The organism is Shinella yambaruensis (assembly GCF_022899355.1).
Taxonomy (GTDB): Bacteria; Pseudomonadota; Alphaproteobacteria; order Rhizobiales; family Rhizobiaceae; genus Shinella; species Shinella yambaruensis.
The window spans coordinates 1-111,152 of the sequence record NZ_JALJCK010000004.1 but is presented as its reverse complement, the minus strand read 5'-3'; the positions used below and the strand labels follow the sequence as shown (position 1 = coordinate 111,152).

Sequence of the window (111,152 nt, the reverse complement as noted above, 5' to 3'; positions counted from 1 at the left end):
GCAGGCGGCCGAGCTCGGAATAGACCTTTTCCGCCGCCTTCTCGCGGATATGACAGGTGTTGAGGAGAACGAGGTCGGCCTCCTCCAGGACGTCCGTCGCCTGGTAGCCGTCCTTCGACAGCGCATCCGTCATGCGGTCGCTGTCATAGACGTTCATCTGACAGCCGTAGGTCTTCACGAAGACCTTGCGGGTGTTCGAACGCGCGTTCGGCGTGGCGCCGGCTTCGGGCGGAAGGAGGGATTGTTCGCTCATGGCCGCTTCCATAGTGGAAAAGCCCCGGAAAATGAAGTCCTGTCACGTCCCCCGGACTATCGGCCGCGCAGGCGCGCGCCCAGCATGGCGCGAATGCGTGCCTCGACCGTGCGGCTGACCTGCTTGCGGTTGCTGCTGCGGGAATAGTCCACCCGCTCGCCGAAATCGACATCGACATCCACCGCCCCCTCGCGCGCGACGCCGAGGAGATGCGGCAGGAGCTCGATATCGCCCGGCCAGGCGGCGAGCGGTCGATGGAAGCGCCCCATGGCCATGCCGTGCACGCCGGTATAGGCGATCGAGACCGGCTGGATATGCACGACACCGCCCGGCGCGTGCGGCACCGCGGAGGCGGCCGCGCCGAAGAGCGAGGTCTTGATCTCCAGCAGGCGGTTGCCGTCCGAGGTCGTGCCCTCTGGGAAGAGCACGACGATCTCGCCGGCCGTCAGCCGCCGCGCGATCTCGTCGACCTGGTCGCCGGTCTTCCGGCGCTGGTCGCGTTCCACGAAGATCGTCGCCTGGAGGCGGGCGAGGATGCCGAAGACCGGCCAGCCGCGCACCTCGGATTTGGCGATGTAGACCACATCGGCCACCGAGCCGAGCACCAGGATGTCCTTCCAGGAGACATGGTTGGAGGCAAGCAGCAACGGCCGTTTCGCCTCCAGCGTGCCATGCACCCGCACCCGGAGGCCGAGCACCCAGCAGGCGACACGGTGCCAGAGGCGCGGCAGACGGCGGCGGACTTTCAGATTGAAGCGCAGGCCGACGAGCTGGATGGGCAGCAGGATGGCCGTCACCGTGCTGAGCACGAGGAAAGCCACGGCGAGACGCAGCCAGACGATCAAAGGGGCACCGGTCGCTGGGAGAAAACCGGCCTTGATGAAAGGTGGCTTCCCCCCTCTGCCCGGCAGGGCAGAGGGGGGTGCCGCGGTACCGGATGCAGCACCCTGAAGCGAACGGTCATGGGCCGCCTCACTCGCCCTCCTTGAGCGGAATGCCGTAGAGTTCGAGGCGGTGGTCGACCAGCTTGAAGCCGTGCTCGCGCGCGATGCGCTCCTGCAGGGCCTCGATCTCCGGCGAGTGGAACTCGATGACCTCGCCGCTCTTCAGGTCGATCAGGTGGTCGTGGTGCTCGTCCGGCACGGTCTCGTAGCGCGAGCGGCCGTCGCGGAAATCGTGGCGCTCGATGATGCCGGCATCCTCGAAGAGCTTGACCGTGCGGTAGACGGTGGAGATGGAAATGCGCGAATCGACGGCCGACGAGCGGCGATAGAGCTCCTCCACGTCCGGGTGATCGGCCGAGGCCTCCAGCACGCGCGCGATCACGCGGCGCTGCTCGGTCATGCGCATGCCGCGCTCGACACAAAGCTCTTCCAGCGATTTCTCGACATCCGACATGCGATCCAGCCCTCTTCCGTTCAGCCTCCCGATAGGGGACTAACGAAGATCGCGCCGCAAGACAAGCGCCGTGGACCTGTGGCCGTCGGCGGCGACATAATAGGCCTTGCGCTCGCCGACCTTCACAAAGCCGAGCTTGGCATAGAGCCCGCGAGCAGCGACATTGCCCTCGTCGACCTCCAGGAAAATGTCTTCGGCGCCGCGCATCTTGGCCTCGCGCAGTGCCGCCTGCATCAGCCGCCAACCGAGGCCCGCGCGGGAAAACCGCTCGTCGACGCCGATCGTCAGGATCTCCGCCTCCCCGGCCGTGGCCCGGGCCAGCACGAAGCCGCCGGCCATGCGGCCGTGCGCGCCCTCCCGCAGCGCCAGGAAGCCGTAGACCGGCTCCTGCAGCAGCAGCGAATGGAACTCGCCGTCGTTCCACGGCTGGGGGAAACGTGCGCGATGCAGGGCCGCCGCAATGCCGGCATCAGCGGTTTCCAGCGGGAAGATGTCGAAGGCAGGCTTGCGGGTGAAATAGTCGGTCAGGGACATGCGATCATGCCCTCTTGATCGCGAAACCCGCCTGCGGCTTGGCATCGGGACCGCGCAGATAGAGCGGCTTCGGCGGATGGTCCGCCGGGTCGAGGCGGGCACCGAGGCGCGCGACGGTGGCGATGGAAACGCCGTCGCCGCCCTGCGGCGCGCCATCGAGCAGGAGCGCGGCCGCCGAGCCGGCGATCGCCCCGTCATGCCCCGCCGCGAGCGTTCGCGCTGCGTCCAGGGCAGCGATCGCGGGCGGCGACAGCGCGCTGCCATCGGCGGCGAAGCGCTGCCAGTAGACCTCGTCCCGCTTGGCGTCCATCGCGACCAGCAGCGGCACGGCGGTCCGATGGTCGGCGGCGAGCGCCGACAGGGTGGAGACGCCGACGGCAGGAATGCCGAGCGCCAGCGCAAGGCCGCGCGCCGCCGCGACGCCGACGCGGATGCCGGTGAAGGAGCCGGGGCCGATGGTGACGGCGATCCGATCGATATCCTTGAGCGTGAGGCCGGCGGCATCGAACGCCGCATCGACGAATTCCATCAGCCGCTCGGCATGGCCACGGCCGATATCGGCGCCGGCGGCGCCGAGAATCCTGTCCTCGTCGGGGTCATAGAGCGCCGCATGGCAACCCGTGCCGGCCGTATCGATCGCAAGCACGATCATGCCGGGCACCGGGGCATTGCGGGGCAGGCCTTACATGACGGCTTCAACTTCCTGCACTTCCGGTACGAAATGGCGAAGGAGGTTCTGCACGCCGTGCTTCAGCGTCGCCGTTGAGGACGGGCAACCCGAGCAGGCACCCTTCATGTTGAGATAGACGACGCCGTCGCGGAACCCCTTGAAGGTGATGTCGCCGCCGTCCTGGGCCACGGCCGGACGCACGCGGCTGTCGAGCAGTTCCTTGATGGTGGCGACGATCGTCTCGTCGCCCTCGTCGAAGAATTCGCCCTCATCGGTCTCGTTGCCGCCGAGCGCGCCGCTCGCCATGACCGGCTGGCCGGACATGAAGTGTTCCATGATGTTGCCGAGGATCGCCGGCTTCATGTGCTGCCAGTCGGCGCCGTCCTTGGTGACGGTGATGAAATCATAGCCGAGGAACACGCCCGTGACGCCGGGGACTGCGAAGAGGCGGGCCGCCAGGGGCGAGGCCGCGCGCGCTTCCGTCTCGTCGCGGAACTCTGCCGTACCGGTCTCCAGAACCACCTTGCCCGGCAGGAATTTCAGGGTCGCCGGGTTCGGCGTCGCTTCGGTCTGGATGAACATCTTTCTCTCCGTGCGGCCGGGCGCTCGCCGATCGGCCAGAATATTTAGAATAATTCAAAAGAAGATAGGCGTTTCCGCGCCTTTCTTCAAGACTGGAGATCAGCTCAGCGCGTCCAGTTCCTCGTCGGACAGCGAATCCGGAATGACCGTCACCGGGATCGGAAAGGCTTGGCCACGGCTGGCAAGCGAGGAGACGAGCGGCCCCGGCCCCTCCTTGGCGGAACCGGCCGCCAGCACGAGGATCGCGACGTCCCGGTCCTCCTCGATCAGCCCGTTGATCTCTTCGCTGGCGACGCCCTCGCGGATCACCGTTTCCGGCTCGATGCCGACCGATTCGCGCAAGGCCTGCGCCGCCTTCGCCAGCACGGCCTCCGCTTCCTCGCGCGCTTCGGCCCGCATGATCTCCTCGACGCCCAGCCATTGCTGGAAATCGCCGTTGGCGATCACATAGAGCAGGACGACGCCGCCATTGGAATTCTTCGCCCGCATTCCCGCATAGTGGACGGCGCGCTGGCATTCCGGCGTGTCGTCGATGACCGCCAGGAATTTCCGGCGGTGGCCTTCAAGGCGGGAAAGTCGTCGAGAAACCATACGGCCTCATCATCTCCAGGTGCTGCGCAATTCCGCACGCAAACCGCTGCACACTTCTGCCGGGATTTGCGCCGGGACGTTTCGAGGCGACCTTACTGCACAAAACCGATGATGTCGCGAACTTCCTTCATGGTTTTTTCGGCCCGCGCCCGCGCCCTTTCGCCGCCATCGCGCAGGATGGCGTCGATATGGCTCGTGTCGTCCATCAGGCGGCGCATCTCGTCGGTGATGGGCGAGAGGACGTTGACGGCGAGATCGACGAGCGCCGGCTTGAAGACGGAGAACTGCTGGCCGCCGAACTCGGCGAGGATCTCCGCCTTGGACTTGTCGGAGAGCGCGGCATAGATGCCGACGAGGTTCTCCGCCTCCGGGCGGCCCTTCAGGCCCTCGACTTCGCCCGGCAAGGCATCCGGATCGGTCTTGGCCTTGCGGATCTTCTTGGAGATCGTGTCGGCATCGTCCGTGAGGTTGATGCGCGACAGGTCGGAGGCATCCGACTTCGACATCTTCTTGGTGCCGTCGCGCAGGCTCATGACGCGCGGTGCCGGGCCGCCGATCAGCGGCTCGACCATCGGGAAATAGGCATGCACCGGCTCCTCGCCGACGACGATGTCGACGCCGGTGCCGGCCTTGCGGATGTGGCTGCCGAAATCGATGTTGAACTTCTGCGCGATGTCGCGGGTCAGCTCCAGGTGCTGCTTCTGGTCGTCGCCGACCGGCACATGGGTGGCGCGGTAGACGAGGATGTCGGCGGCCATCAGGCTCGGATAGGCAAGCAGCCCCAGCGAGACCTGTTCGGCATTCTTGCCGCCGGTCTTGTCCTTGAACTGGGTCATGCGCTCCATCCAGCCGATGCGCGCCACGCAGTTGAAGATCCAGGCGAGTTCGGCATGCTGCGGCACGGCCGACTGGTTGAAGACGATATGCTTCTTCGGGTCGATGCCGGCGGCGATGAAGGCCGCGGCGATCGAGCGGATCTGGCCGCGCATGTCCTCGTGCACGAGCTGCGCGGTGATCGCGTGCAGGTCGACGACGCAGTAGATGCAGTCGTTGTCGGCCTGCAGGGCGACGAACTTGCGGATCGCGCCGAGATAGTTGCCGAGATGGAGGTTGCCGGTCGGCTGCACGCCGGAGAAGACGAGGGGCTTGAATGCGCTCATGGCGATATCCTTCAGGCGGGTGGAAGGCCTGGTTCCGTTGTTGTCGTGGCGCCGCTTATGCACGGCGCGGGGGCGGCGATCAAGACCGCAGCAGCGCCGCCCGGTTGCCACGTCTCATCAGAAACTCCTCATAAATGACACTTTCCGGTTCTTATCTCCGGGCGGGGGCAGGGACCGTCGGATTTCGACAGGCCGCGTTTCGACGCAAAGGCGCAGACCGGAGGGCGTGTGCCATGCGAAAGAGCTGTTCGACCGTGCTTGCCTGCATGATCGCGCTGACGTCGTTCTTCGCGAGCGAAGCCATGGCGAGCGGACGGCACAAGCACGCCGCGAGAATCGAGAAGGGCGCGGCGAAGATCTATACCGTGCAGACGCCGCGCGTGCGGCACCGATGTTTCCCCGGCAAGCTGCGGGCAATCCTTCTCCATATCGCCCGGCAGGTCGGGCGACGGCCGCTCGTCACATCCGGCCACCGCTCCGCCGGCCGGAGGGGATCGCTGCATCGAAAATGCCTCGCTGCCGATATCCGCGTGCAGGGCGTGCCGGTGAAGCGGATCGTCGACGCAGCAAGGTCCGCGCCGGCCATCGGCGGCGTCGGCACCTATTGCAACGGCATCGTGCATGTCGATGTGGGGCCGAGGCGCAACTGGCATCATTGCGGCGGGCTGGCGCGCCTTGCAAGGCGCGCCCGGCTCGCGGCGCGCTGAGGCGGCCTATTCGGCGCTTTCCTCGCTCGGCGCGGCCTTGCCCTTGCGCTTGAGATTGCGCCGGATCATGCCGAGATCGGCGCCGCCGATGAGGAAGGCGACGGAGAAATAGACCAGCATGGCAAGGGCGATCAGCAGGCCGAGCGCCACGAGCTGCTCGTAGGGCGGCGCGGTGGATGCAAGGCGATCGGCGAAATAGCCGGAGGCGTAGTCGAGTGCCACGGCCATGATGACCGTCGCGGCCAGCAGGCGGGCGACGCGCCAGAGCAGCGCCTTTTCCAGCGGCCAATGGCCACGCCGCACCAGCGTCACGAACAACAGCAGCGCCGTCAGCCAGCCGGAAACGGCTTCGGCCGTGGCGATGCCGCGCTCGTGGAACAGCGGGAAGAGCGAGACGGCGAGGATGCAGTTGACGACGACCGACAGCAGCGTGATGCGCATCGGCGTCTTGGTATCCTCGCGGGCGAAGAAGCCCGGGTTCAGCGCCTTGATCATCACGAAGCCCGGCAGGCCGAGCCCGTAGATGGCAAGCGTGCCGGCGACGATGGATGTGGTTTCCGGGCTGAAGGCGCCGCGCTCGTAGAGCACGCGCACGATCTCGTCGGAGATGACCCAGAGCGCGCCGGCGGCGGGCAGGGTCAGGAAGAGCACGAATTCCATCGAGCGGTTCTGCAGGTTGCCCGCCTCCCGCTCCTGCCCGCCCTTCAGCGCGCGGGCGAGTTCCGGCAGCAGCACGACGCCGACGGCGATGCCGACGACGCCGAGGGGGAGCTGGTAGACGCGGTCGGCATATTGCAGGGCGGCGATCGCGCCGTCCTTGGTGGAGGCGATCATCTGGCCGATGATCTGGTTGATCTGGGTGATGCCGCCCGTCACCGCCGCCGGCAGCGCGAGCCAGAGCAGGCGCTTGACGTTCGGCGTCATGCGCGGCCGGCGAAAACCGATCTTCATGCCGGCATGGCGCACGCCCGCATAGAGCACGGCCATCTGCAGGAGGCCGGCGGCGAGCACGCCCCAGGAGAGATACCAGGCCGTTTCCAGCGGCGAGGCACCCTGCCAGAGCCCGTAGCCGAGCGCGCCGATCAGCACAACATTGAGGAAGACGGGCGCGACGGCAGCGGCGAAATAGTGATGCAGCGAATTCAACATGCCCGACAGCATCGCCGTCAGCGACATGCACATGAGATAGGGGAACATGACGACGGCGAGCTTCACCGTGACATCGAACTTCTCCGCATCCCCCACGAAGCCCGGCGCGATGATCCAGGCGACGATGAGCGGCATCAGGAGCTCCATCGCGATGGTCAGCATCAGGAGCACGGTGAAGAGGACGCCGAAGACCTCCTCGGAAAAGCGCTTCGCCCCGTCGATGCCGCCGGCCTCGATCTCTTTCGCGAAGAGCGGCACGAAGGCGGCGTTGAAGGCGCCCTCGGCGAAGAGGCGGCGGAAGAGGTTGGGGAAGCGGAAGGCGGCGTAGAAGGCGTCGGCCATCGGCCCGGTGCCGAGGGCTGCAGCCATCAGCGTTTCGCGCGCGAAGCCGAGCACGCGGCTGCCCAGCGTCGCGCCGCCCACGGTCGCGAATTTTTTCACCAGACTCATTGTTCCGTCCTGATCCTCTTCGACGTGGCGGCAACGGGCGCGATCATGCCGGGCGGCATGCGGTCGCGCAGCTCGTCCGCCTCGTCCGCCATGACGGCCTTCAGCCGCGCGGCGATGTTGGCCTGCCGGTTGTCGTTGGTGACCTTCTGGCCGACGAGGTCGGTGACGTAGAAGGTGTCGATAACCTTTTCGCCGAAGGTGGTGATATGGGCCGAGGCGATATCGAGCGAGAGATCCGACAGCACCGCCGTCACCTCGGACAGGAGGCCGGGGCGGTCGAGGCACTCGATCTCGATCACGGTGAACTTGTTCGACAGCGTGTTGGAGATCGTCACGGCGGGCGAGACGGTGAAGGTACGGTTGCGCTTGCGGCTCTTCGTGCGAGTGGCGATCACCTCCGGCAGGCGCTTGCGGCCGGAGAGCACATCCTCGATCATCCGGCCGATCGTGCCCGCCCGGCGCGTCTCGTCGGCATCGTTCGGGAACTCGCGGTTGACGAGGATCGTGTCGAGCGCCCGGCCGTCGGAGGTGGTGAAGATCTGCGCATCAACGATGTTGGCGCCCGCCGCCGCGCAGGCCCCGGCGATCACCGTCAGGAGGCGCGGATGGTCGGGCGAAAGCACGGTGATCTCGGTAATGGCGTGGAAGGAATGCGTGCGCACCATCGTCGCCAGCGGCTGGCCTGCCTTGTCCGCCTCGCGGATGAAGGCCGCGTGGCGCACCTGGTCCTCGAGCGAGACCGTCAGCAGGTAGGGATCATAGTGCAGCCGCGTATAGGTCTTGCGGTCCTTCTGGCTCCAGTCGGCGGGAAGCGCGCCGGAGAGGATTTCCCGCGCGGCATGGGCGCGCTCCTTGCGCGACAGTTCGGAAAAGCCGCCGGAAATCAGGAGTTCGGTCTCGTAATAGAGCGTGCGCAGGAGCTGGCCCTTCCAGCCGTTCCACACGCCCGGGCCGACGGCGCGGATATCGCAGACCGTCAGCACGAGCAGCATCTTCAGCCGCTCCAGCGACTGCACCTTCTCGGCGAAGTCGACGATGGTCTTGCGGTCGTTGAGGTCGCGGGTCTGCGCGACCATCGACATGGTCAGGTGCTCCTCGATCAGCCAGACGACAAGCTCCGTCTGCTTCGGCGAGAGCCCGAAGCGCGGGCAGAGTTTGCGCGCGACCCTGGCGCCCGCCTCCGAATGGTCCTCCGGCCGGCCCTTGGCGATGTCGTGCAGCAGCACCGCGACATAGAGCGAAATGCGGTCCTCGATACCGGGCATCAGCTGGTAGCTCAGCGGATGGGCATCCTTCTCGCGCCCCTGGTCGATATCCGCCAGCACGCCGACGGCGCGGATCAGGTGTTCGTCGACCGTGTAGTGATGATACATGTTGAACTGCATCATCGCGACGATCTTGCCGAAATCCGGAATGAACCGGCCGAGCACGCCCGCCTCGTTCATGCGGCGCAGGATGAGCGCGGGATCGCGCGGCGAGGTGAGGATCGACAGGAAGAGGCGGTTCGCCTCCTCGTTCTCGCGCAGCGCCGCGTTGACGAGCTTCAGCGAGCGCGTGACCTGCTTCAGCGCGTCGGGATGGAATTCCAGCCCGTTGATGTCGGCGATGTGGAAGAGCCGGATCAGGTTGACGGGATCGCGCTTGAAGACGTCGGGATCGGCGATGGTGATGCGGCCGCGATCCTCGAGGAAATCGAGCGTGCCGGCGATCTTGCGCGTGCGGCGGGTAAAGCGGCTGATGACGGCGGTGAGGCCGGGCGCTTCCTTGGCCTGCTGGTCCTCCAGCGTGGCGCAGAAGATGCGCGTGAGGTCCCCGACGTCCTTGGCGACGAGGAAATAGTGCTTCATGAAGCGCTCGACCGCCGAAAGGCCGGGATGCGGCTGGTAGCCGAGGCATTCGGCGATCTCGCGCTGGATGTCGAAGGAGAGCCGTTCCTCCGCCTTGCCCGTCAGGAAGTGCATGTGGCAGCGCACCGCCCAGAGGAAGTCGTCCGCCTTCTGGAAGAGCTTGTATTCCTGGCGCGACAGGACGCCGAGCTTCACTAGGTCGGCGGGGTCGCGGATGTGGTAGAAATACTTGGCGATCCAGAACAGCGTGTGCAGGTCGCGAAGCCCGCCCTTGCCTTCCTTGACGTTCGGCTCGACGAGGTAGCGCGTGTCGCCGGCCTTGCGGTGGCGCTCGTCGCGCTCTGCGAGCTTCGCCGCGATGAATTCCGGGCCGGTGCCGCGGATGATCTCTCGGTCGAAGCGGAGGGCAAGATCCTCGAACAGCGCCACCGAGCCACAGATGTAGCGCGCCTCCAGGATCGCGGTGCGGATCGTCATGTCGCCCTTGGAAAGCTGGATGCATTCCTCCAGGTTGCGCGTCGCATGGCCGACCTTGAAGCCGAGATCCCACAGGATGTAGAGCATGAACTCGATGGCCGGCTCGCTCCAGGCGGCGGGTTTTACCGGCAGGAGGAAGAGCAGGTCGATATCCGAGCCCGGTGCCAGCGTGCCGCGGCCATAGCCGCCGACGGCCGTCACCGTGATGCGGGCGGCGGGCGGCGCCTGGCCGGCGCTGAAGACGTGGTTGAGTGCAAAGTCGTGCAGGACGGCGATCAGCTGGTCCTGCAGCCAGGAAATGCGCGCGGCGCATTGCAGGCCGCTGCCATCGGCGAAGAGCAGTTCGCGTGCCCGCTCGCGGCCCGCGGCGTTCACCTTCTTGAACTCGGCCAGCAGCTCGCGGCGCATGCGGTCGCGATAGTCGGCATTGGTGCTGGCAATGAATTCGCATCTGGCGCGCAGCGCGGGCACGTCGATCAGGCCGGAATCGGCCGGCGCCAGGAGTTTCTTTTCCATCGGATGCCGGCTTGCGTCCCGCTTCTCGTCGATCGCCCGTTCGGTTCGCATGCGCTATAGACCCTTTCCGCAGGCGAGGACAATGATCCCAGGCGCTAGCGATTGCCAAGTTCTTTCTTCAGCGCATAGAGGGCATCGAGCGCCTCGCGCGGCGTCATGTCGTCCGGGTTGAGCGCCTTCACCAGCGTCTCCACCTTCGACGGGGCGGATCCGCGCTGGATCTCCTCGCGGCGCACCGCGACCTGGAACAGCGGCAGATCATCGATAAGCTGGCTTGCCGGATTCTTGCGGTCCGCATCCTCGAGCTTGGCCAGCACATCCTTGGCGCGCGAGACCACCGACGGCGGCAGGCCGGCAAGGCGCGCCACCTGGATGCCGTAGGAGCGGTCCGCCGCACCCGGGCCGACCTCGTGCAGGAAGATCACGTCGCCGTCCCATTCCTTGACGCGCATTGTGGCGTTGGAAAGACGGTCGAGCTTTTCCGACAGCACGGTCAGCTCGTGGAAATGCGTGGCGAAGAGACCGCGGCAGCGGTTGGCCTCGTGCAGGTGCTCGACGGCGGCCCAGGCGATCGAAAGACCGTCGAAGGTCGCGGTGCCGCGGCCGATCTCGTCGAGGATGACGAGGGAACGGTCGGTCGCCTGGTTGAGGATTGCCGCCGTCTCGACCATTTCCACCATGAAGGTCGAGCGGCCGCGGGCAAGGTCGTCCGACGCGCCGACGCGCGAGAAGAGCCGGTCGACGATGCCGATATGGGCGCTTTCGGCCGGCACGTAGGATCCCATCTGGGCGAGGATGGCGATGAGCGCGTTCTGGCGCAGGAAGGTCGACTTACCGCCCATGTTCGGGCCGGTGAGCAGCCAGATCGCACCGTGGCCCTTGCCGTCCTTCGGCGAGAGGTCGCAGGAATTGGCGACGAAGGCGGCGGCCTGCTGGCGGCGCAACGCCTGCTCGACGACCGGATGCCGCCCGCCGACGATGGCGAACATGGTGGAGCGGTCGACGACGGGCCGGCAATAGGCCTGCTCCTCGGCAAGCGCCGCAAGCCCGGCGGAGACATCGATGACGGCAAGCGCCCGCGCCGCCGCCTTGATGGCCTCGGCCTCGGCGACAACGGCATCGACCAGGCCGTTGAAGGCGGCAAGCTCGATGGCGAGCGCCCGGTCGGCGGCATTGGCGATCTTCGTCTCCAGCTCGGAAAGCACCGTCGTGGTGAAACGCATGGCGCCGGCCATGGTCTGGCGGTGGATGAAGCGCGCCTTTGCCTCGTCGCCCTCCGTCAGCGCCGCGGCATTGCCGGCGGAAACCTCGATGAAGTAGCCGAGCACGTTGTTGTGCTTGATCTTCAGCGACTTGACGCCCGTTTCCTCGGCATATTGCAGCTGGAGCCCGGCAATGACACGGCGCGACTGGTCGCGCAGCGCCCGCATCTCGTCGAGTTCGCCATCCGCGCCCTCGCGGATGAAGCCGCCGTCGCGCTTCAAGAGCGGCAGCTCATCGGCGAGCATGACGGCAAGGCGATGCGAAAGGTCGAGCGGCAGTGCGCCGATGGCCTGCGCGGCCTCGGCAAGCTCGCCCTGCAACCCCTCGGCGGCCATCAGCCGGGCGACGTCGCCGGAAATCGAAAGGCCCTGCAGGATCGCGCCGAGATCACGCGGCCCGCCCCGGCCGAGCGCGATGCGCGACAGGGCGCGGGGCATGTCGGGCAGCCGCTTCAGCACCGCGCGCAGGTCCTCGCAGAAGGACGGCCGGTCGCCAAGGGCGGCGATCGAATCGAGCCGCGCGTTGATCGTGTCCGGATCGGTCAGCGGCGACATCAGCCGCTCGGCGAGCAGCCGCGCCCCGCCGCTTGTCACCGTGCGGTCGATCGCCTTCAGGAGCGTGCCGGAGCGCTCGCCGGAGAGCGTGCGCACCAGTTCGAGATTGGCGCGCGTCGCCGGATCGATGAAGAGCGTGGAGGCGGAACTTTCCCGCTCCGGCCGGCCGAGCGGCGGGCGCTCGGCGATCTGCGTCTTTTCCACATAGGCGACGGCCGCCGAGGCGGCGGCAAGTTCGGCGCGGGAGAAAGTGCCGAAGCCATCCAGCGTCGAGACGCCGAAATAGCGGGCGATGCGGCCCTCCGCCGTCGCGCTGTCGAAGAGCACGGCCGGTTGCGGCACGGCGACGCGCCCGAGCACATCGAGCACCGGGCGGAATTCCGGATCGTAGAACACCGTGTCCGGCACGATCAGTTCGCGCGGCTCGATGCGCAGGATATCGGCGAGAAGCTGGCCCTGGCCGGTTTCCGACAGACGGAAGATGCCGGTCGAAATGTCGATCCAGGCGAGCGCCATCGATGGTTCCGCCCCGCCGCGGATGCGCGCGACGGCCATCAGGTAGTTGGCGTCGGAGGGCGAGAGCAGCTTCTCCTCGGTCAGCGTGCCCGGCGTGACGAGGCGCACCACGTCGCGCCGCACGACGGATTTCGAGCCGCGCTTCTTCGCCTCCGCCGGATCCTCGACCTGCTCGCAGACCGCGACGCGGAATCCGAGCGCGATCAGCCTCTGCAGATAGTCGTCGGCGGCATGGACCGGCACGCCGCACATGGGGATGTCGAGGCCCATATGCTGGCCGCGCTTCGTCAGCGTGATGCCGAGCGCGCGGGCGGCGTCCACGGCGTCCTGGAAGAACAACTCGTAGAAATCGCCCATGCGGTAGAACAGCATGCTGTCCGGATTGGCCGCCTTGATTTCGATATACTGCTCCATCATCGGCGTTGCCGATGCGCGGCTTTCGTCACTGGCAAGGTCTGCCGTCGACAGGATATCGTTCGGACGCACGATCTGATCGTTCACGGAGAGTCAGTTCTTCCTAAAAAAGAGGTGTCACCCTAGCCACGGGGCGCTATAGAAAACAACACCTGCGAGGAGTTATGGGCCTATCGCCCACAGGAGTGTGAAGGGGGAAGCATGCCGGGAACCGACAAATCCGATCGCCAGAGGGCAACCGTCACCGACACGGAAGCACTGGATTTCCACGCGTCCGGGCGCCCCGGAAAGCTGGAGATCACGCCGACCAAGCCGATGGCGACGCAGCGCGACCTTTCGCTCGCCTATTCGCCGGGCGTCGCGGTGCCGGTGAAGGCCATCGCCGCGGATCCGGCGACCGCCTATGACTACACGACGCGCGGCAACATGGTCGCCGTCATCTCGAACGGCACGGCCATCCTCGGCCTCGGCAATCTCGGCGCGCTCGCCTCCAAGCCGGTGATGGAAGGCAAGTCGGTGCTCTTCAAGCGCTTCGCCGACGTCGATTCGATCGACCTCGAGGTCGACACCGAAAATGTCGACGAGTTCATCAATTGCGTGCGCTATCTCGGTCCATCCTTCGGCGGCATCAATCTGGAAGACATCAAGGCGCCCGACTGCTTCATCATCGAGCAGCGCCTGCGCGAACTGATGGACATCCCGGTCTTCCACGACGACCAGCACGGCACCGCCATCATCGCCGCCGCCGGCCTGATCAACGCGCTGGCGCTGACCGGCCGCGACTTCAAGACGACCAAGCTCGTCTGCAACGGCGCGGGCGCCGCCGCCATCGCCTGCATCGAGCTCATCAAGTCGATGGGCTTCGCACCGGAGAACGTCATCCTCTGCGACACCAAGGGCGTCATCTACCAGGGCCGCGAAGACGGCATGAACCAGTGGAAGTCGGCGCATGCGGTCAAGACCGACCGTCGCACGCTCGCCGAGGCCATGGACGGCGCCGACGTTGTCTTCGGCCTTTCGGCCAAGGGCGCGCTTTCGGAGGAGATGATCCGCTCCATGGCGCCGCGGCCGATCATCTTCGCCATGGCCAATCCCGACCCGGAGATCACGCCGGAAGAGGTCGCCCGCATCCGCGACGACGCGATCGTCGCCACCGGCCGCTCGGACTATCCGAACCAGGTCAACAACGTTCTCGGCTTCCCCTACATCTTCCGCGGCGCGCTCGACGTGCGCGCCTCCACCATCAACGACGCGATGAAGATCGCGGCGGCCGAGGCGCTCGCCCATCTTGCCAAGGAAGACGTACCGGACGACGTCGCCGCCGCCTACCAGGGCGTGCGCCCGCGCTTCGGCGCGCAGTACATCATCCCCGTCCCCTTCGACCCGCGCCTCATCTCGGCCATCCCCGTCGCCGTCGCCAAGGCGGCGATGGAGACCGGCGTCGCGCGCAAGAACATCCCCGACCTCGACGCCTATGCACGCGACCTGCGCGCCCGACGCGACCCGATCGCCTCGACGCTCCAGCAGATCTATGCCCGCGTGCGGCGCCAGCCGAAGCGCGTCGTCTTCGCCGAGGGCGAGGAAGAGCAGATGATGCGCGCCGCCGTGTCCTATGCCAACCAGCAGCTCGGCACCGCCATCCTGCTCGGCCGCGAGGAGCACATCCGCGAGACGGCGGAACGCGCCGGCATCGACCTCGACCGGCCCGGCATCGAACTGCTCAATGCCCGCATCTCCAAGCGCAACAACGTCTATATCGACTACCTCTATGCCCGCCTGCAGCGAAAGGGCTTCCTCTACCGCGACGCCCAGCGCCTGATCCACAACGACCGCAACCACTTCGCGGCCTGCATGGTGGCGCTCGGCGATGCCGACGGCATGGTGACGGGCCTCACCCGCAACTATTCCACCGCGCTGGAAGACGTGCGCCGCTGCATCGACGCCAAGCCCGGCCACCGGGTCATCGGCGCGTCGCTGGCGCTCTGCCGCGGCCGCGCCGTGCTGGTCGCCGACACTGCCGTGCACGACATGCCCTCCTCGGAGGAACTGGCCGACATCGCGGAGGAAGCGGCCGGCCTTGCCCGCCGCCTCGGCTACGAGCCGCGCGTCGCCATGCTCGCCTACTCCACCTTCGGCCATCCCTCGGGCGAGCGTTCGGAGCGGGTGCGCGAAGCCGTGAAGATCCTCGACCGCCGCCGCGTCGATTTCGAATATGACGGCGAGATGGCGGCCGACGTGGCGCTCAACCCGCGCATCATGGAGCAGTATCCGTTCTGCCGCCTTTCGGCCCCCGGCAACGTGCTCGTCATGCCGGCGTTCCATTCGGCGTCGATCTCGACGAAGATGCTGCAGGAGCTCGGCGGCTCGACGGTGATCGGCCCGCTGCTCGTCGGCCTCGACAAGTCGGTGCAGATCGTCTCGATGGGCGCGAAGGACAGCGACATCGTCAACATGGCGACGCTGGCCGCCTACAATTCCGGCGTCTGACCTGCCGGGACAGTCCCGCGGCCATGGCCGCAGGACTGCGGCTTGCTTCCGCGAATCCAGCGAAACAAAAAGCCGCCCGTCCCGGAGGTCGGGAACGGGCGGCAAATCAGACTATACTGACCTTCAATGAAACTGTTCAGCTGGCGAAACGCCCGGCATCCGCGCCGTAGTAATTGAGATAGCGGCCGGAGATCTTGCCGATCGGCAGCACGATCAGGACATCCGTCGTGTTGAAGCCGTGATCGACGACGGCACCGTTGCCGACTGTCGCGCCGAGGCGCAGATAGCCCTTGATGAGCGGCGGCAGCGCCGAAAGCGCCTTGCGCGTGTCGATGCCTTCCGCGGGCATCAGGTCCATGGTGCGGAAGAGCTCCGGCCGGGCCGAAACACTCCACTCGTCCTTCGCCAGCACGTTGTGATGCAGGAAGGAGAGCGCCAGCGCATGCTCCTCCGGCACGATGCCGTGGAAGGAGGCGCAGCCGAACATCACGTCGATGCCGTGCTTCAGCGAATAGGCCCAGTTGCCCTGCCAGAGCAGCTCCACCGTGCGCTTGGTGCGGTAGGCCGGCAGCACGCAGGAGCGGCCGAGTTCCATGAAGCGCTTTTCCGGATGGCGCGCAACCAGCGCCTCCACGTCGAATTCCGACTGGGAATAGAAGCCGCCGGAGACCGCGGCGACATCCTGGCGCAGCAGGCGGTAAGTGCCGACGATCTGCTCTTCCGCATCGCCCTCGATCGAAGTGTCGAGCACGAGGAGATGGTCGCAGACCATGTCCCATGCATCGATATCGCGCTTGCGGCGGATGGCGTCGGGCGAAAGCTGCGCCTGCATCTCCTCGGCGAAGACGCGGTAGCGCACGGCCTGGGCCGCGTCGATCTCCGTCACCGAACGGGCGATGCGCGTTTCGAGATTGCCGATGCGGCCGAGCACGTCCGTACCCGAGCGGCCCGCGGCCGGGGCCGTCTTCTGGAGCATCTCCGCCGGTGCGATGGTCTGGGCGAGGTCGAGCGTCATGGCAGTGTACCCGTCAAACGAAACTTCGCGGTTTTAACCACGATTCTGCAACAGGATAATGACGCAAGGCCGGCTTGGATAGCGAAAAGCCACCGGCCGGAGAAGATCAGGCCGGCGCGCGCCGGGCAAGGCGGGCGATTTCCGCAATCAGCTGAACGGGATCGGCGGGCTTTGCCAGCACGGCGTCGGCACCGGTCGCCAGAAGCTCCTCGCGCAGCCCCGCACGACTGTCCGCCGTCAGCACGACGACCGGCAGGCGGGCATTGCCATAATCGCGCCGCACGATGCGGGCGATCATCTCCCTGCCCTCGCCGCCCGGCATGCCGAGATCGGTGAGGACGAGATCGGCGGCAAAGGGGCCGGCATCCGTCGCGCCCGCAAGCGCGGAGACGAGCGCCGAATAGTCCGGCACATGGCGCACCGTGTGGCCGGCTCGTTCCAGCACGGAGCGCACCAGCATGGCATTGACCGGATCGTCCTCGGCAAGGAGGATGCGCGCGCCCGTCGCGGCTGTCTCCGCCGGCTCGGCGGCGGCGGGCGGCAGGTCCTTCAGGATCGGGCGGTTGTCGTTGATCGCATCGCGCACCTCGATGCCCTTCATGCGGCCGCGCAGCACCTCGACCAGCGAACGTTCGCGCAGCGGCCGGATGAGCCAGGAATCGTAGCCCTCGCCATTGCCGATCGCACGGCCGCTGCGCTCCTCCGGATTGACGAGATAGATGCGGCGCGCACGGCTGTCGCGGAACATCGCAAGATCGGCCAGCTCCCGGCGGAAGACGCCGGCAAGGCGGTTGTCGACGATGATGTCGGTCAGTTCGGCCCGCTTGCCGGCAAGGCCCTGGGCAAGGTCGAGCGCCTCGTCGAGCCCCGTCGCGAGATGGCAGGTGCCGCCGAGCGCATCGATGGTGCGCACCAGCGCCCTGGAGGCCGGGCCGGCCGGCGCGAGAAGGAAGACCAGGCTGCCCTTCAAGACGCCCTTGCGCGCACCGCCGGTGCCCGCGGCCTTGTGCGGGCGATCGACCGGCATGCGGATGGTGAAGGTGCTGCCCTTGCCGGGCGTGCTTTCGAGCGTCAGCGCACCGCCGGCCTCGCTGAGGATGCGGGCGGAGATGGCAAGGCCGAGGCCGGTGCCGCCGCTGCGCTGCGCGGCGCTTCCCGTCTGCTCGAACTCCTGGAAGATGCGGGCCTGCTCCTCGGCATTCATGCCGGGGCCGGTGTCGGTGACGCGGATGACGACGGCGCCGCGATCGAGCGTGGTTTCCAGAAGGACGCCGCCCGTATGGGTGAACTTCACCGCATTGCCGACCACGTTGTAGAGCACCTGGCGCAGGCGCGGCGCATCGTAGAGGAGAAGGCCCGGCACGTCCGGAGAAACGAAGGAGCCGATCTCGATGCCCTTTTCATGGGCGCGGTGCGAGAGCATTTCCACGACGCTTTCCAGCATCGGGCGCACCGGCTCCTCGGAGGGGCGAAGCTGGAAGCGGCCGGCCTCGATGGTGGAGAAATCCAGGAGGTCGTCGACGAGCTGGACGAGCGCATGGCCGGACTGGCGCATGCCGGCAAGGTAGTTCTTCTGCTCGGCGGTCAGCCGCGTCTGGCCGATGAGATGCGACATGCCGAGAATGCCCGAGAGCGGCGTGCGGATCTCGTGGCTGACGGTGGCGAGCAGGCGGGACTTTGCCGCGCTCGCCTCCTCGGCGCGCTGGCGGGCGCGCTCGCGCTCGCCCTCGGCGCGGCGCTCCTCGGTGACGTCGCGGGCGATGGAATGCACGACGAGATCGCCGGAGGCGGGATCGCGCACGGTGACGTCGTGCCAGGAATAGATGCGCTTGCCCGCCAGGCCCTCGACATCGACGTCGTAGCGATGGGCGATCGCCTGCGAGCGGAAGGTAAGGCCGAGCGCCTCGCAGGTCCGGCCGACGACGTCGGTTGCGCCCGTCAGGTCGGTGAGAACGGCATTGGCGCTGAGAATGCGGCCGTCGAGCGCGCGCATGACGACGATGTCGCCGAGCACGTCATGGATGGCCGAGAGGATTTCCGAGGTCTCGCTGCGCTCCCAGGAGCGGTCATGCGTCGCCTCGACACCGGATGCCGGGCGACGCGCACGCAAGAGGAAAACCCCGCCGGCCATGCCGGCAAGGCCGAGCACGACGGCCGCGATGTAGAAGCCGGCGGCAAAACCCGTTGCCAGCACGAGCGCGCCGAACAGCAGGCCGGTGCCGGCGATCACGCTGCGGACCGTCGCGTGGCCCTCCGGCTCGGGCACGGCCGCGGCCGCCTCCACCTCGACGGCCTGCGGATCGGCCGCCGCCTCTTCCTGCCTACGGGTGCGGGCGGCGCGGCGCGGCGCTTCGGCAAATTCGGCCTTGAGCCGGTCTTGTAGCTTGACGGGTTCGCTCATGAACGCCCGCATAGCACGCGGACCGTTCAAATCGGCTTCAGCAAGTCGTTCGAATTTTAACGATTGCGCCGGCGCAGCAGGAGGAGTTCGTCGAGGATGACCAGTCCGGCGCCGATGGTGATGAACGTGTCGGCAAGGTTGAACACCGCGAAGGACCAGGTTTCCGTGTAGAAGAGCACGTAGTCGATGACGTAGCCCAGGAGGACCTTGTCGATGATGTTGCCGAAGGCGCCGGCGATGATGAAGGCATAACCGGCATGGGCGAAGCCGCGCGCCTTCGGCGTCTGCCGCCAGAGCCACACGACGAAGCCGACGACGAAGAGCCGCAGCGTGATGATGAACCAGCTCTCCATGCCCGAGAGCATGGAGAAGGCGACACCGTAATTGTAGGTGCGGTAGAGGGCCAGCATCGGCATCACATGCACCGCCTCCTGGAAGGGAAGCCATATCTCGACGGCGAATTTTATCGCCTGGTCGACGGCGAGCGCCAAGAGGATGACGACGATAACGGGCACCGGCCGGGACATCAGCGGAATGCGTTCGCTCATGCGCGGGCTTCCAGCGTCAGGAGGTGACGGCGGGCCTCGAAGAGCATGACGCCGGTGGCGATGGCGAGATTGAGCGAATCGGCGCGGCCGGCCTGGGGGATGCGGGCAAGCGCATCCGCCGCCCGGGCAAGCTCGTCCGGCAGGCCGGACTGCTCGTTGCCCATCAGCAGCACGACGGGTTTCTTCCTGTAGTCGATGGTGCGGTAGTCGACGGCGCCGGCAAGGTGGGTCGCGACGACCTCGACGCCCGCCGTCTTCTTCCAGGCGAGGAAATCGGCGACGTTCGTCTTGACCAGCGGCATGGCGAAGACCGAGCCCATGGTGGCGCGCACGGTCTCCATCGAGAAGGGATCGGTCGCCTCGCCGACGAGGATGACGCCGCTCGCGCCCGCGGCATCCGCCGTGCGGATGATCGTGCCGAGATTGCCGGGATCGCGCACGCGGTCGAGCGCGACATAGGTCTCGCCGGTCTTCGGCTTCAGCTCGCGCAGTGGCGTCCAGCGCTGGGTGAAGATGCCGACGACCATCTGCGGATTGTCGCGCCGCGTGATCGAGGACAGCACCTTCTCGCTGACCTCCAGCACCAACCCGCCGCGCGCCACCGTCTTCGTCGCGCACTGCACGACCTGGGGCTTCTCCTTGACGTTCTTGGCATAGACCAGCGTCCGGATCTCGAAGCCGAGTTCCAGCGCGTCGATGACCAGCTTCAGGCCTTCCGCCATGAAGCTCCTGGTCTCGTCGCGGTGCTTCTTGTCGGACAGCGCCTTGATGTCCTTGACGATCGGGTTGGAAAGGCTCGTCACCTCCTTCACCTGACCGACGCGGCGCGTTGCGGAATGATCGTGGCTCATGCGCTGACCCATCGGCTGAAGAGGGAGGTGGAGAGCGCGCGGCCGGCATCCCTGCCGTCGGGGCCGCTCTCGCGGATGACGAGCTCGCCCGATTCCACCGTGCCGCCGGCACCGCGCATGGTCTCGCGCATCAATTCGTGGATGGAATAGAAGCTCGCGCGGATCGAATAGGCCGTCAGCACAAGGCCGATCGCCCTGGGCGACAGGATCTCGCGGCAGACATCCAGCATCAGCGGCAGGTGATCGAAGAGGTGCCAGACCTCGCCGTTGGGGCCGCGGCCGAATTTCGGCGGGTCCGTCAGGATGATGTCGTAGGTGCTGCCGCGGCGCTCCTCGCGCTGGATGAACTTCATCGCGTCCTCGCAGATCCAGCGGATCGGCAGCTTTTCCATGCGGCCGAGCGCCTGGTTCTCGCGCGCCCAGCCGATCGCCTTCTTGGAGGCGTCGACATGGGTGACCTCCGCGCCGGCGCTGGCCGCGACCAGCGAGGCGACGCCGGTATAGCCGAAGAGGTTCAGCACCTTGACGGGCCGGCCCGCCGTCTCGACCTTCTCCTTCATCCAGCGCCAGTGGGCGAGCTGCTCCGGGAAGACGCCGACATGGCGGAAGGCGGTGAAGCGGCCGTGGAAATCGACGCCGAGCAGCTGCATCGGCCAGGTCTCGCCCAGCGCAGCCCTGGGGAATTTCCAGCGCCCCATGCCGTCCTCGTCCGTGTCGCCGGTGAAGAGCGCGTCGGCCTTGTCCCAGATGCCGGGACGGCTGCGCTGCCAGAGCGCCTGCGCTTCCGGCCGCACGATGCGGTAGGGGCCGTATTGTTCGAGCTTCTCGCCAGCGCCGCTGTCGATCAGGCGGTACTGGTCGGAGCCCGCGGTTTCGAGGATGACCGGCACGCGCTCGGCCGGTTTCTCGCCTTCGCGGCGCGTCAGGGGGCGCACAGGCGCCTCGGCCGCCGGGCGCGGCTCCTTCTTCGGCGGGGCGGGGGCCCTTGCGGCCGGGCCCCTCTCGGCGCGCGCCTTGACGGGCGCGGCGGGGCCGCTCTTCGGCCGGCGGTGTCTGTCCTTCACGATCGATCGTCCGTCGTCGGTTGAATTCTCACCGGCAGCGCCGGAAAACAAGCGGTCCCCATACCATCCCTCCCCCACTTGGCAAAGCGCTTTCCGATTGCGATAGTTTTGGTCCGACAAGGGAGGATCGATCATGAACATGTCCGGCGAAGAACGCATTGCCGCGCCGCGCGAGGCCGTCTGGGCGGCGCTCAACGATCCGGACGTGCTGAAGGCCTGCATCCCGGGCTGTCAGTCGCTCACCATGAAATCGCCGAACGAGCTGGAAGCGACGGTGAAGATCAAGATCGGTCCCGTCTCCGCGAATTTCAGCGGCGAGGTGACGCTGTCGAACCTCAACCCGCCCGAGAGCTACACGATCTCCGGCGAGGGCAAGGGCGGCATCGCCGGCTTTGCCAAGGGCGGCGCGGACGTGCGGCTCACCGAGGATGGCGACGGCACGATCCTTTCCTACGACGTCAAGGCGCAGATCGGCGGCAAGCTCGCCCAGCTCGGCTCACGCCTCATCGATTCGACGTCGAAGAAGCTCGCGACGCAGTTCTTCGCCGATCTCGGCGCAAAGCTGAACGGGGGCACGGCCTGAGGCGCGCGGCGCGCGCCTACTTGCCGGAAGCCGGCAGCACCGCCTGCGAGGCGATGGCTTCGGCGCGTGTCTTGTGCTTTTCCGCCTCGCTGTGCCACTTGACGGCCTCGCTCGCCTCGATGCGGGCGCGCTTGCGGTACTTGCCCTGGGTGAACCAGGTGGCGAGCGAGCCGATCACCAGGCCGAGGATCACCGCGAGGAAGAGATAGACGAAGAAGGGCGCGGTGACGGAGAGCACGCTGTCTTCCGGTCGGAACGGGTTGAGCGCCAGCGTCACCGGCTGCCGGTTCGCCACCGACAGCACGATCAGCACGATGCCGATCGGGATGAGCACGAGGATGTTGACTACTCTCTTGATCATGGCGTCGCCTTTCTGGCGCAAGGCGCCGTTCGGGCGCCCGCGCTTTAGTCGTCCTGGTCGGCCTGGCCGGGGTTCAGCCGCTCGCGCAGCTCCTTGCCGGTCTTGAAGAAGGGAACCCACTTCTCCTCGACGAAGACCGCATCGCCCGTGCGCGGGTTGCGCCCCGAACGGGAGGGGCGGTTCTTGACGGAGAAGGCGCCGAAGCCGCGCAGCTCCACCCGGTTTCCGCCGGCCAGCGCATCGGTGATCTCATCGAGCACCGCGTTGACGATGTTCTCGACGTCGCGGTGGTAAAGGTGGGGATTGCGCGCGGCGACAATCTGAACCAGTTCCGACTTGATCACTGTATCCCCCTCAAAAATTCTTGTTTTTCAATCGCGATCAACCTGCCAAACCGAGACCAGACCGTCAAGAAACAACTTTTCGCCGGTCAGCTTTTCGATCGTCGGTTGAAGGTCGAGCGGCAGGCCGAGGATGGAGCGAGCGAACTCGCGCAGGCTGGCGCCCATGAAGAAGAAGCCGGAGCGGTTCGCCGGCCGGTAATCGACGAAGGGAAGGTCGGCCGGCACCTTGCGCTCGTCGAGATAGGCGCGGATCTCCTGCGGACCGCCGAGCCGGTCGACGAGCCTGGCGGCAAGCGCCTGACGGCCGGTGAAGATGCTGCCGTCGGCAAGGCGCAGCACCTCGGCGCGCGGCAGCTTGCGGCGCTCGACGACGAGGTCGACGAACCAGTCGTAGCTGTCCATCACCATGGCGCGGATCATCGTCTTGGCCTCCTCGCTTGCCGGATGGAACGGCGAGGGCTCGGCCTTCAGCGGCGCGGACTTGATCTCCTCCAGCGAGACGCCGATCTTGTCCATCAGCTCCTTCATCTGCGGATACTGGAAGAGCACGCCGATGGAACCGGTGATCGAGCTTTCGCCCGCGACGATCGTATCGCCGGCCGTCGCGATCATGTAGCCGGCGGAGGCGGCGAGCGTGCGCACGTCCGAGACGACGGGCTTCTTTTCCGCCACCTTGCGCAGCGCCTTGAAGATCACCTCGCCGCCATAGGTGGTGCCGCCGGGCGAGGAGATCGTCACGACCAGCGCCTTCGCCCGGTCGTTGCGGGCGATTCGGTCGAGGCGCTCCAGGAGTTCGGTATCGTCCCGGATGATGCCGCTGATGTCGACGCGGGCGATATGGTCGCGTGCCCCGCTGCCCGGCCAGCGCAAGGCGGCCGCGGCGAAGACGGCGAGGAGCACGATCCCGATGGCGGCGATCCGCCAGAAGGTGAGCTTGCGGCGTAGTTGCCGGCGGTCGGCGATGGCGGCGTGATCCATTCCCTGTCCTCAACTCTGGTGGCCACCGGTTGCAAGGTGGCTTGCCGAAGGCCCTATCGATATGGCATTCCAGACGCAAATGGCAATTCGTCGCTGAACTTTCCTGGGCAGACATTGTTTGTTGAGGAATAATCGCCATATGGGGCCCGTTATCCGCAGTGGCCCGCCGTTTCGCAGCGAACGCCATTCGGCACTTTAATATAGCAGGCACAATGCTGGACACCGTGACAGAAGCACCGTCGGGTGCACAGGGCACAGGCGCTTCCGCCGAGGCTTACCGCCTCGCGGCGCGGCATTCCGCCCGTGTGCGCGTGCTGAAGGTCGCCCTGCCGGTCGCCGCCATCGTCATCGGCCTTGTCTTCGCCGTCGTGTCGATCGTGCGCACCTATGTCCCGTCCAACCTGCAGGTGGAAAGCGCCACCATCGAGGACGGCAAGATCGTCATGCGCAATCCGGCGATTTCCGGCCGCAACGACGACGGCATCAGCTATTCCATGAAGGCCGAGCGCGCGCTGCAGGACATGAAGCAGCCCGACGTCATCACGCTGGAGAACATCACGGCGAAGATGCCGGTCAACGAGACCACGATCGCGGAAGTGGTCGCCGCGACCGGCGTCTACGATCGCGGCAAGAACCTGCTCGACATGATCGCCCCCTTCACCATCAGCCTCAACACCGGCCTTGAAGCCGCCTTCCGTTCGGCCCATCTGGATATCGACGGCGGCAACATGTCGACACAGGAGCCGGTTTCCATCCGCTCGCGCGAAGCATCCATTGTTGCGCAGTCGCTGAGAATGACGGATAAAGGCCGGGTCGTCGTCTTCGAAGGCAAGGTCGTCGTCGATGTCGATCCTGCCGCCATCCGCAACCGAGAAAAGTAAGAGCGCCATGTTCGCCACTCTTTCCGCCCCGCTCCGGGCCGCCAGCATTTCCGTTCTTGCCGCAGGTCTTGCGCTGATCTCGGTTCCTGCGGACGCCCAGCAGACGTCGAGCCGCATGAAGGGCATGCAGCTGTCGAACGACAAGCCGATCCAGATCCAGAGCGACAAGCTGGAAATCCGCGACCAGGAGAACAAGGCCGAGTTTACCGGCAATGTGAAGGTCGTGCAGGGCACGACGACGCTGCAGGCAGGCAAGATGGTCGTCTACTACGCCGCCAGCAGCGGCGGCTCGGTGGCCAGCGGCGATGCGGATATCGAGAAGATCGACGTTTCGGAGAAGGTCTACCTGAAGTCCGGCACGCAGGAAGCGACGGCCGACACCGGCACGTTCAACCTCGTCAACGAGACGCTGCTGCTGAAGGGCGAGAAGGTCGTGCTGTCGGAAGGCAAGAACGTCTTCGTCGGCTGCCAGCTCACGGTGACCATGCGCACCGGCGAGGCCAAGCTCGACGCCTGCGGCGGCCGCGTCATGATCCAGCTCGATCCGAAGTCCCGCAAGCAGACGAACTGATATAGCGTGTCCTCCTCTTTGCTCACCCGCCTGACGCGCCGCCCCAGGAAGGCCGCGCAGGAGCCCCAGCGCAGCGTCGACCTTTCGCGCTACGACGGGACCCTCATTGCCCGCGGGCTGACCAAGAGCTACCGCGACCGCTGTGTCGTCAACGGCGTGTCGCTCGTCGTGCGCCGCGGCGAGGCGGTCGGCCTGCTCGGCCCGAACGGCGCGGGCAAGACGACCTGTTTCTACATGATCACGGGCCTCGTGCCGGTCGACGCGGGCTCGATCGAGATCAACGGCAACGACGTCACGACCATGCCGATGTATCGCCGCGCCCGCCTCGGCGTCGGCTATCTGCCGCAGGAAGCCTCGATCTTCCGCGGGCTGACGGTGGAGGAGAACATCCGCGCCGTGCTGGAAGTGCACGACAAGGACAAGGCGCGGCGCGAGCAGAAGCTCGACAGCCTGCTCGCCGAGTTCTCGATCTCGCATCTTCGCAAGTCACCGGCCATCGCGCTGTCCGGCGGCGAGCGCCGCCGCCTCGAGATCGCCCGGGCGCTCGCCACCGACCCGACCTTCATGCTGCTCGACGAACCTTTTGCCGGCGTCGATCCGATCTCCGTCGCCGACATCCAGGCGCTGGTACGCCACCTCACCTCGCGCGGCATCGGCGTTCTCATCACCGACCACAATGTGCGCGAGACGCTCGGCCTCATCGACCGGGCCTATATCATCCATGCCGGCGAAGTGCTGACCCATGGCCGGGCGAACGACATCGTCGCCAATCCGGATGTGCGCCGCCTCTATCTTGGCGACAATTTCAGCCTCTGACGCAAGCCGTGCGCATGCACGCCGCGATTTTCACCAAGTTTACGGCTGGCGCTTGACCAAACCCATCAAAAAAGCAATTTTTGGGCCAGTTGGATTTCGCCGCCCCGCCACGCCGGCCGGAGGCCGCTTTCCCGGGGAGTAGAGCGTCCGCATGGCACTCGCAGCCAGCCTTTTCCTGCGCCAAAGCCAGTCGCTGGTGATGACACCCCAGCTCATGCAGTCCATCCAGCTCCTGCAGATGACGCATGTCGAGCTCAACCAGTTCATCGCGCAGGAACTTGAGAAGAATCCGCTCCTGGAGATCGCCTCCGGCGATGAAGGCGGACGGGACGGCGAGCAGGGCGGCGAGGATTATGCCCTGCCGGGCGAGGACCGCGGCCATGCCGAAGGCGGCGGCGAGGACGGGTTCCAGCCGGACCTCTACGACAGCGCGACCAACGGCAGCGCGGGCAGCGCACCCGAAACGCTCGATGGCGGCCTCGACAACGTCTTTCCCGACGATGCCGGCCCGCGCGCGGCCGATGCGCCGGAACTCATCGGCCAGTGGAAATCCATGCCCGGCGGCGGCGAGGATGGCGAGGGCTACGACCTCGACGACTTCGTGGCAACCCGCAAGACGCTGCGCGACGTGCTGAACGAGCAGATTCCCTTCCTCCTGCCCGACCCGGTCGACCGGCTGGTCGCCCAGCATCTCGTCGACCAGCTCGACGATGCCGGCTATCTCCAGGGCAGCACGGCCGAGACGGCGCTGCGCCTTGGCAAGCCGATGGCCGACATCGACCGCGTGCTCTACCGCCTGCAGGAACTCGACCCGCCCGGCGTCTTCGCCCGTTCGCTCAGCGAATGCCTCGCCATCCAGCTGAAGGCGAAGGACCGGCTCGACCCGGCGATGGCGGTGCTCGTCGACAATCTCGAACTGCTCGCCCGGCGCGATTTCGCCACGCTGAAGAAGCTCTGCAGCGTCGGCGAGGAAGACCTCGTCGACATGCTGGCGGAGATCCGCAAGCTCGACCCCAAGCCCGGCACGCGCTACGAGACGGGCGCCTCGGAGGCCGTGGTGCCCGATATCGTCGTGCGCGCCGCGCCGGACGGAACCTGGCATGTCGAGCTCAATGCCGAGACGCTGCCGCGCGTCCTCGTCAACCGCGACTACTACGCCTCCGTCTCCAGCCGCACGAGCCGCGACAGCGCCGATTCCGGCTTCCTCAACGAATGCCTGCAGACGGCCAACTGGCTGACCCGCAGCCTCGACCAGCGCGCCCGCACCATCATGAAGGTGGCGAGCGAGATCGTGCGCCAGCAGGATGCCTTCCTGATGCACGGGGTCGACCATCTGCGCCCCTTGAACCTGAAGACGGTCGCCGAGGCGATCAAGATGCACGAATCGACGGTGAGCCGCGTCACCTCGAACAAATACATGCTGACGCCGCGCGGCCTGTTCGAGCTGAAATATTTCTTCACCGTCTCGATCGGCTCAGCGGAGGGAGGCGATTCCCATTCGGCCGAAAGCGTGCGTCACCGCATCCGCGCCATGATCGCGCAGGAATCCCCCGACGCGGTGCTCTCCGACGACGACATCGTAGGTGCCCTGCGCGAGGGGGGCGTGGATCTTGCCCGCCGCACCGTGGCGAAATACCGCGAGGCGATGAACATCCCCTCCTCCGTGCAGCGGCGCCGGGAGAAGCGGGCGCTCGCCAAGGCCGCCACCTCGTGAAACAAAGCCGGAGAACCGGCGTTTTCATATGACAGACGTTAAGAATGCGTGAACCCGGGAATTGACTTCACTGGCGGGACGGGCTAATGCGCGCCCCACTTTCGAAGGGAAGGCAGGCCGGAACTCCAGACATATCCCCGCTTTTCTGAAGCGTGCGTCACAAAAACCAGTGCATGCGTGAAAAGCTTGGAACGTGGATAAGGTTGGAATAGACTGTTGCACGCAAATCACGAAAGAGAGGAAACCTCCATGAGTGTGCGTGTATCCGGAAAACATATGGAAATCGGCGACAGCTTCCGCCAGCGTATTGAAGAGCAGGTGGGAGAGGCCGTAACCAAATATTTCGACGGAGGATATTCGAGCCAGGTTACCGTGGAAAAAGCGGGGTCGCGGTTCAGTGCCGATTGCAAGGTGCACCTCGATACCGGCATGGCCTTGCAGGCGAATGGCGAAGCGAACGATCCCCTGGCGGCCTTCCAATCGGCCTCCGAACGGATCGAGAAGCGCCTGCGTCGGTACAAGCGCAAGCTCAAGGATCACCACAACGGCAATGGTCATGATGCCTTTGCAGAAGTGGCTTACACGGTGATGGATTCGGTCCCCGACGAAGACGACGAGCTTCCCGAGGACTATGCGCCGACCATCGTTGCGGAAAGCACGAAGAAACTCAGGACCATGTCCGTCGCCAGCGCCGTCATGGCGCTCGACATGACGGACGAGCCGGTCCTTCTCTTCCGCAGCGCCGGGTCGGAGCAGCTCAATATCGTCTACCGACGCAACGACGGCAATATTGGCTGGATCGACGCAGCCAATATCAAAGGCTGAGTGACGGGAGCGTGGCGCCGGGACGGGCGCCACGCTTCTTCAATCCCTTCACCCAGCGCACGAGGACAAAAGCATGGCATTGGCAGGTTTGCTGCAGCAGAGTGCGATTATTCCGGCGATGAAGGCCAATTCCAAGAAGCAGCTGCTTCAGGAGCTGGCGACAAAAGCGGCAAAGATCACCGGTCTTCCGGAACGTGAGATCTTCGACGTCATCCTTCAGCGCGAGCGGCTCGGTTCGACCGGCGTGGGCAATGGCATCGCCATCCCGCACGGCAAGCTGAAGGAGCTTTCGCAGATCACCGGTCTCTTCGCGAGGCTCGAAACCCCCGTGGACTTCGAGGCGCTGGACGACCAGCCGGTCGACCTCGTCTTCCTGCTTCTGGCCCCGGAAGGCGCCGGCGCGGACCACCTCAAGGCATTGTCGCGCATCGCCCGCGTGCTGCGCGACCCGGCAATGGTCGCAAAGCTGCGCGCCTCCGACAGCGAGAGCGCCATCTATGCCTGCCTCAGCGAGGAACAGGCATCGAACGCGGCCTAGCGTTTTATGGAATGCACATGAAAAAACCGGCGGTTTTGCGACCGCCGGTTTTCTTTGTCCTGTCGTCTGCCGATCAGGCCTGCGCGGTGCTCGCCTCGCCGGCGAGCGCCTTCGGGCCGCCCTTGGAAACGCCGACCATGGCCGGGCGCAGCACGCGCTCGCCGATGACGTAGCCGTCCTGCACGACCTGCACGACCGTGTTGTTGGCGACGTCCGGGTTCGGCACTTCGAACATGGCCTGGTGGAAGTTCGGATCGAACTTCTCGCCGATCGGGTCGAGCTTGCGCACGCCGTGGCGTTCGAGCGCTGCGAGCATGGAGCGCTCGGTCATCTCCACGCCCTCGGCCAGCGCCTTCAGGCCGGTGTCTTCGGCGGCCTGCGCTTCGGCCGGAATGGCATCCAGCGCGCGGCGCAGGTTGTCGGACACGGCCAGCATGTCGCGGGCGAAGCCGGCGACGGAATAGGACTTGGCGTCCTTCACGTCACGCTCGGTGCGCCGGCGCAGGTTGTCCATCTCGGCGGCGAGGCGCAGGTACTTGTCCCTGAGTTCGGCGTTTTCGGCCCGCAGGGCATCGACCGGATCCGGCTCCGCCGGGGCGGCCGCCTCGGCAGTCGCCTCCTCCGGCGCGAATGTGTCGGCGGCGATGGTGCTCTCTACCGCTTCGTCAGGTCCGTGTTTCTTGCTCTCGTCGGTCATGACGTACTCCGAATTGCATCTTTTAAGGGGTTTGGCCCGATATCGAGCTTTGATCCCGAAAAATCAAGGGCCGATGCCCGGATTGCGGGCATTCAGCGCGAAAGCCGCGAGATCAGCTGGGCCGTATAGTCCACCATGGGCACAATCCGGGAATAGTTGAGCCGCGTCGGCCCGATGACGCCGACGGCCCCGACGATCTTGTCGTCGCTGTCGCGATAGGGTGCGACGATGAGCGAGGAGCCGGACAGCGAGAAGAGCTTGTTCTCCGAGCCGATGAAGATGCGCACGCCCGGGCCTGTCTCGGCAAGGTTCAAGAGTTCGATCAGGCTGTCCTTGCGCTCCAGGTCGTCGAAGAGCATGCGCAGGCGGTCGATATCCTCGGCGCCGGCAAGGCCTTCCAAGAGGTTCGCCCGGCCGCGCACGATCAGCCGCGTCGGCTTACCCTCGTCGAAGCCGCCGGACCAGACCGCAAGGCCCCGCTCGACGAGATCCTGCGACAGCTTGTCCAGCTCGCTGCTGATTTCGCCGCGCAGCCGTTCGAGCTGCGAGCGCGCTTCCACGAGCGTGTTGCCGGCAAGATGAGCGTTGAGGAAGTTGGCGGCCTCCGTGAGCTGCGAGCTGGTGACGCCGGCCGGCAGTTCGATGATGCGGTTCTCTACCTGGTCGTGATCGCCGACCAGCACGACCAGCGCCTTGGTCGGCTCCAGCCGGATGAACTCGACATGCTTCAGCACGGCGTCGTTCTTCGTGGTGATGACGAGGCCCGCGCCGCGCGACATGCCGGACAGCGCCTGGCTCGCCTCGTTCATCATGGTCTCGACGGCGGTATGCTTCTGGCCGTGCGGGCGCACATGGCGCTCGATCGAGGCGCGGTCCTCCGGCGAGATGTTGCCCACCTGCATGAAGGCATCGACGAAGAAACGCAGGCCAAGCTGCGTCGGCAGCCGCCCGGCGCTGATATGCGGCGAATAGATGAGGCCGAGCTCCTCGAGGTCGCTCATCACGTTGCGCACCGAGGCCGGCGAGAGCGACATGGGAAGGATGCGCGACAGGTTGCGCGAGCCGAGCGGCTCGCCGCTTTCCAGATAGCTCTCGACGATGCGGCGGAAGATTTCGCCCGAACGCTCGTCGAGCGCCGCCTGACTGTCAGGACCCGGAGATCTCTTCAAAACCATCTTTCCGCTGCAAACCCTGTTATCCGACAGGAATATAGTGATTTCGAAGGTCAGCGCAAAACGGATTTTCCCGCCATGGTTTCCCGCTGCAAGGCGCCAAAACGCAAGCGCCGTGCCGCACCACCATTCCCTCGCCCGGCGATCTGGTCTAAAGCAGCTTCCCAGACAATTCAGACAGGAGTTCGCAATGCGGCCGTCCGGCAGAAAAACCGACCAGATGCGCAAGGTTTCCTTCGAGCGCAACATTTCCAAACATGCCGAAGGCTCCTGTCTCGTCAAGTTCGGCGACACGCACGTGCTCGTCACCGCGAGCCTGGAAGAAAAGACGCCGCCGTGGCTGCGCAACAGCGGCAAGGGCTGGGTGACCGCCGAATACGGCATGCTGCCGCGCGCCACCGGCGAACGCATGCGGCGCGAAGCGGCATCCGGCAAGCAGGGCGGCCGCACGCAGGAGATCCAGCGTCTCATCGGCCGGTCGCTGCGCGCCGTCGTCGATCTCGAAGCGCTCGGCGAACGCCAGATCACCGTCGACTGCGACGTCATCCAGGCCGACGGTGGCACGCGCACCGCGTCCATCACCGGTGCCTGGATCGCCCTTCACGACTGCCTGAAATGGATGGAAGCCCGCAGCATGATCAAGGTGGAGAAGGTCCTGAAGGACCATGTCGCCGCGATCTCCTGCGGCATCTTCGCCGCCCAGTCGGTCATCGACCTCGACTATCTCGAAGACTCCGCCGCCGAGACCGACGCCAATTTCGTCATGACCGGCTCGGGCGGCATCGTCGAAATCCAGGGCACCGCCGAGGGCAAGCCGTTCACGGAGGAGGAATTCTCCGGCCTGATGGCGCTCGCCCGCGCCGGCATCGCCGACCTCGTCGGCCTGCAGAAGCAGGCGATCGCCTGAGACAGGTTTCGCCATGACCGCCGCGATCGAAGGCATTCTCGAAACCGCGCTCTACGCGGACGACCTCGACGCGGCGGAAGCCTTCTATGGCGGCATCCTCGGATTGGAAAAGATCACGCGGCAGGCGAACCGCCACGTCTTCTTCCGCTGCGGTCCCGGCGTTCTCCTGATCTTCAATCCGGCCGAGACCGTGCATACCCCGCCGCCCCAGGCCTTTCCGGTGCCGGTGCACGGCGCGACGGGGCCGGGCCATGCCTGTTTCCGCGTGCCGGGGCCGGCGCTTGATTTCTGGGTGAAAAAGCTCGAAGAAGCCGGCATCGCCATCGAAGCGGATTTCCGCTGGCCGAACGGCGCCCGCTCCATCTATTTCCGCGACCCCGCCGGCAACAGCCTCGAATGCGCCGAACCGGGCCTCTGGAACATCGCTTGAGGAATTTCATGCGCAAGCTCGACACCAAGACGATCGTCGTCGCCAGCCACAATGCCGGAAAGATCCGCGAGATCGAGGACCTGATCGGCCCCTTCGGCTTTTCCGTCAGGTCCGCCGCCGAACTGAAATTCGAGGAGCCGGACGAGACCGGCACGACCTTCGAGGAAAACGCGACGATCAAGGCGCTCGCCTCGGCGAAGGCCGCGGGCCTGCCCGCCCTTTCGGACGATTCCGGCCTCGTCATCGACGCGCTCGACGGCGCGCCGGGCGTCTACACGGCGAACTGGGCGGAAAAGGAAGACGGCACGCGCGACTTCGCCATGGCTATGGAGAAGGTGGAGAAGGCGCTTGCCGAGAAGGGCGCCACCGAGGCGAAGGACCGCACGGCGCGCTTCGTCTCCGTGCTCTGCCTTGCCTGGCCGGACGGCCATACCGAACTCTTCCGCGGCGAAGTGGAAGGCCACGTCGTCTGGCCGCCGCGTGGCACGCAGGGTTTCGGCTACGATCCGGTCTTCCGGCCGGACGGCTACGAGACGACCTTCGGCGAGATGAGCGCGCAGGAAAAGCACGGCTGGAAGCCGGGCGATGCGGCCGCGCTGTCGCACCGCGCCCGCGCCTTCAAGCGCTTCGTCGAAACCTGCCTGAAGGCCTGAGGCGCGATGACGGCGGTGCCCCTCGACATCCGGCCGGGCATGGGATCGGGCCTTTCCGACCCCGGCTTCGGCATCTATGTGCACTGGCCGTTCTGTGCCGCCAAATGCCCCTATTGCGACTTCAACAGCCATGTGCGCCACCAGCCGGTCGATCAGCCGCGTTTCGTGCAGGCCTTCCTGAAGGAAATGGCGACGATGCGCCGGCTCACCGGCTCGCGCAGCGTCACCAGCGTCTTCATGGGCGGCGGCACGCCCTCGCTGATGGCGCCGGAAACGGTGGATGCGATCCTCAACGGCATCGCCCGCCACTGGCATGTGCCTGACGGCATCGAGATCACCATGGAGGCGAACCCCTCCAGCGTCGAGGCCGAACGGTTCCGCGGCTATCGCGCGGCCGGCGTCAACCGCGTCTCGCTCGGCGTTCAGGCGCTGAACGACCGGGACCTCAAATTCCTCGGCCGGCTGCATGACGTCGCCGACGCGCTGAAGGCGATCCGCCTCGCGCGCGACATTTTTCCGCGCATGTCCTTCGACCTCATCTATGCCCGGCCGAACCAGACCGTCGAGGACTGGGACCGCGAATTGAAGCAGGCCGTCTCCTACGCCGTCGATCATCTCTCGCTCTACCAGCTCACCATCGAGGAGGGCACGCCCTTCTACGGCCTTCACAAGGCCGGCAAGCTGGTCGTGCCCGACGGGGAGCAGTCCGCCGTGCTCTACGAGGCGACGCAGGAAATCACCGAGCGCGAAAACATGCCGGCCTACGAGGTCTCCAACCACGCCCGCCCCGGCGCGGAGAGCCGCCACAACCTCACCTATTGGCGCTATGGCGACTATGTCGGCATCGGTCCCGGCGCGCATGGCCGCCTGACGGCCGGCGGCGCGAAGATCGCCACCGCCACGGAGCGGAAGCCGGAAGCCTGGCTGGAACGGGTCGAGGCGGGAGGCCACGGCATGATCGACCAGGAGCTTCTGGAGCGCGAGGCACAGGCGGACGAACTGCTGCTGATGGGCCTGCGCCTCAAGGAGGGCGTCGATCTCGCCCGCTGGCAGACCCTCTCCGGCCGCGACCCGGATCCCGACCGGGAACAGTTCCTCATCGAGCACGGCTTCATCGAGCGGCTCGGCAATTCGCGGCTGCGCTGCACGCCGGCCGGCATGCTGATCCTCGACGCCGTCGTCGCGGACCTCGCCTGCTGATCAGCCGCCGGCATCCGAGCCGAGCGGCCGGCGCTTTTCCATCACCATGCGCAGGAGACGCCCGTCGATGGCCGCAAGGCCGACGGCGATCAGCGCCATGCCGGCAAAATGCTTCGGCGCCAGCACCTCGCCGAGAATCAGCGCGCCGAGCAGGATGGCGCTGACGGGGATGAGGAAGGTCACGAGCATCAGGTTCGTCGCACCCGCCGTGGCGAGAATGCGGAAGAAGATGACATAGGCGAGCGCGGTGGCAAGGAAGGCGAGGCCGAACAGGGCCATCCAGGTCTGCGCCGAGGGCATGGCGAGCGTCCATGGACGGTCGACGACCAGCGCGACGGGCAGCATCAGCACGGCGGAGGCCGTCACCTGCCCTGCGGCCGGCAGCAGCGGCGGCAGGCCCAGGCGGCGGAAGCGGCGGCCGAAGATGCCGGCGATCGAATAGGAGACGGCGCCCCCGAGCACGGCAAGCTGCGCCAGGAGGTTGGCGCCGAGATCGGAGAGGACCGAGGGGCCGATCATCAGCGCCACGCCGAGAAAGCCGACGAGGACGCCGACGAGCCGTCCGCCCGTCATCTTCTCGTCCGTCGTCAGCAGATGGGCGGCGATGACGGCAAAGAGCGGCGTGGTGGCGTTGAGGATGGAGGCGAGGCCGCTCGCGATGTGCGTCTGGCCCCAGACGATCAGCGAGAACGGGATGATGTTGTTGAGCACGCCCATGCCGAGGAAGGCGAGCCAGACTTCCCTGTTGCGCGGAACGGCATGGCCGGCAAGGCGCACGACCGTCCAGAGCGCGAGGGCGGCAAGGCCGACGCGGGCGGTGACGATGGTGAGCGTCGGCAGTTCGCGCACCAGGATGCCGTTGAAGAGGAACGAACCGCCCCAGAGAAGCGAGAGCGCGATGAGCAGGCCCCATTCGCCTGCGGTCATGCTACGGTTGGCCATGGGGATCTCCTTGCGAAATTTTCTAAATCTGTCGCGGTGCCCGGATGTCAAAATCCGGCTTTCACGCTATAATTTCGCGGATTTTCATGCCGTACAAACGATCATATTTCGGCTTTTCAGCGAGGAAAACTAAATCATGAACGGCCGCCTTCCCTCTCTTTCCGGCCTGCGCGCCTTCGAAGCGGCAGCGCGGCATCTGAGCGTCACGCTCGCCGCCGGCGAGCTCAATGTCACGCCCGGCGCCGTCAGCCTGCAGATCCGCGAGCTGGAGCAATCGCTCGGCGTGCAGCTCTTCGAGCGGCGGCCGCGGCAGATCAGGCTGACGGAGAATGGCGAGGGTTACTTCAAGGCGATGCGCTCGGCCTTTCGCATGATGCGTGAGGCGACCGACGAATTGCTGGCCCGGGCAAAATCTCCCGCGACGCTGGCAATCAGTTGCACGCCGACCTTCGCCGCACAGTGGCTCGTGCCGCGTCTGCCGAAATTCGAGGAACGCCTGCCCGGCGCCGACATCCGTATCAGTGCCTCCAACCGCCTCGTCGACTTTGCCCGCGACGGCGTCGATATCGCAATCCGCCACGGCTTCGGCCGCTACGAGGGCCTTGTCAGCGAAAGGCTGCTCGACGACGACCTGATGCCCGTCATCGCGCCTGCCCTCAAGGAGAAGATCCCGCTCGATGCGCCGGCGGACCTTACCGGCCATGTGCTGATCCACGACGTGCACCGGCAGGACTGGCGGCTCTGGCTGGAGGCGATGGGCGTTGCCGGCATCGACGTGCAGCGTGGCCCCGTCTTCACCGACAGCAACGGCGCGATCGAGGCGGCCAAGGCCGGCGACGGCGTGGCGCTGGCGCGGCTTTCGCTGGTGGCACGCGAGGTCCAGGAGCGGCGGCTTATCGCCCCCTTCCCGCGCGGCGTGGCGACGGGGCTTGCCTATTACATCGTCTATCCGCCGGGCGCGCTGGACCGGCCGGCGGTCGCGGCTTTGCGGCAATGGCTGACGGAAGAGGCGCGCGCAGTGCGCGGACACTGAAAAGGGGCCTTCCGGCCCCTTTTCGTCACGGCATGAACGCCATGATCATTCGTTGATCAACCGCTTCAGCAGTTCGATCTCGTGGCTGAGCTTGGTGTCGCCCGCGATCAGTTCCTCGATCTTGCGAACCGCGTGCAGAACCGTCGTGTGATCGCGTCCGCCGAAGCGGCGGCCGATCTCCGGGAAGGAGCGCGGCGTCAGCGTCTTCGACAGGTACATCGCGATCTGCCGCGGCTTGACGATGACGCGCGTGCGGCGGTTCGAGACCAGCTCCTGACGCGAGACGTTGTAGTGCTTCGCCACCACGCGCTGGATGTCCTCGATGCGCACCCGGCGCGGTTCGCCGGCGGCGACGAGGTGGCCGAGCAATTCGTCGACGCGCTCGATCGTGAGGTTCGGCTCGAAGGAGCGGCGGAAGAGCAGCTGATTGAAGGCGCCTTCCAGTTCCCGGCCGCTCGCCGTGATGTTGCGCGCGACATGGCTCAGGATATCGACCGGGATATCGAGCGAAGCGTCCTCCTGCTGCGCGGCGGCGAGCCGGCGTTTCAGGATTTCGAGACGCATTTCGTAGTCCGGCGCTTCCATCTCGATGGCGACGCCGCCCTGCAGGCGCGAGCGCACCCGCGGATCGAGCGATTCCAGCTCCCACGGCGCGCGGTCGGCGGCGACCACGACCTGCCTGGCGGAATCGAGCAGCATGTTGAGCAGGTGGCAGAACTCGTTCTGGATCGAATTGCCCTGCAGGAACTGCATGTCGTCGATGATCAGGAGATCGATGTTGCGCAGCGTCTCCTTGAGGGAGAGCGCATCATTGTCGCGGATCGCGGTCGCAAAGCGCCACATGAAGTATTCGGCCGTCAGATAGACGACGCGCGGGTTGCGGGCGCTTGCCAGCGCGCCGAGCGCGATCGCCTGGAGAAGGTGCGTCTTGCCGAGGCCGACGCTGGAATGGACGAAGAGCGGGTTGAAGCGCACGGCGCCGGCGCCGGCTTCCGCGATCGTGCGGGCAGCGGCAAGGGCGACGCGGTTCGACGTGCCCTCGACGAAGGCGTCGAACGTATAGCGCTGGTCGAGCGGCGAGCCGAAGAGCGGGCCGGACGGCTGCTGCACGCGCGGCTGGGCCGAAGCGGCAACCGATACCGCTGCGCTGGCGACGGGCTGCGGGCCGCTCGCGGCGCGGCGCGGCTGCGCCTGCGGTGCTGCGGGCTCGGTGGCCGCCGCCTCCTCGACGACGCCGGTGCGGGCGCCGCGGGTTGCGGTTCGCACCAGGATCTCCACCTTGAGGATTTCGGCATCCTCCTGCTGGAACAGGCTGGTGATGAGATCGAGATAACGATTGTTGATCCAGGATTTCAGGAACGTCGTCGGCACCGACAGGCGCACGACGCTCTTGGAAACGGAATGGACCTTCAGCCGACCGAACCAGCTCGCGAAGACGTCCGGGCCAACCTGCGCTTTAAGGCGCGCACTGACCCGCTCGAAAATCGCGTCCTGCTTCATATCGGATGGAACCCCCGCCGCCTGCGCCCCTTCTTGCGGGAGCGTTTTAAGTGCATTTTCCCCGTTCGCGAATGCACCAGCCGTTCTGGCCGTATTCATCTGCATCTTGCCGCCTTTCATGCTTCCTTCGCCACGTCGGCATTCCTGCCGGCGCCTTTCATGTTTGCCATCTCCCGACCGCGCCGAGCCATCGCCCGGTCCGGAACATGGTGCCCCGATCGTACCGACCCCCTACATTCGGCCCGATCCCGTTTCCCAAACACAATTCGGGTCCATCGGATCCGTTGTCATACCGGATCATCAAGTCCCGCCTGTGGCCGCGCCGCTCACTCCCTCGTCGAGCGTACGGCGGGCATGCCCTATCATCCGGCCGTCCTCACGGCCTTCTCAACCGGCGCAATTGAAAGTCACAAAAACCCTTGCCAGTGTGCGGTGAGGCACCTGGGGCAGGCGTTGCCGGTTGGATGATTTTACGAAGCGGAGCCGCTCCGTCACAAGGGACAAACAACCACCGCTGCCTTTTGAAGCAGTCTTGTCGGCGATCATTTTAAGGCTGTGTCCGCGCCCCCTGTGGAAAGCATTTAGGCAGGATCAGGCACCAAGATCAATCACGAATTTTACGCAAAATTAAGGGGCGGCCGTTGACTCGCAAGCCCGTTCCTGACTCGGAATCAGGGCCCCAAAGGAGAATCTGTTAGGAATCAATGGCTTTGTTTTCGGGTCCTTTTCGGAAGGCTTGAAAAACGAAAAAAATAAAAATTCGCTTGACTCAGATTGCTGTCAAACTCCCGCAACGAAAGGGGGGAGAATGTCACCCAACCTCCCGCAAGTAACTGAATTTAAAGGATTTTCTTCGTCACTCTTTTGACACGATCAAGCCTTGCACATTAACCATGGCAGGGTTCGAAAAACCAAAGAAAAAGCCCGGCGCAAGCGCCGGGCTTTTCCTAATATTGCATAGCTCGATGGGGCTATCAGGCCGACATCGTCTTCACGCGGTTCGCCAGACGCGAGACCTTGCGGGATGCTGTATTGGAATGGAGCACGCCCTTGGTGGCAGCGCGCATCAGTTCCGGCTGGGCAGCCTTCAGAGCGGCGGCGGCCGAAGCCTGGTCGCCGGAGGCGATGGCCTCTTCGACCTTGCGGATGAAGTTGCGGACGCGCGAGCGGCGCGACTTGTTGACTGCGGTGCGCGCGGCGATCTTGCGGGTCGCCTTCTTTGCCGAGGTTGTATTGGCCATTTATGCCTCTCTTCAGAAATCTGACACAAACTCCACCCTCGCCGTGCCGGGTCACTGCGACCTGTCATCAAAGCAATTCGGGAGCAATATCGGAAAACCTTGGAATTCGGCTTTCCAAACTGTGGGCGGCGTATAGCTGGAAACCACGACGACGTCAACGCGGATTCTGCAAGAAACGCCGCCCGGCGGACTAGCGATGCCGGAAGGCCGGCTTGCGCTTCTCGATGAAGGCCGCCATGCCCTCCTTCTGGTCCTCGGTGGCGAAGAGCGCATGGAACAGCCGGCGCTCGGCGCGCATGCCCTCGGCAAGGACGGTCTCGTAGGCGCGTCCCACCGCCTCCTTCGCCAGCATGGTGGCGGGCAGGGAATAACCGGCGATCTTTTCCGCCGCGGCCAGCGCCTCCTCGAGCAGCCTTTCGGGCGCGACCACGCGGGCGACAAGGCCGGCGCGTTCGGCTTCCGCCGCGTCCATCAGCCGGCCGGTGAGGATGAGGTCCATCGCCTTCGCCTTGCCGAGGGCGCGCGTCAGGCGCTGCGTGCCGCCCATGCCGGGAATGATGCCGAGGGTGATCTCCGGCTGGCCGAACTTCGCCGTTTCCGAGGCGATGATGAAATCGCACATCATGGCGACCTCGCAGCCGCCGCCGAGCGCAAAGCCGCTGACGGCGGCGATCATCGGCTTGCGGCAGGCCGCCACGTCGTCCCAGCCGGCGGCAAGATCTTCCATCATGGCGTCGGCAAAGCCGTAGGGCTGCATCTCCTTGATGTCGGCGCCGGCGGCAAAGGCCTTTTCCGAGCCGGTGAGGACGATGGCGCCGATGCCGGCATCCGCCTCGAAGGCGGCGAGCACGCTCTTCAGTTCGTCGAGCAGCTTGCGGTTCAGCGCATTCAGCGCCTGCGGCCGGTTGAGCGTGACGAGGCCGACGCGCCCGCGCGTCTCCACCAGCAGGGTTTCATAGGCCATGATTCTCTCCTCGTTTTATGTCCGGGTCTTATTTCTGGCAGGCGGCGCAAAGGAAGGTGGAGCGGCCGCTCTGCACGATACGGCCGATCGTGCCCGTGCAGCCGGGCGTGCGGCAAGGTTCCTTCTCGCGGTCGTAGACGGAGAAGGAGTGCTGGAAGTAGCCGAGCGAGCCATCGGCACGGATATGGTCACGCAGGGTCGAGCCGCCCGCCTCGATCGCATCGGCGATCACCTGGCGGATCGCCTCGGTGAGGAGGACGAGCTCCTTCTTCGGCTTGCCCGCGGCCGTTACCAGCGAGCCCGCCAGCCTTTCCGGCGAAAGATGCGCGCGCCAGAGCGCTTCGCAGACATAGATGTTGCCGAGGCCGGCAATGTTCTTCTGGTCGAGCAGGGCGGCTTTCAGCGGCGTCTGGCGGCCGCGGAACTTGGCGGCGATATAGTCGGCGTCCAGCGTGTTGCCGGTCGGCTCGGCACCGAGGTCGCGGAAGAACGCATGAGCGGCGATGTCTTCCCGTCGGGCGAGGTCCATGAAGCCGAAGCGGCGGGGATCGTTGTAGATGACGCGGCGTGCGCCCTCCGGCGTCTCCAGGTGGAAGACGACGTGGTCGTGGCGCGTGTCCTTGCTGCGGGGGATGTGGAAATCGCCGGGCGGCTCGGCGCCCTCCACCCGGAAGGAGCCGGACATGCCGAGATGGGCGATCACCACGTCGCCGCCCTCGATATCGATCAGCAGATATTTGGCGCGGCGGCCGAGCGAGACGATGCTGCGGCCGGACAAAGCCTCGGAAAAGGCCGGCGGGAAAGGAAAGCGCAGGTCCGGGCGGCGCAGCTCCGCCCGGCGGATCGTCGCCCCCTCCATGACGGGGGCAAGGCCCCGGCGCACCGTTTCCACTTCCGGCAATTCCGGCATCGTCTTCTCCTTCGATTTAACCTTGAGCGCATTTGCCGCGGCGCGGCATTTCCCTCTCGGCAATCTATGTCCTATATACCCGGCGAAGCGGCGGGCGCTGTGCGTGAGATAGCGCGGCGCCGGCCAATTCGCTATGGTCTTTGCGGCAATCCGGCTGCGACAGACCGGCCCATGGAGACGACGATGACGGAACAGCGCACATCCGCGGACGGCGGCATGGAAACCTCCTACGGGTTTCGCGAGGTGCGGCAGGGCGAGAAGCAGGCGCTCGTCAACGACGTGTTCCACAAGGTGGCCAAGCGCTACGACATCATGAACGACGTCATGTCCGCCGGCCTGCACCGGGCCTGGAAGGACGCGATGATCGCGAGCCTCAATCCGCGCAAGGACCCGTCCTACAGGGTGCTCGACGTTGCCGGCGGCACGGGCGACATCGCCTTCCGCATCGTGGAGGCTTCCGACAGGCTGGCCCATGCCACCGTGCTCGACATCAACGGCTCGATGCTTTCCGTCGGCGCCGACCGGGCGGCGAAGAAGGGCCTTTCCGCCAATCTCGATTTCGTCGAGGCCAATGCGGAGGACCTGCCCTTCGAGACCGGCAGCTTCGATGCCTATACGATCGCCTTCGGCATCCGCAACGTGCCACGCATCGATGTCGCGCTGGCGGAGGCCTATCGCGTCCTGAAGCGCGGCGGGCGGCTGCTCGTGCTCGAATTCTCCGAGGTGGAGATGCCGCTGCTCGACCAGTTCTACGAAGCCTGGTCGTTCAAGGCGATCCCGCAGTTCGGCAAGATGATCACCGGGGACGCCGAGCCGTACCAGTATCTCGTCGAATCGATCCGCAAGTTCCCGAACCAGCAGGATTTCGCGGCGATGATCCGCGCCGCCGGCTTCTCCCGCGTCACCTTCACCAATTATACCGGCGGCATCGCGGCGCTGCATTCGGGCTGGAAGCTGTGAGCATGGCCCTGTCCTTCTCCCAGCAGCACCTTGCCGCATGAGTGTTTTCGGCGCCTATCTTCGGCTCGCCCGCGTGGGCTGGGTCCTCGTGCGCGAGGGCGTCGTCTCGGCCCTGCCGACGGAGGGCATGCCGCCGCTCGCGCGCACCGCGCATACGCTTGCCGGTCTCTTCGAACGCCGCCGGGCCTCGAAGGAGGACCGCAGCGACCGCCTTGCCCGCGCCATCGAACGGCTCGGCCCCTCCTATGTGAAGATGGGCCAGTTCCTGGCGACCCGGCCCGACGTCGTCGGCGCCGAGATCGCCGTCGACCTCTCCGCCCTTCAGGACCGCATGGCGACCTTTCCGCGCGAAGCGGCCGTCGCCACCGTCGAAGGCTCGCTCGGCCGGCCGCTCGACGAGCTCTATGTCAATTTCGGCGACCCGATCGCCGCCGCCTCCATCGCGCAGGTCCATCCCGCGACGGTGCGCGATGCGACCGGCGAACGGCAGGTCGCGGTCAAGGTCATCCGCCCCGGCGTGCGCCAGCGCTTCGCCCATGACCTGGAAGCCATGTATGCCGCCGCGCGCCTTCAGGAGCGCATCCTGCCCAACACGCGCCGGCTGAAGCCGGTCGAGGTGACGCGCACGCTGGAGCAGACGACGAAGGTCGAGATGGACCTTCGCCTGGAGGCAGCCGCGCTTTCGGAACTCGGAGAAAACACCGGGGACGATCCCGGCTTCCGCGTGCCGAAGGTCGACTGGGAGCGCACGGGACGCGACGTCGTCACCATGGAATGGATCGACGGCATCAAGATGTCGGACGTCGAGGGGTTGCGCGCCGCCGGCCACGATCTCGACAGGCTGGCCGACACGCTGATCCAGTCCTTCCTGCGCCATACGCTGCGCGACGGCTTCTTCCACGCCGACATGCACCAGGGCAATCTCTTCGTCGATCCGCAAGGCACGATCGTCGCCGTCGACATGGGCATCGTCGGCCGGCTCGGCAAGAAGGAGCGTCGCTTCCTCGCCGAGATCCTCTACGGCTTCATCACGCGCGACTACCAGCGCGTCGCCGACGTGCATTTCGAGGCGGGCTACGTGCCCTCGCACCACGATACCGCCAGCTTCGCCCAGGCGATCCGCGCCATCGGCGAGCCGATCCACGGCCAGCCGGCCGAGACCATCTCCATGGCAAAGCTCCTGACCCTGCTCTTCGAGGTGACGGAGCTCTTCGACATGGAGACCCGCACCGAACTCGTCATGCTGCAGAAGACCATGGTGGTGGTGGAGGGCGTTTCGCGCACGCTGAACCCCCGCTTCAACATGTGGAAGGCGTCCGAAGGCGTCGTCGGCGACTGGATCCGGGACAATTTGGGGCCGAAGCGGCTTTTGACGGACCTGCGTGACGGTGCCCATGCCGCCCTGCGGCTGGCCGAGGCGGCCCCGGAAATTGCCGCCAAGGCGGAAAAGCTTTCGCAGGACATCACCAGCATGGCCGAAAAGGGCCTGCGTTTCGATGCGGAGACCGCCGAAGCGATCGGCCGGTCCGAGGCCCGCCACAGCCGCTCCGGCCGGCTGGCGCTGTGGATCATTGCTGCAACACTCGTCTATATCGCCTGGAAGCTTACCTGACGGGTTGCTTTCCCCGCGTTGACAACACCGGAAAATTGCATCCATATCGTCCGCTCCGAGGGTGGACGAAACTGAAATCATGCGTGTGTTGAAGCTGGGCGTTTCGGCCCTCGCGATCGTTGCGGGCTTTTATCCGGCGTGTGCGGAGGTTCTGCCGCGCGGTTCTACCGTCGACGGCGCCGTCGTGGATCGCAAATCCGGCGAGGAGGTGCGTTTCGTCGAGGTGGACAGCTGGCGCGGCGTCGAGGTCAACCAGGACCTTCTCGCCGGCGACACGCTTCGCACCAATGCCATCGGCAGCCTTGCCATCCGCTTTGCCGACAACACGCTGGTGCGCATGGCGCGCGAGACGGTCCTGCGCGTGCGCAAGATCGACGGCGCCTCGGACAGCCAGCTTAATCTCGAAGGCGGCACGATCTGGGGCCGCGCGGACCGCGGCGGCAGCGGGCTTACCGTCGATACGCCCGCGGCGGCGGCGGCCATTCGCGGCACGGACTGGACGCTGCGCGCCGAGGGCGACCGCACGACGCTGACCGTGCTCGAAGGCACGGTGGAGCTTTCCAACGCGCAAGGCACGGTGACGGTCGGACAGGGCGAAGGCGCCGTGGCGCGGATCGGCGAGGCGCCGCGCAAATACATCCTCGTCAATCTCAAGGAGCGCGAGCAGGTCCTGCTCTACAGCGAGGTGCGCGGCACCTTCGCGAGCCTGCCCGTCAGCGGCACGGAAAGCACGAAGGCCCGCGCCGAGCGGCGGCGCATCCTCGACACGCCGGAGGTCGGCCGCAGCCGCGAGGACTGGCTGACGCTCGCCGAGACGGCGCTCGCCTATGACGGCAGGGCGGCCGCCGAGGCCGCCCTTTCCCGCCTGCCGCGCCCGCTTCCCGCCGCGCTGGAGGCCCGCGCCAGCCTGGTCGAGGCGATGATCGCCGGCCAGGCCACGCGGTATGACGAGGCAATCCGGCTGTTCCGCAAGGCGATGCCGCATCTTTCCGGCGAGCGGCGCACCATGGCGCGCTACGGCGAGTGGATCGCGCTCTCGCTGGAAAACCCCGACACCGACGCCAAGGCACCGTCGCTGAACCAGACGCCAGGAACCGCCGGGGAGGCGATCGCCCAGGCGATCGCCATCGCCAATCTCCGGGGACAGGTCGAGGCGATCGAATTCCTCCGCAGGGCCGAGCCGCTCTTCCCGAACGAAGCGGCCCTGCCCGCCATGCGCGCCAGCCTCGCCTACGAACTCGACGACCGCGACGAGGTGCGCGCGGCGCTCGCCCGCGCCAGATCGATCGATCCCGACGATCCTGCCCATCTGCTCGTCAGCGCGCGGTTCCGCTCCACCGTGTCGAGCGACATCGACGGGGCGCTTGCCGAGCTCGACCGGGCGGTGAAGGCCGCGCCCGGCGACGATGCGGTGTGGAACGAGATCGGCATCCTGAAGAGCGACCGCAACGCCATCGTGGAGGCCAACGCCGCCCACCGGCGCGCCATCGCCCTCAACCCGGAAAACGCCGCGCTGCACGCCAACCACGCCCGCTTCCTGATGGACAACGACCAGATGGCCGCGGCAAAGGCGGCGATCGACGCCGCCGAGGCGCTCGATCCCACCTCCTATGCCGTGCTTGCCGCCAAGGGTCGCTATCTCCTGCGCATGGGCAGGACCGCGGAAGGCGAAAAGGTCCTGCAGGAGGCCGCCGCCGTCAACCCGACCGCCGGCGACGCGCTGATCGGCCTTGCCATCGCCAGCTACCAGAGCGGCGCCGACGCCGAGACCGCCCAGGCGCTCGACAATGCCGACCGTTTCGACCGGGACAATCCGAGCATCGCCCTCATCCGCGCCGGCATCGCGATCGACGAATTCCGCGCCGACGACGCCATCCTCAACGCCCGCGAGGCGCTGCGCCGCCGCCAAGCGCGCGGCGGCTACTATTCCGGCTACGACACCAACCGGCAGGTCTCGTCCTATCTCGGCGTGGCGCTCGACAATATCGGCCTGACCGAATGGGGCCAATTCTATGCCGACCGCTCCTACGATCCCTTCGTCTCCACGACCTATGTCGACGAGGCGACGGCGGGCGGCGGCAGTCTCTTCGTCAACACGCCGCTCTCCGGCCTCGACCGCTCCTCCTCCGGCGGTTCCTCCATCGCATCGGAGCTTCAGGCGCGGCTGTTCGCGCCGCTGTCGATCGCCTCGGAAGAAAAGCGCAACAGCCTGGAGACCCGCAACTTCTTCGAGGCGTCGCTGGGCGGAACCCTCTCGAACTACGGCGCCGACACCGGCTGGGCGAGCGACATCCTCCTCCAGGGCACGAGCTACACGCCCGTGCCGGTCAGCTACTATCTCCAGGGCGATATCACCCGGCCGGAGAGCGCGCGCGAAAACGACGAGAACGATCTTCTGGGCGGGCTCTTCCGCATCGGCATCAAGCCGACCCTGACAGACAGCGTCTATCTCTTCGGCAACAGAATCCGGCAGGAGGTCGGCTATCCCGGCCAGACCTCCAATCCTGCACCCTTCAACGACAGCGTGACGGATGCCACCGAGCTCGGCGTCGCCTGGAGCCATGTCATCGGCGAGCGCAACGTGGTGCAGGCCTTCGCGGTCAACCGCCGGGTGGACGACCTGACCCGATACCGCTGGATCAGCGACGATGAGGACGACGATATCCCGCCGATCACCTATCGCGTCAATGAAAAGTCGCGGGAGGACGTTTTCACCTATGGCGTCGGTCATCTCCTCGGCATCGGGCCGCTGACACTGCGCTACGGCATGGAGGCGGCGGAGAGCGACTTCCGGGTCTCGGCGATCGCGACCGACCTGACGACCGGCGAGATCGAGGATCTCGGGGCCGCCAACGGCGGCAGCTCGACGACGCGGGCCTATATCGACGGCTATCTGGAGCTTTCCGACAGCCTGCAGGTGCAGGCGGGTGCCTTCCAGTCGCGCTTCGACGGCGACAGCCCGCGCTGGGGACCGGTCGACTACCGGCTCGGCATCGCCTACGCGCCGAGCGACAGCCACTGGCTGCGCGCCTACTATCGGCAGGATACGCAGTTCGCCAGCAACTATACGCTTTCGCCCGTCACGACGGTCGGCCTTTCCCCGATGGAGCTGCCGCTCTTCCGGGGCGGGCAGACGCGGACGACAGCGGTACGCTGGGACGCCGAGTGGAACGAACGCTTCTTCACCGCGGTCGAATACCAGCACCAGCGCTTCAACGGCCTGACGCTGACGCCGGAAGACTTCATGGCGAGCTTCCTGACGGACACGGGCAAGATCGACCGCCTGCAGATCAGCGCCAACTACTGGGTCGGCGACGGCCTCGGCGCCTTCGGCTCCTTCACCTGGAACACCAGCAAGGACACCACGGCGGGCTGGGATCCCTCCTTCGACGTGCCGCTGGTGCCCGACTATGTGGCGCAGGTCGGCCTGACCTATGTGCATCCCGCGCGCTGGACGGCGACGCTCGCCCAGAGCTTCGTCGGCCCGCGGCTCGGCTCGCACTTTTTCGATGAGAACAACGCGCCGGCTGGCAGGACGCTCGACAGGTACTGGACGACGGACGTCGCGCTGACCTGGAAATCGCAGACCGGGCACCTGGAGGCCGGCCTCAGCGTGCTGAACATCTTCGACAACGATATCGAGATGGCCGATCGCCTGCCAGGCCCCGGCCGCACCTTCCTCGCGACGATGAAGGCGCGGTTCTGAGAGGGCGCTTGACCGGCAACCGGCGGGCGCTAGTCTTTCAGCGATGACCGATGAACCGCTGACCGCAACCGAGCCGCAGCCCTTTCTCGAACGGGTGCGCCGGCAATTGCGCGGGCTCTATTTCGGCCGCGACCGGGAGGCGATCCGCTTCCAGGCCGCCATGCTCCTCGTCGATATCGCAATCCTCGGCTTCTTCATCGCGGGCCCGTATCTGCGCAAGGGGCCGGCCTATATCATCGTCGATTATGTCATCGCCGCCGTCATCGCCTTCGAGCTGGGCGCGCGGGCGCTGATCGCGCCGAACCTGCGCTACTGGACGATGCGGCCGATGACCTGGGTGGACGTCGTCGTGCTCGGCACGCTGCTCTTTCCCAACCAGCTGCACAACTTCGCCTTCCTGCGCGTCCTGCGGATCTGGGCGATCAGCCAGAGCAAGCTGGTGACGCTGCTGCTGCACCGCATCGGGCATGGCGACAAGGAAGAGGTCATCCAGGCCTGCGTGAACTTCCTCGTCTTCCTCTTCCTCGTCACCGGCTTCGTCTACAGCAACTTCTTTTACGGCGCGGAGGGCTTCGAAGGCTTCGTCGACGCGCTCTACTTCTCCGTCGCGACCGTCACGACCACCGGTTTCGGCGACATCACCCTGCCCGGCACGCTGGGAAAACTCACCTCCATCGTCACGATGATCATCGGCATCTCGCTCTTCGTGCGGCTCGCGCAGGCGATCGTGCGGCCCTACAAGGTGACCTTCCCCTGCCCGCAATGCGGCCTCTCGCGCCATGAGACCGATGCCGTGCACTGCAAGGCCTGTGGCCATGTGCTGAACATTCCAAACGACGGCGCCTGAGGCAAACCACCCTGACTTGGCCCAACGTGTCTGTTCCCGCAGGACGGGAAAGGTGCTACTTTAGAAAAGCCGGAACAACCGGCGCCTCGCATTGCAAGACCGTATTCTCCAGAGGGCCAGAGGGGAGCCGTCCATGCGCAAGATCCTTGTTTCCATCGCCATTACCGCCTTGTCTTTCGGCGCGTCCGCCGCACCGTCGCTTGCCGGCATGATGCCGGATGCCGCGACGATCCGGCCGGCAGGCACCGTCGAACTTGCCACGCACTACTACGGCCACAAGCCGAAGTGCGTCTGGAAGAAGATCAAGAAATACGACTACTACGGCAAACTCGTCATCAAGAAGGTGAAGGTCTGCCACTAGGCGCCCTGCCGGCCTGACGGGACGGTTTGGGGAACCGCCGTCGGGCCAGGACCTGGAAATACCGCCGCAACGGGACAGGACGGGGCGACCGTCGTGCCGAGGATTGGTCGTGCGCGTCATGAGCCGGGCGCTTTCCGCGCGTCTTCGAAGCGCGAAAGCGCTCTATCTCCTTGTTTTTTCGCTGTTCCAAACGCAAAACCGCCGCGCACTTTTGCTGGAATTGCTCCAGCGTCTTGTTTTCATGCCGTTCCGGGCGCAAAACCGCTTCAGCGCTTTTGCTGGAATTGCCTAGGACCCGCCATGCCGCTTGCTGGAAAACGCATCCTCCTCGTCATGTCCGGCGGCATCGCCGCCTACAAGAGCCTCGACCTCATCCGCCGGCTGCGCGAGCGCGGCGCGGAGGTTCGCCCGGTCATGACGGCGGGCGCGCAGCAGTTCGTCACGCCGCTTGCCGTCGGCGCGCTTTCGGCCGGCCATGTCTATACCGACCTGTTTTCCCGCGAGGACGAGCAGGATGTCGGGCATATCCGGCTGGCGCGTGATTGCGACCTCGTCGTCGTCGCCCCCGCCACGGCCGACCTGATGGCGAAGATGGCGAATGGCCTCGCCGACGACCTCGCCTCCACGGTGCTGCTCGCCACCGACCGGCCGGTGCTGCTCGCCCCGGCCATGAACCCGAAGATGTGGGCGCATCCGGCGACACGGCGCAATGTCGCCACGCTGCGGGGGGACGGGCTCGCCTTCATCGGCCCCAATGCCGGCGAGATGGCGGAAGGCGGCGAGGCCGGCCTTGGCCGCATGGCCGAACCGCTCGAGATCGTCGCAGCGGTGGAAGGCCTGCTCGACGGCGGGGCGAGGCCGCTGGCCGGCCGCAAGGCCGTCGTCACTTCCGGCCCGACCCATGAGCCGATCGACCCCGTGCGCTACATCGCCAACCGTTCCTCGGGCCGGCAGGGCCATGCCATCGCCGCCGCACTCGCCCGGCTCGGGGCCGAGGTGACGCTGGTGTCCGGCCCCGTCACGCTCGGCGATCCGCCGGGCGTCACGGTGGTGAAGGTCGAGCGGGCGGAGGAGATGCTGCAGGCGGTGCTCGCCGCGCTGCCGGCGGATATCGCCGTCATGGTCGCGGCCGTCGCCGACTGGCGCGTGGCGACGCCGAACACGGAGAAGATCAAGAAGCAGCCGGGCGAAGGTCCGCCGCCGCTGATGCTCGCCGAGAACCCCGATATCCTGAAGACCGTCGGCCACCATGCCAAGCGCCCGAAGGTCGTCGTCGGCTTTGCCGCCGAGACGCAGGATGTCGAGAGCAACGGCCGCGTGAAGCTGCAGAAGAAGGGTGCCGACCTCATCGTCGCCAACGACGTCTCGCCGGAAACGGGCATCATGGGCGGCACGCGCAACAGCGTGAAGCTGATCACCGCCGGCGGCGTCGAGCAATGGCCGGATCTTTCGAAGGACGATGTCGCCGGCCGCCTTGCCGGCTGGATCGCCGAACGACTTACCTGACGAGGGCGAGGCGCCTCTCCATCGCCTGCGCCGGCCGGCCGGCGGGAGAGAAGATGCGCACGTCGACGCCGTTTTCGCCGAGCACGACGGCGCTGCCGTCGGGGATTTCCACCCAGGCTTCCGTATCGTCGTTCAGCGGCTCGGAGACCAGGCAGTAGCCGCCCGTCGCGCCCATCGGCGCGGCATAGAGCGTCGGCGCGGCATAGTCCGTCGCATAGCGCACCGCATAGAGCTGGTCGCCATCCGTGAAGGCGGCGGTGAAGCGCACGAGAACGCGGCGCTCCAGATGGGCGGCGAGCCGCTCGACGAAGGCGATCGTCTCGGCCATGGCGCCGAGCGGATCGCGGGCAAGGCCGAACTGCAGGGCGAGCAGGAACAGCAGCTCGGAATCCGTCGAGCCGGTGCGGGCCGTGTAGAGATCGTTGTCCAGCATGGTTTCGAGCGGCCGGCGCAGATGCTCGAAATCGGCGATCTGGCCATTGTGCATGAAGGACCAGATGCCGTGGACGAAGGGATGGCAATTGTCGCGCCGCGTGCCGCCGCCCGTCGCGGCGCGCACATGGGCAAGGAAGAGCGGCGAGCGCACCTGCCTGGCGATGCTTCTGAGGTTGCAATCCGACCAGGCGGGCAGGATATCGCGGTAGCGGCCGGGCTCCGGGCGCTCGCCATACCAGGCGATGCCGAAACCGTCGCCATTGGTCGCCGTCTTGGCACGGGTGGCGCAATGGGATTGCTCGATCAGCGAATGGGCGGGCGAGGACACCAGTTCCTCAAGGAAGAGCGGCTCTCCACGATAGGCTGCCCAACGGCACATGACGCTATTCTCGCTTTCGAAGACCGGCACGAACCGGTGGTGGACCCGACGCATTAACCATGGCACTGCCCGGATTTTCAACGCAAATGGGTAAAAATGCGTTAACGAATGTAAACGGGCCGAAACCATGCGTGTCATTATGATGACGGCGGCAAAAGGCGCGGTTTCCGGGGGAACACGCGTTTTGTGAACGGTTCGTTTTCCGGGTGCCGGATTTCGTGAACAATGGACGGGGCATGGTCCGATCGTGATGAACACGCGCGCGAGGTGCAACAGGCGATGCGGGGACTGCAGAACGGCACCTTCATCACGCCGGCGCATTGACGCGCGGTCGCGAAACCCTATCCTTCCACCCTGTCCCGCGGCGGAAGGATGGACCATGCGGATCGACGGCCAATGCCATTGCGGCTTCGTGACCTACGAGGCCGAGATCGACCCGGAGGCGGTCTCCATCTGTCATTGCACGGATTGCCAGCGGCTGACCGGCTCGCCCTATCGCGTCACCGCGAGCATTCCGAAGGACGCCCTGCACCTCACCGGCAATCCACCGAAACTCTACACGAAGACCGCCGGGAACGGCCGCAAGCGCCTGCAATATTTCTGTCCCGAATGCGGCGCGCCGCTGTTCACGACAGGCACCGGCGAGGACGCCGCGACCTGGGGCATCCGCTGGGGCAGCATCAACCAGCGTGCGGCGCTGAAACCGACGCGCCAGATCTGGTGCCGCTCGGCCCTCGACTGGTTCGGCGAGACGGCGGCGCTTCCCGGCGCCGCGAGGGATTGAGCCATGGCGGCAGGGCGCTTCCGGATCGTGCGAACGGGCGTGGAGGGCATCGAGGCGGTCTTCGCCGACAGCCGGCATACCTTCGCGCGTCACACCCACGAGACCTACGGCATCGGCCTCATCGAGCGCGGCGCGCAGAAATCGGCGAGCGGGCGTGGTCTGGTGGAGGCGGCGGCCGGCAACACGATCACCGTCAACCCCGGCGAGGTGCATGACGGCGCGCCGCTCGGCGACGCACCGCGCGCCTGGCGCATGCTCTATCTGGAACCGGCGCTCGTCCGCGCAGCGGCGGACGATATTTTCGAAGGGCGCCCGCGCGAGGAATTCTACGCGCCGGTGCTGGACGACGGGCGCATCGCAGGCCTGGTTTCCCGGCTGCTCGCCCTGCTTCTTGACGCCGGCGCCGATGCGCTCGGCCGCGAGGAACAGCTTCTCCTGCTGCTCGCCGCCGTGCTGCGCGAAGAGGCACCCCGGCAGGATGGTCTGGCGGCCATAGGTCGTGCCCGCGACCGGCTCGACAGCGACCCCGCTTCGGCCGCGACGCTGGAGGACCTTGCCGGCGATTGTGGCGTCGGCCGCTTCCGGCTGGTGCGCGATTTCGCCCGGCTCACCGGCCTGACGCCGCATGCCTACCTGCTCCAGCGCCGCACCGAGCTCGCCCGCCGGCTGATCGCGGCCGGCACCCCGCTTGCCGAGGCCGCCATCGAAGCCGGCTTCGCCGACCAGAGCCACATGACGCGCAATTTCACCCGCCGTTACGGCTATACGCCCGGCGCCTATCTCGCCGCGCGCGCCTGAGCGGCCCGCACCCCGCAATTTCATTCAAGACCCCGGCGCCCATCCGGTGTTCCCTGCCGCCTTTCAACCCGCATGGAACCAGACATGACTTCCGAATTCCTCATCACCTCGCTCGTCGTCATCCTTCTGCCGGGCACCGGCGTGATCTATACGCTGGCGCTCGGCATCAGCGGCGGGTTCCGCGCCGCCGTCCTGGCCGCCCTCGGCTGCACGCTCGGCATCGTTCCGCATATCCTCGCCAGCGTGGTCGGCCTTGCCGCCGTGCTGCATGCCAGCGCGCTCGCCTTCGAGGTGCTGCGCTATATCGGCGTCGTCTATCTCCTGTTCATCGCCTGGAGCCTGCTGAAGGACAGCAATGCGCTCGATGTCGGGCCTGAGCAGGCACCGGCCGGCAGTGCGCTGAGGATCGTGCGCAAGGGCATCCTCACCAACATCTTCAACCCGAAGCTCTCGCTGTTCTTCCTCGCCTTCCTGCCGCAGTTCATTCCGGCGAGCGCCTTCGGCGATGCCACGGGCCAGATGCTTTTCCTCGGCGGCGTCTTCATGGCCCTCACCTTCCTCGTCTTCGTCGGCTATGGGGCGCTTGCCGCCGGCCTGCGCCGACAGGTGCTGAGCCGGCCGGCGGTCATTGTCTGGATGCAGCGCAGCTTCGCCGCCGCCCTCGGCCTGATGGGCCTCCGGCTCGCGCTGTCCGACCGCTGACCGATCAGTTGCCGGACAGGTGGAAATGATGCAGCGGACCGTGGCCGGAGCCGACGGTCAACGCATCCGACAGGCGCACGGCACCGGCGATGAAGCGCTTGGCCGCCGCCACGGCATCGACGAGCGCCTGTCCCTTGCCGAGCTCGGCGGCGATCGCGCTCGACAGCGAGCAGCCGGTGCCATGCGTGTTGCGCGTCAGCACGCGCACGCCCTCGAACCAGTGCAGCCGATCGGGCGTCGCGAGCACGTCGGGGCTCTCGCTGCCCGGCAGGTGCCCGCCCTTCAGCAGCACCGCCGTCGGCCCGAGGTCGAGCAGCCGCCTTGCCTGGTCCTCCATGCCGGCCCGGTCCACGGCCTCCGCCTCACAAAGGAGGGCGGCTGCCTCCGGCAGGTTCGGCGTGAGCACGCTTGCGCGCGGCAGCAGCTGGCGCACCAGCGCGGCCACGGCCTCCTGCGCCAGGAGCGAGGCCCCGCCCTTGGCGACCATGACAGGATCGAGCACGATGGGAACCGCGCGATGCGGCGACAGGGCCGTGGCGACGGCTTCGGCGATCTCCGCCGAGGCGATCATGCCGATCTTCACCGCATCCACCCGGATATCGGCGAAAACCGCGGCGATCTGTGCCGCCACGAAGTCGGGCGGGACCAGATGCACGCCGGAAACGCCCTGCGTGTTCTGCGCCGTCAGGGCCGTCAGCGCCGCCATGCCATAGGTGCCGCGCGCGGCAAACGTCTTGAGATCCGCCTGGATGCCGGCGCCGCCCGAGGGGTCGGAGCCCGCGATCGAGAGAATGTTTGCGATTGTGTCGGCCATCTCGCCTCCTTCCCGGCAGGGGCGGCCTCGGGGTGGCGGCGATGCGGCACCCGTTCGACTCCCTCCGCCGGCATGATCCGGTTCAGGTTCAAAGGGTGCTTCTCAGCCCGCCTTCCGGCGGACGCCCCTGTCTTGAACGGATTTTCGCAAATGACGCGGCGCCTGTCACGCCGAAAGTGGCGTCGCGGCGCGTTTGCCACCGGCGCCATGCATCCTTTTCCCCGAGAGCGGGGAAAAGGTGGCGGATTAAATCGTGGGCAAGCAACCCGCCCGCTCAAGCCTTGGTGACGTGGTATTCCTTGATGGCGACCATCTTGATCGCCGGATAGCGTTCCGCCTCGTAGCGCAGCGAGAAGGCATCCTGCGCCAGGAAGACCGGGTCGCCGTCGAGGTCGCGGGCGATATCGCCGCGGCGCTGGGTGACGAACTTGTCCAGCTCCGCCGCGCTGTCCGACGAGATCCAGCGGCAGACGGAAAAGCGCGACATTTCGAAGGAGACGGGCAGGCCGTATTCCGCCGAAAGCCGCTCCTTCAACACGTCGAGCTGCAGCGCACCGACGACGCCGACGATGGCGGGCGAGCCGTCTTCCGGCGAGAAGAGCTGCACGACGCCCTCCTCCGCCATCTGCTGGAGCGCTTCCTTCAGCTTCTTGGCCTTCATCGCGTCCTCCAGGCGCACGCGGCGCAGGATTTCCGGCGCGAAGTTCGGCACGCCTTCAAAGACCAGCGCCTCGCCTTCCGTCAGCGTGTCGCCGATCCGGAGCGTGCCGTGGTTGGGGATACCCACCACGTCGCCGGCATAGGCCGTATCGGCGAGCTGGCGCTGCGAGGCGAAGAAGAACTGCGGGGCCGAAAGGCCGATCGTCTTGCCCGTGCGGGCAAGGCGCACCTTCATGCCGCGCTCCAGCATGCCGGAACAGACGCGGGCGAAGGCGATGCGGTCGCGATGGTTCGGGTCCATGTTCGCCTGGATCTTGAAGACGAAGGCCGTCATCTTGTCTTCCGAGGCATGCACCTTGCGCACGTCCGCCACCTGGTCGCGCGGCGGCGGCGCGAAGGCGCCGAGCGCGTCGATGAGGTCGCGAACGCCGAAATTGCGAAGCGCCGAGCCGAAGAAGACCGGCGTCATGTGCCCTTCGAGGAAAGCTTCCTGGTCGTAGGGCCGGCAGGCCTCGCGGGCGAGCTCCAGCTCCTCGGTAAAGGCGGCCCGCTCGTTTTCCGGCAGGTTCTTCGCCACCACCGCCGGGTCGTCGATCCTCGTCGGCTGCACCTGCGTGTCCGAGCCGCGAAAGGTACGGTCGGCCAGGTGATAGGAGCCGCAGAAGGTCTTCGAGCGGCCGACCGGCCAGGTGACCGGGGCGGTGTCGAGCGCCAGCTTCTCCTCCACCTCGTCGAGGATTTCGAACGGATCGCGGCTTTCGCGGTCCATCTTGTTGACGAAGGTGATGATCGGGATGTCGCGCAGGCGGCAGACCTCGAACAGCTTCAACGTGCGCGGCTCGATGCCCTTGGCGGCGTCGATGACCATGACGGCCGCATCCACCGCCGTCAGCGTGCGGTAGGTGTCGTCGGCGAAGTCCTCGTGGCCGGGCGTATCGAGAATGTTGAAGACGTTGCCGTCATATTCGAAGGTCATCACCGAGGTGACGACGGAGATGCCGCGTTCACGCTCGATCTTCATCCAGTCCGAGCGGGTCTGGATGCGGTCCTTCTTCGCCTTCACTTCGCCGGCGAGCTGGATGGCACCGCCGAAAAGCAGCAGCTTTTCCGTGAGGGTGGTCTTACCGGCGTCCGGGTGCGCGATGATCGCGAAGGTGCGGCGGCGGGAGACCGCCTCTGCAAGGGTTTCGGCCATTTTCTGCAATATCCTGTGAGTTGCCGCGGTCTTTACAGCCTCCGCCGGGAAGATGCAATTGACGGGGCGGGACTGCGGCCGGCTTATGGGCGCATGAACGCACATGCCCCCACCCAGCCCACGCTCTGCCTTCTCCGCCTGCCGCATGGCGCGGGCATCGCGCTTCCCGCCTACGAGACCGGTGGCGCCGCCGGCATGGACCTGCGCGCCGCCGTGGCGGAAGACCAGCCGCTGACGCTGCCGCCCGGCCAGCGCGCCCTGGTGCCGACCGGTTTCGTCTTCGAGATCCCGGCCGGCTACGAGGGACAGGTCCGCCCCCGCTCCGGCCTCGCCTTCAAGAACGGCATCACCTGCCTCAACACGCCCGGCACGATCGACAGCGACTATCGCGGCGAGGTGAAGGTGCTGCTCGTCAATCTCGGCGAGGAGCCCTTCGTCATCGAACGCGGCATGCGCATCGCGCAGATGGTGATCGCGCCGGTCACGCAGGTCGCCGTGCGCGAGGTGGAGACGGCGGGCGAGACCACCCGTGGCGCCGGCGGTTTCGGCTCCACCGGCGTGCGCTAGGGCCATGCCCGACCGCAAGGGCCTTTCCTTCCGCTCGGACTATTTCGGCGACGGCGCCGCCTGGCGGGCGCTTGCCGACCTCCTCGAAGACATCTTCGGCATCGACGTGACGGTGATGGACCGGCTCGGCGGACCGGACCCGACGAGCATGCCCTTCGCCTGGTTCGACGATGCCGGCCTCTGTGTCGCCAATATCAGCGCGTTTTCCCTGCCCCTTGTCGTAAACGGCACCTTCGTGCGCGCCGCGGGCCTGCAATCGGGCGCCGTGCGGCCGGAATACCGCGGCAAGGGGCTCTATCGCGATGTCATGGAAGCGGCGCTCCGGCACTGCGATGCGGAAGGGTTCGAGGCCGTCGCGCTTCTGACCGATACACCGGACCTCTACCATCGCCACGGCTTTCGCACGCTGGCGCAGCATCGTTTCTCCGGCCCGGCACCGGCAGGCGGACGGGACGGGCCGCTCCGGCGGCTCGATATCGGCAGCGAGGCCGACCTGACGCTGCTCGACCGCCTGCTCGATGGCCGCCGGCCGGTGTCCGATCGCTTCGCGCCGCTCCGGCAGAAGGAAATGTTCCTGTTCAACGCCGCACTGATGCCGGACCTCAGGCTCGACCTGATGGAAGAGGCGAAGGCCGTCATCGCCTGGCAGATGGGCGAGGACGACGGCTTCGATCTCCTCGATGTCGTCGGCGCGCGCATTCCGAGCCTCGCGGACATCCTGGCGAGCCTGCACCTCGCACCTGCCCGCGTCACCGTGCACTTCGCGCCCGATCACCTCGTCTGGGCGGGCACGGCCGTGCCGGACGAAGGCGACATGGTGCTCATGCTGCGCGCGGCGGAAGACCTCGCGCCGCAGCATCCTTTCGCGCTGGCGCCGATGGCCGCGTTCTGACCAGCGGCGCCAGCAGCGTGTCCATCACCCGGCGCCGTGTGAACAAGCCAGCGCGGCCGGGTGGTAAGCAGGGGGCGATGGCGCTGGCCGGAAGGCCGATCCGGGGTCAAGAAGACCGGCAGGAAACCCCGTGAGGAAGAGTTTTCGCGTTCCGTCGTGCGGCGACGCCCGCATGTCGAAGGCGCCGCGCGAACCGAGGCGGAGCGCCTGCCTGACGGGCTGGCCGAGATAGCGCGCCGGCAAACCGCAGGGCGCGATGCGCTTTCGTCTTGCGCCATTCGGGGCGCGAAACCGCTTCGCACTTTTGCCGGAATTGCGCTAGAAAAGCGCGGTCCCTTGGAGTCCGTCATGACCGTCGCCGTCCTGCTTGCCTATTGCGGTGCCCTGTTCATCGCCGCCATCATTCCCGGTCCCGGCATCACGGCGATCGTCGCGCGGGCGCTCGGCTCGGGTTTCCGGCCCACCTTCTTCATGGGCCTCGGCCTCATCCTCGGCGACATGATCTACCTGACGGCGGTCATCCTCGGCCTTGCCTTCATCGCCCAGACCTTCACCACGACCTTCATGCTGATCAAGATCGCCGGCGCGCTCTATCTCGGCTACATCGCCTGGAAACTCTGGACGAGCGGCCTCATCCCGCAGGATATCGAGGCGCGCGCCTCGACGAGCATGACCCTATCGTTTCTCTCCGGCCTGTTCGTGACGCTCGGCAATCCGAAAACCATGCTGTTCTACGTCGCGCTGGTGCCGACCTTGGTCGATCTCGAGGCGATCGGCCTCGAGGACTACGGCATGCTGCTTGCCGCGACCTTCGTGGTGCTCATCGTCGTGCTCGTGCCCTATATCGCGCTCGCCTCGCGCGCCCGGCTTCTCCTCAGGCAGCCGAAGGCGCTGCAGCGGATGAACCGGGTCGCCGCCGGCATTCTCGCCGGCACCGCCGCCTATATCGCGACCCGCGCGGCGTGAAGGACCATCCGGTTTTGCGCCGCTAGCGTTTCCGCTTTTCCTGAAATCGCGAAAACGCTCTATCTGTTTGTTCCCGCGCACGTCCGGGCGCAAAACCGCTGCACCCTTTTGCCGGAATTGCTCTCAGTGCGGGATTATTCCGCTTTCGGCGCTTTTGTCGCGAAATCCGGACTCGTCTCCGGCGCCATTCGCTCCTATCTTTTGCGGAACAAGAACCGAGGGAGCACCCGATGACCGACACCCGCAAACCCGGCCGCGGCCGTATCTACGCCTCCATCACCGAGACGATCGGCGACACGCCCATCGTGCGGCTCGACAAGTTCGCCAGGGAAAAGGGCGTTTCGGCCACCCTTCTTGCAAAACTCGAATTCTTCAACCCGATCGCCTCGGTGAAGGACCGCATCGGCGTGGCGATGATCGAGGCGCTCGAAGCCGACGGGAAGATCACGCCCGGCAGCTCGACGCTGGTCGAGCCGACCTCGGGCAATACGGGCATCGCCCTCGCCTTCGCCGCCGCCGCCAAGGGCTACCGCCTCATCCTCACCATGCCCGAGACCATGTCGATCGAGCGGCGCAAGATGCTGGCGCTGCTCGGCGCCGAACTGGTGCTGACCGAGGGGCCGAAGGGCATGAAGGGCGCGATCGCCAAGGCGGAGGAACTGGCCGCCACCATTCCCGGCGCGATCATCCCCCAGCAGTTCGAAAATCCGGCCAACCCCGAAATCCACCGCCGGACGACGGCCGAGGAGATCTGGAACGACACGGACGGCGCGGTCGACATCCTCGTTTCCGGCATCGGCACCGGCGGCACGATCACCGGCGCCGGCCAGGTGCTGAAGGCGAAGAAGCCCGGCCTCAAGGTCGTCGCCGTCGAGCCGGCCGACAGCCCGGTCCTGTCCGGCGGCAATCCCGGCCCGCACAAGATCCAGGGCATCGGCGCCGGCTTCGCCCCGGCCGTGCTCGACACGGCGATCTATGACGAGATCGTGACCGTGACGAACGACGAAGCCTTCGAAAATGCCCGCCTCGTGGCGCGGCTGGAGGGCGTGCCCGTCGGCATTTCCTCCGGCGCGGCGCTCGCCGCCGCCGCCAAGGTCGGCAGCCGCCCGGAAAATGCCGGCAAGACCATCGTCGTCATCATTCCCTCCTTCGCCGAACGCTATCTTTCCACCGCGCTCTTCGAAGGCCTCGGCGGCTGACGCTCTCCGGCCCGCTGCGCCGCGCGCGCGGCGGGCCGTTCCTGGCCCCCCCTCATGCTGCATCACCTTTCCCTCGGCGTTTGCGACATTCTTCGCGCGGCCGCGTTCTATAGCGCTATCTTTCCACCGCGCTCTTCGAAGGCCTCGGCGGCTGACGCCCTCCGGCCCGCCGCGCCGTGCGCATGGCGGGCCGTTCCCAGCTCCCTCTCTCATCACCTTTCCCTCGGCGTTTGCGACATTCTTCGCGCGGCCGCGTTCTATGACGCGGTTCTTGCGCTGCTTGGCTACGCGCGGGTCTGGTCGGATATCCGCCGCGGCGAGCCGGGCCAGGCCATCGGCTGCGGCCCGCCCGGCGGCGGCGACAAGCCCTGCCTGAAGGATCACGGCACGGCCGCCGCCGCGCCGGGGCCGGGCTTCCACATCGCTTTTGCCGCACCGAGCCGCGGCGCGGTCGATGCCTTCCATCGGGCCGCCCTTGCCGCGGGCGGGCGCGACAACGGCGCGCCCGGACTGCGCCTCCCCTACGGCCCGACCTACTATGCCGCCTTCATCATCGATCCGGACGAACACCGCATCGAAGCCGTCTGCAAGGACCCCGCGGGACCGCCCGCCGGCAGGTGAACCGTTCGTCCGTGCCCGATCGGCAAGCCTCAGTCATGCCCGCACACGGCATCGGCATACCAGGCCCACGCTCTCACTCTCCTTCGGCGGGACCACTGCCTTCTTCCCGAAAACTCACGCCGCCGCGGAGAGCCGCTCGCCGGCGATGCGATAGGAGATCGCCTCCGCCAGATGGATGCGGCCGACGACCGGCGCCTCGTCGAGATCGGCGAGCGTGCGGGCGACCTTGAGGATGCGATGGTAGCCGCGCGCGGAGAAATGCATCTTCTCCGCCGCATCGCGCAGGAGCTGGAGACCGCCGGGATCGGGCTCCGCCACCTTTTCGACGAGCGCGGTCGAGGCGCGCGCATTGCTGGTGACGGAGGCCATGCCGAGCCGGGCGAAACGGTCGACCTGCAGGGCACGGGCACGGGCGACGCGGCGGGCGACGGTCTCGCTGGCCTCGGCGGCCATCGGGCGGATGAGATCCGTCGCGGAGACGGCCGGCACGTCGATGCGGATGTCGATGCGATCCATCAGCGGGCCGGAAATGCGGGCCTGGTAGTCGCTCATGCAGCGCGGGCCGCGGGCGCAGGTCCGGCCGGGTTCGCCCGCCATGCCGCAGCGGCAGGGGTTCATCGCCGCGACGAGCTGCATGGCGGCGGGATAGCTCACCCGGTGGTTCGCCCGGGCGATGATGCATTCCCCGGTCTCGAGCGGCTGGCGCAGCGCATCGAGCGCCTGGGGCGAGAATTCCGGCAGCTCGTCGAGGAAGAGCACGCCGTTATGGGCCAGCGAGACCTCGCCCGGCCTTGCCCGCGACCCGCCGCCGACGAGCGCGGCCATGGTGGCGGAATGATGCGGCGCGCGGAAGGGCCGGCGATCCGACAGCCGGCCGCCGGAAAGCTGGCCGGCGATGGAATGGATCATCGAGACCTCCAGCAGCTCCCGCGGCGAGAGCGGCGGCAGGATGGCGGCAAGGCGCGCGGCCAGCATGGACTTTCCCGAGCCCGGCGGGCCGACCATCAGCAGATTGTGGTTGCCGGCCGCCGCCACTTCCAGCGCCCGCTTGGCGCTTTCCTGGCCGCGGATATCGGCAAGGTCCGGCAGGTCCGCCGCCGCCGCCCGGATTGCCGGCGCCGGCCGGGACAGGACCTGCGTTCCCTTGAAATGATTGGCGAGCGCAATCAGGCTGCGCGGCGCCAGGATATCGAGGCCGCTGCCGGCCCAGGCGGCTTCCGCGCCGTTTTCCGCCGGGCAGATCAGCCCCTTGCCGAGCGCGTTCGCCCCCATGGCGGCGGGCAGCGCCCCGGCGACGGCGGCGATCGTCCCGTCGAGGTTCAGCTCGCCGATGACGACAAAGTCCTCCAGCGCATCGCCCGGCACGGCGCCGAGCGCCATCATCAGGCCGAGCGCGATGGCAAGGTCGTAGTGGCTGCCTTCCTTCGGCAGGTCCGCGGGGGCGAGATTGACCGTCACGCGCTTCGGCGGCAGCGAAAGGCCGGAGGCATGCAGGGCCGCCTGCACACGCTCGCGGCTTTCGGCGACCGCCTTGTCCGGCAGGCCGACGATCTGCATGCCCACCTTGCCGGGCGCCACCATGACCTGCACGTCGACGGGCACGCCCTCGATGCCCTGGAATGCGATCGTCCCGACCCGCGCCACCATGATTGCCTCCGCCCGTTCCCGCGGCGCTGCGCCATTCTCGGCGCAAGGCTACCGCGACACGTTTTCGCCGAAAACGTCCCCTGCACCCGCCCCTGGGTTGCATCTGCAAATCTGGCATGGAATCCGGAATGAAACAAGAACAATCATAGAACCTGCGAGAGAATTTTCCGCGCGCCGGTTGCAGCCGGTTGCATTTGCGGAACGAAGGCGGGACGTTCGCGAACGGAACGTCCCGCAAAACCCTCCGGGGCGGGCCGCAAGACGCTCAGCGCTTGCTTTCGATGGCGTCCCACAGCAGGGCGGAGATGTCGGTGCCGCCGAATTTCCTGACTTCCCGAATGCCGGTCGGGGAGGTCACGTTGATCTCGGTCATGTAGTCGCCGATGACGTCGATGCCGACGAAGAGGAAGCCGCGCTCGCGCAGCGCCGGGCCGATGCGGGTGCAGATCTCCTTTTCGCGGGCCGTCAGCTCCGTCGGCTCCGGGCGGCCGCCGGCATGCATGTTGGAGCGGGCGTCGTGTTCGGCAGGCACGCGGTTGATGGCGCCGACCGGCTCGCCGTCGACGAGCAGGATGCGCTTGTCGCCCTTGCGCACGTCCGGCAGGTATTGCTGGGCGATGAAGGGTTCGCGGAACATCTGGCCGAACATTTCGAGCAGCGAGGAAAGGTTGCGGTCGTCCTTTGTGGAATGGAAGACACCGGCACCGCCATTGCCGTAGAGCGGCTTCAGGATCATGTCGCCCATCTCCTCGCGGAAACGGCGGATTTCGGCGGGATCGCGCGTGATCAGCGTTGCCGGCATGAGGTCGGCGAATTCGGTGACGAAGATCTTCTCCGGCGAGTTGCGCACCCAGGCGGGGTCGTTGACGACAAGCGTCCTGGGGTGGATGCGCTCCAGGAGATGCGTCGAGGTGATGTAGGACATGTCGAAGGGCGGGTCCTGGCGCAGGAGCACCACGTCCATCGTCGAGAGGTCGACGCGCTCGGGCGCGCCGAGCGTATAGTGGTCGCCCTTGACGTCGCGCAGTTCCATCGGCTCGACGGCGGCATAGACCTTGCCGTCGCGCAGGCTGAGGCGGTCGGGCGTGTAGTGGAACAGCCTGTAGCCCCGGTTCTGCGCCTCCAGGCTCATGGCGAAGGTGGAATCGCCGGCGATGCTGATGGTCGACACATGGTCCATCTGGACCGCGACGTTCTTGATCTTTGCCATGAAAAGTCCCCTCAGGAATGCCCGACACATTTAGGGTGCGGGCGGCACGATGGCAACGGGCCTCGCGCGGGGTCAGGCGAAGCCGTCGATCCGGCAGGTGATGAGGTCGTGGTCGGAGAGCGGACGGCCGGAAGGATCGAGCGAGGGCACGATGCGCGTATCGGAAACCGCAAGGCCGCGCGAGAAGAACCAGTCGAGCTTCATGGCCCGTTCCGGCCAGCGCGTGATGAGGCTCGGGCGTGTCGTCATCCTGTCCAGCGGACCGCCATGGCGGGTGAAGCCGCGCTCGGCCGCGCGGGCGAAAAGCCCTTCCGCCTCGAAGTCGCCGCCGGCATGGTTGCCGGTGTTGAGATCACCGCCGATGAGGACGGGGTGGCCGGGGAAGGCCGCATCGAGGGCGTCGATAAGGCCGACCATCTGGCATTCGCGATAGGCGGCCGTCGTGGCGCTTTCGAAATGGGTGGAGACGAGAACGAGCGGGCCGGCCTCCGTGTTGACGGCGGCGCCGATCGCCATGCGCTCGCCGAGGCGCGGCTGGTCGACCTCGCCCATGAACCAGAGGCGCTCGCCCTCCAGCCGCAGCAGGAAGGCCGCGTGCAGCGGCACGGTGGCCATGAGGCCATTGCCGTGCAGGCCGCGGCGGTTGAACCGGTCCTTGCAGAATTCCAGCTCCGTATCCGAGCCGAGGCCGAGCTCGATGAACTCGACGCCGTAGAGATAGGCCATGCCGAGATCGCCGGCGACCTCGGCCGTGGTGTGGCGCTGGCGCGTGCGGGCCATGCCGTCGTCCATCTCGGAGAGCAGAACGATCTCGGCACCGGTGGCGCCGAGATGTTCGGCGCTTTCGAGCGGGAAGAGGCAGCGTTCGAGGTTCCAGGCGGCGACGGTGAAGGGGAAGGGCAGCGGTTCGGTGCGTTCGGCCCGGCCGCCTTTCTCCACCGCGTTCATGCAGGCAAGCTGCGCCATGCGGGCATCGTGCGCGGAGATGGATTTTTCGAGATCGGCTATCGCCATGCGCTCCGCCGGAGTAGGGGCGGTCAGTCTGTCGACGGTGGTGCGGATCATGATGCGGCGGCCTCCAGGACCGGGAGGCCGGCGGCAAGGGTTTCCGGCCGGTCTTCGCCCGGCCAGTCGATCCGCCGGCCGCTGGCGCGGTCGAAGAAATGCAGCCGCGACGGCGTGATCGAGAGCGAGACGGTTTCCGGCAGCGGGTTTTCCGAGGAGACAGCAGCGACGAGCAGCTGATCGCCGACGAGGCCGTGCACGAGGCGCTGGGCCCCCAGTTCCTCGACATAATCGACCCGGAAGGGCAGGCTGCCCTTTCCCTCCGGATGGAGGCGCAGGTCCTCGGCGCGCAGGCCGACGGTCACGGCACCCTGCGTCGGCACCGTGGGGCCGAGATCGATGAGGGCGGGGCCGAGGGCGAGCTTGCCGCCGTGCACTTCGCCATCCGCGAGATTCATGGCCGGCGAACCGATAAAGCTGGCGACGAAGGTGGTGGCAGGGCGATGGTAGACGTCGAGCGGCCGGCCGATCTGCTCGATCCTGCCGCCGGAGAGCACGACGAGCCGGTCGGCGAGCGTCATCGCCTCCAACTGGTCGTGGGTGACGTAGATCGAGGTCGTGCCGACGCGGCGCTGCAGGCGCTTGATCTCGCCGCGCATGGAGACGCGCAGTTTGGCATCGAGGTTGGAGAGCGGCTCGTCGAAGAGGAAGGCGGAGGGTTTGCGCACGATGGCGCGGCCCATGGCGACGCGCTGGCGCTGGCCGCCCGAGAGGGCACGGGGCTTGCGCTCCAGATAGGGCTGGAGTTCGAGCATGCGGGCGGCTTCCGCCACGCGCGCGTCGATCTCGGTCTTCGGCGTGCGGCGGTTCTTCAGGCCATAGGCGAGGTTTTCGTAGACCGTCATATGCGGATAGAGCGCATAGTTCTGGAAGACCATGGCGATGTCGCGGTCGGCCGGGTCGATCTCGTTGACGACGCGCGCGCCGATCGTCACCTCGCCTTCGCTGATCGTCTCCAGCCCCGCGACCATGCGCAGCAGCGTCGACTTTCCGCAGCCGGAGGGGCCGACGAGCACGATGAACTCGCCGTCGGCGATGTCGATCGAGACGGCGCTGACGGCGGTCACGCCGCCATTGTAGACCTTGGATACGTCCTTGATGCTGATCGCTGCCATGGGACGAGCCTCCTATTTGTCGCTTTCCGTAAGACCCTTGATGAACCACCGCTGGAAGATCAGCACGATCATGACCGGCGGCAGCATGGCGAGGATCGCCAGCGCAAAGGCCTCGTTGTAATCGGGAATGTTGGAGCCCACCCAGACGAGCAGGATCTGCTTGATGCCGCGCACCAGCGTGAAGAAGCGCTCGTCCGTCGTCATCAGCGTCGGCCAGAGATACTGGTTCCAGCCATAGACGAACATAATGATGAAGATGGCGGCGATCATGGTGCGCGAGAGCGGCACCAGCACGTCGATGAAGAACTTGAACGGCCCGGCGCCGTCGATGCGCGCGGCCTCCAGCAGCTCCTCCGGCACGGACTTGAAGAACTGGCGGAAGAAGAAGGTGCCGGTGGCCGAGGCCAGCAGCGGCACGATGAGGCCGGTATAGGTGTTCGTCAGCGAGAGCTTGTTCATCACCTCGTAGGAGGGAAGGATGCGCACTTCCAGCGGCAGGAGCAGCGTCGTGAAGATCATCCAGAAGAACAGCGTGCCGAGCCGGAAGCGGAAATAGACGATGGCATAGGCGGCGAGCATCGACAGCACGATCTTGCCGGCGGCGAAACCGATGCCGAGGATCAGCGAGTTCCAGATCATGCGCGCGCCGGTGATCTTGCCGGTGAAGCCGCCTTCCCGCGTCAGCACGGTGTTGTAGGTCTCGGTGAAGTGGCCGCCCCAGGCAAGCGAGAGGCCGTTGCGGTGGATGTCGGCCGCCTCGTGGGTGGAGGTCATGAAGGCGACCACCACGGGGGCGACCATGACGAAGACACCGAGCATGAGAACGAGGTGATCGAGGAGACGGATGCGGTTCATGGCGGGCGCCCTCTCAATTGTAGTGCACGCGCCGCTCGATGAAGCGGAACTGGAAGATGGTGAGCACGAAGACGACGATCATCAGGATGACCGACTGGGCCGAGGATCCGCCGAGGTCATTGCCGCGGAAGCCGTCCATATAGACCTTGTAGACCAGGGTGATCGGGTTGTTGGCGGCCTTGTCCTTCACCATCACGTCGATGACGCCGAACGTGTCGAAGAGGGCGTAGGTCATGTTGATGACGAGCAGGAAGAAGGCGGTGGGCGCGAGCAGCGGCAGCGTCATCGTCCAGAAGCGCCGCGTGCCGGAGCGGCAGTCGATGGCGGCAGCTTCCCGCACGGAGGCCGGAATGCTCTGCAGGCCCGAGAGGATGAAGATGAAATTGTAGGGGATCTGCTTCCACACCGACACGATGATCATGGCGATGGCGGTGTCGTTGTAGTTGAGGCCGACCTTCATGTCCCAGCCGAAGAGGGCGGCGAACTTCACCAGCGGGCCGATATGCTGGTCGAAGAACATCATGCCCATCAGGCCGGCGACCGGCGGGGCGATCGCGTAGACCCAGATCAGCAGCGTCTTGTAGGCGGCACTGCCCTTCAGCACCGCATCCGCCTTGACGGCGAGCAGCATGCCGATGCCGAGCGAGAGGAAGGTGACGAGCGCGGTGAAGACCACGGTGAAGCGGGCGATCGACTGGTACTGCACGGAGCCGAGCGCATCCGAATAGTTCGACAGGCCGACGAAGGTGGAGCCGAAGCCGAAGGGATCCTCGAGATAGAAGGACGACTGGATCGCCTGGACGGACGGCCAGTAGAAGAACACGAAGATGATCGCCATCTGCGGCGCGAGGAAGAGATAGGGCAGATAGGGCGAGGAGAATTGCACGCGCTTCATGGGCGATCCTTCGATGGCGGACACCCCCTCATCCGGCCTGCCGGCCACCTTCTCCCCGGCGGGGAGAAGGGGAGATGTTGCAGCGTCTGCGGTCCCCCTCTCCCCTTGGGGAGAGGGTCGCCGAGCGAAGCAGAGACGGGGTGAGGGGGATTCCTACCCTGTCAGCCGGCGGTCTTGGCGAAGCGGGCGAGCAGGTCGTTCGCTTCGGTCTCGATCGTCTTCATGGCGTCTTCGACCGAGGTTTCGCCGGCGAAGATGCGGCCGTATTCGCGCTCCATGATCTCGCGGATCTGCGGGTAGAAGCCGAGGCGGTAGCCCTTCGACCAGTCGCCCGACTTGAGCATGAGCTGCTGGATGCCGACTTCGGCGACCGGGGTCTTTTCATAATAGCCTTCGGACTTCGCCAGCTCGTAGGCCGCCTTGGTGATGGCGACGTAGCCGGTGGCCTGGTGATAGAACTTCTGGATTTCCGGCGAGGTCAGGAACTGGAAGAAGTCGGCCGTGCACTTGTTCTCTTCGTCCGGCTTGCCGGACATGGCGAACAGCGCGGCACCGCCGATGAACGAGTTGGTGCCGGCCCCTTCAATGCCCTGCCAATAGGGCAGGAAGGCCGCGGTGAACGGCTTCTGCGCCGTCTTCTGGAGGCCGCCGAACGAACCGGACGACCCAATCCAGAGGGCGGCCTTGCCATCTTCGAAGAGCTTCTGGTTGTCGTTCCAGCCGGCACCGAAATAGCCGAAGTAGCCCTCGTCGGCCCAGGCCTTCAGCTTGGTGAACATCATGACGAGGTTCGGGTCCGTCATGTTGATCTTCGTGTCGGTGACCGAATCGTAGCCGTTGTTGTTCGTCGCGAACTGGATGTTGTTGCGCGAGAAGAAGTTTTCCGTGAACTGCCAGGTGAGCTGCGACTGGACGAGCGGCAGGTAGCCGGCTTCCTTCAGCTTCGGCGCGATCGCCTCGAACTCTTCCCAGGTCTTCGGCGCTTCGACGCCGGCCTTTTCGAGGGCCTCGGTGTTCACGTACATGATCGGGGCGGAGGAGTTGAACGGCATGCCGACGAACTTGCCGTCCGGCGTGGCGTAGAAGTAGCGCACGCCCTCGATGAAGGCTTCGCGGTCGAACGGGTGGCCGGCGCCGGTGATCAGGTCTTCGGCCGGGATAACGGCGCCCGGAGCATTGATGATCGTCGCCGCGCCGGCGTCGAAGACCTGCAGGATGTTCGGCTGTTCGCCCGAGCGGAAGGCGGCGATGCCGGAAGCAAGCGCTTCCTCGTAGGTGCCCTTGGAAACCGGTGTCAGGGCACAGGCCGACTGGGCGGCGTTGAACTTCTGGGCGACTTCGTTGATGACCTCGCCGTTGCGGCCGGCCATGCCGTGCCACCAGGTGATGTTGGTGGCGGCCATCGAGGCCGAGGCGGAAAACGCGAGTGCGAAACCTGCGAGGGAAAGCGGCTTGAACATGGGTTGCTCCTCTTCACCGGATTTGGTGTGAGGGTGCACTAATGAGCGACCGTGACGGGCGCGTTACGGTTTCATGTCAGTTTCGTTACATTTTCCTTTTGGTCAAAACGCATCCGGCAGATGCCGGGGAAGCCGCCAGGGGCGGACGGCGACAATGTCGTACCGGAGGGAGAGGCGGTGGCCGTCGGGCTGGCGCGAGAGCCAGATTTCGCTTGCCGCGCGGATGCGCCCTTGCGCGGTTCCGGTGACGGCGAAGACGGCGCTGTCGACGTCACGGCGCGCCTTTACCTCGACGCAGACGACGAGGTCGCCGCGCCGCGCGATGATGTCGATCTCGCCGAGCTTCGTTCGGTAGCGGATCGCGCGGATGCGAAAGCCCTTGGCGGCAAGGTAGAGCGCGGCGATGTATTCGGAGACGTGTCCGCGGCGAAAGGCCTTCAGCCGGCCCGGATCCGCCGGCCTATTGCCCATCGCCGCCCTTCAGGTCGATGAGGCGCTGGTAGAGGTCGCGCCGCGGCAGGCCGGTCTGCCGCGCGGCCTCGGTGGCCGCCTTGCCGGCCGGCATGTCCCTGACGAGCGCGGCAAGCAGCCGGTCGACATCTTCCGCCTCGGGCGCGGCCGCCGCACCCGGCGGGCCGATGACGAAGACGATCTCGCCCTTGACGGCGTGGCCGTCGCCATAATGCGCCGACAGCTCCCCGAGCGTTCCGCGGCGGAATTCCTCGAAGGTCTTGGTCAGTTCGCGGCAGACGCAGGCCGCCCGCCCCTCGCCCAGCACCTCGGCCGCCGCCGCGACCGTCGCGGCGATGCGATGCGGGGATTCGAAGAACAGCAGCGTCGCCGGCACGCCCGCAAGCTCGGCGAGGCGATCGCGCCGCGCCTTGTCCCTGGACGGCAGGAAGCCGGCAAAGAAGAAGGCCTCGTTGGGCAGACCGGAGCCGACGAGCGCGGCAAGCGGGGCGGAGGCGCCGGGGATGGGCACGACGCGGTGCCCGGCCGCGATGGCGAGCAGCGCCAGCCGGTATCCGGGATCGGAAACGAGCGGCGTGCCGGCATCGGAGACGAGGGCGACGGATCTGCCTCCCTCCAGCGCGGCGATGAGGCGCGGGCCCGCCTCGTCCGCATTGTGCTCGTGATAGGCATAGGGCCGGTTGACGATGCCGTAGCGGTCGAGCAGCACGCGGGTGACGCGCGTGTCCTCGCAGGCGAGCACGTCGGCGCCTGCCAAGGTTTCGAGCGCCCGCAGCGTGATGTCGGAGAGATTGCCGATCGGCGTCGCGACGAGATAGAGCGCCGGCTCCAACGGCCGGGCGGGGATCACGGCATTGTGCAGGCGGAAAGTCTTCGCGCCTTCGCCCCCGCCGTTTGCCGCACCCTCGTCCCGCATCGCCCGTCACCTTTCCGGCCGCTGGACGGCCGCATGTCTTCATCCTTATGGGCGAGCGGGCAGGCCCTCGCAAGGTCCGGCGGTTGACTATCCTGTGTTCCACGCCGTTAGCACTTGCAAAGTTCCGCATGTTTCTGCCATTTTGCCCGTCCACATCTTCCGGCGCCCGCCGGGATTTCAAGGCAATGCCGCGCCGGACCTCCGGCGTGCTAGCGGTCGAAAGCGGTACAGTTCATGCGCATTACTCTCGAGCGGTCCAATCTTCTGAAGTCGCTGAACCACGTCCATCGCGTGGTCGAACGGCGCAACACGATCCCGATCCTCTCGAACGTGCTGCTGCGCGCGGACGGCGCGAGCCTCGACATGAAGGCGACCGACCTCGACCTCGAGATCACCGAGGCGACGCCCGCCCAGGTCGAGCAGGCCGGCGCGACGACCGTTCCGGCGCACCTGCTCTACGACATCGTGCGCAAGCTCTCGGACGGTTCGGAAGTGCTGCTCGCCACCAGCGCCGACGGCGCCTCGATGACGGTCGCCTCGGGCCGTTCCAAATTCTCGCTGCAATGCCTGCCGCAGTCCGATTTCCCGGATCTCACCGCCGGCAGCTTCTCGCACACGTTCCGCCTCAAGGCGACGGATCTCAAGATGCTGATCGATCGCACCCAGTTCGCGATCTCGACGGAGGAGACCCGCTACTACCTCAACGGCATCTTCATCCACACGATCGAGAGCAAGGGCGAACTGAAGCTCCGGGCCGTCGCCACCGACGGCCATCGCCTGGCCCGCGCCGACGTCGAGGCCCCCTCGGGCTCCGAGGGCATGCCGGGCATCATCATCCCGCGCAAGACGGTCGGCGAGTTGCAGAAGCTGGTCGACAATCCGGACCTGACCGTCACCGTCGAGGTCTCGGACGCGAAGATCCGCTTCACCATCGGCTCCATCGTGCTGACCTCCAAGCTGATCGACGGCACGTTCCCGGATTACCAGCGCGTGATCCCGACCAACAACGACAAGGAACTGAAGATCGACTGCCAGTCCTTCGCCCAGGCCGTCGACCGCGTCTCCACCATTTCCTCCGAGCGCGGCCGCGCCGTGAAGCTGGCGCTCGGCGACGGCCAGCTGACGCTGACCGTCAACAACCCGGATTCAGGCAGCGCGACGGAAGAGCTGCCGGTCGGCTATGACAGCGACCCGCTGGAAATCGGCTTCAACGCGAAATACCTGCTCGACATCACCTCCCAGCTCTCCGGCACGGAGGCCGTCTTCATGCTGGCCGATCCGGGCTCGCCGACGCTGGTGCGCGACCTTGCCGGCGACGACGCGCTCTACGTGCTCATGCCGATGCGCGTATAGACGCCACCATATCGGGAAAACCGCCTTGGAACCCGCCGGTCCTCCGGCGGGTTCTTTTTTAGGAAGCGCTTTCGCGGGCGGGGGAAACTTGCAGACGGCGGCGCAATCAGACTTGTTTTTGACGCAAACCGCGTCACATATTCGCAGAAGGCCGGGCGAAGCAGGCGGACACGAAGCCCTTCCCGGCCATGTAGAAGTGCTACCATGAAGGGGGATGGCATGACGTTGCGCGTGAAGGTCAAGGAACGGCTCGGCAAGAAATTCGACGACGAGATCCGGTTCTTCAAGGGCTGGATGAGCAATACGCGGGCCGTCGGTTCGATCATCCCCACCTCTTCGGTCACCGCGCGCCGCATGGCGAGCGTCATCAATCCCGCCTCGGGCCTTCCCGTGCTCGAACTCGGGCCGGGCACCGGCGTGATCACCAAGGCGATCCTCGGGACCGGCCTTGCGCCGGAGAAGCTGACCTCGATCGAGTTCTCCACGGATTTCTACAATCACCTCGTCGCGCGCTTCCACGGCGTCAACTTCATCAATGGCGATGCCTTCGACCTCGACAGGACGCTCGGCGATCTTCGCGACGCCACCTTCGACAGCGTCATCTCCGCCGTGCCGCTGCTCAATTTCCCGATGCACAGGCGCGTCGCGCTGATCGAGGACCTGCTCTCGCGCGTTCCCGCCGGCCGGCCGGTCGTGCAGATCTCCTATGGCCCGCTCTCCCCCGTCGTCGCCATGCCGGATCGTTACCAGATCAGCCATCTCGACTTCGTCGTGCGCAACATCCCGCCGGCGCAGCTCTGGACCTACCGCCGCACCCATTGAGGGGCGGCCGTGTTCGCCCTTTATATCACCCATCCGCAGGTCGCCATCGACCCGGCCGTGCCGGTGCCCGACTGGGGCTTGTCCGAGCGCGGCCGCGAACGGGCCCTGCTCGCCGCCTCGGCCGGCTGGGCGCGGCAGATCGGCCGCTTCGTGGCAAGCACCGAGCGCAAGGCGATCGAGACGGCGGAGATCCTTGCCGCTGGCCGCCTTGCCGTCGAGACTGACCACGCCATGGGCGAGAACGACCGTTCCGCCACCGGCTACCTGCCGCCCGATGCCTTCGAGGCCGCGGCCGACGAATTTTTCGCCCATCCGGAGCGAAGTTTTCGCGGCTGGGAGCGCGCGGTGGATGCGCAGGCGCGCATTGTCGCCGCCGTCGAGCGGGCGCTGGACGGTCACGACCCGGAAATCCCGATCGCCTTCGTCGGCCATGGCGGCGTCGGCACGCTGCTGAAAGGATACCTCAAGGGCACGCCCATACGCCGGGACGGCGACCAGCCGGGCGGCGGCGGCAATCTTTTCGCTTTCGGCCTTGCGGACCGCATCGTCGCATGCGACTGGACGCCAATGGAATCTTGGAAAGGGTTTTGACCATGTCCGCGCGCGACCGCCTGATCGTTGGCCTCGATGTACCGACCATCGCGGAGGCGGAAAAGGTGGTCCAGACGCTCGGCGACACCGCCCTCTTCTACAAGATCGGCTACCAGCTGGTCTTTGCCGGCGGCCTGGAATTCGCCCGCGACCTCGCCAGGGATGGCAAGAAGGTCTTCCTCGACATGAAGCTGCTCGACATCGACAACACGGTGGCCAAGGGCGTCGAGAACATCGTCAAGATGGGCATGTCCATGCTGACCCTGCACGCCTATCCGAAGGCCATGGCTGCCGCCGTCGCCGCCGCCAAGGGCTCCGATCTCTGCCTCCTCGGCGTCACGGTGCTCACCTCCATGGATGCCAAGGACGTCATTGACGCCGGCTACGAATACGATCCGCACACGCTGGTGCTGCGCCGCGCCGAACAGGCCCGCATCGCCAGCATGGGCGGCGTCGTCTGCTCCGCCGAGGAAGCCAGGGCCGTGCGCAAGATCGTCGGACCCGACATGGCGATCGTCACGCCGGGCATCCGCCCGGCCGGCGCCGATCTCGGCGACCAGAAGCGCGTCATGACCCCGGCCGACGCGCTGAAGGCCGGCTCCAGCCACCTCGTCGTCGCCCGCCCGATCGTCAAGGCGGACGATCCGCTTGCCGCAGCAAGCGCGATCCTCGCCGAAATGGACGGCGTACGCGCAGCATAACAAAAGGGAGAGAAGCATGCCCAAGGGCTACTGGATCGCACAGGTCGACGTGCGCGACACCGAACGCTACAAGGATTACGTCGCCGCCGCCAAGCCGGCCTTCGAAAAGTACGGCGCGAACTTCATCGCCCGCGGCGGCGCCTTCGCGCAGCTGGAAGGCCGCGTGCGCGCCCGCAACGTGATCATCGAGTTCCCCTCGCTGCAGGCCGCCGTCGATTGCTACAATTCGCCGGAATACCAGGTCGCCGCCGCCATCCGCCAGGAAGTGGCGGACGCGGAAATGGTGGTCGTCGAGGGCCTCTGAGCCGGCCATCCCGGCTCCCGGAAAAACCCGGCACAAGAGACGCTTCGCCGCGCTTCACCTTGCGAACGCTTTGGGCTATGTAGGCGCTACCGACCTACAATGTTCTTCAGGAGCAGCCTCATGACCTTGTCCAACCTTCCGCCGCTCGTCACAGTCTTCGGCGGCTCGGGCTTCGTCGGGCGTCATGTGGTGCGTGCGCTGGCGCGCCGCGGCTACCGCATCCGCGTCGCCGTCCGCCGGCCGGACCTTGCCGGCTTCCTGCAGCCGATCGGCGGCGTCGGCCAGATCTCCTTCGTGCAGGCGAACCTGCGCTACCGCCAGTCCGTCGATCGCGCCGTGGAAGGCGCCGACCACGTCATCAACTGTGTCGGCATCCTCTTCGAGAGCGGCCGCAACAATTTCGACGCCGTGCAGGATTTCGGCGCCCGCGCGGTGGCGGAAGCCGCCCGCGCCGTCGGTGCGAAGCTCACCCACGTCTCCGCCATCGGCGCCGACGAGAAATCCGCGTCCTCCTACGCCCGCACCAAGGGCCGCGGCGAAGCGGCGGTGCTGCGCACGGTTCCCGATGCCGTCATCCTGCGACCCTCCATCATCTTCGGCCCGGAAGACGGCTTCTTCAACAAGTTCGCCACCATGGCCCGCTATGCCCCGGCCCTGCCGCTGATCGGCGGCGGCCACACGAAGTTCCAGCCGGTCTACGTCGCCGACGTCGCCGAGGCCGTCGCCCGCTCGGTGGACGGCACGATCGAGCGCGGCCGCATCTACGAGCTCGGCGGTCCGGAAGTGCTGACCTTCCGCCAATGTCTCGAAACCATGCTGCGCGTGATCGACCGCAAGAACCCGCTCGTCTCGCTGCCCTTCGGCATCGCCTCGCTGATCGGCTCCATCGCCTCGCTCGTGCCCCTTATCAAGCCGCCGCTGACGGCCGACCAGGTCACGCTGCTGCGTGTCGACAATGTGGTCTCCGACGCCGCCCGCAGCGAGGGCCGCACGCTGGAGGCGATCGGCATTGAGCCGGTCCTCGTCGAGGCGATCCTGCCGAGCTACCTCGTGCGCTACCGGCCGCAGGGCCAGTTCACGCGGATCGACCGCGCCGCCTGACCGATTTCCATCCTAAATAACCGGCCGGCACGGGGCGATCCCGCGCCGGCCGGTCCGTGTTTTTCGAAGCGCTTTGGGCGGGCTGTTGCACTTATGCAGCGGTTAAAAAAATCACTGCGGCATTTACGCGCGATTCAGCATGCCGCGATATTGATTGTCTTCGGGCCAGCGAATAAACACCGCCCCCGTCGCGTCGTACTGATGACAGTTCTGCGGCGTATTTTCAGGACTTTGAGAGGCTTCCGGCGTAATGGGCAAGGCAATTGCAATCTTCTTCGGATTTTCGGCTCTGATCATCGTGGCCGGATCCTTTGCCGCGCCGTCGACGGTCTCGGCCGGCAAGCACGGCTGTTCGCCGGCCTACGGCGTCGATCCCTGCACGACCGCCTCGGTCAAGTAAGGGCGGGCCGGCCAGAGCCGGCCGTAACAATCTTCACCCGAAGATCAGAAGGCCGATCAGGCCCAGCGTTCCCACGACGATCCGCCAGATGGCGAACAGCGTGAAGCCGCGGCGCGAGACGAAGTCGAGCAGCGAGCGCACGACGAAGAGACCCGCCACGAAGGCTGCGACGAAGCCGACGCCGATGACGAGAAGGTCGTCGGACGAGAGCGCGTCGCGGTTCTTGTAGAGATCGAGCGTGAAGGCGCCGACCATGGTCGGCATGGCGAGGAAGAAGGAAAACTCCGCCGCCGAGCGCTTGTCCGTGCCCATCAGCAGGGCGCCGGCGATCGTCGCCCCCGAGCGCGAGGTGCCGGGGATCATGGCCAGGCACTGGCAAAGGCCGATCTTGAAGGCGAGCGACGGCGGGTACTTCATCGCATCCGTATAGCGCGGCTGGAGCGGCAGGCGGTCGATCACGTAGAGGATGACGCCGCCGACGATCAGCACGATGCAGATCAGCATCGGGGTTTCGAAGAGCACCGTCTTGATGAAATCATGCGCCAGCGCGCCGATGACGGCGGCCGGCAGGAAGGCGATGAGCACGCTCGCGACGAAGCGCCGCGCCTCCGGGCTCGACGGCAGCGCAAAGGCGATGCGGAGCAGCTTGGCCGCGTAGACGGAGAGGATGGCGAGGATCGCGCCGAGCTGGATTAGCACGGCGAAGGTGTTGCCTGGCGACTTGAAGCCGAGGAAGTGCCCGGCGAGCAGGATATGGGCGGTGGAGGACACCGGGATGAATTCGGTCAGGCCCTCGATCAAACCGAGAATGAGGGCGCTGACGATGGACTGGTCTGCCATGTAGGTTCCTTGGGGAAAGGGGACGAAAGCCACGGAATGAAGCGGGCTTCGAGCCTCCCACAAAACCCCGCCCGGAGGTTTTGTGGGAGGCTCATACGGCAAAAAGCCCGATTCGCTTGTGTTTGTACCACCAAATTTCTATAGGTTCGTCAAATCAGCCATGGTCAAATCAGCCCGCATGCGCGCTCGACCCGGCCACAGCCCCTTCCGCAAGACCAGCAAAGCAGCCTGATGCCCACACTCTATCATCACCCGATGTCCGCCGCGTCCCGCTTCGTCCGCCTGATCCTGGCGGAATACGGGTTCCAGACGGAGCTTGCCGAAGAACAGCCCTGGGAAAACCGGCGCGATTTCCTCGCCCTCAACCCGGCCGGAACGCTGCCCGTCTATGTCGACGACAGCATGCGGGCGCTCTGCGGCGCGAGCATCATCTCCGAATATCTCGACGAGACGCACGGCGTCCTGAAGCGCGACCGCCGGCTGCTCGCCGAAGACCCCTTCCAGCGCGCGGAAATCCGCCGCCTGACGGAATGGTTCCTGCAGAAGATGGAGCAGGACGTGACGCGCCCGCTGGTGCGCGAGCGCATCTTCAAGCTGCAGATGACGCCGGACCAGGGCGGCGGCCCGCCGGACAGCAAGATCCTGCGCAATTCGCGCGCCAATATCCGCCAGCACATGAAGTATCTTTCCTGGCTGGCCGGTTCGCGCACCTATCTTGCCGGCGATCGCCTCAGCTATGCCGACCTTGCCGCCGCGGCCTGTCTTTCGGTGCTCGATTATATGGGCGAGATCAACTGGGCGGACGCGCCACAGGCCAAGGACTGGTACCAGCGGCTGAAGTCCCGCCCCTCCTTCCGCCCGCTGCTGGCCGAGCGCGTGCGCGGCGTCACCCCGGTCTCGCATTACGCGGACCTCGACTTCTGAGGACGGGGCGATGTCGGGCGACGACAGGATCCGGCGCCGCCTGACCGACTTCCTCAAGGCGGAAGCGGCGGACAAGGGGTTCGACCTCTGTCGCATCACCGGCCCCGATTCCATTCCCGAGGCGCCGCCCCGGCTCGCCGACTTCCTTGCCGCCGGCTATCACGGCACCATGGACTGGATGGCGGAGACCGAGGCACGGCGGGCCGATCCGCGCGTCCTGTGGAGCGCGGTGCGCTCCGTCGTCCTCTTCGGCATGAACTACGGCCCGGCACACGATCCGCGCGCCGTGCTTTCCATGCCCGACCGGGCAGCGATCTCCGTCTATGCGCAGAACCGCGATTATCACGACCTCATCAAGGGCAAGCTGAAGGAAGTGGCGACGCGCTTTGCGGCACGCGGCGGGGCGGATGTGAAGGTGTTCGTCGATACGGCGCCGGTCATGGAAAAGCCGCTCGCCGCCGCTGCCGGGCTCGGGTGGCAGGGCAAGCACACCAACCTCGTCAGCCGCACGCACGGCTCCTGGCTCTTCCTCGGCAGCCTCTTCACCACGGCCGACCTTGTCCGCGACGAGCCGGAGCGCGACCATTGCGGCTCCTGCCGCGCCTGCCTCGACGCCTGCCCGACCGACGCCTTTCCAGCGCCCTACAAGCTCGATGCGCGGCGCTGCATCTCCTACCTCACCATCGAGCACAAGGGACCGATCGATCCCGCCATCCGCGAGAAGATCGGCAACCGCATCTATGGCTGCGACGATTGCCTGGCCGCCTGCCCCTGGAACAAGTTCGCCGCCGCGGCCTCGCAGATGAAGCTCATCGCCCGCGAGGAACTGAAGGCGCCGGCGATCGCCGATCTCCTGACCCTCGACGATGCGGGTTTCCGCGCGCATTTCTCCGGCTCGCCGGTCAAGCGCATCGGCCGCGACCGCTTCATCCGCAACGTGCTGATCGCCGCCGGCAATTCCGGCGACCGCAGCCTGATCGCGCCCTGCCTCCGCCTTGCCGACGACGCGTCCCCCGTGGTGCGCGGCATGGCCGCATGGGCGTTTTCCCGGCTGATGACGGCTTCCGAATTTACGAAATTTGCGGCAGGAAGGGCGGACGACGCGGACGCGGACGTGCGCGCGGAATATGAAAGAGCAAAGGCAGACTGTCGATGACGCACCTCCTGATCCTCGGCGCCGGCTTCTCCGGCAGGGCCATCGGCCAGACCTTCAGGGCGGCCGGCTTTTCCGTCTCCGGCACGACGCGATCGGCGGAAAAGTCGGAGGGCCTTCGCGCCCTCGGCATCGCGCCGATCCTCTATGACGGCGGCTCGATCCCCGAGGCCCTTGCGACCGACATGGCGCGCGCCACCCATGTCGTGCAGTCCATCGCGCCCGGCAAGGAGGGCGACCCGCTGTTCCGCGCCGGCATGCCGCCGATCTCCGCCCTGATGCCGGAGCTCGCCTGGGCCGGCTACCTCTCGACCGTCGGCGTCTACGGCGACCACAAGGGCGGCTGGGTGGACGAGGATACCGCGCTGAACCCGGTTTCCGCCCGCTCCGTCGAGCGGGTGGAGGCGGAGAACCGCTGGCTCGACTTCGGCAGGGCCTCGGGCCTGCCCGTCGCCGTGCTGCGCCTTGCCGGCATCTACGGGCCGGGCCGCAATGCGCTGCGCAACATGGAAGAGGGCACCGCGCGCCGCCTCGTCAAGAAGGACCAGGTGTTCAACCGCATCCGCGTCGAGGATATCGGCCGTTCGGCCCTCTTCCTTGCACAGAAGTCCCTCGGCGGCCTCTGGAACATCACCGACAACGAGCCCGGTCCGCCACAGGACGTGGTGGCGGAAGCCGCCCGGCTGATGGGCCTGCCGGTGCCGCCGGATATTCCTTTCGAGAGGGCGGAACTTTCTCCCATGGCCCGGTCTTTCTACGCAGAGAACAAGCGCGTCTCGAACGCCAAGCTGCGTGCTGCCGGCTTCGAACTTCGCTTCCCGGACTATCGCCAGTCGCTCGCCGAGCTCCACGCGGCCGGTTGCTGGCGCGGTTGAGGGGCGAGGCCGGCAGGGCTGGCTTTTGCGATTCAATACAACCTTTAATTTATCTGCCTCATTTTTGCCGCCGAATTCATGCGCAGTAACTGCTAATATTGAAAGTTTTTTCCGAGAATTTGCGCGATTGTCGGATGACCATTCCAACTTGCAAGTCGATCCAGTTTAGTGACTGATTCGGAAGATTCTTTTCCGCCATCCGAACGAAGATCAAAAATCCATCGCCGGCGATGGACTGTATATCGCACGGCCTCCCCACAGCAATTGCGGCGGGTTGAGGCACGTTTTTGCCATTTTTGCTTCCTCATAGGGCGATCATCACAGCGGAAATTCGCAACTTTCCCGGAAGGTCATCCGATACATGATGCTCAAGCTCTCCAGCCTCGCACTCGCCTCGCTCGTCACAGCCTCCTCCACCTTCGTTACATTCTCCGATGCTAAGGCCGCCGGTTGCGGTCGTGCCTCCTGGTATGCGCTGCACTCGCGCACCGCCTCCGGCGAGCGCATGAACCCGAACCTCCTGACGGCCGCCCACCGGAGCCTGCGCTTCGGCACCAAGGTGAAGGTCACCAACGCGAACAACGGCAAGAGCGTCGTGGTGCGCATCAACGATCGCGGCCCGTTCATCCGCGGCCGGGTGCTCGACCTCTCCAAGGCCGCCGCCTCCAACATCGGCATGATCCGCTCCGGCCACGCCAAGATCTGTTACGAAGTCATCGGCTGACGAGCGCTATTGTGCGGCTCCCGGCTTGCCCTTCGCGCATTCCGCCGCTACCACGACGCAAAACGGAGATGACGGATGCGATTGGGTGGGCGGCTCTCGGGAGCCATCGAGGTTCTGACGGATATCGAGACGCGGCGGCGCCCCGTCGCCGATGCACTCAAGGACTGGGGCCTCTCCCATCGCTTCGCCGGTTCCGGCGACCGCGCCGCGATCGGCAATATCGTCTATGACGCGCTGCGCATGAAACTGTCGCACGCCTTCCTGATGGACGATGACAGCCCCGCCGCCCTCGGCCATGCCGTGCTCCTACGGCAATGGGGCCTCGCCCCCGAGGCGCTTGCCGCCGAGTTCGACGGAGACCGGTTCGCCCCCGAGCCCATTTCCGGCGAAAGGCTTGCCGCCTTCCGCGCCCGCACTCTCGACGACGCCGCGCCGCATGTGCAGGGCGACATTCCCGAATGGATCCAGCCCGCCTTCGAGGCCAATTTCGGCGAGGCCTGGCTGGCGGAAGCCAAGGCGCTTGCCGGCCGGCCGACGCTGGACCTGCGCGTCAACACGCTGAAGGCCGGCCGCGACAAGGTGCTGAAGGCGCTGGAGCGCAACGCCGCCGTCGCCTCGGCCATCGCCCGCGAGGGCATCCGCATTCCCGCCGGCGAAGGCCCCTCGCGCCTGCCGAACGTCACCGCCGACCTTGCCTTCCAGAAGGGCTGGTTCGAGGTGCAGGACGAAGGCTCGCAGATCGTCGCCGATCTCGTCGTGCCGCAGGAGGGCGAGCAGGTGCTCGACTTCTGCGCCGGCGGCGGCGGCAAGACGCTCGCCATGGCGGCCGCCATGCACAACAAGGGCCAGGTGCACGCCTACGACACCGACCGCAAGCGCCTCGCCCCGATCATCGAGCGGCTGAAGCGTGCCGGCACGCGCAATGTCCAGGTGCATGAGACCATTGCCAGCCTTGCCCCGCTGAACGGCCGCTTCGACCGCGTGCTGGTCGATGCCCCCTGCACGGGCACCGGCACCTGGCGCCGCCGGCCGGACACCAAATGGCGCCTCACCGAAAAGAACCTCGAGGAACGCCTCACCCAGCAGCAGGAAGCGCTTGCCAATGCCAGCGCCTTCGTGCGGCCGGGCGGCTTCCTGCTCTATGTCACCTGCTCGATCCTGCCGCAGGAGAACGAGGAACAGGTGCACGGCTTCTGCGCGGCCAATCCGGAGTTCGAAATCCTGCCCGCGACCGACACCTGGAAAAAGCTGTTCGGCGCGGACAAGCCGCAGCCCTGGTCGCGCGACGGCAAGACCGTCACCCTGACGCCGGCCTCGACCGATACGGACGGCTTCTTCTTCTGCGCCATGGGCCGCAAGGCCTGAGGCGGTTGCGCTCTGTCAAGTGTACCGGAACAGCTTGAAATCGTTCTAAACTATACACTTTGACACAAGTTTTTATTTGGTCCATGACAGTAACGCCTGAATAATCCCGGGCCCGGCGAGATGCCGGACCATCCGGGCGGCGGCCGCCAAGGGAGGCAAGCCGTGACGTCCGGTGTCGGGGGACACATCGAACAGGACACCAGGAGACGTCATGACCACTTCCTTCCTCCGCGCGGCCGCCTTTGCGCTTGCTGCCGCGACATCGGGGCTCGCCATCGGTTCCGCCCATGCGGCCGCCGATCCGGCCGCGATCGTCAAGCACTATGCCGAAATCGCGCATGCCAAATTCTCCGACTCGCTCGACGCAGCAAAAGCGCTCGACGCAGCGGTCGACGCGCTCATCGCCAAGCCGGGCGACGACACGCTGAAGGCCGCGCGCGAGGCGTGGCTGAAGTCCCGCGTGCCCTACCAGCAGACGGAAGCCTATCGCTTCGGCAATCCGCTGGTCGACGACTGGGAAGGCAAGGTCAACGCCTGGCCGCTCGACGAGGGCCTGATCGACTATGTCGATGCCAGCTACGGCACGGAGAGCGACGAGAACGCCCTCTTCGTCGGCAATGTCATCGCCAATCCGAAGCTGGAGATCGGCGGCAAGACGATCGACGCCACCACCATCACGCCGGCCGTCCTGCAGGAACTGCACGAGGCGGGCGAAGTGGAAGCCAACGTGGCGACCGGCTACCACGCCATCGAGTTCCTGCTGTGGGGCCAGGATCTCAACGGCACCGGCAAGGGCGCGGGCAACCGCCAGGCGAGCGACTATGACACGGCCAATTGCACCAACGGCAATTGCGACCGCCGCGCCGCCTACCTGAAGGCCGCATCCTCGCTGCTCGTCACCGATCTGGAAGAGATGGTGGCGGCCTGGGCGCCGGATGGCGACGCCGCCAAGAACGTGACGTCGGATCCGAAGGCCGGCATCACCGCCATGCTGACCGGCATGGGCTCGCTCTCCTATGGCGAACTTGCCGGCGAGCGCATGAAGCTCGGCCTCCTGCTGCACGATCCGGAAGAAGAGCACGATTGCTTCTCCGACAACACGCACAATTCGCACTACTACGATGTCGTCGGCATCCAGACCGTCTATACGGGCGAATATACCCGTGCGGACGGCTCGAAGCTCGCCGGCCCGTCGCTCTCCGAGCTGGTCGCGGAAAAGGACGCCGCGCTCGACACGGAGATGAAGGCCAAGCTCGACGCCAGCCACGCCGCCTTCAAGGCGCTGGTGGACCGCGCGGAAGGCGGCGAAGCCTACGACCAGATGATCGGTGAGGGCAACGAAGAGGGCAACAAGGTCGTCCAGGCCGCCGTCGACAGCCTGATCGACCAGACCAGGACGATCGAACGCGTGATCGCCTCGCTCGACCTCGGCACGATCGAGCTTGAAGGCTCCGACAGCCTGGATAATCCTAACGCTGTCTTCCAATGATAGAAGGCGGGCCGCCTCCCCCCGGGGGGCGGCCCGATCCATACATGACAGAACGCCCCGCCCGCCCTCTGCTCGCGGCTCTTGCCGCGGTGTCCGTCGTGGCGGGCGTTTTCGCTCTGGGACCTGCCCATTCCACCGGCCGCGGGCGCGATGATCTTTCCGAAAAGGATCGCAAGCGCGTCGCCGCGGTGACGGCGCTAACGACGGATTTTTCCAAGGCCGAAGCCTATGAGGCGATGTCCGGCGGGGCGGCGACCTCACTTGCATCCGTCAACGTCAACAGCTTCTCCCACTTCTCCGAGAACCTCACCTTCGCGGAGGAAGAGACGTTCAAGCTCGGCAATGCGCTCTTCCAGAAACTCTGGGTCTCCTCGCCCTCCTCCACCCAGGCCTCCGACGGGCTCGGGCCGCTCTACAATGCGCGCTCCTGCCAGACCTGCCACATCAAGGACGGCCGCGGCCATCCGCCGGAGGGCGCCGCCGAGGCGACGTCGATGTTCCTGCGCCTCGCCCGCGCGGCAAGGACGCCGGAGGACGAGGCGGCGCTGAAAAGTTTTCGCGAGATGAGCCTGCCGGATCCGATCTACGGCCGCCAGCTTCAGGATCTCGCCATACCCGGCCTCAAGGCCGAGGGCCGCATGGTGATCGACTATACCGAGGAACCGGTGACGCTTGCCGGCGGCGAGGTCGTCACGCTGCGCCGGCCGACATATTCCGTCGCCGATCTCGCCTATGGCGACCTCGATGCGACGACGACGCTCTCGCCGCGCGTCACCCAGCCGATGCTCGGCCTCGGCCTCGTCCAGGCGATCCACGAGGCGGATATTCTCGCCCTTGCCGACCCCGACGACAAGGATGGCGACGGCATCAGCGGCAAGGCGGCCATCGCCATCGATCCGAAGACGGGCAAGGAGACGCTCGGCCGGTTCGGCTGGAAGGCGCAGTCGGCCACCGTGCGCCAGCAGAGCGCCGACGCCTTCGCCTTCGACATCGGCCTTTCGACGCCGGACGTGCCGCTGCACCAGGGCGACTGCACGCCGGCGCAAAAAGCCTGCCTCGACCGGCCGGACGGCGTGCAGAAGCGGCTCGGCGATGCCGAAGCCCCGCCGCCGGTGATGGACCTCGTCACCTTCTATGCGGAGAACCTTGCCGTGCCGGCGCGGCGCAAGGCGAGTTTCGCCGAAACGCTGAACGGCAAGCGCATCTTCTACGAGACAGGCTGTACAAGCTGCCATCAGCCGAAATTCGTTACCCGGCGCGACGCCGGCAACAAGGCCCATGCCTTCCAGCTCATCTGGCCCTATTCCGATTTCCTGCTGCACGACATGGGCGAGGGCCTTGCCGACGGGCAGGCGGTCGGCGTGGCGACCGGGCGGGAATGGCGCACGCCGCCACTCTGGGGCATCGGCCTTACAAAAACCGTCAACGGCCATACGTTCTTCCTGCATGACGGGCGCGCCCGCAACCTCACCGAGGCCATCCTCTGGCACGGCGGGGAGGCTGAGACGGCACGCGACCGCTTCGCCGCGCTGGAAAAACACGACCGCGACGCCCTTCTGACTTTTTTGGAGAGCCTCTGATGCCCATCCAGCGCCCCTCTTTCCGTCGTTTCGCCGCGCTTTTCGAAAGCATCGCCCTTGCTTTCGGGGGGGCTCACCCCCCTCTGCCCTGCCGGGCATCTCCCCCTCAAGGGGGGAGATCGGCAAGAAGCAAGAACCTTGCTCAAACCGCACCGCTAGAGAGAGGCGAGACAGCGCTCCATCCAATCTCCCCCCCTGAGGGGGAGATGCCCGGCAGGGCAGAGGGGGGGCGGCGACTGCCGACCCTGCTTCTCGCCGCCGGCCTGATGCTCGCCGCCGCCCTGCCGGCGCCGGCGCAGGAGGGCGAGGCGCCCGTGCCGCCCGCGCTGACGGACGAGAGCGTGGTCGGCATCATGACGCGCGCGGTCGACGAGGTCATCCGCCCCGGCTACCGCAGCTTCCAGGCCTCCGCCGGCACGCTCGCCGAAACGACCGCCGCCTTCTGCAAGGCGCCCTCCGAGGGCGGCCGCAAGACGGTCGACGATGCCTTCCGGCAGGCGGTTGCCGACTGGGGGCGCATCGAGATCGTGCGCATCGGCCCGGTCATCGACGACAACCGCTTCGAGCGCATCCTCTTCTACCCCGACCGCAAGAGCACCGGCCTGAAGCAGGTGCAGGCGCTGCTGCAGAAGGCCGACGAAGCGGATACGGACGCCGCGGCCATGGCCGGCAAGAGCGTAGCGATCCAGGGATTTGGCGCGCTCGAATTCGCGCTCTACGGCACCGGCGCGGAAACGCTGATGGCGACGCCGGACAGCTTCCGCTGCCGCTATGCCGCCGCCGTCGCCCGCCATATCGAGACGACGGCCGGTCAGCTCGTCGCGGCCTGGGACGCGCCCGACGGCGTGCAGCGGGACTGGAAACATCCCGGCCCGCAGAACCCGGTCTTCCGCACCGGCAAGGAGGCGATCACCGCGCTCCTCGGCATCCTCGTTCACGGCGCGGAGGCGGTGCGCGACCAGCGCATCGAGACCTTCTACCGCAACGGCGGCACGGCACGCCCGAAATCGGCGGTCTTCTGGCGTTCCGGCAACACCTGGACCTCGATCAACGCCAATATCGAAGGCCTGCAGACGCTGTTCGACACATCGGGCATGGCCGATCTCATCGATCCGAACTTCGTCTCCATCGCCGGCAATGTCGATTTCGTGCTGAAAGCCCTGCGCCGCGTCGCGCCGACCATCGATCCCGATATCGAAAAGGCCGTCTCGACGCCGGAAGAACAGCAGAAGATCGCCTTCCTCCTCGTCAACACGCGTGACCTCATCCTGCGCCTCAACACCGAATATGGCGGGGCGATCGGGCTCGGCGCCGGCTTCTCCTTCGCGGACGGCGACTGATGCGGGCCGCGGGCACCCGGAGCGCGCTTGTCGACCGCCGCGCCTTCCTGCGCATGGCGGGCGCCGCCTGGGTCGCGGCGCTCGGGACCCGTCCGTCCTTCGCGCTGTCGCAGACCGACGCCGTCTTCGCGTCCGGCTACATGGAGCGCGACGGGAGCTTCGGCATCGCGGTTCTGGCCGAGGACGGCACACTCATAGAGAAGACGCCGCTGCCGGCCCGCAGCCACGGCATGGCCTTTTCGCCCGCGACCGGCCACCTCGTCGCCTTCGCGCGCCGTCCGGGTACCTTCGCGCTGATCATCGACCGCGGCGGCGGGGCAGCGCCCGTGACGATCGCCAGCGCCGAGGACCGGCATTTCTTCGGCCACGGCTGCTTTTCGCCGGATGGAAAAATCCTCTATGCCAGCGAGAACGATTTCGACGCCGGGCGCGGCGTCATCGGCCTCTATGACGCCGGCGACGGCTACCGCCGCATCGGCGAATATTCGACCTACGGCATCGGCACGCACGATCTCTCCGTCAGCGACGACGGCCGCCTGCTGATCGCCGCGAATGGCGGCATCGAGACCCATCCGGATTTCGGCCGCACCAAGCTCAATCTCGACCACATGGAACCCTCGCTCGCCCTGATCGACGCCGCAACCGGCGCGCTCGTCGAGCGCCATGCGCTGCCGGAGACGCTGCGCCAGCTTTCCACCCGCCATATCGACCTCGACGACAGGGGGCGCATCTGGTTCGCCTGCCAGTACGAGGGACCGCGCAACGACCTGCCGCCGCTCGTCGGCCATTTCTCCAGGGGGGAGGACCTGGCGTTCCTCTCCCTGCCGGAGGAGACCACGATCGGCCTTGCCAACTATGTCGGCGCCATTGCGGTTAACCGGCGCGAGGGTCTTGTCGGCCTCACCTCGCCGAACGGCGGGCGTTTCGTCGTGCTCGAGGCGGCAAGCGGCCGGGTGCTGCGGGAGGAGGCCATCGCCGAGGCCGCCGGCATCGCCGCGGCGCCGCGGGGCTTCGCGGTCTCTTCCTATGACGGCCGCTTTGCCGGCAGCCGGGACGCCGTCGCCTGGGACCAGCACATCGCCGGCCTGATGCCGCAACGCTGATCCCGCCCCTGGACGGCCGCGCGCGCCGCGCTACCTCCCGGGCATGAAAAACAAGCCCCTCGTCTATCTCGCCTTCATCATCCTCGTTCTCGGCGGCGGCCTCCTCATCGGAGCCAACAACATTCCCGACGAATGGTATCGCTCGCTCGCCAAACCGGCCTTCACCCCGCCCGACTGGCTCTTCGCGCCGGCCTGGAGCCTTCTCTACACCATCATCGGCGTGGTCGGCGCCCGGACCTGGCTGACGCTGCGCCGTTCGATGGCGATGCGCCTCTGGTTCGCCCAGCTCGTCTTCAACTTCGCCTGGTCGCCCGCCTTCTTCGGCCTGCGCGACCCGGCATCCGCGATGATCATCATCCTAGGCCTGCTCATCTCCGTCGCCGCCTTCATCATCGCCTCCTGGCGGCAGGATCGCACGGCGGCGCTCCTCTTCGTGCCCTATCTCGCCTGGGTGGCCTTCGCGACGGCGCTGAACGCGGCAATCCTCCTCCTGAACTGAAAGGCGCTTGCAGTGCAGCATGCGCCGTGCAAACGTTCGGCCATCCTTGCCCATCCCGGCGGCGCGCCGGCAGACCTGGTTGCACCATGACCGATTTTCCACCGGCCGATTTCGCCGACCGCATCACCCGAAGCTTTGCCCGGCAGGCGGCGATGCGGCTCATCGGCGCCGAACTGACGCGCATCGAGCACGGCACGGTGGAGATCGAGCTGCCCTTCGACGAGAAGCTGACGCAGCAGCACGGCTTCCTCCATGCCGGCGTCATCTCCGCCGTGCTTGACACGGCCTGCGGCTATGCCGCCTATTCGGTGATCGACGCGGATGCCGCGATCCTCACCATCGAGTTCAAGGTCAACCTCATGTCGCCGGGGCGCGGCGAGCGCTTCCTCTTTCGCGGCGAGGTCACCAAGCCGGGCTCCAACATCATCGTCGCCGACGGGCGCGGTTATGCCATCTCGGATGGCCCGGCAAAGCTCATCGCCACGATGACGGGCACGATGATGGTGGTGCGCGGACGCGAGGACATCGCCGGATGAGCGTTTCCCTCAAGGCCGTCGGCCCGCACCGCATCCTCTATGTCATGGCCGTTGACGCCGAATACGGCCCCCATCTGAAAGCCCGCATCACGCCCTTCATGACGGGCGTCGGCCCGGTCGAGGCGGCCGTGCAGCTGACGCTCGCGCTCTGCCACCTGGAAGCCGAGGGCAGTCTCCCCGACCTCGTCGTCTCGCTCGGCTCGGCCGGCTCGGCGACATTGGAGCAGACCGGCGTCTACCAGGCGACCTCCGTCTCCTATCGCGACATGGACGCCTCGCCGCTGGGCTTCACCCGCGGCGCGACGCCCTTCCTCGACCTGCCGGTGGAGGTGCCGCTTCCCCTTCGCATTCCCGGCATACCCGAGGCGCGCCTTTCGACCGGCGCCGACATCGTCTCGGGCGCCGCCTATGCGGGCATCGACGCGGACATGGTGGAGATGGAGACCTTCGCGGAATTGCGCGCCTGCCAGGCCTTCGGCGTCAAGCTCGTCGGCCTGCGCGGCATTTCCGACGGCAAGGCCGAACTCAGCCATATCGGCGACTGGACGGAGTACCTCCATGTCATCGACGAAAAGCTCGCCGAGGCCGTCGACCGGCTGGAGGCGGCCATCGCCGACGGGACCGTCGTGCTGAAGGGCTGAAGATCCGGCATTTCCCCGTTGCGCGGCGGCAGGATTTTCATTAAAGGCTCGCCATGACCCAGACAGCTCATCCCGACAGCGTTCTCATCATCGATTTCGGTAGCCAGGTGACCCAGCTCATCGGGCGGCGCGTGCGCGAGGCAGGCGTCTATTGCGAGATCATCCCCTTCCAGTCGGCGGAAGAGGCCTTCCACCGCATGCAGCCGAAGGCGATCATCTTCTCCGGCGGTCCCGCATCGGTGCTCGACCAGGGCAGCCCGCGCGCACCGCAGGTCGTCTTCGATTCGGGCCTGCCGATCCTCGGCATCTGCTACGGCCAGCAGACGCTCGCCACCCAGCTCGGCGGCACCGTCGAAGGCGGTCACGCCCGTGAATTCGGCCGCGCCGACGTCGAGATCCTGAAGTCGAGCCCGCTTTTCGAGGGCTTCTGGGAGGTCGGCCGGAAATACCCGGTCTGGATGAGCCACGGCGACCGCGTCACCGTCGCACCCGAGGGTTTCGAGATCATCGGCGTTTCCGAAAACGCCCCCTTCGCCATCTGCGTCAACGAGGCGAAGCGCTACTACACGACGATGTTCCATCCGGAAGTGGTGCACACGCCCGACGGCGCCAAGCTGCTCTCCAACTTCGTGCACAAGATCGCCGGCATCAAGGGCGACTGGTCGATGTCGGCCTACCGCGCGCGCGCCGTCGAGGCGATCCGCGAGCAGGTCGGCGACAAGCGCGTCATCTGCGCGCTGTCGGGCGGCGTCGACTCGTCCGTCGCGGCCCTCCTCATCCATGAGGCCGTGGGCGCGCAGCTCACCTGCATCCTCGTCGACCACGGCCTGATGCGCAAGAACGAGGCGGCCGACGTCGTCGCCATGTTCCGCGAACACTACAACCTGCACCTCATCCATGTCGACGCCGTGGACCGTTTCGTCGGCGAGCTGGAAGGCGTTTCCGACCCGGAAACCAAGCGCAAGATCATCGGCCGCCTGTTCATCGAGGTGTTCGAGGACGAGGCGAAGAAGCTCGGCGGCGCGGATTTCCTCGCCCAGGGCACGCTCTACCCCGATGTCATCGAAAGCGTCTCCTTCACCGGCGGCCCCTCGGTCACCATCAAGTCGCACCACAATGTCGGCGGCCTGCCCGAGCGCATGAACATGAAGCTCGTCGAGCCGCTGCGCGAGCTCTTCAAGGACGAAGTGCGCGTGCTCGGCCGCGAACTCGGCCTGCCGGACAGTTTCATCGGTCGCCATCCCTTCCCGGGACCGGGCCTTGCCATCCGCTGCCCGGGCGGCATCACCCGCGACAAGCTGGAAATCCTGCGCGAGGCCGACGCCATCTATCTCGACGAGATCCGCAAGGCCGGCCTCTACGACAAGATCTGGCAGGCCTTCGCCGTGCTGCTTCCGGTCCAGACGGTCGGCGTCATGGGCGACGGGCGCACCTACGAATTCGTCTGCGCGCTGCGCGCCGTCACCTCCGTCGACGGCATGACCGCCGACTTCTACCACTACGACATGAACTTCCTCGGCCGCGCCGCCACCCGAATCATCAACGAGGTCCGCGGCATCAACCGCGTCGTCTACGACGTGACCTCGAAGCCACCGGGGACGATCGAGTGGGAGTGAATTAAGGTCGTTTCAGACCATCTCGCTCCGTGCCAAAAATCGCGCGACCCCGTTGAATAGTAAGGATTATTTTTCTTACCCCGTATCGCTGCATGTCACCCCAACCCAGCCACTTTGTTGGTAGCGATGTTGGTATGCGTTTGCCCCCAGACCGGATGCGGATTTATGGGCGATCTTACTGGATAAAGAACTGAAAAATCTGAAGCCGAGGGCCAAGCTGTACAAGGTGACGGACCGCGACGGAATGCACGCCGCCGTTACCCGACCGGAGTCATCTCGTTCCGGTATCAGTACCGGGTGAACGGGCGGCAGGAGGTCTTGACCATCGGCCGATATAGCGCCGAGGCAGCGCGCAAGCTGACACGCGCGCCTGATGCGCAGGACTACGGAATGGAAGTGTCGCTTGCGGAGGCGAGGACGTTGCTGGCGCGGGCCAGGCATCAAGTCGAGCGGGGCGAGTCGCCGTCGAAAGCCAAGGTGGAGAAGCGCACCGCGTCGGCCGCAGCGTTGACGTTCGGCGGATGGGCGGAAGCCTACTTCAAACATAAGGCCGATCCCAAGTCGGGGGCCGAGAAACTGGCTGACAGCACCTTGGCGATGCGCCGATCCGTCTATGGCCGCGCGATTGCAGGCGAGTTGTCGAAGCTCAAGCTGGCGGAGGTGACGCCGCAACGCCTCAAACGCCTATGTGATGAGGTTAAGGAGAAGCGCGGGCCGGCCGTCGCCGTGCATATCCGTGAGGTCGTGTTGCTGGTGTTCCGTCACGCCCAAGGAAGCGGACTGGATGTGAGCAACCCGGCTGAGTCGATCCGCATCAGCGCCATCGCCACGTTCGAGCCACGCGACCGCGCACTGTCGCCGTCCGAGGTTCGTGCGGTCCTGGCGGCTTTGGATCATGTGTCGGCGGCGCCTACGCTGCGCTTGGCGGTGGAGTTCGTCCTGCTGACCGGCGTCCGCAAGTCGGAGTTCATCGACGCCATATGGAAAGAAATCGACTTCACCGCCGCGCGCTGGACGATCCCGGCCGAGCGTATGAAGGCCGGCAAGGCGCATGTCGTCCCGCTGAGCGATCAGGCGCTCGACATTCTGACGGCGTTCCGCACCATGTTCGGCAACAGTCGATACCTTCACCCCGGCCGATATGACGGCGATACGCCTATCAGCAACGCGACGCTCAACCGCGTGATCGACACGGTCGTAGAGCGCATCCGGGAGACTTATCCTGACTTTCAGAGCTTTGGCGTTCACGACCTGCGCCGCACGTTCTCGACCGGCTTGAATCGCGCCAAGTTCGATGATCGTTGGATCGAGATGAGCTTGGCCCACGCGCCCCGGAACCGGATCGCGGCCGTCTATAATGTGAACCGCTACCTCGCCGAGCGGAGGATCATGCTTCAGTGCTGGGCTGACATGCTCGACGCTTGGGTGAAGGGCGAATCCGCAAAGGAGTTGATCGCCGACGCGAAGCAACGTGCCGCCGAGGTCCACGACGACGAACTGGATGACGATCTCTGAACTACGTGAGGCTCGCGTCCATTCTGTCACTCGTTGATATTGTGGCCCGCCAGCCGACAGGGTCGGCGATCTTGCGATCGATGGTGGAACGGGACAGCCCGGTCCGAGCGAGAACGGTCCTCAAGCGGATAATGCGGTCTGGTTGACGCATGGTTGCACTGCCTCCTGCTGGCTGTTCCTGACGATTGCAGGGACCAGACAGAGCAACGATTTATCGTTGTGCAAGAGCTATTTACCCGCAGTAGGGCTATGGCGGGCAAACGGCGGCAAATAGGAAAATTCTAGTGCCGAGGTTTCAGGCCACGGAGGTTGATACCGTGTATGAAGATGAGTTCCACTGTCGATATCAAGCCTGATTCGATTAGCTACGCACACGAGGTACAGGAGGCCGACACTGGTTAAATCATTAGGATCAGCTAGCGGCGGGTCTCCTCCTTATCCTGTAACTTTCAAGCGCTCCCGGGCAGGACCTCGGAAGCGCTTTCGTAGTCAACTCAAAGACGTGCTACGGTATCGGCTAGTGCCGTCTTCGCGTTGTCGAGGTAGTCCTTCTTCACCTGAACGCGGTGACCATTCACCGTCTGCTTACCAACTTGAACCTGCGACATCGGTTGACCTTTAGCAAAGGCCACAACGCCGGTCGTTCCGAAATCACGCATTTCAGTAAAACCGTCCTTGACGTTGGTGAAGGTGAATATCTCAGGATTGGTTTTGAGAAGGGCCGTAACGTCGCGCTCAATCGCCGTTAGCACGGCGGCGTAGGCGGACGCGGCTCCCATATACTGCGTCAGCCGGTTCTTAATGATAAGATGCACTTTTGGGAGTTCGCGTCCTGCCTCACGCAATTTGGTGGCGAATGCAAAGGCCAAGTAGATGTCCGATGGAAGCTTCAGGCCATAGACAAGGGAGAAGGCGTTTTGAATGGCGCGCCGAGAAGAATCGTCCGCCATGACCGGCAGGACCAAGCGTTCCGACGCTGCCAGCGCAATCTGGGTATAAAGCGAGAAGCTCGGATTACAATCGAAGAATATCACATTGTATTCGTGTTCGATGGGGCCGATGAAATCACGGAGCCAGTCGATCACCGCGATCCACGGGTTCGAGCCGGGAATTTGGTTGTTTGCCAGCGTGTTTACCGCATTTGACTGCAACTCGAGCAGGGGATCACCACATACGAGGTCGATATTTTCAGGGATCGCTGCGTTGAATTGGTGGGGATTGGTGATGAAGTCCGCAGGCGTGAAAGGCGGAACAGTGTACGGTGAGGGCAGCCGCAACTGAAAGTAGCCGCCGATGCTGCACCGGGGCACTAGACCCTGCTGAGCGAGAAGCTTTTCGCTTCCCTTGTAGTTGAGGCCGCCAAGCATCAATTCCGAAAGATTCGCCTGCGGGCAGACATCAACCGCGAGAATCCGTTCGTCAGGATGTGTCTCTGCATAAAGGTTGATGGACTGGAACGCCAAACTCGTCTTGCCTGTGCCTCCCTTATTGTTCCAAAACGCGTATTTTTTCACCATTCCCTGCCCTCCTGGACGATTGCGAGTTCAATAAGGACAACATTGTGTCCAAATTGGACAATGTAAAGTACTATATGGACGATTAGCTTGGCATGCCCCCCGTAAGAGCTGACGAGGTGTTGGGGAAAGGTGGTCGTGCAGGATCGCAACTGCTGCGTCGTTGGCGCTGCATCTGGGACGGCGAGCGGCTAAAGACTCTTGGAGGAATCCTGTTAGCGACACCACTATGGCACCTGCTGCACCGCGATAGATATAACCAAAGCAGGCCAGTTCTACAGTCCGAGACTCCGGCCCCCTGCTGAGGTCGATGCCGTGGGTGAAGGCGAGTTCCCGGCCAAGGCTGCGGCCTGATTCGATACCGATGCCGAGTTCGCGCTTGCGATTGGCGAGCAGGGATCCAGTTGCGGGTCGCGTTCGAGGCTCTTTGCCATGTCGCCCATGACGGATTTGGTGGCTTTGTAACCGGAGATGTTGCCCGCCTCATACTGGCGGTGGCCGGTGTGTTTGAGTTCATGCCAGCGTTCCACGAAGCGATCCGCGCGGCGCTGCGGATCGGTGAGGATTTCGGTTTCCAGTTGCAGGGCGCGGATGGCGCGATTGACCCCGCCCGATGCCGCCTCCGTCGCAAGCTCGGGGTTTTTCTTGTAGGCGGCTTCGGCATCGTGTGAGCCATACGGCCGCACGTCCTCGAAGGCGGCGCGGGCCTCGTGCAGTTCCTGAACCTGCTCTGGGCTGGCCTTGCCGCCCTGTTCCTGCGCTGCGAAGATCGTATCCACCGCGCGGGCATGGCGAACCAGCGCCCGCGTGCGGGCGCTGCGCAAGACTTCCTGAGGGTCTTCCCCGGTATGCCTCTCCGCCTCGGCCTTTCCGGCTGTTCCCCTTTCCGGCTGCTGTGCGACGTTGGGGCCAGGCACTCCGTCACCGAGAGAACGCAAGCCGTCGAGCATCCCATTAACGGCATCGCGCACCCGTTCCGGCACCAGCTTACGCATGATCTGGACGACGCGGGCGCGGAAGGTGATGCCGCGCCGCTCGGCATAATCCTGTGTCGGGTCGCGCCGTTCATAGTCGGTCGCCATGTCCTTGGCCCGGTCACGCGACAGGGTGTTGATGAGCTTGTCCTAACTGGCAAAGTCGTCGCGGCAATAATGCAGGTCCATGCCATCACGGCGGCGGGACATGGCGACATAGCTGCCGTGGGCGTCCATTCCGGGTGTCGCCAGCAATGCGTCCGGTCCACGGTCATGCCTTGCGCCTTGTGGATCGTCGCGGCATAGCCGTGGTCTATGCGGTCGTAGTCTTTCAAGTCAAAGCTGATGCTTCGCCCGTCATCGGCGCGAACCGTCATGGATTGCGGGCTGACTTCCTCAACCATGCCGAGCGTGCCGTTCTTTACGCCAAGCCCACGCTCGTTTTGCAAGAACATGACGCGATCCCCGGCGGCGAAGTGGTGTTCGCTGCGCTCGACTGTCACGCGCACGTCCTCGCCAAGATCGCCAGCCTCCCGCATCCTGTCGCGGGCGGCCTCGTTAAGTTCGCGCACCTCGGCATTGGTGTGGGTGAGAATGATGCGGCTGCTGTCCGGTGATGCCTGCCGGTCGCGGTCCCAGCGGTCGATTAACTCGTCACGCGCCTGCTGGCGGGTCGTGGCCTCATGCACCATGTCGTGCGCGTCATAGGCGTGGATGGCATGGCCCGCCCTACCGGTCGCCAGATCGCAGGTGGCGTCCCGCTGCCAGTCCTCACGCTGGCGGCGGACGGTTTCGATCTCGCCGCCGCCTTGGCGGTCGTGAATCGAGCGGAAGGCTGCGTCCGCCTCGATGGATTGGAGCTGCTGCGGATCGCCGACCAGCACCACCTTTGCGCCAGCCTCAGCGGCATGAGACAGCACACGTTCCATCTGTCGCGTGCCGACCATGCCCGCCTCGTCGATGACAAGCACATCGCGGCTGGTGAGCATGTCGCGGCCCTGCGCCCAGCCGTGTTCCATGCTGGCGATGGTGCGCGAGGCGATGCCAGAATCGCTTTCGAGATTTTCCGCCGCGATGCCGGACAGGGCAGCGCCGCGCACCTTATAGCCCGCCGCCTCCCATGCCTCGCGCGCCACGCCGAGTATGGCGCTCTTTCCCGTTCCAGCATAACCGACGACGATGCCAAGATCACGACCGTCCGTGACATGCGCCAGTGCCTCGGCCTGCTCGCCGGACAGGACAAGACCGCGCTGCTCGGCGCGCGCAAGGGCGTCGAGTCTGTTTTTCTCGCTGACCTCGTGCCGCTCCTTCTCGGCCATCAATTCCGCCGCACGGTGGAGCCGTTGTTCGACCTCGATCATGTCGCGGGTGGTGAACCGATCCTCGCCGCGTCCGTCCTGCCCAAGCTCGACCAGATCGGGCGCATTGCGGATCGCCCCCATGAGCTCGTTGAACTGGTCAATGCCATCGCTGTGCCGGTGCGCAAACATCGCCATGTCGCGCCGCGTGAAGGTCGATTGCTGATGCGTGATCGCGTCCAGCGCAACGGAAGGATCGGCGATGATCCACGCGCCGTTATTGCGCGCGATCTCCCGGTGCATGTCCGCGCGGTCGGCTATGTCCAGCCCTTCGCCCTCGATGCGCTGCGCAGGCGCGCCGATCTGCCTCTGCAGTTCAAGTTCGATCCCCTCCGCCTCAAGGCTGCGATGGTCGATGCGCGCGTCGATGTCGAGTTCGGCCAACCGCTCGTTGACATGCTCGGCCCAGCGTTCGCGCCAACGCTCCACCATCTCGGTGCGGTTCCAGTCCCGGACTTTCGGGCCGAAACCGTTCTCGTCCACCGAGCGCATGGTGAGCATGACATGGGCATGGGGTTTGGGCATCCCGTCCTCGCCGATGTCCCAATGCACATTCAGATCGGCAATCATGCCCTGATCGACAAACTCCGACTGCGCGAAGTCGCGGGCAAGCTCGATGCCCTGCGCCCGCGTCATCTCGCGCGGGATTGCAAACTCCACCTCGCGGGCAAGCTAGGCGTCCTTCCGCACCTCGAACGCCTCGACATCGTTCCAGAGCCGTTCGCGGCCGGACCATTGCTCCGGGGCGCCATCCGGCAGCAGCACCTCGGAATAGACGACACCACGCTTGGCGGAAAAGTCCTGCACGCGGTCGATGCGCTCGTCGCGCATACGCGAGGCCGAACGGTAGGCGGCGGATGCCACCGCGCTCGACCCGGCCTTGCGGCCGATGACCTTGACGTGAAGATGATAGATCGCCATGCGACGATCATCAGCACGGAAAGCCGCACGTCGGAACGACGTATAAGCGCGCCCTCCCTCGAAAAATCTCGGGATGGACCAGCCGGTCCCGCACCATCCCGACAACATAGAAGCAATCGGCCACGCGCTCAACTATCATCGCTCCATCAACAGCTTATGGAGGATGCAATGCGCAAGCCACGGAACTTCGATATGGAATTGAAGGCGCTTGAGGATAAGGCGCGGGAACTGAAAACTCGCAAGGTGCAGCAACTCGGCGAACTGATGATCGCCACGGTGGCGGACAGCCTCACCGCCGAGGAACTGGCTGGCGCGCTGGTCGCGCTGGCGGAAACCAAGGACGCCGGAAAGAGAGAGGCATGGGCGAAACGCGGCGCTGCGTTCTTTCAGGGGCGGTCGCGGCGATCTGCACCAGCGCCTGACCGCGACGCTGGCGGCGTTCCAACGCAATTGGGCGGCGCACAGCCGGCATCAGGCGCAACGGGCGCGGCATGATATGCAAAGCTGGCAGGTCGAGCACCGCAAGAGAACACGGCATCTGATCGAACTCGGCGGGCTCGTCGTCAAGGCGGGCATCGTGAACCTGACCGGCGATGATCGTGCCATCATCTACGGCGCGATGCTCTGGATGACCGAAAAGCTCAAGAGCGAAGACGGTGAACACGCGCGCAATACATGGACGAAACTCGGAAAGATGGGATTCGAGATGGAACGTCCAACAGGCGTGCATAACACAACTCAACCGCAGCAGCATCGGGCGTGACCGATGGCGGGCGGCGCGGAGACCTCAAATATCGCAGCGCCGCCCGCCATCGCGCGGCACCGCAGCGCAAAAAATACGGTTCGGAGTCGAAATGAGGAAAGAGCAAGGCGCTACCATTCCGGCTGCCACGGATGGCTAACCGTCAGCGGCAAGTTCGCCATCGTCGAGAATGCGCTGCCTGCCCCCTCCTGGGACTATGTCAACTGATCCCATATCGTCAAAATCTATTTGGTTTCCTCAAAAATATCAATTTTTATTATGTCGCTGTTCGCCGCTAGGTTGGGATCGGTTCAGGATTCGACCGAGGCTCGACTTGGCAACAGAGATCAAAACGCACGAACAGACTATCGAGCGAGCGCAAGGCATCACCTATGCCTGTTGCGTCGTAGTCCTCTTCTCCGGCTTCGTGGTCGTGTCGCGCTTGGGTTTCTCGACAGTCCTAACTCTGCCTGACATCGCCGCGTTGCGCTTTGGAATTGGCGGGCTGATGCTTTCCCCGATCCTGATGAAGCATGGCTTGAGCGGCTTGCGGCTTCACGAGGCCGTCGCATTGGCGGTCTTGGGTGGACTAGGATTCGCCCTGCTCGCCTATGCCGGATTTGCACTCGCTCCTGCCGCGCACGGCGCTGTTTTGCTGCACGGCACCTTGTCTTTGACCACCGCCTTGCTCGTTTGGACCTTCGGCAGAAGTGTTCCAAGTGGAGGACGGATAGCCGGTCTTGCAATTATCGTTTCCGGCATCGCCGCTATGGCGTGGGACGGCTTCGCAAATGCCTCCATGTCATTGTTGATCGGCGATACCTGCCTGCTGCTCGCCTCGCTTTGCTGGTCCGGCTACGGCCTTTATGTCCGGCATCTAGGACTATCGGCCGTCCGCGCCGCCGCTCTGGTCGCGGTCATCTCGGCATTGATCTTCCTGCCCACATACGCGCTGCTGCCGGGCAAGATGCTGCTGGAAGCGCAATGGCGGGAACTTCTCTTGCAAAGCATCTTTCAAGGTATCCTGATCGGGGCCATTTCGATCTTCGTTTACACGCGCGCCGTCGCTCTGCTCGGAGCGAGCCAAGTTTCGCTTTTCACCGCGACCGTTCCGATCATTACCGTTTTCGCCGCGTTCATCCTCCTTTCGGAAGTCCCGAGCCTTTTCAGTTTGGCCGGCGTGGCTCTTGTCACCACCGGGATGGTGATCGCGTTGCGATCTTCAACATGAATTGTCCGATGAACGGCCACACCGAAAAGGAAGAACGATGGCTGACCGAAAGCATCATTACAACGTCAAGGTAACGTGGACCGGGGCCGGATTTCCCGGCGCTACCCATACAGCTCCGGCAAAGGCATATTCTGTCCCTGCGCGCGCTCGACGCCCGCCTGCGCGGCGAAAGCTACCGCACCATCACCGAAGTGCTGCTCGGATTCAGCGGCACGAAGGAGGATTGGGAAGTCGACACACGCAAGAACAAGACCCGCCGCCTCGTCACCCACGGCATCAAGATGATGCGCGGCGGCTATCGTCTCTTGCTGCACTATCCCATCAAACAGAGGGCCATTGAGCACGACAGCATCGCTGGGAATCCTTAGACTCCAAACCGCTCCCGCATTTCTCCGGCCTTCGCCCATTCGTCGCCAGGTATCCGGTCGATCAGTTCCTTCATCACCCTGACGAAGGTGGCCTTAAGCGTCTCGTCGGTGAGTGTCTTGGCGCGATCTGTTTGAAGCAACGGCCGCATGTCGGTGAAGAAGGTCGGATTGGCGAGTTTCTGAAACATGCGCTGCTGCGCCTCAGCCCTAGAAATCGTCACCTCTGCCTTTTCAAGGTAGAGCAGGAAACATTTGACGATCCGGGCGGTATCCAGTCCCTCGAACACGGTGAGCGCGTGATCGAGGTCGAACAGATCGCGGCCTTTGTTACGCTGAAGCAAGGCGCGCAGCTTTGTCGCCAGCATTTCCTCCCGTGAGAAAGTCGGGATTGCGGTCCGGCCGATGAACCACGGGTTTTCGACACCGAACGGAATCTCGATGGGCGGATCGTAGGCTTCCCGCTCGCGCGTGTTGATTTCAACCTTGAGATTGATACGCATGTCGGCGGGTTCGTTTTCAGCATCGACACGAAAGCGGAGTTTCGGAGCGACGGGGCTTGGATCGGACTTCGCTTTCCCGAGCCACGGCTCCAGCATGGCGCGAACACCGTCGAGGACCGGCCCAATCGGGCCGGCGCTCGTCCGCACGAGGTCGATGTCTTCCGAGTAGCGTAGCGGTGTGGGGAAATGCAGCTTGTTGAGCGCGGTGCCACCCCGGAAGCGCAGTTCACCCCGCAGGAACGGATCGGAGAAGATGGCAACAAGCGCGCGGCTAATGATGAGGTCTTGCTCGACCTGTCGCTGGCTTGCCCACGGCGCGACGCGGCTCCAGGCGGTAATATAGTCCTGCGGGATCATTCGTCGATCTCGGGCGGCTGGCGAACGATCACGCGCCAGCATGCATCGCGTTCGGATGGCGGCGGCGACAAATCGGGATCGCCCCCCTGTTTGGGGTCGAGTTCGACCCACGGCAGCGGCCCGCGCGCCGACCGCGCCACTAACATTGCTTCCGCGATCTGCGGATGTCCCAGCCTTCGGAGCAGATGCCCGAGGCGCTGCACGACCGCCTTCTCGAAAGCGCCTGACAAGGAGGCGAGCTTTTCAGGTTGCAGCCGCTCGGCCAGTTCGGAAAGCACCGTCGCGATGTTATCCAGCCCAGCGCCGGACTGCGGATAGCGCACTAGGTCGAGCGCCGTCAGCTCCGGTGAGGACAGGTTCATATAGCCCGATGGCGTTTTGCGATCCTCAATCCCCGCCGCCACCGCCGCCATGTCCTTGCGGTAGGAAAATACGATCCGCGTCCGCCCGGCTTCGATGTCGGGCAGGAGCTTGTTCGTCACGACCTGAAACTCCATCACGGCTTGATGTGAAGCGCCGTGAACCGCCGCCGCCGTCAGCAGTCCCACATAGTAGGGCCGCTGCTCATGGCGCATGAGGGCGTCGATATACCATTCGGGCGGCGGCGCTCCCGTCGTGGCGTGCTGGGGCGGCACGATGACATAGAAGCCGCGCCGGGGCCGGAGAAGTTGGCCGCGCTGCTGCAAACGCTCGGCGGCGTCGAGGAATGCGCCCCGGCTGATGCCGATTTCCTTCTGCGCCTCGTCCGCGGAAAAGACTCCCCGGCCCCTGGCCAGCAGGCCGGAAGCGTAGGAGGATAGGGCGGATCGTTCGACTCGGATCATATCTCATTGTCCGCTCTTAGTGCGGAATTTTCAATATGATTCTATGACTCAATCATTTTTGAAAATCCACTTCAAGGCGGACTTTGCCATATGACTATGCGGCGACTCAGACCCTTTTGGCCTACACTCTCCCGACGCTCGTTTATGATGCGAACACGCTCATGGCTGGGAGAATTACTATATAGAATTCAGGATTCTAGTGCCCTTTCCCTTGGTGGTATCGCGGTTGGTATAGCTCTGGGCGCGGACGGAAAACCCCAGTAGTCACAATAAGAAATAAAGCCCATTGACCATCGAGTGGGAGTGAGGGATCGCCGCCCGCGGCGCTGAACCTGCGGCCTGCAGAACGAGATTGAGCACAGCCCCGGCGCCCCGCGTCGGGGCTGTTGCCGTTTGACTTCCCGTCCGGCCGCAGCCAGCATGGACCTGTCTTCGCCTCCAAAAAAACCGGGCGGCGATGTCACAGGCGGCGGCGCCACCTCGTCATAGCGGTGTGTGAACGAAAAGGAGACTGGAATGTCACCCCGCATGACCGACTATTTCAAACGCGCCGAGCCGGCCTTCAAGGCGATATTTTCCCTGGAGGCGGCGCTGAAGGCGAGCCCCCTCGACGCGCTGCTCGTGCATCTGGTGAAGGTGCGCGCCTCGCAGATCAATGGCTGCGCCTACTGCATCCACATGCATGTCGGGGAGGCGCTGAAGGACGGCGAGGACCCGATGCGCCTCCACCTTCTTGCCGGATGGCGCGATTCGCCGCTCTATTCGCCGCGTGAACGGGCCGCGCTTGCCTGGACCGAGGCCCTGACGCTGGTGGCCGAGACGCACGCCCCCGACGCGGACTGGGCGGCGGTCGAGGCCGCCTTCACGCCCGACGAGCAGGCATGGCTGACGGTCGCCATCGGCGCGATCAACATCTGGAACCGCGTGCAGGTCGGCTTTCGCGCCGTGCATCCGGTCGATCAGCGCGATGCCGCCTGATCCCTCCACCAGAACCTTCGAGGCGCAGCGGCCGCGGCTGCTGCGCCTCGCCTACCGGATGCTCGGCACGCATGCGGAGGCCGAGGACATCGTGCAGGAGGCCTGGCTGCGCTGGCACCGGAGCGACCGCGACCGCGTGGCCGCGCCGGCCGCCTGGCTGACCCGCATCGTCTCGCGCCTCTGCCTCGACGCCATGAAATCCGCCCGCTTCCGCCGCGAGACCTATCCCGGCACCTGGCTGCCCGAGCCGCTGATCGAGCCGGCCGACGAGGAGATGCGCGCCGACAACATCACGCTGACGCTGATGGTGGCGCTGGAACGCCTCTCGCCGCTGGAGCGCGCAACCTTCCTCCTGCACGATGTCTTCAACCAGCCGGTGGACGAGGTGGCGGCGACGCTGCAGCGCAGCCCCGCGGCGATCCGGCAGCTTGCCGCGCGGGCACGCGCGCATGTGCGGATCGACCAGCCGCGCTACGCGATCGCGCGGGAAGACAGCCGGGCGATCGTGGAGGCCTTCTTCGAGGCCTGCCGCCTGGGGGATGCGACGGCGCTCGGCTCCATGCTGGCGGAAGACGTGACGCTCCGCTCGGACGGCGGCGGGAAGGTGATGGCCTTTCCCAATGCGATCCACGGGATGGATCGCCTGGTGCGCCTCTATCTCGGGCTTTCGCGCAAGCTCGGCGGGCGCATGGAATTCCTCGACCATCTCGTGATCGACGGACTGCCGGGATTTCTCAGCCGGGTCGACGGCCACCTGCAGACCTCGGCGCTGGACATTTCCGGCGGACGCATCACGGCGATCTACATCACGCGCAACCCGGAAAAGCTGGCCGGGCTGACCGGCGCCTGACGGCTCAGAACCCGAAGGACTGCTGCGCCGGCGCCGGCGGGGCGAAGGAGACGCCTTCGAGCGCCAGCATCTTCAGTTTCGACGAGGCGCCGCCCGGGGCGGAGAAGCCGCCGACCTTGCCGCCGGCGGCGAGCACACGGTGGCAGGGGATGATGAGCGCCACCGGGTTCTTCGCCATGGCCTGGCCGACCTCGCGCGCGGCCTCCGGGCCGGCGCCGAGTTCGCGGGCGAGCGTGCCATAGGTCGTCGTCTCGCCCCAGTGCACCCGGCGGGCGGCGTCGTAGACCGCCCGGAAGAAATCGCTCTGGCCCGCAAGGTCGAGCGGCACGCCGGTGAAATCCGCCTCCTCGCCGGCAAAGTAGCGCCGCGCGGCGGCAACCGCCGCGGCGACGGCCGGCGGCGGCTCGGCGGCTTCCGCGTCGGGCAGGTGGCGCAGCAGCAGGCGGCGCGTGGTGTCGGCATCCTCGCCCGGAAGCTGGAAGCGCACGACGCCCGCCGTCGTCCAGGCGATGCCGCAGGGGCCGCCGGCGGTGTCGAAGATCAGATAGTGGGCCTTTCCGGTCATGGGATCGCTCCTGTTCCCGTTTTGTCACAAGATCGGGCTTCGCCCGGCCGCTTTCAACCCGTTTCCTGCCGGGACTTGCGCGGGGCGGCGCCAATTCGCATAACCGTCCCCAAAAAAGCGAAGCAGCGAGGAGACGACGTGGAACATTCGCAGATCATCATCGGCGGCGATACGGCAGGCATCGAATGGCGCATCCCCGTGTTCCGCTTCAAGGGGACCGACGCCACGGCGCCTTCCGTCCATATCCAGGCCGCGCTGCATGCCAACGAACTGCCGGGCACCGCGCTCCTGCATTTCCTCCTGGAACGGCTGCGCAAGGCGGAGGACGACGGCGCGATCCGCGGCGACATCACCGTCATCCCGCAGGCCAATCCGATCGGCCTCGCGCAAGCGCATTTCGGCGAGATGGAGGGCCGGTTCGATCTCGGCACGCGGACCAACTTCAACCGCGACTTTCCGCTCGTGGCGCTCGGCGAGCGGGACACGCTGCTGGAGGATATCGACCGCCGCAGCGCCGTCGACCGGCTGAAGCGCACATTGCTGCACACCGCGCTCGGCGCCGATCTCGTGCTGGACCTGCACTGCGACGACGAATCCCTGCAATATGCCTATATCGACACGGCCTTCTGGCCGGAGGCGGCCGATCTTGCGGCGGCCCTCGACATGGAGGCCGTGTTCCTTTCCGACGGCGAAAGCACCGCCTTCGAGGAGGCCGTCGGCCATGCCTTCAAGCGAAAGGGCGGCGAGACGCTTTCCACCGTCCCCGGCCGCCTCTCGGTGACCGTCGAACTGCGCGGCAAGCGCGACGTCTATCCGGACATGGCGAAGAGGGATGCGGCGGGCCTCTGGCGCTTCCTTGCCGGCCGCGGCGTCGTCGCCGATCCTGCCCATGCGGCAGGGGCCTATGCCGGCCCCGCCGTGCCGCTCGACAATATCGAGATGGTGCGGGCGCCGGAGCCCGGCACCGTGCTCTTCCACCGCGACATCGGCGAGACGGTGAAGGCCGGCGATCTGCTCGCGACGCTGATCACCCGGCCCGGTGCGCCGGACGGCACGCTTGCCGTGACGGCCGGTCATGACGGGCTGATCGCCACCCGCAGCTCCGCCCGTTACGCCCGGCGCGGCGACGACCTGATGAAGATCGCCTGCCGCGAGGCGACGGGCAGGAACCGCAAGCCCGGCACGCTGGAGGACTGAGCCGCCCCACGCCGAAAGAAACCTGCGCGGGGCGGGCCTCGCCCCTCGCAATCGCCTTGCCCGAAGCAATATATAGGTGCGAGACCGGCGTGACGCACGGGCCGCCTCGCGCGGCTTGCAAAAGCGGCACGCACAAAGACGAGGCCGCCTTGGGATGATCCGCACGCATCATGTTTGAGACGCTCTCCGCCTACTGGCCGCATATCCTCGTCGCCCTGTCGATCCTCCTCGGCGTGCCGGCCGCCATCCATGCCACGATGACCAAGGAAGAGGTGCGCGCGGCGATCGGCTGGGTCGGCGTCATCATGCTGTCGCCGGTCGTCGGGCCGCTCATCTATGCCATCGGCGGGGTCAACCGCATCCGCCGCAAGACGCTGAACCTCAGCCGCGAGGGGCTGCTCGCCGCCGGCTGGCACCACATGGCGGAATACGACGTCTCGAATGCGTATATGCAGGTGGCCTATGGCGGGGCGCTCGCCGCCATGCAGCGCCTCGGCGATACGGTCGGCCGCTGCAAGCTGACCTCCGGCAACCGCATCAGCGTGCTATCGACCGGCGACGAGGCCTATGCGGCCATGCTGGCCGCCATCGCGGCCGCGGAACGCTCCGTCCTGCTCGAAACCTACATCTTCGACCGCGATGCCGCCGGCGAGCGCTTCGTTGCGGCGCTGTCGGACGCCGTGGCGCGCGGCGTGCAGGTGCGCGTGCTGATCGACGCGGTCGGCGCGCGCTACTCGATCCCCTCGATCGTCTCCGACCTGCAGCGGGCGAACGTGCCGGCGGACGTCTTCAACGGCAACATCGTCATGGGCCTGCGCCTGCCCTATGCGAACCTGCGCACCCACCGGAAGATCCTCGTCGTCGACGGCAGCGTCGCCTTCACCGGCGGGCTGAACATCCGCGCCGGTTTCTGCGCCGAGTTTTCCGGCGAGGCGGCGGCGCTCGACACGCATTTCCGCCTGACCGGCCCCGTGGTCAGCGATCTCTTCCGCATCGCCTACGAGGACTGGCGCTTTTCCGGCGGCGACGAGCTGGCGGGCGAGGCCTGGCAGATCGCCCCGCCGCCGGATGCGCCGGAAAGCGGCATGCTTGCCCGCGTCGTGCCGTCGGGCCCGGACAAGAGCCTTGAGACCAACCACCGCATGCTGATGGGGGCGGTCTCCGTCGCCAAGCGGCACATCCGCATCATGTCGCCTTATTTCCTGCCGGACCGCGAGCTGATCAGCGCGATCGTCACGGCGGCGCGGCGCGGCGTGGAGATCGACATCGTCGTTCCCTCCTCCAACAACCTAAAGCTCGTCGATCTCGCCATGACGGCGCAGTTCGACCAGATGCTGAAACACGGCTGCCGCATCTGGCGGGCCTCCGGTGCCTTCAACCATTCCAAGCTCGCGGTCATCGACGGCGCCTGGTCCTATGTCGGCTCGTCGAACATCGATCCGCGCTCGCTGCGGCTGAATTTCGAGGTGGATATCGAGGTGATCGACGCCGACTTCGCCGATCTCATCGACCAGCGCATCGCCGCCGCACTGTCCGAGGCCGAGGAGGTCACGCTCGAGGACCTCAGGGCACGTCCCTTCGCCCAGCGCCTCGTCGAGCGCATCACATGGCTCGGCTCACCCTATCTGTAGGCCCGAACGAGCGCTCCCAGACGACCTTGAGGTCGATATGCGCCTTGATCGGCAGGTGATCGGACGCGACGCGGGCAAGCGGCGTGTCGTGCACCTCGACGGAGGTGACGAGATCGTGCGGATGGCCGAGCGCGCGGTCGAGCGCGAGGACCGGAAAGCGGGAGGGAAAGCTCGGCACCGCGCCGGAGGCGGGATCGAAGGTCGGCTGCAGGCGCGAGAGCGAGGACCGGCGGCCGACGCGCCATTCGTTGAGATCGCCGACAAGCAGGGTCGGCATCTCCTCTTCTTCCGCGACGGAGGCGAGGATCGCCATGGCCTGCTGCTCGCGCGAGCGCTTCAGAAGGCCGAAATGGGCCGCGACCAGCCGCAGCTTGCCGACCGGCAGGTCGAGCGTCACGACCAGCGCGCCGCGCGGCTCGACGCCCGGCAGCTTCAATTGCCGCACGCCGCCGACGGCGCCCTTGCGGATCATGATCATGTTGCCGTGCCAGCCATGGCCGGTGGAGGAGAGCGCGGTGATCGGCACCGGGACGAGGCCGCAGTCCCGTTCGAGGATATCGAGGTTGAGCAGGCCGGAGCGCTCTCCGAAGCGCTTGTCCGCCTCCTGGATGGCGATGATGTCGGCGTCGATCTCGGCGATCACGTTCGCCGTGCGCTCCGGATCGAAGCGCCGGTCGACGCCCACGCATTTGTGCACGTTGTAGGACGCGATCACGGTATCGCCGGGGCGATTGTTCTCCGGCGGCCGATGGCCGCGGCGGTTGCGGATGGCCGTCAGCAATGCGGCCGGCATCAGCTTGTCGTTCGGCTTCCTGTCCACGTGTCCTTCCTTGTGGCCCCTCCATCATATGGGCGCTTTGCCCGCGTCGGCAACCTTTCACGGCCAAGAAGGTTCCGCGAAAATGGCTAGGGAAGAACGCTCACCTGCATTTTCGGGCTGTCGAGCAGGATGGTCGAGCGCAGCGTCTTGATCTCGCCGATCCGCTCGAACTCGCTCCACAGCAGCCGGCGATAATCGGCGACGTCCTTCACGGCGATCTTCAGGAGGAAATCGAAATCGCCGGCGACCGTGTGGCACTCCACCACCTCCGGCATGCGCCGCACGAGATCGATGAAGCGCTCGCCGACGCGCGGGGCCGTGCGCTCCAGCGTCACCTCCAGGAAGGCCTGGAAGCCGATGCCGGCGGCGCGCGGATCGACGATCACCGTGTGGCGGATGACGCCGCCTGCCTCCAGCCGCGCCAGCCGGCGCGACAGCGGCGCCGGCGAGAGGCCGACCTTCTCGGCGAGCCGGTTGTTGGAGAGCCCGGCATCCTCGACGAGCAGGCGGATGATGCGCCGATCCGTCTGGTCCAGCGCCACCTCGTCGCCCGGCTTCCTGTCCATGTCCCGCCCCACGCAAAAACCTGCATCAATCTAGCAGCGGCAAGCAAGAAGGCAAAAGCTTCTTGCGCCTTGTCCGCAATATCATGGTCGATTTTGCGACGGCTTTGGCCTAAACCGCTTGAGAGACACACCGCACAAGGAACCCGGCCATGTTCGACGCCCTCGCCCGCCAGCCCGACGACCCGTTGCTTGCCCTGATCGGCCTCTTCCGGGCGGACGAGCGCGCCGGCAAGGTGGACCTCGGCGTCGGCGTCTATCGCGACGAGACGGGCGCGACGCCGATCTTCCGCGCGGTGAAGGCGGCGGAACGGCGTCTCGTCGAGACGCAGCCGACCAAGGCCTATGTCGGCCCGGAAGGCGACCCGGTCTTCCTGGAGCGCCTCTGGGCGCTGACGACGGGGGACGCCGGCCGCGGCCGCGCCACCGCCGCGCTGCAGACGCCGGGCGGCTCCGGCGCGCTGCGCCTTGCCGCCGACCTGATGGCGCGCATGGGCACGAAGGGCATCTGGCTCGGCCTGCCGAGCTGGCCGAACCATGCCAGCATCTTCAAGGCGGCGGGCCTGGAGGTCGTCACCTATCCCTTCTTCGACGTCCCCTCGCAGACCGTGCTCTTCGACCGGATGATGGACGCGCTCTCCGGCGCCGCGCCGGGCGATGCCGTGCTGCTGCACGCCAGCTGCCACAACCCGACGGGCGCCGGCCTTTCGGCAGAGCAGTGGCGCGCCGTCTCCGATCTCGTCGCCGCGCGCGGCCTGCTGCCGCTCGTCGACATCGCCTATCAGGGCTACGGCCGCGGCCTCAACGAGGATGCCGCCGGGCTGCGCACACTGCTGGCCGCCGTGCCGGAAGCGCTGGTCGCCGTCTCCTGCTCGAAGTCCTTCGGCCTTTACCGCGAGCGCACCGGGGCGATCTATGCGGCCTGCGGCAGCGCCGAGACGGCGCTGTCCGTGCGCAGCAACCTCGCCGCCCTCGCCCGCACCAGCTATTCCATGCCGCCGGACCATGGCGCGGCCATCGTCGCGACGATCCTCGGCGACGAGGCCCTGAAGGCGGACTGGATGGCGGAGATCGAGACCATGCGGCTGCGCATCACCGCGATCCGCGAGCGCCTCGCCGCCGGCCTTTCCGGCCGCTGGCAGGTGCTGACGGCCATCCGCGAGCAGGAGGGCATGTTCTCCCTGCTGCCGCTGGAGGAGGCGGACGTGCTGAAGCTGCGCGCCGAGCACGCGATCTACATGCCGACCTCCGGCCGCATCAACATCGCCGGCCTCAAATCGGCCGAGGTCGATGCCGTCATCGAGAAGTTCCGGAGCCTCTGAGGACACGATGTCTGTCGAAACAGCCGCCCGGCCCGAGCGCCATTCCGCCTGCGAGGATGCCATCGCCATCGTCGTCGGCACGATGTTCATGGCGCTCGGCGTGGTGATCTACACCAAGGCCGTGCTGCTCGCCGGCAGCACGGCGGGCCTTGCCCTGCTCCTGCAATATGCCAGCGGCATCGGCTTCTGGTGGCTGTTCTTCGCCATCAACCTGCCCTTCTACGTCCTCGCGGTCAGAAAGCTCGGCTGGGCCTTCACCCTGCGCACCTTCGCGGCCGTCACGCTCGTCTCGATCTTTACCCGGCTAACCTCTGAGCTCGTCTCCTTCTCCCATCTCGATCCGCTCTATGCGGCCGTCATGGGCGGGGCGCTGTCCGGCACGGGCCTGCTCATCCTCTTCCGCCACCGCACGGGGCTCGGCGGCATCAACGTGCTGGCGATCTACCTGCAGGACCGTTTCGGCATCCGGGCCGGCTATTTCCAGCTCGCCGTGGACCTTGCCATCCTTGCCGCCGCCGTCTTCGTCATCCCGCTCGACCGCCTCGCGCTCTCCGTGCTCGGTGCCGTCGTCGTCAACATGACGCTCGCCATCAACCACCGCCCGGGCCGCTATCTCGGCGTGACGTGACGCCTGGGCGCAAAACCGCTGCGCACTTTTGCCGGAATCGCTCTATGAAGGCGGCGACCATCAAACGAAGGAGACAGGCGTGACCGTCACGATCTACGGCATCAAGAACTGCGACACGATGAAGAAGGCCCGGACCTGGCTCGACGCAAAGGGCGTCGCCTACCGTTTCCACGACTACAAGGCCGAAGGCATCGATGCGGCAAGCCTGACGCGCTTCGTCGACGCGCTCGGCTGGGAGACCGTGCTGAACCGCGCCGGCACCACCTTCCGCGCCCTGCCGGATGCCGACAAGCAGGATCTCGATGCAAGGAAGGCGATCGCGCTGATGCTCGCGCAGCCCTCGATGATCAAGCGCCCGATCCTCGACCGCGGCGGCGCCCTGACGGCGGGCTTCAAGCCGGAGATCTACGAAACGCTTTTCTGAGCTTAGAGCGTTTCCACTTTTCCTTGAATCGCGAAAATGCTCTATCTCTTTGTTTTTACGCAATTCCGGACGCAAAACCGCTGCGCACTTTTGCTGGAATTGCTCTACGGCCAGGCGGCATAGGAGGTTTCCGCGCGCACCTGCCGGCTGGCGAGCCCCGCCCGCCGGGCGCGCGGCGAGACGCCGGCCAGCCGCTTGAAGAACCGGCTGAAATAGGCTGCATCGCGAAAGCCGAGCGCTTCGGCGACCTCGGCGATCTGCAGGCTCGACCCGTCGAGCAACATTTCCGCCTCCATCATCAGCCGCGCATGGATCAGCTCCATCGGCGAACGCCCCGTGGCGCGCCGCACCGCCGTGTTCAGCCGGTCCGGCGTCACGCCCAGCACGGCGGCATAGTGGGCGAGCGGCCATTGCTCGCGCATGTGCAGTTCCACGAGATGCAGGAAGCTGCGCACGGTGGCGCGCGGCGAAGGCTTCGGCTTCTCCGTCGCCGGATTGGCGCGGCGCCAGATGGCGATCAGCAGGAGGGCGAGATGATGGCGCACCACCTCCTGCATGCCCGCCGCGTTCTCGCGCAGTTCCGCCTCGATCGTCTCCACCGTCTGGAGCATCTTTCTCGCATCCGCCAGCGCCAGCTTGGCGCCGAGGATCGGCCGGGCGATGGCATCGCGCACGTCGGCGAAGATCGCGCCCGTCGGCATGGCGGGGCCGAGCGCCAGCTCCGGGATCGCCAGCGCCGCCCCCTCCGCGCCGGCATCGAAGAGCACCGTGCCACGCTCGCCGGCCGGCGCCCAGACGATGGAGGGGCCGGAAAGTCCGAGATCCGCCGGGCCGAGCGACACCCGCCCGCTGCCGGACAGGAGCAGGAAGACGCGGTTGCGCCCGCCGCGGAAGGTCCAGCCGGATTGCGACAGCGCCCCGCGGAAGAGCCGCGCCTCCGTCGGCAGCGGCGGCGTCGTGGCCGCGGCGCGATGCTGCGGCGCGAGGGCGTCCTGGAAGGGCATGGCGAGATCTCCTTGCCGTGAAAAGTACAAGTATCTCTTGTAAAAGTCTATTCCGCCCTGCCCCGCCTGCGGCTAACCTTTCATCCGTCAAGAAGCGACAGCAGGCCCGGAGGAGAATGCGGCCGCTGCCCGCCTTGGCGCGACGCCTGCCGAAGAGCAGGCCTTTTGGGAGGAATCGACGATGAAATCTCTGCAACGCAGGCACGTCCTGCGCATGATGGCGGCTGCCTCCGCCCTCTTGGCAACGGGCATCGCACCGGGCGCGCTTGCCCAGGACCGCACTTCGGTGAAGATCGGCTATGCCATTTCCAAGACCGGCCCCAATGCCGGCGGCGCCGGCATCACGACGCTGCCGAACTACCAGCTCTGGGTGAAGGACGTGAACGATGCCGGCGGGCTGGAACTGCCCGACGGCACGAAGCTGCCGATCGAGGTGATCGAATATGACGACCGGTCCGCTTCCGAGGAACTGGTGCGCGCCGTCGAGCGCCTGGCGACGCAGGACGAGGCGGACTTCATCCTCGCGCCCTGGGGCACGGGCTTCAACCTTGCGGCCGCGCCACTCTTCGACCGCTACGGCTACCCGCAGCTCGCCGTCTCCTCCGTCACCGACAAGGCGCCGGATTTCGTCAAGCGCTGGAAGAGGAGCTTCTGGATGCTCGGCGGCGGCCACGACTATGCGGGCGCGCTCGCCGGCCTCATCAAAAAGGCCGCCGCCGACGGCACGCTCAACAACAAGGTCGCCATGGTCTCGGTCGCCGACGGCTTCGGCATCGACCTCGTGACCGCCGCGCGGCCGGCCTTCGCGGACGCCGGCATCGAACTCGTCTACGACAAGACCTACCCGGTCGGCACGTCGGACTTCACGCCGATGATCAACGAGGCGAAGGCGAGCGGCGCCGACAGCTTCGTCGCCTTCTCCTATCCGCCGGATACCTTCGCGCTGACCCAGCAGTCTCAGGTCGCCGATTTCAATCCGAAGCTGCTCTATCTCGGCGTCGGCACGGGCTTTCCGGTCTATGGCAAGAACAATGGCGACAACGCCACCGGCATCATGAGCCTCGGCGGTATCGACCCGGCGAACGAGGCGAACGCCGCCTATCGCAAGCGCCACGAGGAGGTGACCGGCCAGGGTCCCGACTATTGGGGCAGCGTCATCACCTATGCCTCGCTGCAGATGCTGCAGGAGGCGATCAAGCGCAAGGGCCTCGACCGCGAGGCCGTTTCCGCGGAATTGTCGGCCGGCACCTTCCAGACCGTGCTCGGCGAGACGAAGATGGAAGACAACCAGCTTCGCACGCTCTGGTGGACCGGCCAGTGGCAGAACGGCCAGTTCGTCGGCATCGCGCCCGCGGACCGCGCCGGCGCCAGCCAGCCGATCCTGCCGCGGCAGGCGTGGAAGAAGTAGCCGCACGCCTCGCGAGGGGATCGAAGGGCGCTCCGGCGGACCAAAAAGTGCCCCTCACCCTAACCCTCTCCCCGCAAGCGGCAGGCGAATTGCATATGGAATGAGGCGACGCGTCTTTCCCCTTCTCCCCCGCGGGGAGAAGGTCGCGGCAGCGGG

At 66.1% G+C, this 111,152-nt stretch carries 107 protein-coding genes, 3 pseudogenes and 1 riboswitch (1 of these 111 running past the window's edge); of the genes and pseudogenes, 61 read left to right on the top strand and 49 right to left on the bottom strand.

Going from position 1 to position 111,152, the window contains the following annotated elements; all coding sequences use genetic code 11:
• The 8 genes from miaB to trpS all read right to left on the bottom strand — a co-directional run.
• Positions 1-253: the 5' portion of a tRNA (N6-isopentenyl adenosine(37)-C2)-methylthiotransferase MiaB gene (gene miaB, locus MUU56_RS10500; RefSeq protein ID WP_244767260.1), read on the bottom strand. Its footprint begins 1,148 nt before the window's first position; the window shows 253 of its 1,401 coding nt (coding positions 1-253); the start codon lies at positions 251-253; its stop codon lies beyond the left edge, outside the window.
• A gap of 56 nt (positions 254-309) precedes the next feature.
• Entirely contained in the window at positions 310-1,098 is a 789-nt protein-coding gene (gene olsA, locus MUU56_RS10495) for a lyso-ornithine lipid O-acyltransferase (RefSeq protein WP_244767259.1), read from the bottom strand.
• Positions 1,099-1,225: 127 nt separating this feature from the next.
• Complete coding sequence (locus MUU56_RS10490) at positions 1,226-1,651, bottom strand: Fur family transcriptional regulator (protein WP_244767258.1); 426 nt, start codon at positions 1,649-1,651, stop codon at positions 1,226-1,228.
• A gap of 39 nt (positions 1,652-1,690) precedes the next feature.
• The gene (locus MUU56_RS10485) at positions 1,691-2,185 is read right to left on the bottom strand and encodes a GNAT family N-acetyltransferase (RefSeq protein ID WP_244767257.1); all 495 of its coding nucleotides are present in this window, start codon (positions 2,183-2,185) and stop codon (positions 1,691-1,693) included.
• Between the two features lie 4 nt (positions 2,186-2,189).
• Positions 2,190-2,837 (bottom strand): tRNA (adenosine(37)-N6)-threonylcarbamoyltransferase complex dimerization subunit type 1 TsaB, encoded by a 648-nt coding sequence (gene tsaB, locus MUU56_RS10480; protein WP_244767256.1) that lies wholly within the window; start codon positions 2,835-2,837, stop codon positions 2,190-2,192.
• 30 nt (positions 2,838-2,867) lie between these two features.
• Positions 2,868-3,437 carry a NifU family protein gene (locus MUU56_RS10475; protein ID WP_244767255.1) on the bottom strand — a complete coding sequence of 190 codons (570 nt, stop codon included), beginning with the start codon at positions 3,435-3,437 and terminating at the stop codon, positions 2,868-2,870.
• A gap of 99 nt (positions 3,438-3,536) precedes the next feature.
• Positions 3,537-4,028 carry a universal stress protein gene (locus MUU56_RS10470; protein ID WP_244767254.1) on the bottom strand — a complete coding sequence of 164 codons (492 nt, stop codon included), beginning with the start codon at positions 4,026-4,028 and terminating at the stop codon, positions 3,537-3,539.
• Positions 4,029-4,120: 92 nt separating this feature from the next.
• Positions 4,121-5,188 carry a tryptophan--tRNA ligase gene (trpS, locus tag MUU56_RS10465; RefSeq protein ID WP_244767253.1) on the bottom strand — a complete coding sequence of 356 codons (1,068 nt, stop codon included), beginning with the start codon at positions 5,186-5,188 and terminating at the stop codon, positions 4,121-4,123.
• Between the two features lie 233 nt (positions 5,189-5,421).
• Here trpS and MUU56_RS10460 point away from each other — a divergent pair, with 233 nt between their 5' ends.
• Positions 5,422-5,895: a YcbK family protein gene (locus MUU56_RS10460; RefSeq protein ID WP_244767252.1), complete on the top strand. Its 474-nt coding sequence runs from the start codon at positions 5,422-5,424 to the stop codon at positions 5,893-5,895.
• Positions 5,896-5,901: 6 nt separating this feature from the next.
• Here MUU56_RS10460 and murJ read toward each other — a convergent pair whose 3' ends face one another.
• The 3 genes from murJ to mutS all read right to left on the bottom strand — a co-directional run bounded on the left by murJ (position 5,902) and on the right by mutS (position 13,168).
• Positions 5,902-7,494, bottom strand: a complete 1,593-nt coding sequence (gene murJ / locus MUU56_RS10455) for a murein biosynthesis integral membrane protein MurJ (RefSeq protein ID WP_244767251.1) — start codon at positions 7,492-7,494, stop codon at positions 5,902-5,904.
• Positions 7,491-10,334, bottom strand: a complete 2,844-nt coding sequence (locus tag MUU56_RS10450; RefSeq protein ID WP_244767617.1) for a [protein-PII] uridylyltransferase — start codon at positions 10,332-10,334, stop codon at positions 7,491-7,493. Before MUU56_RS10450 ends, murJ begins: the two co-directional genes overlap by 4 nt.
• Before the next feature lie 95 nt (positions 10,335-10,429).
• Positions 10,430-13,168 carry a DNA mismatch repair protein MutS gene (mutS, locus tag MUU56_RS10445; protein ID WP_244767250.1) on the bottom strand — a complete coding sequence of 913 codons (2,739 nt, stop codon included), beginning with the start codon at positions 13,166-13,168 and terminating at the stop codon, positions 10,430-10,432.
• A 114-nt stretch (positions 13,169-13,282) separates the two neighbouring features.
• On the opposite strand from mutS, the gene MUU56_RS10440 reads away from it, so the two are divergent.
• Entirely contained in the window at positions 13,283-15,568 is a 2,286-nt protein-coding gene (locus MUU56_RS10440; RefSeq protein WP_244767249.1) for an NADP-dependent malic enzyme, read from the top strand.
• Positions 15,569-15,704: 136 nt separating this feature from the next.
• Here the strand turns inward: MUU56_RS10440 and olsB are convergent, their stop codons facing one another.
• From olsB to MUU56_RS10415, 5 genes are all read right to left on the bottom strand, one after another.
• Positions 15,705-16,544 carry a l-ornithine N(alpha)-acyltransferase gene (gene olsB / locus MUU56_RS10435; protein WP_244767616.1) on the bottom strand — a complete coding sequence of 280 codons (840 nt, stop codon included), beginning with the start codon at positions 16,542-16,544 and terminating at the stop codon, positions 15,705-15,707.
• Positions 16,545-16,689: 145 nt separating this feature from the next.
• Complete coding sequence (locus MUU56_RS10430) at positions 16,690-18,984, bottom strand: hybrid sensor histidine kinase/response regulator (RefSeq protein WP_244767248.1); 2,295 nt, start codon at positions 18,982-18,984, stop codon at positions 16,690-16,692.
• A gap of 56 nt (positions 18,985-19,040) precedes the next feature.
• A complete protein-coding gene (gene lspA / locus MUU56_RS10425) occupies positions 19,041-19,532 on the bottom strand; it encodes a signal peptidase II (RefSeq protein WP_244767247.1) in 492 nt (163 codons plus the stop codon).
• Positions 19,529-20,383, bottom strand: a complete 855-nt coding sequence (locus MUU56_RS10420; RefSeq protein ID WP_244767246.1) for a TrmH family RNA methyltransferase — start codon at positions 20,381-20,383, stop codon at positions 19,529-19,531. Before MUU56_RS10420 ends, lspA begins: the two co-directional genes overlap by 4 nt.
• Entirely contained in the window at positions 20,380-21,525 is a 1,146-nt protein-coding gene (locus MUU56_RS10415; protein ID WP_398430431.1) for a class I SAM-dependent methyltransferase, read from the bottom strand. Before MUU56_RS10415 ends, MUU56_RS10420 begins: the two co-directional genes overlap by 4 nt.
• A gap of 55 nt (positions 21,526-21,580) precedes the next feature.
• Between MUU56_RS10415 and MUU56_RS10410 the strand changes: the two genes are divergently transcribed.
• The gene (locus MUU56_RS10410; RefSeq protein ID WP_244767244.1) at positions 21,581-22,030 is read left to right on the top strand and encodes an SRPBCC family protein; all 450 of its coding nucleotides are present in this window, start codon (positions 21,581-21,583) and stop codon (positions 22,028-22,030) included.
• Between the two features lie 16 nt (positions 22,031-22,046).
• Here MUU56_RS10410 and MUU56_RS10405 read toward each other — a convergent pair whose 3' ends face one another.
• Genes MUU56_RS10405 through sppA form a run of 3 tightly spaced genes read right to left on the bottom strand, consistent with a single transcriptional unit; the run spans position 22,047 to position 23,713 of the window.
• On the bottom strand, positions 22,047-22,391 hold the full coding sequence (locus MUU56_RS10405) for a LapA family protein (protein WP_064328625.1): 345 nt from the start codon (positions 22,389-22,391) through the stop codon (positions 22,047-22,049).
• Positions 22,392-22,435: 44 nt separating this feature from the next.
• Positions 22,436-22,753, bottom strand: a complete 318-nt coding sequence (locus MUU56_RS10400; RefSeq protein WP_160858077.1) for an integration host factor subunit beta — start codon at positions 22,751-22,753, stop codon at positions 22,436-22,438.
• Positions 22,754-22,762: 9 nt separating this feature from the next.
• Positions 22,763-23,713, bottom strand: a complete 951-nt coding sequence (gene sppA, locus MUU56_RS10395; RefSeq protein WP_244767243.1) for a signal peptide peptidase SppA — start codon at positions 23,711-23,713, stop codon at positions 22,763-22,765.
• A gap of 212 nt (positions 23,714-23,925) precedes the next feature.
• On the opposite strand from sppA, the gene lptC reads away from it, so the two are divergent.
• The 6 genes from lptC (at position 23,926) to ptsN (ending at position 29,058) form a co-directional block, all read left to right on the top strand.
• Positions 23,926-24,594, top strand: coding sequence for an LPS export ABC transporter periplasmic protein LptC (lptC, locus tag MUU56_RS10390; RefSeq protein ID WP_244767242.1), 669 nt, complete (start codon positions 23,926-23,928; stop codon positions 24,592-24,594).
• 7 nt (positions 24,595-24,601) lie between these two features.
• Positions 24,602-25,165, top strand: a complete 564-nt coding sequence (locus MUU56_RS10385; protein WP_244767241.1) for an LptA/OstA family protein — start codon at positions 24,602-24,604, stop codon at positions 25,163-25,165.
• Positions 25,166-25,183: 18 nt separating this feature from the next.
• Complete coding sequence (gene lptB / locus MUU56_RS10380; RefSeq protein ID WP_398430435.1) at positions 25,184-25,981, top strand: LPS export ABC transporter ATP-binding protein; 798 nt, start codon at positions 25,184-25,186, stop codon at positions 25,979-25,981.
• 151 nt (positions 25,982-26,132) lie between these two features.
• Positions 26,133-27,695, top strand: coding sequence for an RNA polymerase factor sigma-54 (rpoN, locus tag MUU56_RS10375; RefSeq protein ID WP_244767240.1), 1,563 nt, complete (start codon positions 26,133-26,135; stop codon positions 27,693-27,695).
• A 249-nt stretch (positions 27,696-27,944) separates the two neighbouring features.
• Positions 27,945-28,520, top strand: a complete 576-nt coding sequence (gene hpf, locus MUU56_RS10370) for a ribosome hibernation-promoting factor, HPF/YfiA family (protein ID WP_244767239.1) — start codon at positions 27,945-27,947, stop codon at positions 28,518-28,520.
• Between the two features lie 73 nt (positions 28,521-28,593).
• Positions 28,594-29,058: a PTS IIA-like nitrogen regulatory protein PtsN gene (gene ptsN / locus MUU56_RS10365; protein WP_023516844.1), complete on the top strand. Its 465-nt coding sequence runs from the start codon at positions 28,594-28,596 to the stop codon at positions 29,056-29,058.
• 73 nt (positions 29,059-29,131) lie between these two features.
• Here the strand turns inward: ptsN and grpE are convergent, their stop codons facing one another.
• Entirely contained in the window at positions 29,132-29,755 is a 624-nt protein-coding gene (gene grpE / locus MUU56_RS10360) for a nucleotide exchange factor GrpE (RefSeq protein WP_244767238.1), read from the bottom strand.
• A 92-nt stretch (positions 29,756-29,847) separates the two neighbouring features.
• Positions 29,848-30,924 (bottom strand): heat-inducible transcriptional repressor HrcA, encoded by a 1,077-nt coding sequence (hrcA, locus tag MUU56_RS10355; protein ID WP_244767237.1) that lies wholly within the window; start codon positions 30,922-30,924, stop codon positions 29,848-29,850.
• Between the two features lie 193 nt (positions 30,925-31,117).
• On the opposite strand from hrcA, the gene rph reads away from it, so the two are divergent.
• Genes rph through hemW form a run of 4 tightly spaced genes read left to right on the top strand, consistent with a single transcriptional unit; the run spans position 31,118 to position 34,117 of the window.
• Complete coding sequence (rph, locus tag MUU56_RS10350) at positions 31,118-31,834, top strand: ribonuclease PH (protein ID WP_244767236.1); 717 nt, start codon at positions 31,118-31,120, stop codon at positions 31,832-31,834.
• 13 nt (positions 31,835-31,847) lie between these two features.
• Positions 31,848-32,264: a VOC family protein gene (locus MUU56_RS10345; protein WP_244767235.1), complete on the top strand. Its 417-nt coding sequence runs from the start codon at positions 31,848-31,850 to the stop codon at positions 32,262-32,264.
• 8 nt (positions 32,265-32,272) lie between these two features.
• Positions 32,273-32,917, top strand: coding sequence for an RdgB/HAM1 family non-canonical purine NTP pyrophosphatase (gene rdgB, locus MUU56_RS10340; RefSeq protein WP_244767234.1), 645 nt, complete (start codon positions 32,273-32,275; stop codon positions 32,915-32,917).
• 6 nt (positions 32,918-32,923) lie between these two features.
• Complete coding sequence (gene hemW / locus MUU56_RS10335; RefSeq protein ID WP_244767233.1) at positions 32,924-34,117, top strand: radical SAM family heme chaperone HemW; 1,194 nt, start codon at positions 32,924-32,926, stop codon at positions 34,115-34,117.
• On the opposite strand, the gene MUU56_RS10330 is transcribed toward hemW, so the two are convergent.
• The gene (locus MUU56_RS10330; protein WP_244767232.1) at positions 34,118-35,059 is read right to left on the bottom strand and encodes a DMT family transporter; all 942 of its coding nucleotides are present in this window, start codon (positions 35,057-35,059) and stop codon (positions 34,118-34,120) included.
• A gap of 136 nt (positions 35,060-35,195) precedes the next feature.
• Between MUU56_RS10330 and gcvA the strand changes: the two genes are divergently transcribed.
• Complete coding sequence (gcvA, locus tag MUU56_RS10325) at positions 35,196-36,092, top strand: transcriptional regulator GcvA (RefSeq protein ID WP_244767231.1); 897 nt, start codon at positions 35,196-35,198, stop codon at positions 36,090-36,092.
• 45 nt (positions 36,093-36,137) lie between these two features.
• Here the strand turns inward: gcvA and dnaA are convergent, their stop codons facing one another.
• The 4 genes from dnaA to mutM form a co-directional block, all read right to left on the bottom strand.
• Complete coding sequence (gene dnaA / locus MUU56_RS10320) at positions 36,138-37,592, bottom strand: chromosomal replication initiator protein DnaA (RefSeq protein WP_398430334.1); 1,455 nt, start codon at positions 37,590-37,592, stop codon at positions 36,138-36,140.
• Positions 37,593-38,566: 974 nt separating this feature from the next.
• Positions 38,567-38,833: a 30S ribosomal protein S20 gene (gene rpsT / locus MUU56_RS10315; protein ID WP_023514010.1), complete on the bottom strand. Its 267-nt coding sequence runs from the start codon at positions 38,831-38,833 to the stop codon at positions 38,567-38,569.
• Between the two features lie 190 nt (positions 38,834-39,023).
• The gene (locus MUU56_RS10310; protein WP_244767229.1) at positions 39,024-39,797 is read right to left on the bottom strand and encodes an enoyl-CoA hydratase; all 774 of its coding nucleotides are present in this window, start codon (positions 39,795-39,797) and stop codon (positions 39,024-39,026) included.
• Between the two features lie 28 nt (positions 39,798-39,825).
• Complete coding sequence (gene mutM, locus MUU56_RS10305; protein ID WP_244767228.1) at positions 39,826-40,707, bottom strand: bifunctional DNA-formamidopyrimidine glycosylase/DNA-(apurinic or apyrimidinic site) lyase; 882 nt, start codon at positions 40,705-40,707, stop codon at positions 39,826-39,828.
• Positions 40,708-40,890: 183 nt separating this feature from the next.
• Here mutM and ubiE point away from each other — a divergent pair, with 183 nt between their 5' ends.
• From ubiE to coaBC, 7 genes are all read left to right on the top strand, one after another.
• Positions 40,891-41,667, top strand: a complete 777-nt coding sequence (gene ubiE / locus MUU56_RS10300; RefSeq protein WP_244767227.1) for a bifunctional demethylmenaquinone methyltransferase/2-methoxy-6-polyprenyl-1,4-benzoquinol methylase UbiE — start codon at positions 40,891-40,893, stop codon at positions 41,665-41,667.
• Positions 41,668-41,704: 37 nt separating this feature from the next.
• Complete coding sequence (gene ubiB / locus MUU56_RS10295; protein WP_244767226.1) at positions 41,705-43,279, top strand: 2-polyprenylphenol 6-hydroxylase; 1,575 nt, start codon at positions 41,705-41,707, stop codon at positions 43,277-43,279.
• Between the two features lie 79 nt (positions 43,280-43,358).
• Complete coding sequence (locus MUU56_RS10290; protein WP_244767225.1) at positions 43,359-46,985, top strand: FecR domain-containing protein; 3,627 nt, start codon at positions 43,359-43,361, stop codon at positions 46,983-46,985.
• Between the two features lie 43 nt (positions 46,986-47,028).
• Entirely contained in the window at positions 47,029-47,832 is an 804-nt protein-coding gene (locus MUU56_RS10285; protein WP_244767224.1) for an ion channel, read from the top strand.
• Positions 47,833-47,965: 133 nt separating this feature from the next.
• A complete protein-coding gene (locus tag MUU56_RS10280) occupies positions 47,966-48,193 on the top strand; it encodes a hypothetical protein (RefSeq protein WP_244767223.1) in 228 nt (75 codons plus the stop codon).
• Positions 48,194-48,302: 109 nt separating this feature from the next.
• Positions 48,303-48,485 carry a hypothetical protein gene (locus MUU56_RS10275; protein ID WP_244767222.1) on the top strand — a complete coding sequence of 61 codons (183 nt, stop codon included), beginning with the start codon at positions 48,303-48,305 and terminating at the stop codon, positions 48,483-48,485.
• Between the two features lie 8 nt (positions 48,486-48,493).
• Entirely contained in the window at positions 48,494-49,699 is a 1,206-nt protein-coding gene (coaBC, locus tag MUU56_RS10270; RefSeq protein WP_244767221.1) for a bifunctional phosphopantothenoylcysteine decarboxylase/phosphopantothenate--cysteine ligase CoaBC, read from the top strand.
• Here coaBC and MUU56_RS10265 read toward each other — a convergent pair.
• Positions 49,692-50,513 (bottom strand): class II glutamine amidotransferase, encoded by an 822-nt coding sequence (locus MUU56_RS10265; protein WP_244767220.1) that lies wholly within the window; start codon positions 50,511-50,513, stop codon positions 49,692-49,694. The genes coaBC and MUU56_RS10265 overlap by 8 nt on opposite strands.
• 379 nt (positions 50,514-50,892) lie before the next feature.
• Here MUU56_RS10265 and MUU56_RS10260 point away from each other — a divergent pair, with 379 nt between their 5' ends.
• From MUU56_RS10260 to MUU56_RS10250, 3 genes are all read left to right on the top strand, one after another.
• Positions 50,893-51,297, top strand: coding sequence for a GFA family protein (locus tag MUU56_RS10260; protein ID WP_244767219.1), 405 nt, complete (start codon positions 50,893-50,895; stop codon positions 51,295-51,297).
• A 3-nt stretch (positions 51,298-51,300) separates the two neighbouring features.
• Entirely contained in the window at positions 51,301-52,095 is a 795-nt protein-coding gene (locus MUU56_RS10255) for an AraC family transcriptional regulator (RefSeq protein ID WP_244767218.1), read from the top strand.
• A gap of 84 nt (positions 52,096-52,179) precedes the next feature.
• Complete coding sequence (locus MUU56_RS10250; RefSeq protein WP_244767217.1) at positions 52,180-52,797, top strand: LysE family translocator; 618 nt, start codon at positions 52,180-52,182, stop codon at positions 52,795-52,797.
• A gap of 4 nt (positions 52,798-52,801) precedes the next feature.
• On the opposite strand, the gene thiD is transcribed toward MUU56_RS10250, so the two are convergent.
• Entirely contained in the window at positions 52,802-53,611 is an 810-nt protein-coding gene (gene thiD / locus MUU56_RS10245; RefSeq protein ID WP_244767216.1) for a bifunctional hydroxymethylpyrimidine kinase/phosphomethylpyrimidine kinase, read from the bottom strand.
• Positions 53,612-53,653: 42 nt separating this feature from the next.
• A riboswitch (TPP riboswitch) is annotated at positions 53,654-53,750 on the bottom strand.
• Between the two features lie 135 nt (positions 53,751-53,885).
• The gene (locus MUU56_RS10240) at positions 53,886-55,466 is read right to left on the bottom strand and encodes a peptide chain release factor 3 (protein WP_244767215.1); all 1,581 of its coding nucleotides are present in this window, start codon (positions 55,464-55,466) and stop codon (positions 53,886-53,888) included.
• 93 nt (positions 55,467-55,559) lie between these two features.
• Between MUU56_RS10240 and dut the strand changes: the two genes are divergently transcribed.
• The 5 genes and pseudogenes from dut to MUU56_RS10215 form a co-directional block, all read left to right on the top strand.
• Positions 55,560-56,033, top strand: a complete 474-nt coding sequence (dut, locus tag MUU56_RS10235) for a dUTP diphosphatase (RefSeq protein WP_064332749.1) — start codon at positions 55,560-55,562, stop codon at positions 56,031-56,033.
• A 4-nt stretch (positions 56,034-56,037) separates the two neighbouring features.
• Positions 56,038-56,925 (top strand): GNAT family N-acetyltransferase, encoded by an 888-nt coding sequence (locus MUU56_RS10230; RefSeq protein WP_244767214.1) that lies wholly within the window; start codon positions 56,038-56,040, stop codon positions 56,923-56,925.
• Positions 56,926-57,273: 348 nt separating this feature from the next.
• On the top strand, positions 57,274-57,891 hold the full coding sequence (locus MUU56_RS10225; RefSeq protein ID WP_064332748.1) for a LysE family translocator: 618 nt from the start codon (positions 57,274-57,276) through the stop codon (positions 57,889-57,891).
• Between the two features lie 230 nt (positions 57,892-58,121).
• The gene (gene cysK, locus MUU56_RS10220) at positions 58,122-59,090 is read left to right on the top strand and encodes a cysteine synthase A (protein WP_244767213.1); all 969 of its coding nucleotides are present in this window, start codon (positions 58,122-58,124) and stop codon (positions 59,088-59,090) included.
• A gap of 210 nt (positions 59,091-59,300) precedes the next feature.
• Positions 59,301-59,711, top strand: a pseudogene (locus tag MUU56_RS10215) (VOC family protein); the annotation flags it as partial.
• Positions 59,712-59,825: 114 nt separating this feature from the next.
• On the opposite strand, the gene MUU56_RS10210 reads toward MUU56_RS10215, so the two are convergent.
• The 9 genes from MUU56_RS10210 to rsmI form a co-directional block, all read right to left on the bottom strand.
• A complete protein-coding gene (locus MUU56_RS10210; protein WP_244767212.1) occupies positions 59,826-61,358 on the bottom strand; it encodes a YifB family Mg chelatase-like AAA ATPase in 1,533 nt (510 codons plus the stop codon).
• 265 nt (positions 61,359-61,623) lie between these two features.
• Positions 61,624-62,568 (bottom strand): glutathione synthase, encoded by a 945-nt coding sequence (gene gshB / locus MUU56_RS10205; RefSeq protein ID WP_244767211.1) that lies wholly within the window; start codon positions 62,566-62,568, stop codon positions 61,624-61,626.
• A 72-nt stretch (positions 62,569-62,640) separates the two neighbouring features.
• On the bottom strand, positions 62,641-63,633 hold the full coding sequence (locus MUU56_RS10200) for an endonuclease/exonuclease/phosphatase family protein (RefSeq protein ID WP_244767210.1): 993 nt from the start codon (positions 63,631-63,633) through the stop codon (positions 62,641-62,643).
• Positions 63,630-64,748 (bottom strand): sn-glycerol-3-phosphate import ATP-binding protein UgpC, encoded by a 1,119-nt coding sequence (locus MUU56_RS10195; RefSeq protein ID WP_244767209.1) that lies wholly within the window; start codon positions 64,746-64,748, stop codon positions 63,630-63,632. The genes MUU56_RS10200 and MUU56_RS10195 overlap by 4 nt, the downstream gene beginning before the upstream one ends.
• 12 nt (positions 64,749-64,760) lie before the next feature.
• Entirely contained in the window at positions 64,761-65,603 is an 843-nt protein-coding gene (ugpE, locus tag MUU56_RS10190) for a sn-glycerol-3-phosphate ABC transporter permease UgpE (RefSeq protein ID WP_244767208.1), read from the bottom strand.
• A gap of 13 nt (positions 65,604-65,616) precedes the next feature.
• A complete protein-coding gene (locus MUU56_RS10185) occupies positions 65,617-66,498 on the bottom strand; it encodes an ABC transporter permease subunit (protein ID WP_244767207.1) in 882 nt (293 codons plus the stop codon).
• A gap of 161 nt (positions 66,499-66,659) precedes the next feature.
• Positions 66,660-67,958, bottom strand: a complete 1,299-nt coding sequence (locus tag MUU56_RS10180; RefSeq protein WP_244767206.1) for an extracellular solute-binding protein — start codon at positions 67,956-67,958, stop codon at positions 66,660-66,662.
• A 102-nt stretch (positions 67,959-68,060) separates the two neighbouring features.
• Positions 68,061-68,429 carry a YraN family protein gene (locus MUU56_RS10175; RefSeq protein WP_244767205.1) on the bottom strand — a complete coding sequence of 123 codons (369 nt, stop codon included), beginning with the start codon at positions 68,427-68,429 and terminating at the stop codon, positions 68,061-68,063.
• Entirely contained in the window at positions 68,419-69,345 is a 927-nt protein-coding gene (gene rsmI / locus MUU56_RS10170; protein ID WP_244767204.1) for a 16S rRNA (cytidine(1402)-2'-O)-methyltransferase, read from the bottom strand. The genes MUU56_RS10175 and rsmI overlap by 11 nt, the downstream gene beginning before the upstream one ends.
• Before the next feature lie 234 nt (positions 69,346-69,579).
• Between rsmI and dnaN the strand changes: the two genes are divergently transcribed.
• The 6 genes from dnaN (at position 69,580) to MUU56_RS10140 (ending at position 74,217) form a co-directional block, all read left to right on the top strand.
• The gene (gene dnaN, locus MUU56_RS10165) at positions 69,580-70,698 is read left to right on the top strand and encodes a DNA polymerase III subunit beta (RefSeq protein WP_244767203.1); all 1,119 of its coding nucleotides are present in this window, start codon (positions 69,580-69,582) and stop codon (positions 70,696-70,698) included.
• Positions 70,699-70,917: 219 nt separating this feature from the next.
• Positions 70,918-71,520 carry a phospholipid N-methyltransferase PmtA gene (gene pmtA, locus MUU56_RS10160; RefSeq protein WP_244767202.1) on the top strand — a complete coding sequence of 201 codons (603 nt, stop codon included), beginning with the start codon at positions 70,918-70,920 and terminating at the stop codon, positions 71,518-71,520.
• A 9-nt stretch (positions 71,521-71,529) separates the two neighbouring features.
• Complete coding sequence (locus MUU56_RS10155) at positions 71,530-72,111, top strand: histidine phosphatase family protein (RefSeq protein ID WP_244767201.1); 582 nt, start codon at positions 71,530-71,532, stop codon at positions 72,109-72,111.
• Positions 72,112-72,113: 2 nt separating this feature from the next.
• A complete protein-coding gene (gene pyrF, locus MUU56_RS10150; RefSeq protein WP_244767200.1) occupies positions 72,114-72,812 on the top strand; it encodes an orotidine-5'-phosphate decarboxylase in 699 nt (232 codons plus the stop codon).
• A gap of 16 nt (positions 72,813-72,828) precedes the next feature.
• A complete protein-coding gene (locus MUU56_RS10145; RefSeq protein WP_244767199.1) occupies positions 72,829-73,116 on the top strand; it encodes a DUF1330 domain-containing protein in 288 nt (95 codons plus the stop codon).
• Between the two features lie 120 nt (positions 73,117-73,236).
• Complete coding sequence (locus tag MUU56_RS10140) at positions 73,237-74,217, top strand: complex I NDUFA9 subunit family protein (protein WP_244767198.1); 981 nt, start codon at positions 73,237-73,239, stop codon at positions 74,215-74,217.
• 123 nt (positions 74,218-74,340) lie between these two features.
• On the opposite strand, the gene MUU56_RS10135 is transcribed toward MUU56_RS10140, so the two are convergent.
• Both MUU56_RS10135 and MUU56_RS10130 read right to left on the bottom strand, forming a co-directional pair.
• Positions 74,341-74,514: a hypothetical protein gene (locus tag MUU56_RS10135; RefSeq protein ID WP_244767636.1), complete on the bottom strand. Its 174-nt coding sequence runs from the start codon at positions 74,512-74,514 to the stop codon at positions 74,341-74,343.
• A gap of 136 nt (positions 74,515-74,650) precedes the next feature.
• Positions 74,651-75,457: an undecaprenyl-diphosphate phosphatase gene (locus MUU56_RS10130; RefSeq protein ID WP_244767197.1), complete on the bottom strand. Its 807-nt coding sequence runs from the start codon at positions 75,455-75,457 to the stop codon at positions 74,651-74,653.
• A 231-nt stretch (positions 75,458-75,688) separates the two neighbouring features.
• Between MUU56_RS10130 and MUU56_RS10125 the strand changes: the two genes are divergently transcribed.
• The 14 genes from MUU56_RS10125 to MUU56_RS10060 all read left to right on the top strand — a co-directional run bounded on the left by MUU56_RS10125 (position 75,689) and on the right by MUU56_RS10060 (position 90,817).
• Complete coding sequence (locus MUU56_RS10125) at positions 75,689-76,381, top strand: glutathione S-transferase family protein (RefSeq protein WP_064332332.1); 693 nt, start codon at positions 75,689-75,691, stop codon at positions 76,379-76,381.
• Positions 76,382-76,391: 10 nt separating this feature from the next.
• Positions 76,392-77,537, top strand: coding sequence for a tRNA epoxyqueuosine(34) reductase QueG (gene queG / locus MUU56_RS10120; protein ID WP_244767196.1), 1,146 nt, complete (start codon positions 76,392-76,394; stop codon positions 77,535-77,537).
• Positions 77,534-78,409: an SDR family oxidoreductase gene (locus tag MUU56_RS10115; RefSeq protein WP_244767195.1), complete on the top strand. Its 876-nt coding sequence runs from the start codon at positions 77,534-77,536 to the stop codon at positions 78,407-78,409. The genes queG and MUU56_RS10115 overlap by 4 nt, the downstream gene beginning before the upstream one ends.
• A gap of 361 nt (positions 78,410-78,770) precedes the next feature.
• Complete coding sequence (locus MUU56_RS10110) at positions 78,771-79,133, top strand: septal ring lytic transglycosylase RlpA family protein (protein ID WP_398430364.1); 363 nt, start codon at positions 78,771-78,773, stop codon at positions 79,131-79,133.
• A gap of 75 nt (positions 79,134-79,208) precedes the next feature.
• Entirely contained in the window at positions 79,209-80,498 is a 1,290-nt protein-coding gene (locus MUU56_RS10105; protein ID WP_244767194.1) for an RsmB/NOP family class I SAM-dependent RNA methyltransferase, read from the top strand.
• A 211-nt stretch (positions 80,499-80,709) separates the two neighbouring features.
• Complete coding sequence (locus tag MUU56_RS10100; protein WP_244767193.1) at positions 80,710-81,987, top strand: imelysin family protein; 1,278 nt, start codon at positions 80,710-80,712, stop codon at positions 81,985-81,987.
• A 44-nt stretch (positions 81,988-82,031) separates the two neighbouring features.
• Positions 82,032-83,567 carry a di-heme oxidoreductase family protein gene (locus MUU56_RS10095; protein WP_244767192.1) on the top strand — a complete coding sequence of 512 codons (1,536 nt, stop codon included), beginning with the start codon at positions 82,032-82,034 and terminating at the stop codon, positions 83,565-83,567.
• Between the two features lie 206 nt (positions 83,568-83,773).
• Entirely contained in the window at positions 83,774-84,907 is a 1,134-nt protein-coding gene (locus MUU56_RS10090) for an imelysin family protein (RefSeq protein ID WP_244767191.1), read from the top strand.
• Positions 84,907-86,010, top strand: coding sequence for a DUF1513 domain-containing protein (locus MUU56_RS10085; RefSeq protein ID WP_244767190.1), 1,104 nt, complete (start codon positions 84,907-84,909; stop codon positions 86,008-86,010). The genes MUU56_RS10090 and MUU56_RS10085 overlap by 1 nt, the downstream gene beginning before the upstream one ends.
• 43 nt (positions 86,011-86,053) lie before the next feature.
• Complete coding sequence (locus MUU56_RS10080) at positions 86,054-86,509, top strand: TspO/MBR family protein (protein WP_244767189.1); 456 nt, start codon at positions 86,054-86,056, stop codon at positions 86,507-86,509.
• A gap of 86 nt (positions 86,510-86,595) precedes the next feature.
• Positions 86,596-87,045: a PaaI family thioesterase gene (locus MUU56_RS10075; RefSeq protein WP_244767188.1), complete on the top strand. Its 450-nt coding sequence runs from the start codon at positions 86,596-86,598 to the stop codon at positions 87,043-87,045.
• Positions 87,042-87,686, top strand: coding sequence for a 5'-methylthioadenosine/S-adenosylhomocysteine nucleosidase (locus tag MUU56_RS10070; protein WP_244767187.1), 645 nt, complete (start codon positions 87,042-87,044; stop codon positions 87,684-87,686). Before MUU56_RS10075 ends, MUU56_RS10070 begins: the two co-directional genes overlap by 4 nt.
• A gap of 53 nt (positions 87,687-87,739) precedes the next feature.
• Positions 87,740-89,302, top strand: a complete 1,563-nt coding sequence (guaA, locus tag MUU56_RS10065; protein WP_244767186.1) for a glutamine-hydrolyzing GMP synthase — start codon at positions 87,740-87,742, stop codon at positions 89,300-89,302.
• Positions 89,303-89,620: 318 nt separating this feature from the next.
• Positions 89,621-90,817, top strand: a complete 1,197-nt coding sequence (locus tag MUU56_RS10060) for a tyrosine-type recombinase/integrase (RefSeq protein WP_244767185.1) — start codon at positions 89,621-89,623, stop codon at positions 90,815-90,817.
• Position 90,818: 1 nt separating this feature from the next.
• Here the strand turns inward: MUU56_RS10060 and MUU56_RS32920 are convergent, their stop codons facing one another.
• The 3 genes and pseudogenes from MUU56_RS32920 to traA all read right to left on the bottom strand — a co-directional run.
• A complete protein-coding gene (locus tag MUU56_RS32920; RefSeq protein ID WP_398430374.1) occupies positions 90,819-90,968 on the bottom strand; it encodes an AlpA family phage regulatory protein in 150 nt (49 codons plus the stop codon).
• Between the two features lie 343 nt (positions 90,969-91,311).
• Positions 91,312-92,334, bottom strand: coding sequence for a ParA family protein (locus MUU56_RS10050; protein WP_244767184.1), 1,023 nt, complete (start codon positions 92,332-92,334; stop codon positions 91,312-91,314).
• 291 nt (positions 92,335-92,625) lie between these two features.
• Positions 92,626-95,584: pseudogene (gene traA, locus MUU56_RS10045) on the bottom strand (Ti-type conjugative transfer relaxase TraA); the annotation flags it as partial.
• Positions 95,585-95,752: 168 nt separating this feature from the next.
• On the opposite strand from traA, the gene MUU56_RS10040 reads away from it, so the two are divergent.
• The 4 genes and pseudogenes from MUU56_RS10040 to MUU56_RS10025 form a co-directional block, all read left to right on the top strand.
• Positions 95,753-96,079 (top strand): conjugal transfer protein TraD, encoded by a 327-nt coding sequence (locus MUU56_RS10040; protein ID WP_244767183.1) that lies wholly within the window; start codon positions 95,753-95,755, stop codon positions 96,077-96,079.
• Between the two features lies 1 nt (position 96,080).
• Complete coding sequence (locus tag MUU56_RS10035) at positions 96,081-96,347, top strand: conjugal transfer protein TraD (protein WP_244767182.1); 267 nt, start codon at positions 96,081-96,083, stop codon at positions 96,345-96,347.
• Positions 96,348-96,660: 313 nt separating this feature from the next.
• Positions 96,661-97,557, top strand: a complete 897-nt coding sequence (locus tag MUU56_RS10030; protein ID WP_244767181.1) for a DMT family transporter — start codon at positions 96,661-96,663, stop codon at positions 97,555-97,557.
• Between the two features lie 74 nt (positions 97,558-97,631).
• A pseudogene (locus tag MUU56_RS10025) lies at positions 97,632-97,925 on the top strand (DUF2285 domain-containing protein); the annotation flags it as partial.
• On the opposite strand, the gene MUU56_RS10020 reads toward MUU56_RS10025, so the two are convergent.
• Entirely contained in the window at positions 97,922-98,782 is an 861-nt protein-coding gene (locus MUU56_RS10020; protein ID WP_244767180.1) for a nucleotidyl transferase AbiEii/AbiGii toxin family protein, read from the bottom strand. The pseudogene MUU56_RS10025 and the gene MUU56_RS10020 sit on opposite strands and share 4 nt — an antisense overlap.
• Positions 98,779-99,606 (bottom strand): type IV toxin-antitoxin system AbiEi family antitoxin domain-containing protein, encoded by an 828-nt coding sequence (locus MUU56_RS10015; RefSeq protein ID WP_244767179.1) that lies wholly within the window; start codon positions 99,604-99,606, stop codon positions 98,779-98,781. The genes MUU56_RS10020 and MUU56_RS10015 overlap by 4 nt, the downstream gene beginning before the upstream one ends.
• A 516-nt stretch (positions 99,607-100,122) precedes the next feature.
• Between MUU56_RS10015 and MUU56_RS10010 the strand changes: the two genes are divergently transcribed.
• Positions 100,123-100,584 carry a carboxymuconolactone decarboxylase family protein gene (locus tag MUU56_RS10010; protein ID WP_244767178.1) on the top strand — a complete coding sequence of 154 codons (462 nt, stop codon included), beginning with the start codon at positions 100,123-100,125 and terminating at the stop codon, positions 100,582-100,584.
• Entirely contained in the window at positions 100,574-101,434 is an 861-nt protein-coding gene (locus MUU56_RS10005; RefSeq protein WP_244767177.1) for a sigma-70 family RNA polymerase sigma factor, read from the top strand. Before MUU56_RS10010 ends, MUU56_RS10005 begins: the two co-directional genes overlap by 11 nt.
• A 4-nt stretch (positions 101,435-101,438) precedes the next feature.
• Here the strand turns inward: MUU56_RS10005 and MUU56_RS10000 are convergent, their stop codons facing one another.
• The gene (locus MUU56_RS10000; RefSeq protein ID WP_244767176.1) at positions 101,439-101,999 is read right to left on the bottom strand and encodes a methylated-DNA--[protein]-cysteine S-methyltransferase; all 561 of its coding nucleotides are present in this window, start codon (positions 101,997-101,999) and stop codon (positions 101,439-101,441) included.
• Between the two features lie 138 nt (positions 102,000-102,137).
• Here MUU56_RS10000 and MUU56_RS09995 point away from each other — a divergent pair, with 138 nt between their 5' ends.
• Together MUU56_RS09995 and MUU56_RS09990 are read left to right on the top strand one after the other, a co-directional pair.
• Complete coding sequence (locus tag MUU56_RS09995; RefSeq protein ID WP_244767175.1) at positions 102,138-103,196, top strand: M14 family metallopeptidase; 1,059 nt, start codon at positions 102,138-102,140, stop codon at positions 103,194-103,196.
• Between the two features lie 170 nt (positions 103,197-103,366).
• Entirely contained in the window at positions 103,367-104,827 is a 1,461-nt protein-coding gene (locus MUU56_RS09990; RefSeq protein WP_244767174.1) for a phospholipase D-like domain-containing protein, read from the top strand.
• Here MUU56_RS09990 and MUU56_RS09985 read toward each other — a convergent pair.
• On the bottom strand, positions 104,799-105,620 hold the full coding sequence (locus MUU56_RS09985; RefSeq protein ID WP_244767612.1) for an endonuclease/exonuclease/phosphatase family protein: 822 nt from the start codon (positions 105,618-105,620) through the stop codon (positions 104,799-104,801). The genes MUU56_RS09990 and MUU56_RS09985 overlap by 29 nt on opposite strands.
• Before the next feature lie 113 nt (positions 105,621-105,733).
• Positions 105,734-106,213, bottom strand: a complete 480-nt coding sequence (locus tag MUU56_RS09980; protein WP_064332264.1) for an Lrp/AsnC family transcriptional regulator — start codon at positions 106,211-106,213, stop codon at positions 105,734-105,736.
• Positions 106,214-106,362: 149 nt separating this feature from the next.
• Between MUU56_RS09980 and MUU56_RS09975 the strand changes: the two genes are divergently transcribed.
• The 3 genes from MUU56_RS09975 (at position 106,363) to MUU56_RS09965 (ending at position 108,584) form a co-directional block, all read left to right on the top strand.
• Positions 106,363-107,532: an amino acid aminotransferase gene (locus MUU56_RS09975; RefSeq protein WP_244767173.1), complete on the top strand. Its 1,170-nt coding sequence runs from the start codon at positions 106,363-106,365 to the stop codon at positions 107,530-107,532.
• Positions 107,533-107,539: 7 nt separating this feature from the next.
• Complete coding sequence (locus tag MUU56_RS09970) at positions 107,540-108,160, top strand: YitT family protein (protein ID WP_244767172.1); 621 nt, start codon at positions 107,540-107,542, stop codon at positions 108,158-108,160.
• Positions 108,161-108,239: 79 nt separating this feature from the next.
• A complete protein-coding gene (locus MUU56_RS09965; RefSeq protein WP_244767171.1) occupies positions 108,240-108,584 on the top strand; it encodes an ArsC family reductase in 345 nt (114 codons plus the stop codon).
• A 104-nt stretch (positions 108,585-108,688) separates the two neighbouring features.
• On the opposite strand, the gene MUU56_RS09960 is transcribed toward MUU56_RS09965, so the two are convergent.
• Entirely contained in the window at positions 108,689-109,588 is a 900-nt protein-coding gene (locus MUU56_RS09960) for a helix-turn-helix domain-containing protein (RefSeq protein WP_133033829.1), read from the bottom strand.
• A gap of 181 nt (positions 109,589-109,769) precedes the next feature.
• On the opposite strand from MUU56_RS09960, the gene MUU56_RS09955 reads away from it, so the two are divergent.
• On the top strand, positions 109,770-110,996 hold the full coding sequence (locus MUU56_RS09955) for an amino acid ABC transporter substrate-binding protein (protein WP_244767170.1): 1,227 nt from the start codon (positions 109,770-109,772) through the stop codon (positions 110,994-110,996).
• The last annotated feature ends 156 nt before the right edge of the window (positions 110,997-111,152 follow it).

Excerpts from the sequence above, each read along its gene's own strand:
- MUU56_RS10490 (WP_244767258.1), bottom strand. The coding sequence starts at position 1,651 with ATGTCGGATGTCGAGAAATCGCTGGAAGAGCTTTGTGTCGAGCGCGGC.
- MUU56_RS10485 (WP_244767257.1), bottom strand. The coding sequence starts at position 2,185 with ATGTCCCTGACCGACTATTTCACCCGCAAGCCTGCCTTCGACATCTTC.
- tsaB (WP_244767256.1), bottom strand. The coding sequence starts at position 2,837 with ATGATCGTGCTTGCGATCGATACGGCCGGCACGGGTTGCCATGCGGCG.
- MUU56_RS10475 (WP_244767255.1), bottom strand. The coding sequence starts at position 3,437 with ATGTTCATCCAGACCGAAGCGACGCCGAACCCGGCGACCCTGAAATTC.
- MUU56_RS10470 (WP_244767254.1), bottom strand. The coding sequence starts at position 4,028 with ATGGTTTCTCGACGACTTTCCCGCCTTGAAGGCCACCGCCGGAAATTC.
- trpS (WP_244767253.1), bottom strand. The coding sequence starts at position 5,188 with ATGAGCGCATTCAAGCCCCTCGTCTTCTCCGGCGTGCAGCCGACCGGC.
- MUU56_RS10460 (WP_244767252.1), top strand. The coding sequence starts at position 5,422 with ATGCGAAAGAGCTGTTCGACCGTGCTTGCCTGCATGATCGCGCTGACG.
- murJ (WP_244767251.1), bottom strand. The coding sequence starts at position 7,494 with ATGAGTCTGGTGAAAAAATTCGCGACCGTGGGCGGCGCGACGCTGGGC.
- MUU56_RS10450 (WP_244767617.1), bottom strand. The coding sequence starts at position 10,334 with ATGGAAAAGAAACTCCTGGCGCCGGCCGATTCCGGCCTGATCGACGTG.
- MUU56_RS10440 (WP_244767249.1), top strand. The coding sequence starts at position 13,283 with ATGCCGGGAACCGACAAATCCGATCGCCAGAGGGCAACCGTCACCGAC.
- olsB (WP_244767616.1), bottom strand. The coding sequence starts at position 16,544 with ATGCTCCAGAAGACGGCCCCGGCCGCGGGCCGCTCGGGTACGGACGTG.
- MUU56_RS10430 (WP_244767248.1), bottom strand. The coding sequence starts at position 18,984 with ATGAGCGAACCCGTCAAGCTACAAGACCGGCTCAAGGCCGAATTTGCC.
- lspA (WP_244767247.1), bottom strand. The coding sequence starts at position 19,532 with ATGAGCGAACGCATTCCGCTGATGTCCCGGCCGGTGCCCGTTATCGTC.
- MUU56_RS10420 (WP_244767246.1), bottom strand. The coding sequence starts at position 20,383 with ATGAGCCACGATCATTCCGCAACGCGCCGCGTCGGTCAGGTGAAGGAG.
- MUU56_RS10410 (WP_244767244.1), top strand. The coding sequence starts at position 21,581 with ATGAACATGTCCGGCGAAGAACGCATTGCCGCGCCGCGCGAGGCCGTC.
- MUU56_RS10405 (WP_064328625.1), bottom strand. The coding sequence starts at position 22,391 with ATGATCAAGAGAGTAGTCAACATCCTCGTGCTCATCCCGATCGGCATC.
- sppA (WP_244767243.1), bottom strand. The coding sequence starts at position 23,713 with ATGGATCACGCCGCCATCGCCGACCGCCGGCAACTACGCCGCAAGCTC.
- lptC (WP_244767242.1), top strand. The coding sequence starts at position 23,926 with ATGCTGGACACCGTGACAGAAGCACCGTCGGGTGCACAGGGCACAGGC.
- MUU56_RS10385 (WP_244767241.1), top strand. The coding sequence starts at position 24,602 with ATGTTCGCCACTCTTTCCGCCCCGCTCCGGGCCGCCAGCATTTCCGTT.
- rpoN (WP_244767240.1), top strand. The coding sequence starts at position 26,133 with ATGGCACTCGCAGCCAGCCTTTTCCTGCGCCAAAGCCAGTCGCTGGTG.
- hpf (WP_244767239.1), top strand. The coding sequence starts at position 27,945 with ATGAGTGTGCGTGTATCCGGAAAACATATGGAAATCGGCGACAGCTTC.
- ptsN (WP_023516844.1), top strand. The coding sequence starts at position 28,594 with ATGGCATTGGCAGGTTTGCTGCAGCAGAGTGCGATTATTCCGGCGATG.
- grpE (WP_244767238.1), bottom strand. The coding sequence starts at position 29,755 with ATGACCGACGAGAGCAAGAAACACGGACCTGACGAAGCGGTAGAGAGC.
- rph (WP_244767236.1), top strand. The coding sequence starts at position 31,118 with ATGCGGCCGTCCGGCAGAAAAACCGACCAGATGCGCAAGGTTTCCTTC.
- MUU56_RS10345 (WP_244767235.1), top strand. The coding sequence starts at position 31,848 with ATGACCGCCGCGATCGAAGGCATTCTCGAAACCGCGCTCTACGCGGAC.
- rdgB (WP_244767234.1), top strand. The coding sequence starts at position 32,273 with ATGCGCAAGCTCGACACCAAGACGATCGTCGTCGCCAGCCACAATGCC.
- hemW (WP_244767233.1), top strand. The coding sequence starts at position 32,924 with ATGACGGCGGTGCCCCTCGACATCCGGCCGGGCATGGGATCGGGCCTT.
- MUU56_RS10330 (WP_244767232.1), bottom strand. The coding sequence starts at position 35,059 with ATGGCCAACCGTAGCATGACCGCAGGCGAATGGGGCCTGCTCATCGCG.
- gcvA (WP_244767231.1), top strand. The coding sequence starts at position 35,196 with ATGAACGGCCGCCTTCCCTCTCTTTCCGGCCTGCGCGCCTTCGAAGCG.
- dnaA (WP_398430334.1), bottom strand. The coding sequence starts at position 37,592 with ATGAAGCAGGACGCGATTTTCGAGCGGGTCAGTGCGCGCCTTAAAGCG.
- rpsT (WP_023514010.1), bottom strand. The coding sequence starts at position 38,833 with ATGGCCAATACAACCTCGGCAAAGAAGGCGACCCGCAAGATCGCCGCG.
- MUU56_RS10310 (WP_244767229.1), bottom strand. The coding sequence starts at position 39,797 with ATGGCCTATGAAACCCTGCTGGTGGAGACGCGCGGGCGCGTCGGCCTC.
- mutM (WP_244767228.1), bottom strand. The coding sequence starts at position 40,707 with ATGCCGGAATTGCCGGAAGTGGAAACGGTGCGCCGGGGCCTTGCCCCC.
- ubiE (WP_244767227.1), top strand. The coding sequence starts at position 40,891 with ATGACGGAACAGCGCACATCCGCGGACGGCGGCATGGAAACCTCCTAC.
- ubiB (WP_244767226.1), top strand. The coding sequence starts at position 41,705 with ATGAGTGTTTTCGGCGCCTATCTTCGGCTCGCCCGCGTGGGCTGGGTC.
- MUU56_RS10290 (WP_244767225.1), top strand. The coding sequence starts at position 43,359 with ATGCGTGTGTTGAAGCTGGGCGTTTCGGCCCTCGCGATCGTTGCGGGC.
- MUU56_RS10285 (WP_244767224.1), top strand. The coding sequence starts at position 47,029 with ATGACCGATGAACCGCTGACCGCAACCGAGCCGCAGCCCTTTCTCGAA.
- MUU56_RS10280 (WP_244767223.1), top strand. The coding sequence starts at position 47,966 with ATGCGCAAGATCCTTGTTTCCATCGCCATTACCGCCTTGTCTTTCGGC.
- coaBC (WP_244767221.1), top strand. The coding sequence starts at position 48,494 with ATGCCGCTTGCTGGAAAACGCATCCTCCTCGTCATGTCCGGCGGCATC.
- MUU56_RS10265 (WP_244767220.1), bottom strand. The coding sequence starts at position 50,513 with ATGTGCCGTTGGGCAGCCTATCGTGGAGAGCCGCTCTTCCTTGAGGAA.
- MUU56_RS10260 (WP_244767219.1), top strand. The coding sequence starts at position 50,893 with ATGCGGATCGACGGCCAATGCCATTGCGGCTTCGTGACCTACGAGGCC.
- MUU56_RS10255 (WP_244767218.1), top strand. The coding sequence starts at position 51,301 with ATGGCGGCAGGGCGCTTCCGGATCGTGCGAACGGGCGTGGAGGGCATC.
- MUU56_RS10250 (WP_244767217.1), top strand. The coding sequence starts at position 52,180 with ATGACTTCCGAATTCCTCATCACCTCGCTCGTCGTCATCCTTCTGCCG.
- thiD (WP_244767216.1), bottom strand. The coding sequence starts at position 53,611 with ATGGCCGACACAATCGCAAACATTCTCTCGATCGCGGGCTCCGACCCC.
- MUU56_RS10240 (WP_244767215.1), bottom strand. The coding sequence starts at position 55,466 with ATGGCCGAAACCCTTGCAGAGGCGGTCTCCCGCCGCCGCACCTTCGCG.
- dut (WP_064332749.1), top strand. The coding sequence starts at position 55,560 with ATGAACGCACATGCCCCCACCCAGCCCACGCTCTGCCTTCTCCGCCTG.
- MUU56_RS10230 (WP_244767214.1), top strand. The coding sequence starts at position 56,038 with ATGCCCGACCGCAAGGGCCTTTCCTTCCGCTCGGACTATTTCGGCGAC.
- MUU56_RS10225 (WP_064332748.1), top strand. The coding sequence starts at position 57,274 with ATGACCGTCGCCGTCCTGCTTGCCTATTGCGGTGCCCTGTTCATCGCC.
- cysK (WP_244767213.1), top strand. The coding sequence starts at position 58,122 with ATGACCGACACCCGCAAACCCGGCCGCGGCCGTATCTACGCCTCCATC.
- MUU56_RS10210 (WP_244767212.1), bottom strand. The coding sequence starts at position 61,358 with ATGGTGGCGCGGGTCGGGACGATCGCATTCCAGGGCATCGAGGGCGTG.
- gshB (WP_244767211.1), bottom strand. The coding sequence starts at position 62,568 with ATGGCAAAGATCAAGAACGTCGCGGTCCAGATGGACCATGTGTCGACC.
- MUU56_RS10200 (WP_244767210.1), bottom strand. The coding sequence starts at position 63,633 with ATGATCCGCACCACCGTCGACAGACTGACCGCCCCTACTCCGGCGGAG.
- MUU56_RS10195 (WP_244767209.1), bottom strand. The coding sequence starts at position 64,748 with ATGGCAGCGATCAGCATCAAGGACGTATCCAAGGTCTACAATGGCGGC.
- ugpE (WP_244767208.1), bottom strand. The coding sequence starts at position 65,603 with ATGAACCGCATCCGTCTCCTCGATCACCTCGTTCTCATGCTCGGTGTC.
- MUU56_RS10185 (WP_244767207.1), bottom strand. The coding sequence starts at position 66,498 with ATGAAGCGCGTGCAATTCTCCTCGCCCTATCTGCCCTATCTCTTCCTC.
- MUU56_RS10180 (WP_244767206.1), bottom strand. The coding sequence starts at position 67,958 with ATGTTCAAGCCGCTTTCCCTCGCAGGTTTCGCACTCGCGTTTTCCGCC.
- MUU56_RS10175 (WP_244767205.1), bottom strand. The coding sequence starts at position 68,429 with ATGGGCAATAGGCCGGCGGATCCGGGCCGGCTGAAGGCCTTTCGCCGC.
- rsmI (WP_244767204.1), bottom strand. The coding sequence starts at position 69,345 with ATGCGGGACGAGGGTGCGGCAAACGGCGGGGGCGAAGGCGCGAAGACT.
- dnaN (WP_244767203.1), top strand. The coding sequence starts at position 69,580 with ATGCGCATTACTCTCGAGCGGTCCAATCTTCTGAAGTCGCTGAACCAC.
- pmtA (WP_244767202.1), top strand. The coding sequence starts at position 70,918 with ATGACGTTGCGCGTGAAGGTCAAGGAACGGCTCGGCAAGAAATTCGAC.
- pyrF (WP_244767200.1), top strand. The coding sequence starts at position 72,114 with ATGTCCGCGCGCGACCGCCTGATCGTTGGCCTCGATGTACCGACCATC.
- MUU56_RS10145 (WP_244767199.1), top strand. The coding sequence starts at position 72,829 with ATGCCCAAGGGCTACTGGATCGCACAGGTCGACGTGCGCGACACCGAA.
- MUU56_RS10140 (WP_244767198.1), top strand. The coding sequence starts at position 73,237 with ATGACCTTGTCCAACCTTCCGCCGCTCGTCACAGTCTTCGGCGGCTCG.
- MUU56_RS10135 (WP_244767636.1), bottom strand. The coding sequence starts at position 74,514 with ATGATCAGAGCCGAAAATCCGAAGAAGATTGCAATTGCCTTGCCCATT.
- MUU56_RS10130 (WP_244767197.1), bottom strand. The coding sequence starts at position 75,457 with ATGGCAGACCAGTCCATCGTCAGCGCCCTCATTCTCGGTTTGATCGAG.
- MUU56_RS10125 (WP_064332332.1), top strand. The coding sequence starts at position 75,689 with ATGCCCACACTCTATCATCACCCGATGTCCGCCGCGTCCCGCTTCGTC.
- queG (WP_244767196.1), top strand. The coding sequence starts at position 76,392 with ATGTCGGGCGACGACAGGATCCGGCGCCGCCTGACCGACTTCCTCAAG.
- MUU56_RS10115 (WP_244767195.1), top strand. The coding sequence starts at position 77,534 with ATGACGCACCTCCTGATCCTCGGCGCCGGCTTCTCCGGCAGGGCCATC.
- MUU56_RS10110 (WP_398430364.1), top strand. The coding sequence starts at position 78,771 with ATGATGCTCAAGCTCTCCAGCCTCGCACTCGCCTCGCTCGTCACAGCC.
- MUU56_RS10105 (WP_244767194.1), top strand. The coding sequence starts at position 79,209 with ATGCGATTGGGTGGGCGGCTCTCGGGAGCCATCGAGGTTCTGACGGAT.
- MUU56_RS10100 (WP_244767193.1), top strand. The coding sequence starts at position 80,710 with ATGACCACTTCCTTCCTCCGCGCGGCCGCCTTTGCGCTTGCTGCCGCG.
- MUU56_RS10095 (WP_244767192.1), top strand. The coding sequence starts at position 82,032 with ATGACAGAACGCCCCGCCCGCCCTCTGCTCGCGGCTCTTGCCGCGGTG.
- MUU56_RS10090 (WP_244767191.1), top strand. The coding sequence starts at position 83,774 with ATGCCCGGCAGGGCAGAGGGGGGGCGGCGACTGCCGACCCTGCTTCTC.
- MUU56_RS10085 (WP_244767190.1), top strand. The coding sequence starts at position 84,907 with ATGCGGGCCGCGGGCACCCGGAGCGCGCTTGTCGACCGCCGCGCCTTC.
- MUU56_RS10080 (WP_244767189.1), top strand. The coding sequence starts at position 86,054 with ATGAAAAACAAGCCCCTCGTCTATCTCGCCTTCATCATCCTCGTTCTC.
- MUU56_RS10075 (WP_244767188.1), top strand. The coding sequence starts at position 86,596 with ATGACCGATTTTCCACCGGCCGATTTCGCCGACCGCATCACCCGAAGC.
- MUU56_RS10070 (WP_244767187.1), top strand. The coding sequence starts at position 87,042 with ATGAGCGTTTCCCTCAAGGCCGTCGGCCCGCACCGCATCCTCTATGTC.
- guaA (WP_244767186.1), top strand. The coding sequence starts at position 87,740 with ATGACCCAGACAGCTCATCCCGACAGCGTTCTCATCATCGATTTCGGT.
- MUU56_RS32920 (WP_398430374.1), bottom strand. The coding sequence starts at position 90,968 with ATGCGTCAACCAGACCGCATTATCCGCTTGAGGACCGTTCTCGCTCGG.
- MUU56_RS10050 (WP_244767184.1), bottom strand. The coding sequence starts at position 92,334 with ATGGTGAAAAAATACGCGTTTTGGAACAATAAGGGAGGCACAGGCAAG.
- MUU56_RS10040 (WP_244767183.1), top strand. The coding sequence starts at position 95,753 with ATGCGCAAGCCACGGAACTTCGATATGGAATTGAAGGCGCTTGAGGAT.
- MUU56_RS10035 (WP_244767182.1), top strand. The coding sequence starts at position 96,081 with ATGCAAAGCTGGCAGGTCGAGCACCGCAAGAGAACACGGCATCTGATC.
- MUU56_RS10020 (WP_244767180.1), bottom strand. The coding sequence starts at position 98,782 with ATGATCCCGCAGGACTATATTACCGCCTGGAGCCGCGTCGCGCCGTGG.
- MUU56_RS10015 (WP_244767179.1), bottom strand. The coding sequence starts at position 99,606 with ATGATCCGAGTCGAACGATCCGCCCTATCCTCCTACGCTTCCGGCCTG.
- MUU56_RS10010 (WP_244767178.1), top strand. The coding sequence starts at position 100,123 with ATGTCACCCCGCATGACCGACTATTTCAAACGCGCCGAGCCGGCCTTC.
- MUU56_RS10005 (WP_244767177.1), top strand. The coding sequence starts at position 100,574 with ATGCCGCCTGATCCCTCCACCAGAACCTTCGAGGCGCAGCGGCCGCGG.
- MUU56_RS10000 (WP_244767176.1), bottom strand. The coding sequence starts at position 101,999 with ATGACCGGAAAGGCCCACTATCTGATCTTCGACACCGCCGGCGGCCCC.
- MUU56_RS09990 (WP_244767174.1), top strand. The coding sequence starts at position 103,367 with ATGTTTGAGACGCTCTCCGCCTACTGGCCGCATATCCTCGTCGCCCTG.
- MUU56_RS09985 (WP_244767612.1), bottom strand. The coding sequence starts at position 105,620 with ATGCCGGCCGCATTGCTGACGGCCATCCGCAACCGCCGCGGCCATCGG.
- MUU56_RS09980 (WP_064332264.1), bottom strand. The coding sequence starts at position 106,213 with ATGGACAGGAAGCCGGGCGACGAGGTGGCGCTGGACCAGACGGATCGG.
- MUU56_RS09975 (WP_244767173.1), top strand. The coding sequence starts at position 106,363 with ATGTTCGACGCCCTCGCCCGCCAGCCCGACGACCCGTTGCTTGCCCTG.
- MUU56_RS09970 (WP_244767172.1), top strand. The coding sequence starts at position 107,540 with ATGTCTGTCGAAACAGCCGCCCGGCCCGAGCGCCATTCCGCCTGCGAG.
- MUU56_RS09960 (WP_133033829.1), bottom strand. The coding sequence starts at position 109,588 with ATGCCCTTCCAGGACGCCCTCGCGCCGCAGCATCGCGCCGCGGCCACG.
- MUU56_RS09955 (WP_244767170.1), top strand. The coding sequence starts at position 109,770 with ATGAAATCTCTGCAACGCAGGCACGTCCTGCGCATGATGGCGGCTGCC.